Origin of the sequence: Mucilaginibacter gossypiicola (assembly GCF_900110105.1) — a bacterium.
GTDB lineage: Bacteria > Bacteroidota > Bacteroidia > Sphingobacteriales > Sphingobacteriaceae > Mucilaginibacter > Mucilaginibacter gossypiicola.
On sequence record NZ_FOCL01000002.1, the window covers coordinates 810,009 to 925,351 of the forward strand.

General features: G+C 42.1%; 99 protein-coding genes, 1 tRNA gene and 2 pseudogenes (2 of these 102 cut by a window edge). 48 read left to right on the forward strand and 54 right to left on the reverse strand.

Annotation, left to right across the window (positions count from 1 at the left end):
• Positions 1-336, forward strand: partial view of a GAF domain-containing sensor histidine kinase gene (locus BMX50_RS08805; RefSeq protein ID WP_091210120.1) — the 3' end only. Its footprint begins 873 nt before the window's first position; 336 of the gene's 1,209 nt are visible here — the last part of the coding sequence; its start codon lies beyond the left edge, outside the window; its stop codon occupies positions 334-336.
• Between the two features lie 157 nt (positions 337-493).
• Here the strand turns inward: BMX50_RS08805 and BMX50_RS08810 are convergent, their stop codons facing one another.
• Together BMX50_RS08810 and BMX50_RS08815 are read right to left on the reverse strand one after the other, a co-directional pair.
• A complete protein-coding gene (locus tag BMX50_RS08810) occupies positions 494-874 on the reverse strand; it encodes an RNA recognition motif domain-containing protein (protein ID WP_091210121.1) in 381 nt (126 codons plus the stop codon).
• A gap of 311 nt (positions 875-1,185) precedes the next feature.
• On the reverse strand, positions 1,186-1,638 hold the full coding sequence (locus BMX50_RS08815) for a 3-oxoacyl-ACP synthase (RefSeq protein ID WP_091210122.1): 453 nt from the start codon (positions 1,636-1,638) through the stop codon (positions 1,186-1,188).
• 94 nt (positions 1,639-1,732) lie between these two features.
• Between BMX50_RS08815 and BMX50_RS08820 the strand changes: the two genes are divergently transcribed.
• A complete protein-coding gene (locus tag BMX50_RS08820; protein WP_091210123.1) occupies positions 1,733-2,629 on the forward strand; it encodes a hypothetical protein in 897 nt (298 codons plus the stop codon).
• Between the two features lie 194 nt (positions 2,630-2,823).
• Here the strand turns inward: BMX50_RS08820 and BMX50_RS08825 are convergent, their stop codons facing one another.
• Together BMX50_RS08825 and BMX50_RS08830 are read right to left on the reverse strand one after the other, a co-directional pair.
• A complete protein-coding gene (locus tag BMX50_RS08825; RefSeq protein WP_091210124.1) occupies positions 2,824-3,621 on the reverse strand; it encodes an alpha/beta hydrolase in 798 nt (265 codons plus the stop codon).
• Between the two features lie 8 nt (positions 3,622-3,629).
• Positions 3,630-4,748 carry a Zn-dependent alcohol dehydrogenase gene (locus BMX50_RS08830; protein WP_091210125.1) on the reverse strand — a complete coding sequence of 373 codons (1,119 nt, stop codon included), beginning with the start codon at positions 4,746-4,748 and terminating at the stop codon, positions 3,630-3,632.
• A gap of 284 nt (positions 4,749-5,032) precedes the next feature.
• Here BMX50_RS08830 and BMX50_RS08835 point away from each other — a divergent pair, with 284 nt between their 5' ends.
• Positions 5,033-6,598, forward strand: a complete 1,566-nt coding sequence (locus tag BMX50_RS08835; RefSeq protein WP_091210126.1) for an alpha-amylase family glycosyl hydrolase — start codon at positions 5,033-5,035, stop codon at positions 6,596-6,598.
• Between the two features lie 237 nt (positions 6,599-6,835).
• Here BMX50_RS08835 and BMX50_RS08840 read toward each other — a convergent pair whose 3' ends face one another.
• The 3 genes from BMX50_RS08840 to BMX50_RS08850 form a co-directional block, all read right to left on the reverse strand.
• Positions 6,836-7,483: a gluconate 2-dehydrogenase subunit 3 family protein gene (locus tag BMX50_RS08840; RefSeq protein WP_091210127.1), complete on the reverse strand. Its 648-nt coding sequence runs from the start codon at positions 7,481-7,483 to the stop codon at positions 6,836-6,838.
• 20 nt (positions 7,484-7,503) lie between these two features.
• On the reverse strand, positions 7,504-9,240 hold the full coding sequence (locus BMX50_RS08845) for a GMC family oxidoreductase (protein ID WP_091210128.1): 1,737 nt from the start codon (positions 9,238-9,240) through the stop codon (positions 7,504-7,506).
• 131 nt (positions 9,241-9,371) lie between these two features.
• Entirely contained in the window at positions 9,372-10,115 is a 744-nt protein-coding gene (locus BMX50_RS08850; protein ID WP_244280903.1) for a 3-keto-disaccharide hydrolase, read from the reverse strand.
• Between the two features lie 1,282 nt (positions 10,116-11,397).
• Between BMX50_RS08850 and BMX50_RS08855 the strand changes: the two genes are divergently transcribed.
• Together BMX50_RS08855 and hisS are read left to right on the forward strand one after the other, a co-directional pair.
• A complete protein-coding gene (locus tag BMX50_RS08855) occupies positions 11,398-12,450 on the forward strand; it encodes a hypothetical protein (RefSeq protein ID WP_091210129.1) in 1,053 nt (350 codons plus the stop codon).
• Between the two features lie 245 nt (positions 12,451-12,695).
• Positions 12,696-14,069: a histidine--tRNA ligase gene (gene hisS / locus BMX50_RS08860; protein ID WP_091210130.1), complete on the forward strand. Its 1,374-nt coding sequence runs from the start codon at positions 12,696-12,698 to the stop codon at positions 14,067-14,069.
• Between the two features lie 218 nt (positions 14,070-14,287).
• Here the strand turns inward: hisS and efp are convergent, their stop codons facing one another.
• The 6 genes from efp to BMX50_RS08895 all read right to left on the reverse strand — a co-directional run bounded on the left by efp (position 14,288) and on the right by BMX50_RS08895 (position 21,012).
• Positions 14,288-14,851, reverse strand: a complete 564-nt coding sequence (gene efp, locus BMX50_RS08865) for an elongation factor P (protein ID WP_090532660.1) — start codon at positions 14,849-14,851, stop codon at positions 14,288-14,290.
• Positions 14,852-15,304: 453 nt separating this feature from the next.
• Positions 15,305-15,925: an ABC transporter ATP-binding protein gene (locus BMX50_RS08870; RefSeq protein ID WP_091210131.1), complete on the reverse strand. Its 621-nt coding sequence runs from the start codon at positions 15,923-15,925 to the stop codon at positions 15,305-15,307.
• A 111-nt stretch (positions 15,926-16,036) separates the two neighbouring features.
• Complete coding sequence (gene lpxA, locus BMX50_RS08875; RefSeq protein WP_091210132.1) at positions 16,037-16,822, reverse strand: acyl-ACP--UDP-N-acetylglucosamine O-acyltransferase; 786 nt, start codon at positions 16,820-16,822, stop codon at positions 16,037-16,039.
• Entirely contained in the window at positions 16,819-18,225 is a 1,407-nt protein-coding gene (locus BMX50_RS08880) for a bifunctional UDP-3-O-[3-hydroxymyristoyl] N-acetylglucosamine deacetylase/3-hydroxyacyl-ACP dehydratase (protein ID WP_091210133.1), read from the reverse strand. The genes lpxA and BMX50_RS08880 overlap by 4 nt, the downstream gene beginning before the upstream one ends.
• 21 nt (positions 18,226-18,246) lie before the next feature.
• Positions 18,247-19,296, reverse strand: coding sequence for a UDP-3-O-(3-hydroxymyristoyl)glucosamine N-acyltransferase (gene lpxD, locus BMX50_RS08885; RefSeq protein ID WP_091210134.1), 1,050 nt, complete (start codon positions 19,294-19,296; stop codon positions 18,247-18,249).
• Between the two features lie 483 nt (positions 19,297-19,779).
• Positions 19,780-21,012 (reverse strand): HD domain-containing protein, encoded by a 1,233-nt coding sequence (locus BMX50_RS08895; protein ID WP_091210136.1) that lies wholly within the window; start codon positions 21,010-21,012, stop codon positions 19,780-19,782.
• A 261-nt stretch (positions 21,013-21,273) separates the two neighbouring features.
• Here BMX50_RS08895 and porX point away from each other — a divergent pair, with 261 nt between their 5' ends.
• Positions 21,274-22,827: a T9SS response regulator signal transducer PorX gene (gene porX, locus BMX50_RS08900; RefSeq protein ID WP_091210137.1), complete on the forward strand. Its 1,554-nt coding sequence runs from the start codon at positions 21,274-21,276 to the stop codon at positions 22,825-22,827.
• Positions 22,828-22,976: 149 nt separating this feature from the next.
• Here the strand turns inward: porX and BMX50_RS08905 are convergent, their stop codons facing one another.
• The 3 genes from BMX50_RS08905 to BMX50_RS08915 form a co-directional block, all read right to left on the reverse strand.
• A complete protein-coding gene (locus BMX50_RS08905) occupies positions 22,977-23,744 on the reverse strand; it encodes an exodeoxyribonuclease III (RefSeq protein ID WP_091210138.1) in 768 nt (255 codons plus the stop codon).
• Between the two features lie 210 nt (positions 23,745-23,954).
• Positions 23,955-24,665, reverse strand: coding sequence for a peptidylprolyl isomerase (locus BMX50_RS08910; RefSeq protein WP_091210139.1), 711 nt, complete (start codon positions 24,663-24,665; stop codon positions 23,955-23,957).
• A gap of 310 nt (positions 24,666-24,975) precedes the next feature.
• Positions 24,976-25,326 carry a hypothetical protein gene (locus BMX50_RS08915; protein WP_091210140.1) on the reverse strand — a complete coding sequence of 117 codons (351 nt, stop codon included), beginning with the start codon at positions 25,324-25,326 and terminating at the stop codon, positions 24,976-24,978.
• 212 nt (positions 25,327-25,538) lie between these two features.
• Between BMX50_RS08915 and BMX50_RS08920 the strand changes: the two genes are divergently transcribed.
• The 7 genes from BMX50_RS08920 to BMX50_RS08950 all read left to right on the forward strand — a co-directional run bounded on the left by BMX50_RS08920 (position 25,539) and on the right by BMX50_RS08950 (position 33,598).
• The gene (locus BMX50_RS08920; protein WP_091210141.1) at positions 25,539-25,862 is read left to right on the forward strand and encodes a hypothetical protein; all 324 of its coding nucleotides are present in this window, start codon (positions 25,539-25,541) and stop codon (positions 25,860-25,862) included.
• Positions 25,863-25,936: 74 nt separating this feature from the next.
• Positions 25,937-28,450, forward strand: coding sequence for a TonB-dependent receptor (locus tag BMX50_RS35050; protein ID WP_091210142.1), 2,514 nt, complete (start codon positions 25,937-25,939; stop codon positions 28,448-28,450).
• Between the two features lie 527 nt (positions 28,451-28,977).
• A complete protein-coding gene (locus tag BMX50_RS08930) occupies positions 28,978-29,955 on the forward strand; it encodes an alpha/beta fold hydrolase (protein ID WP_091210143.1) in 978 nt (325 codons plus the stop codon).
• Positions 29,956-30,108: 153 nt separating this feature from the next.
• The gene (gene tsaE, locus BMX50_RS08935; protein WP_091210144.1) at positions 30,109-30,525 is read left to right on the forward strand and encodes a tRNA (adenosine(37)-N6)-threonylcarbamoyltransferase complex ATPase subunit type 1 TsaE; all 417 of its coding nucleotides are present in this window, start codon (positions 30,109-30,111) and stop codon (positions 30,523-30,525) included.
• A 53-nt stretch (positions 30,526-30,578) separates the two neighbouring features.
• Positions 30,579-31,805 (forward strand): alanine dehydrogenase, encoded by a 1,227-nt coding sequence (locus BMX50_RS08940; RefSeq protein WP_091210145.1) that lies wholly within the window; start codon positions 30,579-30,581, stop codon positions 31,803-31,805.
• 1 nt (position 31,806) lies between these two features.
• Positions 31,807-32,490 (forward strand): M15 family metallopeptidase, encoded by a 684-nt coding sequence (locus tag BMX50_RS08945; RefSeq protein ID WP_091210146.1) that lies wholly within the window; start codon positions 31,807-31,809, stop codon positions 32,488-32,490.
• 109 nt (positions 32,491-32,599) lie between these two features.
• Positions 32,600-33,598, forward strand: a complete 999-nt coding sequence (locus tag BMX50_RS08950; protein ID WP_091210147.1) for a YihY/virulence factor BrkB family protein — start codon at positions 32,600-32,602, stop codon at positions 33,596-33,598.
• A 112-nt stretch (positions 33,599-33,710) separates the two neighbouring features.
• Here the strand turns inward: BMX50_RS08950 and BMX50_RS08955 are convergent, their stop codons facing one another.
• Positions 33,711-35,036 (reverse strand): D-alanyl-D-alanine carboxypeptidase/D-alanyl-D-alanine-endopeptidase, encoded by a 1,326-nt coding sequence (locus tag BMX50_RS08955; protein ID WP_244280905.1) that lies wholly within the window; start codon positions 35,034-35,036, stop codon positions 33,711-33,713.
• Between the two features lie 59 nt (positions 35,037-35,095).
• Between BMX50_RS08955 and BMX50_RS08960 the strand changes: the two genes are divergently transcribed.
• Complete coding sequence (locus BMX50_RS08960; RefSeq protein ID WP_143065128.1) at positions 35,096-36,346, forward strand: aspartyl protease family protein; 1,251 nt, start codon at positions 35,096-35,098, stop codon at positions 36,344-36,346.
• Positions 36,347-36,441: 95 nt separating this feature from the next.
• The gene (locus BMX50_RS08965) at positions 36,442-39,084 is read left to right on the forward strand and encodes a zinc-dependent metalloprotease (protein ID WP_091210150.1); all 2,643 of its coding nucleotides are present in this window, start codon (positions 36,442-36,444) and stop codon (positions 39,082-39,084) included.
• A 138-nt stretch (positions 39,085-39,222) separates the two neighbouring features.
• Here the strand turns inward: BMX50_RS08965 and BMX50_RS08970 are convergent, their stop codons facing one another.
• The gene (locus tag BMX50_RS08970) at positions 39,223-39,495 is read right to left on the reverse strand and encodes a hypothetical protein (protein ID WP_091210151.1); all 273 of its coding nucleotides are present in this window, start codon (positions 39,493-39,495) and stop codon (positions 39,223-39,225) included.
• 438 nt (positions 39,496-39,933) lie between these two features.
• On the opposite strand from BMX50_RS08970, the gene BMX50_RS08975 reads away from it, so the two are divergent.
• Positions 39,934-42,894 carry an outer membrane beta-barrel protein gene (locus BMX50_RS08975; protein WP_091210152.1) on the forward strand — a complete coding sequence of 987 codons (2,961 nt, stop codon included), beginning with the start codon at positions 39,934-39,936 and terminating at the stop codon, positions 42,892-42,894.
• 81 nt (positions 42,895-42,975) lie between these two features.
• Here BMX50_RS08975 and BMX50_RS08980 read toward each other — a convergent pair whose 3' ends face one another.
• Entirely contained in the window at positions 42,976-45,675 is a 2,700-nt protein-coding gene (locus BMX50_RS08980; protein WP_091210153.1) for an outer membrane beta-barrel protein, read from the reverse strand.
• A 548-nt stretch (positions 45,676-46,223) separates the two neighbouring features.
• On the opposite strand from BMX50_RS08980, the gene BMX50_RS08985 reads away from it, so the two are divergent.
• The 4 genes and pseudogenes from BMX50_RS08985 to BMX50_RS09000 all read left to right on the forward strand — a co-directional run bounded on the left by BMX50_RS08985 (position 46,224) and on the right by BMX50_RS09000 (position 50,563).
• Positions 46,224-46,631, forward strand: coding sequence for a hypothetical protein (locus BMX50_RS08985; RefSeq protein ID WP_091210154.1), 408 nt, complete (start codon positions 46,224-46,226; stop codon positions 46,629-46,631).
• Between the two features lie 120 nt (positions 46,632-46,751).
• Positions 46,752-47,597 (forward strand): annotated as a pseudogene (locus BMX50_RS08990) (YifB family Mg chelatase-like AAA ATPase); the annotation flags it as partial.
• A gap of 58 nt (positions 47,598-47,655) precedes the next feature.
• Positions 47,656-49,452: a recombinase family protein gene (locus BMX50_RS08995; RefSeq protein WP_091210155.1), complete on the forward strand. Its 1,797-nt coding sequence runs from the start codon at positions 47,656-47,658 to the stop codon at positions 49,450-49,452.
• A gap of 115 nt (positions 49,453-49,567) precedes the next feature.
• Positions 49,568-50,563, forward strand: coding sequence for a hypothetical protein (locus tag BMX50_RS09000; RefSeq protein WP_091210156.1), 996 nt, complete (start codon positions 49,568-49,570; stop codon positions 50,561-50,563).
• A 17-nt stretch (positions 50,564-50,580) separates the two neighbouring features.
• Here the strand turns inward: BMX50_RS09000 and BMX50_RS09005 are convergent, their stop codons facing one another.
• Complete coding sequence (locus BMX50_RS09005) at positions 50,581-51,186, reverse strand: recombinase family protein (protein WP_091210157.1); 606 nt, start codon at positions 51,184-51,186, stop codon at positions 50,581-50,583.
• Between the two features lie 817 nt (positions 51,187-52,003).
• Here BMX50_RS09005 and BMX50_RS09015 point away from each other — a divergent pair.
• The gene (locus tag BMX50_RS09015; RefSeq protein WP_091210159.1) at positions 52,004-52,228 is read left to right on the forward strand and encodes a hypothetical protein; all 225 of its coding nucleotides are present in this window, start codon (positions 52,004-52,006) and stop codon (positions 52,226-52,228) included.
• A 409-nt stretch (positions 52,229-52,637) separates the two neighbouring features.
• Here BMX50_RS09015 and BMX50_RS09020 read toward each other — a convergent pair whose 3' ends face one another.
• A complete protein-coding gene (locus BMX50_RS09020) occupies positions 52,638-53,429 on the reverse strand; it encodes a helix-turn-helix domain-containing protein (protein ID WP_091210160.1) in 792 nt (263 codons plus the stop codon).
• 119 nt (positions 53,430-53,548) lie between these two features.
• Between BMX50_RS09020 and BMX50_RS09025 the strand changes: the two genes are divergently transcribed.
• On the forward strand, positions 53,549-54,502 hold the full coding sequence (locus BMX50_RS09025; RefSeq protein ID WP_143065129.1) for an ATP-binding response regulator: 954 nt from the start codon (positions 53,549-53,551) through the stop codon (positions 54,500-54,502).
• A gap of 552 nt (positions 54,503-55,054) precedes the next feature.
• The gene (locus tag BMX50_RS09030; protein ID WP_091210162.1) at positions 55,055-55,411 is read left to right on the forward strand and encodes a hypothetical protein; all 357 of its coding nucleotides are present in this window, start codon (positions 55,055-55,057) and stop codon (positions 55,409-55,411) included.
• 389 nt (positions 55,412-55,800) lie between these two features.
• Here the strand turns inward: BMX50_RS09030 and BMX50_RS09040 are convergent, their stop codons facing one another.
• The 3 genes from BMX50_RS09040 to BMX50_RS09050 form a co-directional block, all read right to left on the reverse strand.
• On the reverse strand, positions 55,801-56,793 hold the full coding sequence (locus tag BMX50_RS09040) for a hypothetical protein (RefSeq protein ID WP_091210164.1): 993 nt from the start codon (positions 56,791-56,793) through the stop codon (positions 55,801-55,803).
• A 207-nt stretch (positions 56,794-57,000) separates the two neighbouring features.
• Positions 57,001-57,255 (reverse strand): hypothetical protein, encoded by a 255-nt coding sequence (locus BMX50_RS09045; RefSeq protein WP_091210165.1) that lies wholly within the window; start codon positions 57,253-57,255, stop codon positions 57,001-57,003.
• Positions 57,256-57,449: 194 nt separating this feature from the next.
• Entirely contained in the window at positions 57,450-59,042 is a 1,593-nt protein-coding gene (locus tag BMX50_RS09050) for a DNA methyltransferase (protein WP_091210166.1), read from the reverse strand.
• A 315-nt stretch (positions 59,043-59,357) separates the two neighbouring features.
• Between BMX50_RS09050 and BMX50_RS09055 the strand changes: the two are divergent.
• The 4 genes and pseudogenes from BMX50_RS09055 to BMX50_RS09070 form a co-directional block, all read left to right on the forward strand.
• Positions 59,358-60,074, forward strand: a pseudogene (locus BMX50_RS09055) (YifB family Mg chelatase-like AAA ATPase); the annotation flags it as partial.
• A gap of 10 nt (positions 60,075-60,084) precedes the next feature.
• Positions 60,085-60,507 (forward strand): hypothetical protein, encoded by a 423-nt coding sequence (locus tag BMX50_RS09060; RefSeq protein ID WP_091210167.1) that lies wholly within the window; start codon positions 60,085-60,087, stop codon positions 60,505-60,507.
• Between the two features lie 137 nt (positions 60,508-60,644).
• The gene (locus tag BMX50_RS09065) at positions 60,645-61,016 is read left to right on the forward strand and encodes a hypothetical protein (protein WP_091210168.1); all 372 of its coding nucleotides are present in this window, start codon (positions 60,645-60,647) and stop codon (positions 61,014-61,016) included.
• 80 nt (positions 61,017-61,096) lie between these two features.
• Entirely contained in the window at positions 61,097-61,243 is a 147-nt protein-coding gene (locus BMX50_RS09070; protein ID WP_244280907.1) for a magnesium chelatase subunit ChlI family protein, read from the forward strand.
• 174 nt (positions 61,244-61,417) lie between these two features.
• Here the strand turns inward: BMX50_RS09070 and BMX50_RS09075 are convergent, their stop codons facing one another.
• Positions 61,418-61,717 carry a hypothetical protein gene (locus BMX50_RS09075; protein ID WP_091210170.1) on the reverse strand — a complete coding sequence of 100 codons (300 nt, stop codon included), beginning with the start codon at positions 61,715-61,717 and terminating at the stop codon, positions 61,418-61,420.
• Positions 61,718-61,878: 161 nt separating this feature from the next.
• Between BMX50_RS09075 and BMX50_RS09080 the strand changes: the two genes are divergently transcribed.
• From BMX50_RS09080 to BMX50_RS09095, 4 genes are all read left to right on the forward strand, one after another.
• Entirely contained in the window at positions 61,879-62,130 is a 252-nt protein-coding gene (locus BMX50_RS09080) for a hypothetical protein (protein WP_091210171.1), read from the forward strand.
• Positions 62,131-62,313: 183 nt separating this feature from the next.
• A complete protein-coding gene (locus BMX50_RS09085; RefSeq protein WP_091210172.1) occupies positions 62,314-63,765 on the forward strand; it encodes a serine hydrolase in 1,452 nt (483 codons plus the stop codon).
• Positions 63,766-63,806: 41 nt separating this feature from the next.
• Positions 63,807-64,094 carry a hypothetical protein gene (locus tag BMX50_RS09090; RefSeq protein WP_091210173.1) on the forward strand — a complete coding sequence of 96 codons (288 nt, stop codon included), beginning with the start codon at positions 63,807-63,809 and terminating at the stop codon, positions 64,092-64,094.
• A gap of 143 nt (positions 64,095-64,237) precedes the next feature.
• Positions 64,238-65,167 carry a DUF6624 domain-containing protein gene (locus BMX50_RS09095; protein WP_091210174.1) on the forward strand — a complete coding sequence of 310 codons (930 nt, stop codon included), beginning with the start codon at positions 64,238-64,240 and terminating at the stop codon, positions 65,165-65,167.
• A gap of 15 nt (positions 65,168-65,182) precedes the next feature.
• On the opposite strand, the gene BMX50_RS34245 is transcribed toward BMX50_RS09095, so the two are convergent.
• The 3 genes from BMX50_RS34245 to BMX50_RS09105 all read right to left on the reverse strand — a co-directional run bounded on the left by BMX50_RS34245 (position 65,183) and on the right by BMX50_RS09105 (position 69,138).
• Positions 65,183-65,362, reverse strand: coding sequence for a hypothetical protein (locus BMX50_RS34245; protein WP_143065130.1), 180 nt, complete (start codon positions 65,360-65,362; stop codon positions 65,183-65,185).
• A 542-nt stretch (positions 65,363-65,904) separates the two neighbouring features.
• Positions 65,905-67,695 carry a cellulase family glycosylhydrolase gene (locus BMX50_RS09100; protein ID WP_091210175.1) on the reverse strand — a complete coding sequence of 597 codons (1,791 nt, stop codon included), beginning with the start codon at positions 67,693-67,695 and terminating at the stop codon, positions 65,905-65,907.
• A 36-nt stretch (positions 67,696-67,731) separates the two neighbouring features.
• Positions 67,732-69,138 carry a glycoside hydrolase family 30 protein gene (locus BMX50_RS09105; protein ID WP_091210176.1) on the reverse strand — a complete coding sequence of 469 codons (1,407 nt, stop codon included), beginning with the start codon at positions 69,136-69,138 and terminating at the stop codon, positions 67,732-67,734.
• Positions 69,139-69,415: 277 nt separating this feature from the next.
• Here BMX50_RS09105 and BMX50_RS09110 point away from each other — a divergent pair, with 277 nt between their 5' ends.
• A complete protein-coding gene (locus BMX50_RS09110) occupies positions 69,416-69,787 on the forward strand; it encodes a response regulator (RefSeq protein ID WP_091210177.1) in 372 nt (123 codons plus the stop codon).
• A gap of 187 nt (positions 69,788-69,974) precedes the next feature.
• On the opposite strand, the gene BMX50_RS09115 is transcribed toward BMX50_RS09110, so the two are convergent.
• The 9 genes from BMX50_RS09115 to BMX50_RS09155 all read right to left on the reverse strand — a co-directional run bounded on the left by BMX50_RS09115 (position 69,975) and on the right by BMX50_RS09155 (position 79,611).
• On the reverse strand, positions 69,975-71,552 hold the full coding sequence (locus BMX50_RS09115; protein WP_091210178.1) for a M1 family metallopeptidase: 1,578 nt from the start codon (positions 71,550-71,552) through the stop codon (positions 69,975-69,977).
• 98 nt (positions 71,553-71,650) lie between these two features.
• A complete protein-coding gene (locus BMX50_RS09120; RefSeq protein WP_091210179.1) occupies positions 71,651-72,574 on the reverse strand; it encodes a hypothetical protein in 924 nt (307 codons plus the stop codon).
• Positions 72,575-72,653: 79 nt separating this feature from the next.
• Positions 72,654-73,397 carry a hypothetical protein gene (locus BMX50_RS09125; RefSeq protein WP_091210180.1) on the reverse strand — a complete coding sequence of 248 codons (744 nt, stop codon included), beginning with the start codon at positions 73,395-73,397 and terminating at the stop codon, positions 72,654-72,656.
• A gap of 258 nt (positions 73,398-73,655) precedes the next feature.
• Positions 73,656-74,984: a signal recognition particle protein gene (ffh, locus tag BMX50_RS09130; RefSeq protein WP_091210181.1), complete on the reverse strand. Its 1,329-nt coding sequence runs from the start codon at positions 74,982-74,984 to the stop codon at positions 73,656-73,658.
• A 441-nt stretch (positions 74,985-75,425) separates the two neighbouring features.
• The gene (locus BMX50_RS09135) at positions 75,426-76,448 is read right to left on the reverse strand and encodes a DUF3078 domain-containing protein (protein WP_091210182.1); all 1,023 of its coding nucleotides are present in this window, start codon (positions 76,446-76,448) and stop codon (positions 75,426-75,428) included.
• A gap of 130 nt (positions 76,449-76,578) precedes the next feature.
• Positions 76,579-77,403, reverse strand: a complete 825-nt coding sequence (locus BMX50_RS09140) for a peptidase associated/transthyretin-like domain-containing protein (RefSeq protein ID WP_143065131.1) — start codon at positions 77,401-77,403, stop codon at positions 76,579-76,581.
• A gap of 125 nt (positions 77,404-77,528) precedes the next feature.
• Positions 77,529-78,365 (reverse strand): glucosaminidase domain-containing protein, encoded by an 837-nt coding sequence (locus BMX50_RS09145; protein ID WP_091210184.1) that lies wholly within the window; start codon positions 78,363-78,365, stop codon positions 77,529-77,531.
• Between the two features lie 61 nt (positions 78,366-78,426).
• Positions 78,427-78,969 (reverse strand): glucosaminidase domain-containing protein, encoded by a 543-nt coding sequence (locus BMX50_RS09150; RefSeq protein WP_091210185.1) that lies wholly within the window; start codon positions 78,967-78,969, stop codon positions 78,427-78,429.
• 3 nt (positions 78,970-78,972) lie between these two features.
• Entirely contained in the window at positions 78,973-79,611 is a 639-nt protein-coding gene (locus BMX50_RS09155) for an O-methyltransferase (RefSeq protein WP_091210186.1), read from the reverse strand.
• A 163-nt stretch (positions 79,612-79,774) separates the two neighbouring features.
• Between BMX50_RS09155 and BMX50_RS09160 the strand changes: the two genes are divergently transcribed.
• Positions 79,775-80,152 carry a GxxExxY protein gene (locus BMX50_RS09160; RefSeq protein ID WP_091210187.1) on the forward strand — a complete coding sequence of 126 codons (378 nt, stop codon included), beginning with the start codon at positions 79,775-79,777 and terminating at the stop codon, positions 80,150-80,152.
• Positions 80,153-80,226: 74 nt separating this feature from the next.
• On the opposite strand, the gene ruvX is transcribed toward BMX50_RS09160, so the two are convergent.
• On the reverse strand, positions 80,227-80,637 hold the full coding sequence (gene ruvX, locus BMX50_RS09165) for a Holliday junction resolvase RuvX (RefSeq protein WP_091210188.1): 411 nt from the start codon (positions 80,635-80,637) through the stop codon (positions 80,227-80,229).
• Positions 80,638-80,823: 186 nt separating this feature from the next.
• Between ruvX and BMX50_RS09170 the strand changes: the two genes are divergently transcribed.
• From BMX50_RS09170 to BMX50_RS09180, 3 genes are read left to right on the forward strand one after another with little or no spacing between them, the layout of a single operon-like run.
• Positions 80,824-81,969: a DNA polymerase III subunit gene (locus tag BMX50_RS09170; RefSeq protein WP_091210189.1), complete on the forward strand. Its 1,146-nt coding sequence runs from the start codon at positions 80,824-80,826 to the stop codon at positions 81,967-81,969.
• Between the two features lie 2 nt (positions 81,970-81,971).
• On the forward strand, positions 81,972-83,483 hold the full coding sequence (gene ricT, locus BMX50_RS09175; protein WP_091210190.1) for a regulatory iron-sulfur-containing complex subunit RicT: 1,512 nt from the start codon (positions 81,972-81,974) through the stop codon (positions 83,481-83,483).
• Positions 83,480-83,962, forward strand: coding sequence for a gliding motility lipoprotein GldH (locus BMX50_RS09180; RefSeq protein ID WP_091210191.1), 483 nt, complete (start codon positions 83,480-83,482; stop codon positions 83,960-83,962). The genes ricT and BMX50_RS09180 overlap by 4 nt, the downstream gene beginning before the upstream one ends.
• A gap of 7 nt (positions 83,963-83,969) precedes the next feature.
• Here the strand turns inward: BMX50_RS09180 and BMX50_RS09185 are convergent, their stop codons facing one another.
• Positions 83,970-84,347, reverse strand: coding sequence for a hypothetical protein (locus BMX50_RS09185; RefSeq protein WP_091210192.1), 378 nt, complete (start codon positions 84,345-84,347; stop codon positions 83,970-83,972).
• A gap of 113 nt (positions 84,348-84,460) precedes the next feature.
• Here BMX50_RS09185 and BMX50_RS09190 point away from each other — a divergent pair, with 113 nt between their 5' ends.
• From BMX50_RS09190 to rmuC, 3 genes are all read left to right on the forward strand, one after another.
• The gene (locus BMX50_RS09190) at positions 84,461-84,694 is read left to right on the forward strand and encodes a hypothetical protein (protein ID WP_091210193.1); all 234 of its coding nucleotides are present in this window, start codon (positions 84,461-84,463) and stop codon (positions 84,692-84,694) included.
• Between the two features lie 150 nt (positions 84,695-84,844).
• Positions 84,845-84,994 (forward strand): hypothetical protein, encoded by a 150-nt coding sequence (locus tag BMX50_RS34495; RefSeq protein ID WP_167667848.1) that lies wholly within the window; start codon positions 84,845-84,847, stop codon positions 84,992-84,994.
• 81 nt (positions 84,995-85,075) lie between these two features.
• On the forward strand, positions 85,076-86,446 hold the full coding sequence (gene rmuC, locus BMX50_RS09195; RefSeq protein ID WP_091210194.1) for a DNA recombination protein RmuC: 1,371 nt from the start codon (positions 85,076-85,078) through the stop codon (positions 86,444-86,446).
• Between the two features lie 159 nt (positions 86,447-86,605).
• On the opposite strand, the gene BMX50_RS09200 is transcribed toward rmuC, so the two are convergent.
• The 3 genes from BMX50_RS09200 to nadA form a co-directional block, all read right to left on the reverse strand.
• Complete coding sequence (locus BMX50_RS09200) at positions 86,606-87,046, reverse strand: hypothetical protein (protein WP_091210195.1); 441 nt, start codon at positions 87,044-87,046, stop codon at positions 86,606-86,608.
• The gene (thiL, locus tag BMX50_RS09205; protein ID WP_091210196.1) at positions 87,046-88,092 is read right to left on the reverse strand and encodes a thiamine-phosphate kinase; all 1,047 of its coding nucleotides are present in this window, start codon (positions 88,090-88,092) and stop codon (positions 87,046-87,048) included. Before thiL ends, BMX50_RS09200 begins: the two co-directional genes overlap by 1 nt.
• A 467-nt stretch (positions 88,093-88,559) precedes the next feature.
• The gene (nadA, locus tag BMX50_RS09210) at positions 88,560-89,552 is read right to left on the reverse strand and encodes a quinolinate synthase NadA (RefSeq protein ID WP_091210197.1); all 993 of its coding nucleotides are present in this window, start codon (positions 89,550-89,552) and stop codon (positions 88,560-88,562) included.
• Positions 89,553-89,959: 407 nt separating this feature from the next.
• Here nadA and nadB point away from each other — a divergent pair, with 407 nt between their 5' ends.
• Positions 89,960-91,552: an L-aspartate oxidase gene (gene nadB / locus BMX50_RS09215; RefSeq protein WP_091210198.1), complete on the forward strand. Its 1,593-nt coding sequence runs from the start codon at positions 89,960-89,962 to the stop codon at positions 91,550-91,552.
• 120 nt (positions 91,553-91,672) lie between these two features.
• Here nadB and BMX50_RS09220 read toward each other — a convergent pair.
• Positions 91,673-91,745: transfer RNA gene (locus tag BMX50_RS09220), tRNA-Gly, on the reverse strand.
• 78 nt (positions 91,746-91,823) lie between these two features.
• Here BMX50_RS09220 and BMX50_RS09225 point away from each other — a divergent pair.
• Positions 91,824-92,336: a gamma carbonic anhydrase family protein gene (locus tag BMX50_RS09225; RefSeq protein WP_091210199.1), complete on the forward strand. Its 513-nt coding sequence runs from the start codon at positions 91,824-91,826 to the stop codon at positions 92,334-92,336.
• On the opposite strand, the gene BMX50_RS09230 is transcribed toward BMX50_RS09225, so the two are convergent.
• From BMX50_RS09230 to BMX50_RS09250, 5 genes are all read right to left on the reverse strand, one after another.
• Positions 92,326-93,966, reverse strand: a complete 1,641-nt coding sequence (locus tag BMX50_RS09230) for an Ig-like domain-containing domain (protein WP_091210200.1) — start codon at positions 93,964-93,966, stop codon at positions 92,326-92,328. The genes BMX50_RS09225 and BMX50_RS09230 overlap by 11 nt on opposite strands.
• Positions 93,967-94,081: 115 nt before the next feature.
• Positions 94,082-95,944: a tRNA uridine-5-carboxymethylaminomethyl(34) synthesis enzyme MnmG gene (gene mnmG, locus BMX50_RS09235; RefSeq protein WP_091210201.1), complete on the reverse strand. Its 1,863-nt coding sequence runs from the start codon at positions 95,942-95,944 to the stop codon at positions 94,082-94,084.
• Positions 95,945-96,164: 220 nt separating this feature from the next.
• The gene (locus BMX50_RS09240) at positions 96,165-96,410 is read right to left on the reverse strand and encodes a CBU_0592 family membrane protein (RefSeq protein ID WP_091210202.1); all 246 of its coding nucleotides are present in this window, start codon (positions 96,408-96,410) and stop codon (positions 96,165-96,167) included.
• Positions 96,410-98,275, reverse strand: coding sequence for an ABC-F family ATP-binding cassette domain-containing protein (locus BMX50_RS09245; RefSeq protein WP_091210203.1), 1,866 nt, complete (start codon positions 98,273-98,275; stop codon positions 96,410-96,412). Before BMX50_RS09245 ends, BMX50_RS09240 begins: the two co-directional genes overlap by 1 nt.
• On the reverse strand, positions 98,272-98,928 hold the full coding sequence (locus BMX50_RS09250) for an oxidoreductase (RefSeq protein ID WP_091210204.1): 657 nt from the start codon (positions 98,926-98,928) through the stop codon (positions 98,272-98,274). The genes BMX50_RS09245 and BMX50_RS09250 overlap by 4 nt, the downstream gene beginning before the upstream one ends.
• Positions 98,929-99,010: 82 nt before the next feature.
• Here BMX50_RS09250 and BMX50_RS09255 point away from each other — a divergent pair, with 82 nt between their 5' ends.
• From BMX50_RS09255 to BMX50_RS09270, 4 genes are all read left to right on the forward strand, one after another.
• On the forward strand, positions 99,011-99,721 hold the full coding sequence (locus BMX50_RS09255) for a pirin family protein (protein WP_091210205.1): 711 nt from the start codon (positions 99,011-99,013) through the stop codon (positions 99,719-99,721).
• A gap of 98 nt (positions 99,722-99,819) precedes the next feature.
• Positions 99,820-100,599, forward strand: a complete 780-nt coding sequence (locus BMX50_RS09260) for an MlaE family ABC transporter permease (RefSeq protein ID WP_091210206.1) — start codon at positions 99,820-99,822, stop codon at positions 100,597-100,599.
• A 1-nt stretch (position 100,600) separates the two neighbouring features.
• A complete protein-coding gene (locus BMX50_RS09265) occupies positions 100,601-101,392 on the forward strand; it encodes an ABC transporter ATP-binding protein (protein ID WP_091210207.1) in 792 nt (263 codons plus the stop codon).
• Positions 101,389-102,219, forward strand: coding sequence for an MlaD family protein (locus tag BMX50_RS09270; protein ID WP_091210208.1), 831 nt, complete (start codon positions 101,389-101,391; stop codon positions 102,217-102,219). The genes BMX50_RS09265 and BMX50_RS09270 overlap by 4 nt, the downstream gene beginning before the upstream one ends.
• Positions 102,220-102,368: 149 nt before the next feature.
• Here BMX50_RS09270 and BMX50_RS09275 read toward each other — a convergent pair whose 3' ends face one another.
• From BMX50_RS09275 to BMX50_RS09300, 6 genes are all read right to left on the reverse strand, one after another.
• On the reverse strand, positions 102,369-104,348 hold the full coding sequence (locus tag BMX50_RS09275) for a glycoside hydrolase family 97 protein (protein WP_091210209.1): 1,980 nt from the start codon (positions 104,346-104,348) through the stop codon (positions 102,369-102,371).
• 341 nt (positions 104,349-104,689) lie between these two features.
• Positions 104,690-105,583 (reverse strand): hypothetical protein, encoded by an 894-nt coding sequence (locus tag BMX50_RS09280; protein WP_091210210.1) that lies wholly within the window; start codon positions 105,581-105,583, stop codon positions 104,690-104,692.
• Positions 105,584-105,650: 67 nt separating this feature from the next.
• Complete coding sequence (locus BMX50_RS09285; RefSeq protein WP_208864668.1) at positions 105,651-106,883, reverse strand: family 16 glycosylhydrolase; 1,233 nt, start codon at positions 106,881-106,883, stop codon at positions 105,651-105,653.
• A 41-nt stretch (positions 106,884-106,924) separates the two neighbouring features.
• Entirely contained in the window at positions 106,925-108,808 is a 1,884-nt protein-coding gene (locus tag BMX50_RS09290; RefSeq protein WP_091210211.1) for a glycoside hydrolase family 30 beta sandwich domain-containing protein, read from the reverse strand.
• 785 nt (positions 108,809-109,593) lie between these two features.
• Positions 109,594-111,504: a 7TM diverse intracellular signaling domain-containing protein gene (locus BMX50_RS09295; RefSeq protein ID WP_091210212.1), complete on the reverse strand. Its 1,911-nt coding sequence runs from the start codon at positions 111,502-111,504 to the stop codon at positions 109,594-109,596.
• Positions 111,505-111,694: 190 nt separating this feature from the next.
• A complete protein-coding gene (locus BMX50_RS09300) occupies positions 111,695-113,176 on the reverse strand; it encodes a glycoside hydrolase family 30 protein (protein ID WP_091210213.1) in 1,482 nt (493 codons plus the stop codon).
• Between the two features lie 222 nt (positions 113,177-113,398).
• On the opposite strand from BMX50_RS09300, the gene modA reads away from it, so the two are divergent.
• The 3 genes in view from modA to BMX50_RS09315 are tightly spaced (at most 15 nt apart) and all read left to right on the forward strand, a layout consistent with a single transcriptional unit that may run on beyond the window.
• Positions 113,399-114,175 (forward strand): molybdate ABC transporter substrate-binding protein, encoded by a 777-nt coding sequence (modA, locus tag BMX50_RS09305; RefSeq protein ID WP_091210364.1) that lies wholly within the window; start codon positions 113,399-113,401, stop codon positions 114,173-114,175.
• A 15-nt stretch (positions 114,176-114,190) separates the two neighbouring features.
• A complete protein-coding gene (gene modB, locus BMX50_RS09310; protein WP_091210214.1) occupies positions 114,191-114,862 on the forward strand; it encodes a molybdate ABC transporter permease subunit in 672 nt (223 codons plus the stop codon).
• Positions 114,859-115,343 carry the 5' portion of a sulfate/molybdate ABC transporter ATP-binding protein gene (locus BMX50_RS09315; RefSeq protein WP_091210215.1) on the forward strand. It continues 142 nt past the right edge of the window, so the window shows 485 of its 627 coding nt (coding positions 1-485); its start codon is at positions 114,859-114,861; its stop codon lies off the right edge, out of view. The genes modB and BMX50_RS09315 overlap by 4 nt, the downstream gene beginning before the upstream one ends.

The window sequence follows — 115,343 nt, forward strand, 5'->3', positions numbered from 1 at the left end:
TTACAAATAACCGGCAACCTGATTTCAAACGCAATAAAATTTACGCCAAAGGGAGGTATTGTTGAGGTCGATCTTCGCCTGGAAGTAAATGACCATAGCAATATCCTGCAAATCCAGGTAAAAGATAATGGAGTTGGCATCGATCAAAAAGGCATCGACAAGATACTGAGCGGCAGTTCCACTTCATCAAGCGGCACAACCGGAGAAGCTGGCTTTGGCTTCGGACTGGCTTTAGTAAAACACCTTGTTGAAACCCTAAAAGGAACAATAAATATCTATTCCAAACCGGCCGAAGGAAGCGTTTTTGAGGTAAGGCTACCGCAAAAAGTACAATAATAAATTGTTATCTGTCAGGAAATTTTAGAAAATAGAAGTTTGCGTAAGGCAAAATATCCTTAAATAAAACGTTTTCCGGAAAGGTAGATTTACAGATGCTATACATAAAGTAAAATACCGGATTAACCAACCCGGTATTTTACTTTAGATTATATTTTTACCAGCTTTTGCCGCCGCCGCCACGGTTATCTCTTGAATAGCCGCCACCGCCACCGCGGTTGCCGCCACCATAACCACCGCCGCCGCGATTACCGCCACCGTAGCCACCGCCACTGCTTCTGCGATCGCCGCCTGGTTTTTTCTCTTCTGCCTGGCTTACTGCAATTGATCTTCCTTTAACTTCAGAACCGTTTAGGCCGCTTATAGCTTGTTGTGCTGCCTCATCATCTGCCATTTCAATGAATCCGAACCCTTTACTTCTTCCTGATTCCCTGTCAATAATAATTTTTACGGAGTTAACTTCACCATAAGCTTCGAAAAGCTGCTTTAAATCGGCTTCCCCTAAAGTAAAAGGAAGACTTCCTACGAATATGTTCATTAATATTTAGTTTTTAATGGGCATGCTTTGTTAATTACCCACGTTTTGTTAACATCAAATATAGTAATAGATATTTGATGATTACTGCATGTTTATGTGAATGAGTGCTTTTATTTTAAAAAAAATATTTTTTTTGATGGTTTTGGGGGAATAAATGAAAAAAGACAACCTATTAATACAAAGGGCAATTGCTTTTGTTTTAAAAGTATGATGTTTTTGTAAAATAAATATGTAAAGAAAGCGCTGTCCGTATTTTTTTAATATTAACGTAACAAAAAATTATTTCCCTGGGATAAATCAGCTGTAAAAACCTAAACTACCGATTCAATTTTATACAGCTTCCCGTTAAGCGTAAACTCTTCTCCCGCTTTTTTGCCGCTAAGCAGATTTCCTACAGGCGATGCCGGCGACACCGCGAAATACGTTTTGCTGCCAAGCATTAAAGCCCCCGCACTTATAGCCAGATAAAAATTGCCGTTATTGGTAACTATCACGCTGCCAGGCTCGGCATGTGCTGATGCCCCTGTTGTACTTATGCGGTTTAAGGCCACTAACAGTTTGTTGGCTTCATTAAGCTGCGCCATATTGCGGTTGGTTTCCTGCTGCGCCATTTCCCGCCCGGTTTCGTATTTATCGCCCGCACTGCTTTTGGTATCGTCGGTTGAGGCTTTTTGTGCATCGGCAATAGCAAGCTCTGTGGCTTCCATAATTTTACGCACATGATTAACACATAGCTGATGTAATTCTTTCTTCAGATCGCTCATTTACGAAATCAAATAAAAAACTAAAATAGGGAAAAGGCTAACATCAGTTAATAATAGTTCTTTATTTAGCGGTTCATTAACAACAATAAATTTTATGGCTACCGATGGCGTGAAAATAATTGATGGAGATATCGCTCATGATACCTACTGGGGTATCATGGATCTTTATGATAATAAGGTTGATTTTGAACTCATCAAAGAAAAGTTTCCTTTAAAAGAGTTGAGCCATTTTGATGATTTTGACAATGAAATATACATTACCTCCTGCGCCTTAGCATACTGGGAAATAGGAAAAATCGATGCTGAAATGTTATCACTCGTAAAAAAAGTGATTGATAAGGGCGGCGGCGTCAAGATCTGGGCAGAACGCTCCATAAACGAAAGTAAAGCCCGCCTTCGGGAGCTTGAACGATTCTGGAAAAAGATATCTCAGGAAAACGTTAAAATAAGAGCCCCTAAAACATATAGAACCATTACTAACTTGTATTTTAAACCCGATACCGCATTAACCTTTAAACATTTTGACGGAAATTACAGGGTGATTATCTGTATCGATATTATTCAACACCGCGGTTCGTGCGATTATCGCTTTGTGCTTACTACATACAATGCGAACGAGAAACCAACTTTGGACAAGTTATCAAACAGTGAGATTATTGGCAGAAAAATGGGTACTGGCTACGACCAATCAGAGACCAGGGCAATGCAACCTGGAATTGAACGGGTTTGGAACTTTGAAAAAGAGGAAGGGAACTGCAATTTCCTTTTTGGAGTTGTTCAATTTGGTACAAGTCATAAAAACCTAAGCAGCTTCAACAGCAAGTTTGAAAGTGTTGGTCCTTTGAAAATACTGCCAGCACTAAAAATGATGGGGGCACTAAGCGGATTTAGCGCTTTTGAAGATTTCGAAGCAGAATTTTTTGATTTAGAAAAACGCCTCAGAATATTTGGCAATAAAAAATACCCCGTAAAAGTGTTGTGTGACCTTTAGCAAAAATAAAAGCCCCCTTGCACTCGCTGCTTGGGGGCTTTAAACCTAAACCTTATCACTATTTGCAGGCGTTAACCTACAAAGTAGATAAACGTTACTAATAGTGATAATGGTATGTTCGACTAATCAAAACTGACAAAATAATGATATTCGCACATTATAAGCCAACTGTTAGTTTATATTAACAGCCTTATTTACAGCTTACCGGCAAAAAACTTAAGGGTTGATAAAATATGCTTTGCCCAGTATGTCCACTCATGCCCACCCTGATTTTCTTCATAAATATGCGGGATTTTCTCCTTGTCCAGCTTTTTATGTAAATCCCGGTTGTAGTTGATGAGGAGGTCATTAGTCCCGCAATCAAAACGAACTGGCGGCAACTGATCCCTGTATTTTTTAAAGGTGGCAAACACGTCTTCGTCGCTCACGATATCCTGAGCATATGTTTTCAAAGGCTCGCCTGCAAAAAGTTTGATTTGCGGCAGACTTGTTATTGATGAAAGCCCTGAAATAGCTTTAAACTTATGCCCATATTTTGCGCCTATCCTCAAAGCACCAAAGCCTCCCATTGAAAGGCCTGCTATAAAAAGCGGCGAATTTTGTTTTGCCCCCGGGATATTCTCCATTACCGCAGTAGGGACATCCTCGGCTATCCATTGTTCAAAATTAAAGCCACTGTGCGGTAAATACCCCGAGCCATCGCCCCAAAGCCCGTCTGATGGCATGGCTAATATCATTCGTGGCAATTCTCCTTTTTCGATGAGTGCATGGGTTTTTAAATGAACGCCCGCACTCATGGCCCAGCTCCAGGCGCTGCCGTATACACCGTGCAGCAATATCACAATAGGTAAAACCTCATTCTTGTTAGCACCAGGCGGCACATATAAACAGATATCACCGCGGCCTTTAAGATTTGGCGTTTTTACAGTTATAAACCGCAGCTGGTTATTTTCATATTGAGGGTTGGAGATTTCTGTAGTTTTAAATGGCATGAGCTTCTTCAGTCGAACACGATAACACCTTTTGCGTTTTTGCCCTTCAGCATATCGTCAAAAGCCTTATCAAGTTCGTTTATAGGGTATGTACGAGTAATCATTTCTTCAAGTAGTAAGTGTCCGTTGGTATAATGTTGTACTATATCCGGAAAGTCGATTTGTGGGCGGCACTTACCGTAAAGCGGGTTAATGTAAATTTTATCCCACTCAAAAAGGCGCATATCAATGGTGATATCCTGCTCAATACCGCTTACCTGCACCGCTGTGCCTGCATTGCGCACCATTGCTAACGGAGCCGCACCTAATTCGGGAATGGCAGTACATTCAAAAGCATAATCGGCCCCACGGCCACCGGTAAGTTTTTTTACTTCTTCGGCGGCTTTAAGCAGGCCGGTATCATCTTTCGCAGCCAAAACAGTGTGGGTAGCACCAAACTTAACAGCCATTTCAAGTCGCGTGGGGTTAATATCGATGGCTATGATCTTCCCGGCTCCGGCAACTTTTGCCCCTTGTATCACATTAAGGCCCACGCCGCCGGTACCCAATACAACTGCCGATGAACCTGCTTTTAGTTTAGCTGCATTTACAACAGAGCCATAGCCTGTCATCACCCCGCAGCTAATGATACTTGCAGCCGGAAATGACATACTTTCAGAACTATTTTTTACCACTGCAGATTCCTTTACCAGGGTATAGCCCGCTATGGTGCCAATATTGAAAGACCTTAAAATGGGCTCGCCATTGTAAGTTGTTCCGTCGAGATCGGCATGGCCTGGGGTGTAGCCGTTACCGCCGGCTGCAACCGGCGAGGCTACTTCACACAAATGCTGATTGCCTTCAAGGCACTGAAAGCATTTGCCGCAATGCATGGCCCAGTTTAAGATCACTTTATCACCGGGTAATACACTGCTAACATTTTTCCCAACCGAAATCACAACACCAGCGCCTTCATGGCCTATAATAAGTTGTTTCCCCCAGTTTAGGGAGTCGTGATCGGTATGGCAAAGTCCTGCTGCTTTTATTTTAACCAATACTTCATCATCCTTTGGTTCGTGAACCACAATATCCTGTACAGAAAAACCTCCTTTACCATCGGCAATTGCTGCCTTGCACGTTATAGCCATAATTGAGGGTTTTTCATTGGTCGTTAAACTTTATAGGTGTAGTCAAGCTATATATTGGCCCGGCCGAAATATGCTTAACTAATACAACAAATGTATAGTAACACCCGGTTTTAAAACTTTAGCAAATTGTCCAAAAAATGGCTTATTTTATCCCCGCCATTGGTTTTTGTTGACTTTCCCACGTGTTTGATCCTCCTAAGGATAAAATATGCCATTTTTTCACACCTGTAGTTATTGTTAGTTATCAACACTTTACGTTACTTTAATCACCATTTATAACTACTATGAAAACAAACAAGCTAATTATTCTAGCGTGCCTGTCGTTTGGATTAATTTTCGTCAGGGTTAATGCAAGGCCGTGGGCGCCGGTTAAAAACGAGGTTATCTATCATATATTTCAGCGAAGCTTTTATGACAGCAATGGCGATTATCATGGCGACCTAAACGGCATCCGCCAAAAGCTTGATTATTTGCAGGAACTGGGGGTAACCTCTATATTGCTTACCCCGCTTTACGAATCTGCTTTTTACCATAATTATTTTGCCATTGATTTTGAAAAGATCGACGCTAAATACGGCTCCCTTGCCGACTATCTTAAACTGATCAAAGAACTTCACCGCCGGGGCATGAAGTTTTATATGGATATGGAAACCCAATATGTTACCGAAGATTCCCGCTGGTGGAAGGAAGCTTTCGGCAATCCAAAATCGCCGTACAGCGATTATATTTTATGGGATGATAAGGACAACAAAAAGCCATCAACCATAGTTTATAACCTCACCGGCCTTACGGGTTATGACAGTGTATCCCGAAAAATTACTACTGCAAACCTTAACAGCGAAGCCTCAAAAGCATATAACCTCAAACTATTCAGCTTTTGGATAGATCCTAACGGCGATGGTAAATTTGACGATGGGGTAGATGGCTTCAGGCTTGACCATATGATGGATGACCTGGATAATAAAGGCCGTCTTCCGCACCTGTTCGATACTTTCTGGAACCCTTTGCTAACCAAACTAAGGACCATCAACCCTAAAATTAAAATAGTAGCAGAACAAGCCAACTGGTTTAGTCTTGGCACCGAATACCTGGAACACGGCAGCGTTGACCGGGTATTTGGGTTACGACTTTGCTTTGCTATCAGGTCGTTTGATAAAAAACTGCTTTTAGCCAATGCCGATTCAACGCTGGCTATGCTGCCGCCTGGTAAGCAGCAGGTGGTTTTTATTGAAAACCATGATGTGCCGCGGTTTAGCTATGCCGTTAAAAGCGATTTGGCAAAACTGAAAGTGGGCTGTGCTTTTAACCTGCTGATGGGTGGCATCCCTTCCATTTACTACGGGCAGGAACTGGGCATGACCGGCACCACGGCTAACTTTGGTGCTACAGATGCTAACGAGATCCCCGACAGGGAGGCTTTTGAATGGTACAAAAGCGATACAGGCAAAGGCATGGCCTTATGGTATAAACAAACCGGCCCATGGAAAGACCACTTTAATAACGATAAACCAAACGACGGCATTTCCCTGGAAGAAGAAAAACAGGACCCAAATTCATTATGGAATTACTATAAGCAGATGATCATCATCCGCAAGGCAAACCCGGCATTTGTTGATGGCAGCTACAAAACTATCAGCAATGATAATGATCAAGTATTTACGTTTTTGAGGAAGGATGCCGGGCAAACAATATTGGTGGCTATAAATCTATCGGACAAAGAAACGGGGGCCAACATTGAGGCCAGCGGAAACCCGGTTAATATTATTGGAGATGTAAAACCAGAGATAAAAGGAGAGAAGCTGGCGATTAATTTGCCTGCGTTTGGGGTAGGGGCCTGGGAGCTAAAGTAAAGCTTATTTAAAACTTACGCTCGTTTGCAACGAGCGCTTAGTGTGGTTTGGCGATTGTATCGCCCGTTGCGTTATAAACGCAAACCCAGGTTAAGCGCTCGTTACAAACGAGCGCAAGAATAGCAAATTTAAAAAAATGTCATTGCGAGCGTAGCGTGGCAATCGCACGGAAGCAGAGCCGCTCTGTATAGCTACGAGATTGCTTCGTCGTGCCTCCTCGCAATGACATAAATTAATTTACATCGAGGCCGAAGCTTTCACATTCTCCATTCCGTAATGCTTCAGGATATCATCAGGTACACCTGTCCATTTACCGGGTTGGTTACCTGCATAGCCAATATCTTTTACGCCGATTTCGCTGGTGAAAAAGCCTGATGCAGTAAGATCGCGCATGCGGTTGAAGAACGCTACACCCTGTGCCATTTCTGGCTTAGCTTTAGCTGGGTAAGCAATCATATCAATTAGCTGGATCTGCTGATCTTTTGTGCAATCGGTAAATGGTTTGCCGAAACGGTTAAGACATTGTAAATCCAGCCAGCGTAAACCACCGCGCATCGGGGTTTGATGATCTGGCATATCTTTTACAATAAACTCAATGAAATCAGGAACCTTGGCATCAGATGCACTGCCCGATTTATCATCCTTAGGGATAATAATATCTGCCAGCACAGTGATGGTTGCCATCTCCGCAGTGGTGAAAAACTTATCGGCGTGCAATTTCTTGTCACGCTCAACCTCAAACGGCTGGCGGCCAACTTCGTCGCCGGCTGCTGCGGTGGTTGTTTCTTCTGCGCCTTTTTTAGTATCGGTTTTACAGGCCTCCAGTAATAATCCTGCCGAAAGTGTACCCAAGCCCAGGGCTTTGAGGGAGTCACGTCTGTTCATAAAATTGTTATGTTAGCTTGTTAAACGTTTAATTTTTTTCTTTCCTGAATAATGTATTCTGCGGTACGCATTGATAACGCAAGGATTGTCCATGTTGCGTTTTTATCGCCTTGCTGCACAAACGGAGCGGCGTCAACCACAAACAGGTTTTTACAATCATGCGCCTGGCACCATTTATTTAAGGCCGATTTTTTAGGATCGTTACCCATACGGATAGTACCAACCTCGTGGATGATCTTACCCGGAGCCTCTAAACCGTAATTGGTTTCAGGGCCTTGCGGGCCGCCATATATAGCGCCACCCATGTTATGCATAATTTCCTGGAAGGTTTCCTGCATGTGCTTAGCCTGTTTAATTTCTTCAGGAGCCCATTTGTAGTGGAAACGCAACACCGGGATACCATATTTATCAACCACGTTAGGGTCAATTTCGCAATAGTTATCATAACGGGCAATGGCAGTACCACGACCGGCCATGCCAAACTGTGTACCATAAAAACGACGGTAGTCATCTTTTAACGAAGCACCGTAACCGCCTGCTTCTTTCATTTTACCGTCGCGGCCAGGCACAACACCGTTCATATTTTGGATACCACCGCTGAAACCGTATGATGGCATGTGTAAACCACCACCGTATTCGATATGATAACCGCGGGGGAAATCCAGTTTTTTATTATCTAACCACCATGGCGAGTAGATGTGCACACTACCAACACCGTCTTCGTTGTAACGTTTACGGTCCATCAGTTGCGGAAGGAACCCGCCGGCACTTGAACCGGTAGAGTCGTGCAGATAACGACCAACAACACCGCTGCTGTTAGCCAAACCACCCGGATGCTGGGCAGATTTTGAGTTAAGCAGGATCCTGGCAGATTCGCCCGCACTTGCACCAAGGATAACCGTTTTGGCGTTAACCTGGTACTCTTGTAAATCCTCTTTATTAATATACGATACGCCAACGGCTAAACCTTCGGCATTGGTAATTACCTCACGCACCATGGCGTTAGTAATTACTTTTAAGTTACCTGTTTTAATAGCAGGGATAACCAAACATGATGATGCAGAGAAGTCGCCGTAAACTTTACAACTGCGACCGCACTGTCCGCAGAAGAAACAAGCGCCACGATCTTTATTGCCCGGTAAAGCTTCTGTTAATACAGAACCACGGCCCGGAATTATTTTAACACCGGCTTTTTGAGCACCCTGTACAATGTACAACTCGTTAAGCCTTGGTTTGGGCGGAGGCAGGAAGATACCATCCGGCTCATTCTCTAAACCTTCTTTGGTACCGTAAACACCAATCATACGGTCAACCTTATCATAGTATGGTTTTACGTCATCATAGGTGATTGGCCAGTCGTCGGTAAGGCCATCTTTGGCCTGGAAATCGCGGGGGCCCATCCTTAACGAGATCCTGCCCCAGTGATTGGTACGGCCGCCCAGCATACGAGAGCGGAACCAGAAAAACTCCGTTTTATCTTTGGTGGTGTAAGGCTCGCCGTCAATTTCCCAGCCGCCATAAGCAGCATCAAAATCGCCGAACGGACGGGTTGTACCCGCACCGCGGCGTGGCGACTCCCACGGCCATTTTAATTGTTGTGAATCTTTAGCAGGGTCAAAGTAAGCACCGGCCTCAAGCATTAAAACTTTTATACCGGCGTTGGCCAAAACGTAACCGGCCATACCCCCGCCGGCACCCGAACCAACAATCACCACATCATAGGTGGCTGATGATTTTTTAATTTGCAGATCGCTCATATTATATCAAAGTATCCTTCTTTCTTATATGGAGAGGAAATTATACATGCACAGGGGCATGCTAAACACAATTTAAGTTAAGGTAAATATATGAACAGGGTACTACATAAGCACCCTGTTCATGAAAAATATTAAAGCTCTTTTAATTTGATATTACGGTAGCTAACCAGGTGACCGTGATCCTGCAGGGCAATATGGCCTTTAGGATACTGAGCAAAACCTTTCCAGTTTTTAAACTTGCTATCGGCTAATACCTTGTTCCACTCATCGCTGCCAATTTTTACGTCTACGATCTGGGTACCGTTAAGCCAAAAAGTGATCTGACCATCTTTTTTACGCAGTTTTACTTTGTTCCATTCGCCGGCTGGTTTGCATACATCTTTTGATGGGGCTATCATATCATATAATGAGCCCGCCAGGTGATTGGCCTTTTTATTGTCTTCGGCATCTTTGTTATCAAGTACCTGCATCTCCATACCGGTTAAGTAGGTAGCGCCAAATTGAGGGTCTTCATGTACGCCAAAAATAATACCGCTGTTACCTTCTTTAGTGATGTTCCACTCTAAAGTAAGCTCGTAGTTTTCGTATTCGCCATCGGTAACTAAATCGCCATGACCTTCGGCTGCTTTCGGGTCGAGTTGTAAAGCGCCGTCAACAACTTTCCAGCCTACAACATCTTTTTTAAGATAGGTGTGCCAGCCTGTGGTGGTTTTGCCGTCGAATAGTTTGGTTTGTGCCGATACCGACAGGCAAAAGGCAGGGATGGCCATCAGGCCAAGCATGATCTTTTTCATAAAGTTATAATTGTTTTTTATAGTAGCGGAACCGCCATTTAAATAGCTTTGGTTGGTTGTGGCGGCTCCTGTTGGTTTCATTGTTTTGCTTTGTACAAGGTATGTGACTTAAATAATGTAAAACTGTTTAAGTGCCATGTTTTGATAAAACGTTTTAATTGCAAATTAAGCGAACATTTTTTTAGGTTGGGCTAAATATATTGGCTTTTTTTTAATGCTAAAACGATTATCGCAAAAATAAAGTATAAGCCCGCCAAAACAGAGGTAAAAGCTTGGTTACAATGGACAATTTACGGTAGATGGATAACACCGCCAGGGCACCTGATTGTAACAAATGAGGTGTCTCAATTTTCTGATTCCCCATAAAAAATCGAAAAACCACCGACCGCTATTTTTTCAAAAACGCAGTAGTGTTCCATTTTTTGAGCGTGAAACAGCAGAACACCTTTTATATGAAACACACTGATAATCAACAATGTAAAAAACAACACGAAACAGTATTAAATAATTGGCTATCAACTACTAAAACTTAAAGAGGTAACTAAAACGCGGTTCATATGCCAGCCTGCAAACCGTATTTATTTCCGGTTTTTTTTATGATTTCTTCAAATTAACCGCATGAGCAGCACTCAGTACTGGCAAAATCCCGCCACCATAATTTCGGATTGAAATGCGTTGTTTTGCCCAAAGGGCAAAATAAGCCTGCGTTTAGCAAACGCGATTGATAATCCTCTTTAATCAAGAAGTCACGAGTACCCGGCCCTGCAAGCCAGCGCTGCATACTCGCGCCGGTTCTCGATTACTACCTATAAAAACAAATTATAAATTATTAATAATCCCAACAAACCGACCCGCCCTGTATCGTTCTCGATTGCTTCGTACCTACCCATGACATGACTAAAAAATGGGTGTCATGCTGAGCCTGTCGAAGCATAGCGGGTAGGGCCTCTGCGCGCGACCCTTCGACAAGCTCAGGGTGAGAGTCCCTCCACACCAAATGTCATCTCATCCTTATAGGCCCCCGATTTTCTCTCACTCAGGATGACAACTTCCACTCCTAATGTCATTTCCCCTTCAGAATGTTCCAATTTTACCTTACAGCAATTGCGCTTTTTTTAATACCATTTCAATCAAACCGTTTTTAAACAGCTTCTCCGAAACGGTCAACAAACGTTCATAATTTCCGGCTAATGTCACAAGATGCCGATTACCGATACATTTACTTAATGCTGACATATGCCCGATTGCAAAAAAACTTATAATAAGTAATATTGCGACGCTATTCTTAACCGTATGTTAACGCACATGGTTAACCACAAGCGGCTATAACCCAGACACTATCGGTAAAATAATACTTACTACATTGATCAATTTTTATTTTAAAAAGTCGGCTTTTAAGAAGCCGGCTTTAACACCCCGTTTCAAATCCACGTTTGCATTAAAAGCAATTTGCGCCCTGTTTATTTTTATTGTTGCTGATAACTTAAAAGCGGCGGCCGGCAGTCACATCACCGTACCGGCAGATACACTGGCTGATAGCGCACTGATGAAAAAGCGCCTCATTAACCAGGCTTTCGATCATATTTATGAACAAAACCTGCGGGTATCAGAAGGAGGGAACGACTACTTTAACAAAGTAAAAACCCAGCTTACCGCCGATCTCGCGCCTAACTTTATTTTGTTCAGCACGCCCAAATCACGTTTCTTTTTCGTGTTTACCGCAAGGGTAAAGATCCGTCTGCTGGCCTCTCAAGGTGCACCGGTGAAATCGCCAAGCTTTATGCCGGGTGGTACGCTATACTTCAGGGTAAATGAGGATACTTACAATCCAAAATTCTTCTCGTTTGGTTACTCGCACCACTCAAACGGGGTACGCGGACCATCACTTAATCCCGATGGCAGCTTTAACCGCGATAGTGGCAAGTTCACCACCAACTTTTATACGTTAACTTATTATAGCGGTAAACGCTTTGACAAAAAAGACCTGATCATAAACCGCTACGATAACCTGGGCTTAGAGGTTCACGCCGGTTTGTTTAATCTTGGTTTATCTGAAGGCCTGAAAGATCATTATGGCTTTATCCGTATTAACGGTAGCCGCATGTACAACTTTGCCAAAGCCTATGAAGATCCAACTGATAAGAGCAAAAAAGTATACCAAAACTGGCAGCGCATCCGGTTCGACTTTACTTACATTGCCGATAAGTATGACAACTACTCAAGCTTTGATTTTAAGAAACGTTTAAACGTGAGCCTGAAATATTATTACCAGTTTCCGTTTATGCCTGATGCAGCCCTCATGATTGGCGGAGGCTACCGCGGGCAGGATGATTACAACCAGTTTTTTGAAGATAGCTATGGTTATGTTACCATTGGCTTTGCAAGTAGTTTGAGTTTTCACACGCATGGGCGATAAGCTTAATGTCATTGCGAGCGTAGCGCGGCAATCGCATACCATACAGAGCGGCCGTGCTTCCGTGCGATTGCTTCGTGCCTCGCAATGACATGATGGAGAAAAAAGAAAAGCGGTTTCGCATGCGAAACCGCTTTTCTTTTTTAATTGCTGCCGCAAGCCTGTGGCTTGTGGCCCGCATGCTAAGTAACCCTCCCGCAAAGACGTTCCTCCAACACGCATAACCCTCTTTTTTGTACATTTGCCGCATGGCATCCATTAAACCATCAGTACCCAAAGGCACCCGCGATTTTTCACCGGCCGAAATGGTGAAACGCAATTATATTTTTGATACTATTAAATCCGTTTTCCGCAAATATGGCTATCAGCAGATAGAAACACCGACAATGGAAAACTCATCAACCTTAATGGGGAAATATGGCGAAGAAGGGGACAAGCTGATATTTAAAGTACTCAACAGCGGCGACTATCTTGCCAAAGTTGACGAACAAAAACTTATTGAACGCAACTCCAATTCTGTAGCGGTTGCTATCTCCGAAAAAGCCCTTCGCTACGATCTTACCGTACCCTTCGCGCGTTACGTAGTGCAACACCAAAACGAGATCACGTTTCCGTTCAAGCGTTTCCAGGTGCAGCCGGTTTGGCGTGCCGACAGGCCTCAGCGTGGCCGTTACCGCGAGTTTTATCAGTGCGATGCCGACGTGGTTGGCTCAGATTCATTGCTAAACGAGGCTGAATTTATCATGATCTATGACGAGGCTTTAACCAAACTTGGATTGAAAGATTTCAGCATTAAGATCAACAATAGAAAAATACTATCTGGAATAGCTCAAGTTATAGACAAATCTGATAACATCATCGATTTGACCGTCGCTATTGACAAACTGGATAAAATAGGCCTTGATGGCGTGATCAAAGAGCTCCTTGAAAAAGGGTTTACCGACGCCGATATCGACAAACTAAAACCGGTTATTCTGCTTGAAGGCAATAACACCGAAAAACTGGCAAGCCTTCGCGAGGCATTGGCGCAATCAGAGATCGGCCTAAAAGGCTGCGACGAAATAGAAACCGTCTTCGACTATATAGAGCGCTGCCCGTTACAAACGGCAAAGCTGGAACTGGACATTACCCTTGCCCGCGGATTAAACTATTACACCGGCGCTATCTTCGAAGTAAAAACAAACGAAGTAAATATGGGCAGCATCGGTGGCGGTGGCAGGTATGATGACCTCACCGGCATGTTCGGCTTAAAGGGACTTACCGGTGCCGGCATCTCTTTCGGCGCCGACAGGATTTACGACGTACTGGAAGAACTAAACCTTTTCCCGGCCGGAAGCAATCAAACAACCCAGGTACTTATATGCAATTTCGATAAAGAAGGCGAACTTTATAGCTTGCCTCTATTACAAGCGCTTCGCCGCAGCAATATCAACACCGAACTTTACCCGGCAGGCGCTAAAATCAAAAAGCAAATGGAGTACGCCAACAATAAAAACATCCCTTATGTGGTGGTTGTAGGTGGCGATGAAATGCAAACAGGGCTGCTAAGCTTTAAAGATATGACCAGCGGCGTACAGGAGAAATTGACTGCGGATGAGATAGTGGCGAAACTGAACCAATAGCTATGTCATTGCGAGGAGCAGCACAGGCAAAGAGCATCCGGGCGACGCGGCAATCTCGTCGCTATGCCCGTGAGACATGCAAAGCCGCTGAGCATAGCTACGGGATTGCCACGCTATCGCTCGCAATGACATAAGGGTAAAAAAGAGAAGGGGTTTCGCAATGCGAACCCCCTTCTCTTTTTTTAAACATTTCCACTTCCCTTAAGGGAACCCGGAGATTAACCTTTCACACGCTCAACGTAAGCGCCGGTAGCGGTATCAACCTTAACTTTATCGCCAATGTTGATGAATAACGGCACACGGATCTCTGCGCCGGTTTCAACAGTAGCATTTTTCAATGCACCGCTTGAAGTATCACCTTTAACAGCCGGTTCAGTGTAGGTGATTTCCAGTTCGGCAGAGCCTGGGATAGAACCCATGATAGGTTCGTCGCTTTCAAAGGCAACAATTACGTTCATGCCTTCTTTCAAAAATTTAACTGCCGGGCCAAATAATGCCTTTGGTACGTTATGCTGATCGTATGTGGTGTTGTCCATTACTACTAATGAATCACCTTCGTCATACAGGTATTGATAATCGTTAGTTTCAACGCGGGCTATGTCAACCTCTTCATCTGTACGGAAACGGTATTCAACCAGTTTACCTGATTTAACGTTGCGCATACGGGCCTGGTAAAACGCGCGTAAGTTGCCCGGAGTACGGTGTAAAAACTCTTCAACCTGAACTAATTCGCCGTTGAAGCGAAGTACATTTCCATTTTTAACATCTGATGCCTTAGCCATAAAATAATATTGAGGCGCAAACTTAGTTACTTAAGTGCAAAGAAACAAGTAGTTATGTTGGTGAATGGTTGATTGGGTTGATTAAGTGAGTGGTTTGCTATTTTAGAGGCTGGATGCAGATTAATTGGTGAGTTATTAGTTTATATGAAATAGTGGTTCCGAAACCACTATTTATCAAATTAAGAAATTTTCATGAATTTATCAGGTCCTTTAAATCGTGATAAATTATATCTGGCGTATATACGGGGCTCCTATGGAGCCGTTTTATTTATGGATAGGCTTTGCTATAAACACGGCACCTCTATGGGGTGTGCTATCGCGCAAAATTCAACTCCGGAGGAGTATCGTGTTTATAGCGCAAGGCGAGATGGTCTTTTTGGGCTCCGTAGGTGCCTCGTAATTGAGCCGCGCAGTTCAAAACCACTCACCTAATCAACCCAATCAACCACTCACCTAAACTTTATAATCCACAATACTCAACCTGTGATTACAAAAACCATACTCATGTTCCTGGTTGGAGCACACTATGGTAAGACGCCCTGCGGCGAATTGCTGCACAAGGTTTAAGTACCAGTCAACACCCTGGGTATCCAGGTTGGAGGTAGGCTCATCCAGCATAAGCATAGGGGTATCGGCACAAAAAGCAAGCGCAAGCTTAAGGCGCTGTTTCATTCCCGATGAAAAGTATTTGATAAGCTTATTGGCGCTTTTAGGCAGATTGAGCAGATCGATCAGCTGCGCTTTGTCCGTCCCCGGTTTAAAGCGTTTAAATTTAAAATGAAAATCGATCATTTCGCTCATAGTAAACTCTTCTATCAGCTCAAGATAGGGGGCGGCAAGACTTAAGTGGGTAAAAACGGTTTCTATTTCAACCGGTTTGCCTTCATTGGCAAATTCAATTTTGCCAACAGAAGGAGAAAGACTCCCGTTTAAAACCTGTAATAAAGTTGATTTCCCGGAACCATTAGGGCCAAGGATAGCATATGACTCGCCGGAAGTAAAGGTATAATCCACTCCTTTGAAAATCCAGTCGCGGTTAAAGCGGCGGCCGATGTTTTGGAGGGTGATGATCATGATATTGTCTGAACCTGAATTTGTAGAATTAAAGAATTTATTGAATTAACGGCCGGAAAAGCAAAATTCTGTCAATTCATAAATTCCACAAATTCCGGTTCAGACAACCATTTAGGTATTTCCAAACCCTTTCATGATACCGCGTTGCGAGTTTTGCAGGAAGTTGATGATTTCATCGCGTTCCTCGCTTGGGGTAAACTCAGCCTCAATGATATCAAGCGCTTTGGTTACGTTATATTTTTTCAGGAATATGATCCGGTAGATCTCCTGGATTTCGGCTATGGTAGCAGCCGAAAAGCCTCTGCGGCGTAAGCCTACCGAATTGATTCCGACATATGACAATGGTTCGCGACCGGCCTTGGTATACGGAGGAACGTCTTTACGTACCAGCGAGCCGCCCGAGATCATGCTATGCGCCCCGATTTCAACAAACTGATGCACGGCAGAAGAGCCACCAATAAATGCATAGTCATAAACCGTAATGTGGCCGGCCAATTGCACTGCATTGGCAACAATAACGTTATCGCCGATAACGCAATCATGCGCTACGTGCACATAAGCCATCAGCAGGCAATTGCTGCCAATGGTGGTGGTGTTTTTATCAAGAGCAGTACCACGGTTAAGGGTAACACACTCCCGTATGGTGGTGTTATCACCAATGGTTACAGTGCTTTGCTCGCCTTTGTATTTTAAATCCTGCGGCGGAGCAGATACTACTGCACCGGGGAAAATACGGCAGTTTTTACCTATCCGGGCACCATCCATAATTACGGAGTTGGAGCCGATCCAGGTACCTTCGCCAATTTCAACATCCTTGTGGATGGTAACAAAGGGTTCAATCACCACATTATCGGCAATTTTGGCCTGTGGGTGGATGTATGCTAATGGCTGGATCATGCTTCGGTTTCTTTTACTTTTACAATTTGAGCCATCAGTTCGGCTTCAACAACAACGCGGTCGCCCACCATGCCTACACCTTTCATGGTAGCTATACCACGGCGGATAGGGGCGGTAAGGTCGCACACGTAAATAATGGTATCACCCGGTACTACCTTGCTTTTAAAGCGTGCATTCTCAATTTTAAGGAAAAGGGTAAGGTAATTTTGCGGATCGGGAACGGTATTTAACACCAGGATACCGCCTGTTTGCACCATGCCTTCAATTTGTAATACGCCCGGGAAGATTGGTGCGCCGGGGAAATGGCCCTTAAAGAACTCCTCATTGATGGTTACGTTTTTGCAACCTACAACATGGCTTTTGGTAAGCTCCAGGATCTTATCTATCATCAGGAAAGGCTGACGGTGAGGCAACATCCCCATAATATCAACCGTATCAAAAAGCGGCTTGGCATTCAGGTCGTAAGTTTTTACCTGTTTGCGGCTTTTTTCTTTTTTGATTAAAGCTTTAATCTTTTTAGCAAATGCAACGTTAGCCGCATGGCCCGGCCTTGCAGCCATAATATGGCCTTTAAGCGGAACACCAACTAATGCCAAATCGCCAATCATATCCAGCAGCTTGTGGCGTGCCGGCTCATTTTGGTGACGGAGCTCTATATTATTTAAAATACCCTGTGGGGCAACGCTGATATCTTTACGGTTAAACAGTTTGGCCAGGTGGTTAAGTTCATCCTGGTCAACGTCTTTATCAACAACAACGATAGCATTGTTTAAATCGCCGCCTTTTATGAGGTCATGCTTTAACAACATCTCCAGCTCATGCAAAAAGCAGAAGGTGCGGCATGAAGCAATTTCCTTTTTGAACTCGCTGATGGTTGATATACTTGCATGCTGGCTTCCCAATACCTGCGAGTTATAATCAACCATACAGGTAAAACGGTAGTCATCTAAAGGCATAGCAACCATTTCTACCTTACGGTCGGGTTCAGAGTAGTGGATGTTATAAGGGATATGATAGTATTCGCGGTCTGCTTCCTGCTCAATAAGTCCTGTTTCGGTTATTACGTCAACAAACTGTATCGAACTGCCGTCCATAATGGGCGTTTCGGGACCATCAAGGTCAATCAGCACGTTATCAATTTCAAGTCCAACCAGGGCAGCCAGTACATGTTCAACAGTGTTTACAGTAGCGCCGTTTTGACTGATAGATGTTCCGCGCGAAGTATCGCTTACGTTATCAACATCGGCATCAATAATTGGCGCACCGGGAATATCAACCCTCCTGAATTTATAACCGTGGTTTTCAGGAGCAGGATTAAAGGTCATTGTAACGCTTTGTCCGGTGTGCAAGCCTGTTCCTGATACCGAAACCGGCGCTTTAATAGTTCTTTGTTTAACGTTCATATTTAAATTTACAGGCTAAGGCTATTCGCTTGCCTTGCCTTTACGTAGTTCTTCAATCAATTTTTCAAGCTCGTACACCTTGCGGTCAAGCTCCGGCAGCTTTCGCAGCTTCGCGTGGGCACGAAGGTAATCTTTATATGGCATATATGGAGAGCCTCCCCATGCCTTACCCTCTTCTGTAACAGATCCGTTTATTCCTGTCTGCGCCGAAAACTGCGATCCGTTGGCTATATTGAGGTGTCCGGCAAAACCAACCTGGCCACCAATTACAACCCTTTCGCCAATTTTGGTACTGCCCGATATACCCGATTGTGCTGCAATTACAGTATGCGCGCCAATCTCTACATTATGAGCTATCTGGATCAGGTTATCAATCTTTACTCCTTTACGTACTATGGTCGACCCCATGGTTGCCCTGTCAATAGTAGTATTTGAACCCACTTCAACGTCATCTTCCAATATTACGTTACCAATCTGTGCAATTTTAGTATAAGTACCATCTGGGTTAGGGGCAAAGCCGAAACCATCGCTGCCTATAATCGCGCCCGAATGTACAATCACGTTGTTGCCAATAACACAATCAAAGTAAACTGTAGCACCGGCAAACAGGGTTACATTGTTTCCAAGGGTCACATTATCGCCAATGTTAACATTAGGATAAATTTTACAATTATCGCCGATGGTTACATTTTGGCCGATATAAGCAAATGCGCCAATATAAGCCCCCGCGCCAACCTGCGCTGTTGGATGGATAAAGCTTGGCTGCTCAATCCCTTTTTTATCAAGCCTGAAGGTATTGTACTTTTCGAGCAGAACAGTGAATGCACTATAGGCATTCTCTACCCTGATCAGTGTAGCTTTTACCGGACCACTTAGTTGCTGATTGTTATTAACAATAACAATTGATGCGTTGGTGGTATACAGAAATTGCTCATACTTAGCGTTAGCCAAAAATGAGAGACTGCCGGCACCTGCTTCCTCTATCTTGGCAAGCTGACTAACCGTAGCTGAAGCATCGCCTTCAACAGTTCCGTTGAGTAGTAAACTTATATCATGTGCGGTAAATTGCATCGGGCAAATTTAAATGTTAAAATTGAAGCAACAAATTATTAATGAGTTATGAACACGCGTTAAAAAGTTTTGACTCTCAAAGTGTTTTGATTTTCACTATTTCTTCATTTGTAGCAAGTGTGTATCGGTTTTGTTTTGCTATTTGTTTAAATCCGAAGTACAACGTCATTTTTTATGGTTCTCTTTATAAAAACAGTAACAACTAATGTTTATTCCTCAATCCCTAAATATGGGCGTTGCCTGCGGCCGGGCTTTCCGTTCCAAGTCCTCGCTTGCCCAATTCGCAATTCCAACCCTCGCTGTGGGCTTTCCACTACAATCCCTAACGCGGCCAGTGCACATTCCCCGCATTTATCCATAATGCCTTCACTGTAGAGACGCATAATTGCGTCTCCTTTAGGACAAGCCACCTTGCCAATTTCAAATTACAGTAACCTGCATGCGGGAGACGCAATTATGCGTCTCTACAGTGAAAACCACCCGTTAATTCAACAACTCCTTATTATAACAAAGGATATATTTTTTCACCGTTTTGGCCAAAGCTACCAGGTTTGAATTATCGCTGGCGGCAGCAATATCTTTCACCTGGCCGTTCTTCATCAATATGCCAATATTACCGTCGTTCTGGTTATATGCATTATTGCGGATAGATGTGGTAAATACAAAGTACGCCGCAGCATCCTCATAACTCACGCCATATTTTTGCATTGCTTTTTGGCGGAGCTGTTCAACAAAAACCTCATCCGGACACTCGTTGGTGATATCAACCCTAAATAAATTACGCTGTACCAGATTTTTGCAAAGATGGGAAAGCACCTGGTCGGGGTGATAGGCCCATACTTTTACTGATGCCATAATATCGGTATCATCCAAACAGGCAAAAGTTTCCAGGTGATGGCCTTCGTTCATGAAAGTATCGCGACTAATTCGGCTCTTTAAAAAATGCAGCAGGGCAGGAGTAGCAAATAATTCTTCGCCCTGCGATATCAGTTCACGGCCACGTCTGAAAATTTTAGTCAGCACTTCCTCGCCGGCTATAACTGTTTTATGCAGATAAACCTGCCAGTACATCAACCTGCGGGCAATCAAAAATTTCTCTATCGAGTAAATACCTTTTTCGTCAACAACCACATGGTCGTCTTTAACGTTGAGCATTTTAATGATCCGCTCGGAGCTGATCACCCCTTCGGAAACACCGGTGAAGAAACTGTCGCGGTTAAGGTAATCCAGCCTGTCCATATCCAGCTGACTGGATACCAGCTGATGCAGGAATTTACGCGGATAGGTATCATTAAAAATACTGATAGCCATGCTAAGCTTTCCTTCAAACCCTTCATTAAGCTTATTCATCAGCATCGACGAAATATCCTCGTGTGCAATGCCATCAATAATGGTATTTTCCAATGCGTGCGAAAATGGCCCGTGACCAATATCGTGTAATAATATGGCAATGGTAACGGCTTCTTCCTCTTCGGCAGAGATCAGGTGACCTTTACTCCGCAAGGTTTCAAGCGCTGTATCCATCAGGTACATCGCCCCTAAAGCGTGATGGAAACGGGTATGCAGCGCGCCGGGATAAACCAGGTGCGTCATGCCCAGTTGTTTGATGTAACGTAGCCGTTGAAAGTATGGGTGGGATATAAGGTCAAATATCAGTTCGGTTGGGATACTGATAAAACCATAAACCGGGTCGTTAATTATTTTCTTTTTATTCAATGCTGCTTATGTAAGTGCAAAAATGTAAAACAAAGGTAAAATAAGCGCGACAGGTTTGTTAAATTTTGTTAATACCTTTACTGTGTAACAACAAAAGCATCTATTTGGGGTTTACTGTCATAATCAGAATTTGTCTGAACCAGAATTTCAGGAATTAAAGAATTATTTGAATTGATCGGCTGTTAACCTTGTCCTCAATTAAAACTTCGATAAATTCACTAATTCCCCCAAATTCGAGTTCAGACCTTTAATATACATATCATGCAAGAGACCACCATTTTATGGGCCGATGACGAAATTGACCTGCTAAGACCACATATACTTTTCCTGGGCGAAAAGGGCTACAAAGTAACTACCGTTACCAATGGCTACGACGCTGTTGACTCTTTTAAGAGCAATTATTTCGACCTGGTTTTCCTTGACGAGAACATGCCTGGCCTTACCGGTCTGGAAACCTTACAGCAGATCAAGAACATCAATAACGATGTACCTATTGTGCTGATCACCAAAAACGAGGAAGAGTACCTGATGGAAGATGCCATCGGTTCAAAGATTGACGACTACCTGATCAAGCCGGTGCATCCCAAGCAAATATTGCTTACCATCAAAAAGCTGACGGAAAACAAACGCCTCGTTACCGAAAAAACCACCATGGCCTACCAGATGGATTTCCGTACACTGGGTATGACGCTTAACGACAACCTGAACCATCAGGAATGGGTTGATGTTTATAAGAAACTGATCTACTGGGAGCTTGAACTTGAAAAACTGGAGGATGCCGGCATGCACGAGATCCTGACGCTGCAAAAGGCCGAAGCCAATATGCAGTTTTGTAAGTTTGTGGAGCGAAACTATTTGAACTGGATCAAAAATCCGGATCTGGCGCCAACCTCATCTCCGCAATTATTTAAAAAGAAAGTATTCCCTAAGCTGGACGGCAAAGGCCCGTTATTTTTTATTTTGATAGATAACCTGCGTTATGATCAGTTTAAGATTATTAACCCTATTATCTCCGAATATTTCAGGCTGGAGGAAGAAGATACCTATTACAGTATCCTGCCAACGGCTACGCAATATGCGCGTAACTCTATTTTTTCGGGCTTGATGCCTTTGGATATGGAGCGCCGTTATCCATCTATGTGGCAAAATGACGAGGATGAAGGTGGCAAAAACCTGTACGAAGCCGAGTTTCTGGCCGATCATCTGAAACGTGTATTGCGCAAAGACTGCAAACACTCGTACCATAAAATCCTGAATATTGACGAGGGCCGGGCGTTAAACGAATCGGTGAATAACCTCATGAACAACGAGCTTAACGTTGTGGTATACAACTTTGTGGATATGTTATCGCATGCCCGTACAGATATGCAGATGATCCGCGAGCTGGCAAGTGATGATGCTGCTTACCGCTCATTAACCTTATCGTGGTTTGAGCACTCGCCACTGTTCGATCTGTTAAAATTCTTAGCTCAAAAACAGGTACGCGTGGTGATCACTACCGATCATGGTACCATCCGTGTAAAAAACCCGAGCAAAATTGTGGGCGACAGGAATACCAACACCAACCTGCGTTATAAACAAGGCAAAAACCTTAACTATAATGCCAAAGAGGTTTTCCATATCCGTAACCCGCATGATGCCATGCTGCCAAGGCTGCACATCAGCTCAAGCTTTGTTTTTGCCAAAGAGGATAGCTATTTCGTGTACCCGAACAACTACAACCACTTTGTGAATTTCTATAATGAAACCTTCCAGCACGGAGGGATCTCGTTAGAGGAAATGATTGTCCCTGTGGTTACTTACGGGCCGAAATAACCCCCTTTAATGTCATTGCGAGGAGGAACGACGAAGCAATCGCATGCTATACAGAGCGGCTCTGCTTCCGTGCGATTGCCGCGCTACGCTCGCAATGACATGTTTTAATATTTCTTTTAAGTCTCCCCTTCAGGGGAGATTTAGAGGGGTTAAAACTCCAACTCCAGCAATACCGGGCAATGATCAGAATGCTTAGCCTCGGGCAGTATCGCTGCCCTACGGATCTTATCTTCCAATGGGGTACTGGCCATGGCATAATCGATACGCCAGCCTAAGTTTTTACCGCGGGCTCCGGCCCGGAAACTCCACCAGGTATAGTTATGCGGTTCTTTATTTACGTGGCGGAAGGTATCTATAAAACCGCCCTCAATAAAGTTCTCCATCCATTCGCGCTCCTCCGGCAAAAAGCCTGATGAATTGGCGTTTGACTTTGGGTTGTGAATATCAATGGGGCGGTGGCAAATGTTATAATCACCACAAACCACCAGGTTTGGATATTCTACTTTAAGGAGGGTTAGGTATTTACCAAACTCATCCAGAAAACGGTATTTAAAAACCTGGCGCTCATCCCCGCTTGAACCCGATGGAAAATAAACACTCATCACCGATACCTCATCAAAATCAACGCGGATACAGCGGCCTTCACGATCAAAGTCGGGAATACCGCAGCCGTACTCAATATGTTTGGGTAAAATTTTGGTAAAAATGGCGGTACCGCTATAGCCTTTCTTTTCGGCCGGGAACCAGTAGTGCTGATAGCCCATCTGGTCAACCAAACCAAGATCGGTGAGCACATCAGGTGTTGCTTTAATTTCCTGCAAACAAACAACATCAGCATCAGTAGCCTGCAACCAGGCCAGCCAACCCTTGCTTATTGCCGAACGGATACCGTTAACGTTATATGTAAGTATTTTCATGTGGGATTTCGGATGTTCGATTTCGGATGTTCGATTTCGGATTTGATTCAAATCACAAAACTATAATAAAATTGCGCTATCTGCCGCGGGTTTTCAACCCGTGGTGTACCATGGTTTCAGCTTTCAGCTGAATTTTTGTAAGCTGGAAGCTTACATTATGCCAACCACGAGTTACGCTATCGCTAAACTCGCGGCAGCGGACAAGAGGTTTTATTTACTGTTTGGAAAAAGAATAGCATCCAACTGCCTGCATTCCTTTTTGCTCAGCAACTCAACAGTCATAGACACATCAGCATTTGGGCGATCATTGGCATCTTTTTTAACAGCGGCAATCCTATCCACCATATCGATACCCGAAACAACCTCGCCAAAAACAGTATAGTTTTGATCAAGGTGTGGTGAGCCTCCAACTGATTTATACCATTCGCGCTGCCATACGGGGATTTTGCGGCCTTTAAGGCGGGTATTTTCCAGCGTATCCAGTTTGCCATCGGTAAAGCGCTTGCCTTCTACAATATAAAACTGGCAGCCGCTTGATTCTTTTTTAGGATTATCATCGCGGGCTGCAGCAAGTACCCCACGTTTATGAAACAGGCTGTCGCGAAATTCGGCCGGGATGGTGTAGCCCACATCACCATTGCCCAACTCTGCGCCGGGTTTAGCTTTTAACGGATCTTTTGAGTCCGGGTCGCCACCCTGGATCATAAAATTCTGGATCACCCGGTGAAACAGTGTACCATTATAAAATCCTTTTTTAGTAAGCTTGATAAAGTTATCCCGGTGCAAAGGCGTTTCATTATATAGGCGAAGGATACAATCGCCATAAGCCGTATGGATGCGCACGTACTGGTTTTTAGGCGGTCCGGCAAATGCGGCAGTAAGGGTTAATAAAAGAATGCTTAGGGTAAAAAGTTTCTTCATAGACCGTTGATTGTTTTTGATTTCGCTGATTGCGTTGATTTTTTATTGATTACAATAACTCTATTGTTAATATAGCTGAATCATAGGTATTCGAATGTTTTAAATTCCCTCCTCGGGGAGGGGGGCGGTTGTCAAGTGTGGTGTAAGGGAGGGGTTTTATAAGCCTTGCCAATTAACAAGTATAGTTGAGAAACCCCTCCCTACACCCTCGCAGGGGAGGGAATCGCACGTATCCCTCTGCTCAAAAGCCATTTACAAACACATTGGCCCTTTGCCAACCACTCACTTAATCAACTCAATAAACCACTCACTATTCTACCCCATCCATCTCCTCAAAGTAATTAACAATGAGCGATTTCATCATCATTTCCTGTTCAAGCAGGGTATAGTTTGGGATCACTTTTACACGTTTCCAATGCGGCCAGCCATCCTGGTCAAGGCCTTCGAGCTCGTAAAAACCCATCATACTCATTAAGCGGCAGGTGGCAATATGCATCAGCTCTTCCTTTTGGCGCTTGCTGAATTTCCGCGGGCCCTGCCCCAGTTCCTGCACACCGATCAAAAAAAGCATCACTTTTATATCGGGCTTCTCGTTGTCAAACTCCTCAGCTATCCGCTGCTGCAGCACTTCCCATTTTTTATTGATCTCGGCAGGTGTCATAGGGTGCAAAGATAGGTTCATTGGTTCATTAGTTCACTGGTTCATTGGTGAAAAGTTTGATAACCCTATTTTAACAGCGCTATACGGGGGAAGGACAAATAAACTAATGAACCAGTGAACTAATGAACGATCGCATTATTGTTACAATGTTGCATTAATATTCGCGTTTTAATACTTACTTTTGCTGTATTCCGTTATATGGAGTGTTGACTGTGAAAAAAAACCGCCTACATATTGTATTTGCATGGCTGCTGCTTGTTTGCTTTGTGGCCGGGCAATATATGGTTTATTCGCACCAGCATACGCTTATTAAAGGGATCACCAAACACAGCCATCTGGCCCAGGGGCAGCAAACCGTCAAAGAAAAATGTTTGCTGTGCGATGCCATGCACCACACCGATGCTGTAGTTGTTAGCAATAACACATTTTTAATACCCCTCGCAACATCCGATCATGTTTTTAAAGCCGGCGATTACGATTTTATAAGCATTGCGCTTATCCTTTCGGCCGGAAGGGCGCCGCCGGTTATGGCATAATTCCGCTTTATCTTTTCCTTAAAAACAACGCCGTTGTCATTAACGGTATCTATCGATTTTCTTAAATTTTCATCATGAAATTAAAGCTTATAAGCTTCATTATATTATTAGTATTTGCTCAATCCATAGCATTTGCCAAAAGCACTCTTACCACCATAAACAATAACACCGACGATGCCATTGGTAGCCTTTCGGGCACTATTACTGATAAGGCCGATGGCAAACCGATCATTGGCGCAACAGTAAATATTCCGGATTTACGCAAAGGGGCCATTACCGATGTAAATGGTAAATATAGTTTTGGCAACGTGCCTAAGGGTGTCTTCCTGGTGCAGGTAACCTATATAGGTTACTTAACCGTTAACCAAAGGGTCGACTTTTCAAAAACGAGCGTATTTGATGTTAAAATGCAAACCTCATCGCTCGAAGCCGGCGAGGTTGTTATTACCGGCGTAAGCAAAGCCACCGAAATAAAACGCAGCCCCGTACCGATGGTTGCAGTAGGCAAGGCCTATTTGGAGCAGCGTGCAGCATCGGGTAACATTATCGACCAGATAGCTACATTGCCCGGCGTAAGTGCGGTTACTACCGGCCCTAACGTATCAAAACCCTTTATTCACGGCCTCGGCTACAACAGGGTGATCACCCTGCAGGATGGTATCCGCCAGGAAGGCCAGCAATGGGGCGACGAGCACGGTATTGAAGTGGATCAAAACTCTATCGACAGGGTAGAGGTGATCAAAGGCCCGGCAAGTTTAACCTATGGCTCGGATGCTATTGGCGGTGTTGTAAACCTGATTACGCCGGCACCGGTACCCGAAGGCAAAATCCTCGGATCGGTACAAGGATTGTATGGAACTAACCAGGGTTTATATAACGGCTCATTCAGGTTGCAGGGTAATCAGAATGGCCTCATCTGGGGTACAGTAATTTCGGCCAAGGGCAGTAAAGATTATCAAAACGAGCATGACGGTCGCGTTTATGCCACCAACTACCGCGAAAAAGATGCCCGTGTAATGGTGGGCCTTAACAAATCATGGGGTTATTCATACCTGCATGCCTCGCTATTTGACGATGAACAAGCCATTCCCGACGGCAGTCGCGACTCGCTTACCCGCAAGTTTACCCGTCAAATTACCGAAGATGACGCCTTCAGACCAATTGTTCCGACGTCTGTTTTAAACTCGTACAGCATCCCAACATTGCATCAGCACGTACAGCTTTACCGCATCTACAACAACAGTAACTTTATTTTAGGTAACGGAAACCTGGCAGTTAACCTTGGGTACCAATATAGCCACCGCCGGGAATATACACATCCCGAGGCCGGCGATATTGCCGGGCTTAACCTGCACCTTACTACTTATACTTATGATGTTAAATATAACTTTAACATCGGTAATGAGTATGAAACTACCTTTGGCGTTAACGGACAGTACCAAAACAATACCATTGGCGATGCCACTGATTTCCCGATACCGGCTTATCACCAGTTTGATATCGGCCCGTTCTTTGTTATCAAAAAGAGCTTCGGCAAGCTTGACCTTTCGGCAGGTGCGAGGTATGATACCCGCTCATTCAGTAATGCCGCTGCTTATGTTGATACACTTGGCCGCAACGGATTTCCGCAGTTATACACCGGCAGCAATCCCGAAACAGCAGCAAACGTTACTAAACAGTTTGATGCCTTTAACAAAAGGTTCAGCGGTTTTTCGGGCAGCTTTGGCGCAACCTATAACTTATCGGATGCATTCCTGATTAAAGGTAATATCTCGCGTGGTTTCAGGGCACCGAGCATTGCTGAAATCTCCGCTAACGGCCCGGATCCCGGTTCACAGATCTATCACATCGGCGATAAAAACTTTAAGCCCGAGTTTAGCTTGCAGGAGGATATCGGCACATTCCTTACGCTGCCAAACATTTCGGCCAGTGTTGAGGTATTTAACAACAACCTGTCAAACTACATTTACCAGCAACAGGTGTTAGCTGCCGATGGCAGTCCGGTTTATACCCAAGGCTATACCACGTTTACCTACGTACAAAGCAAAGCCCACATTTATGGCGGCGAGGTTAATGTTGACCTGCATCCTATTTCATGGCTGCATTTTGAAAACGCACTAAGCCTAACTTATGGCGAAAACAAAGGCAACGGCGGCCCGGTTGCCGATAGCTTAAAATACCTGCCATTTATCCCGCCATTGCACACACATTCAGAGTTACGCGGAACATTTAACGGCGGCTTTGGCAAGGTTAAAAGCATTTATGCTTTTGTGGGCTTTGACCATTACAGCGCACAAGACCGCTTTTTTGCAGCTTACGGAACAGAAACCTACACAGCAGGCTATAACCTGTTAAGTGCAGGCTTCGGCGGCAACATTGTTAACAAAGCAGGCCAGCCGGTTATTAAGCTTTTTGTTGAAGGTACCAACCTTGCCAATGTTAACTACCAATCAAACATGAGCAGGCTCAAATATTTTGATAATCCTAACGTGCCCGAAGGTGTACACCCTGGTATATACAACATGGGCCGCAACATCAGCTTTAAAGTGGTTGTTCCCTTTGGCTTTAACAGCAATAAAAAATCCTGATCTGGTTTAAACTATTAACTGAAGGTCCCGCCGTAATGGTGGGACTTTTTTTGTTGTCTCGCAAAGGCGCGAAGTTTTCTCTTAGAAGCCGTTTAAAAACGAATAGAAAGTTTTTTGTAGAGACGCATCACATGCGTCTCCCGACTGACAGGCCGATTTAAAGGGTTTCTAATTCTGTCGAAAATTGCACGCGGGAGACGCATGTGATGCGTCTCTACATTTAAATTTGATCAATATCGCTTACTGGTAGATAAAACTTCATTGCCGTTGGTTTTAACCAACGGAATAATGAGCAGCAATAAGAGGGCTTCAGCCAAAATCCGCTTGCATAATTTGGCTAAAGCCAAGGCTTTTCAGCTTATTTTCCGTTGGTTAAAACCAACGGCAATGAACATTTTTACTTTCCAATAGCATCTTACCGTCTTTGCGAGCTTATTACCGCAGACGCCAACCGTCACCCCCAAGTCAAACTCCCCTTTCAGGCCGCCGCGAGCCAAACATTTAATTTCATCACCTGTATCTTCTACATGCGTAAAATACTATTACTCCTTATTCTTATATCCGCAATCATCACAGTCAACGCCCAGTCCGATACCCTTTCCGTCACGCTCGAAAATGTAAAGTACCCATACCCGGTAACCTTTATGCCTATAAAGGTTGAAGGACAGGACATCCGCATGGCTTATATGGATGTAAAACCGGCTACTCCAAATGGTAAAACAATCATGCTTTTCCATGGAAAAAACTTTGGTGGTTATTATTGGAAAGATGTAATAAAGCTATTAACCGATAAAGGCTACCGGGTAATAGTCCCCGATCAAATAGGATTTGGTAAATCATCAAAAGCGTTTATTCATTACAGTTTTCATCAGCTGGCGAGATTTAATAAAAACCTGCTGGATAGTTTAGGGATACAAAAAATCACGCTGATGGGGCATTCTATGGGTGGGATGCTGGCTACCCGTTTTACATTAATGTACCCCGACAAGGTTGAAAAACTACTGCTTGAAGACCCCATCGGCTTGGAAGACTACCGCACCTTTGTGCCTTATAACAGTGCCGAAGATGACTACAAAGCCGAGTTAAAAACCAGCTACGAAAGCGTTAAGAAATATTACCAAACATCGTATTTCACTTCATGGAAACCCGAATATGATTATTTGGTAAACATTGGTGCAGGGGTAAGTAAAAGCGCCGATTTTCCGCGCTATGCTAAAGTTGCTGCCCTCACCTTTGAAATGATCTACGAACAGCCGGTTTGTTATGAGTTCGGGCTTATTAAAGTCCCCACAGTGTTGTTTGTCGGTAAAGAGGACAAAACCATTGTGGGCAAGGCCTTGCTTAGCAACGAAGAAAAAGTCAAACACGGCCAGTATAAAATATTAGGCCCCGAAACCGCCAAAAAGATCCCGGGCTGCAAGCTGATCGAATTTGACAATTGCGGGCATATCCCCCATATTGAAGCTAAAGAGGCCTTTTTTAAAGCGTTGACAGCTAATTTATAATTTAGGGATTTTGAGTATTTTTGAATCAGTGCTACCATGCATAAAAAAAAACGTCATTGCGAGGAACGAAGCAATCGCGAACTATACAGGGCGGACCTGCAAGTAGGGGATTGCTTCGTTCCTCGCAATGACGGAATTTAAATTTATTACACTGTGCAACTATCTGTAAATTCACTATCCCAGTTACCGCAGGCTGCCGAAGCTATTCTTGCCGGTTCGGCGGGGAATAAAATTTTTCTTTTTTATGGCGAAATGGGGGCCGGGAAAACCACCCTTATTAAAGCACTATGTGAGGCTTTGGGTGTAACCGAACCGGCTACCAGTCCAACGTTTTCCATCGTGAACGAATACATCGGACACCAAAACAGGATCTATCATTTTGACTTCTATCGCCTCAAAAACCAAACGGAAGCTTTGGATATGGGCTATGAAGAATATTTTTACAGCGATGCCTACTGCTTTATTGAGTGGCCCGAAAAGATTCCCGACCTGCTTCCCGACCACTACGCCAATATCCGGATCCAGGTTTTGGATAGCAATTCGCGAAGTATCAGCATCGAAAATATTTAGTTTTATCATCCGTCGTTTTTTATTATCTTCAACAGCCTTTAAAACAATACATCATGAGTTCAGGGATATACAGCGGGTTTTCGGATATTGCCAAACAAGCAATGATGCAACCCCAGGAGTCGTTGCTGGAGGTAAAAAGTAAAAAGAACAAGCTGTACATCGGCATTCCAAAAGAAGTTTCCTTCCAGGAAAACCGCGTGCCTTTAACCCCGCTATCGGTGGCCTTACTGGTTAATAACGGACACGATGTAATGCTGGAGAGCCATGCGGGTCAGGCCGCCAATTTTTCGGATAAGGATTACAGCGAACAGGGCGCGCAAATAGTTTATGATACCAAAAAGGTGTATGAGGCCGACATTATCATTAAAATAGCGCCGCCTACTCCCCACGAAATTGAGATGATGAAACCAGGGCAGATCCTCATCTCCACCCTGCAAATGGCTACGCTTAAAGCCGAAAGTATCCATGCCCTGATGGTTAAGAAAATCACGGCACTAAGCTTTGAGCACCTTCGCGATGAGGGCAATATACTTACCGTGGTAAGGGCCATGAGCGAAATTGTAGGCGCAACATCCATACTCATAGCCGCCGAATATTTAAGCAATGTTTTTGAAGGCAAAGGCCTGATGCTGGGTGGCATAACCGGCGTTCCGCCTACCGAAATTGTGATACTTGGTGCAGGTACGGTAGGGGAGTACGCCGCCCGAACAGCCATATCCCTCGGTGCCGAAGTTAAGGTATTTGACCCTTCGATATACAAGCTTCGCCGTCTGCAAAACAATATAGGCAACCGTGTTTTCACTTCGGTAGTACAGCCCATTGTATTGGAAAAAGCTATTACTACATGTGATGTGGCCATAGGCGCGCTTCGGGCCGAAGACGGCCGCAGCCCCTGCATTATCTCCGAAGAGACGGTTAGCCGCATGAAACGCGACTCGGTTATTATCGATGTTAGTATTGATCAGGGCGGTTGCTTTGAAACATCCGAAGTTACCAATCACACGCACCCGGTTTTTCGTAAGCATGATGTTATTCATTATTGTGTACCCAACATTGCATCGCGTGTAGCCCGCACCGCTACATATGCACTCACCAATATTTTTGCGCCAATACTGCTTGATATTGGCGATATGGGCGGCATTAAAAACCTCATATGGCAAAAATCGGGCGTGCGTAACGCGGTTTATATTTACCAGGGGCAACTTACCAATAAACACATTGGCGAGCGCTTCTCCATACCCTGTAAAGACCTCGATCTGCTTATCGTATCGCACAGGTAATATGGCCCGGAAGTTTTTATTGCTGTTGATATTTATTGCCGCAACATTTCGTGTTAGTGCCCAGCATTATAAATACATCGACAGTACAAAAATTTGCGATATTGCCCGCTATAAACTACAGGTTAAGGCTAACCCTGATAAACAACTGGTTGAAATAAAAAAATACATTCCAGAGATTGCCTTAGACCTGCGGTATGCCACTACCAACAATTTTATGCACCGCCGTATGTATACAACGGCCAAAGCTTATGCAAGGCTTCCGGTAGTGAAGGCCTTACAGCAGGTTGAGGCCGAATTAAAAACGCAGGGCCTCGGCCTTAAAATTTATGATGCTTACCGGCCATATTCGGTTACGGCGAATTTTTACGAAATGGCGCCCGATACCAATTTTGTTGCCGACCCGCGCAAAGGATCAAAGCATAACCGGGGCTGTGCCATTGATCTTTCGGTCATTAACCTTAAAACCGGCAAAGAACTGGATATGCCAACCGGCTTTGACAGCTTTAGCCGCAAGGCCGGCGCAAATTATATGGCTTTACCGCAACAGCAAATTGACAACCGGGAGCTGTTAAAAACCGTAATGGCCAAATATGGCTTCAAGGTGATATCAACAGAATGGTGGCACTATGACTTTACCGGCTGGGAAAAGTATGAGCTGTTGGATATTCCGGTTCAGGGACTGTAACCCTTTTGATACTCCATTAAAATTTACAACTTTTATTACAGCCTGCTTACAAAAGGCATCAATATTGCATAATCATCCACAAACAGATGTTAACCTTTAATCTATCCGCATGAAGTTTTTTAGCAAAGAATATTTTAAACAACTATGGAAGGTACTCCTGGCATCCTTCACTGGCTTTTCAAAAGATAATGGCTTAAAATTAAGTGCTTCCCTGGCTTATTATACTGTATTTTCTATAGCACCTTTGTTAATCATCGTAATATCGGTAGCCGGTCTTGTTTTTGGACAGGATGCGGCAACACATCGCCTTTACCCTGAAATTGTTCGTTACGTTGGCAAAGGGCCGGCAGCCCAAATCCAGGATGCTTTAAAACATCTTGCATTGTCCGGAAAATCGGGCATTGCCGTTGTTATTGGTGTGGTAACGCTGTTATTGGGAGCGAGCAGTATTTTTATCGAAATCCAGGACTCGCTCAACATGATCTGGCGGGTTAAGGCTAAGCCAAAAAGTGGTTGGGTGCAGCTGTTAAAAAATCGCTTCGTATCATTTTCGCTCATCATAAGCCTTGGTTTTTTATTATTGGCGACGCTCATTATCAATATCGTTATAACCGCTGTCCAGGACCAGATCCAGCGCTTTTTCCCCCAGATCGACGCTGTAACCAGGTTCCTTGTTAAAGGCATAAACCTCGGCATTACCCTGGTGGTGATCACTACTTTATTCGGCATCATATTCAAGTTTTTGCCCGATGTTAAGATCAAATGGAAAGATGTACGCAGTGGTGCGGTATTTACGGCTATTCTGTTTATGATTGGCCAGTATGCTATCAGCCTTTATATTCAATATACAGCACAAGGCTCGGCTTATGGCGCTGCGGGCTCTATCATTGTGATCTTAGTTTGGATCTATTATACATCGGCCATTTTATATATCGGCGCAGAATTTACCCAGGTATTTGCCGAAGCCAGCGGAAGCCATATTGAGCCTGCAGATTACGCAGTACATATCCAACAAACCGAGATTGAACACAGGGTAAAAATTCTTCCCGCACAAAACCCGCAACTTGAAGGGAATTTGAAAAAGGATGAAGGAGAGGGGAAGGGGTAAAAAACATGTCATTGCGAGCGTAGCGTGGCAACCGCACGGAAGCATAACCGCCCTGTATAGCATGCGATTGCTTCGTCGTGCCTCCTCGCAATGACATAGATTTAATATCTATTTAAAACTCTTCATGTATATACGTCATAATCCTCACCATCTCATCCCTTACTTCACGGGTTGAGCGGGTGAAGTTGTTGTTCATGAATGCAAAAGCCAGACGTTTGCCTTTGCGGGTTACAATGTACCCGCTTTGATTATGGTTGTTGCTCAATGATCCGGTTTTAGCCCATACAAAAGGCTGCCCGTTATCGGTTTTATAGGCGCTTTTAATAGTACCGGCCACGCCACCTATCGGCATCATGCTATGCAGCAGGCTTTCATCTTTCACTTCGTCCTGAATTTTGAGCAGTAAGGCTACCATATCCCTGGGCGTAAACAAATTATAGCGCGATAAGCCCGAACCATCTACCCATTGCGGCGCATCGGGCAAATCACTCAAAAAATGTGCTTTTGAATAGTTAATCACCGAGTCGGTGTTGAGCGTATTAAATTTCATCGATGAGCATACCAGCAGCAACTGTTCTGCAATAAAATTATCGCTTGGCTGCAGCATCCGCCGGTAAACCGAATCGGCATTGGCGTTGTAAATAATTTTGGCATCAGCGGCCATAGGCTCCTGCAATAATGATACAGGCTTTTTCAGCGTATCCTGCAACAGGGCCATGGTCAATTGCAAGCTTGTTTTCCAGGGAATTTCCTGCTTGTAATTTTTAGGAATCTCTCCGGCAGGGTATACAAAATTATTGCTGATAAAATCGCGCTTTACCTTAAACTGAGCAGGGCGATAGTTAATATCGGCATTCAGAAAACGCTTTAAATAGTTGGGCTTCACCTGCATGTTACCGTCGTTATCGGCATATAGCTGGGCTACATTATCTTCAATAGGCAGGGCGGTTATTTCGGCCTGGTAATAATCATTGTAATCGTCCCAACCCCAGCCGGCGCCAAAAAACTCACCGGTATAATTTCCGGGCGAGTAAAAAAGCTGTTTGCTGCTTCTCTTCAAAAAGTTAAGCCCATTTATCCCTTTCAAATCGCTGTGCAAAAAGGAGGGGTCGCCGGTACCCCAAAATATCAGCGAGTCGCCGCGGGTTTGATACCGCAATGCCGGGATCGAATCGCCCAACATTTTCAAACAGGTATAAAAAGTAAAAAGCTTGGTATTGGATGCAGGGGTAAAGTATTTATCGGCATTTAGCTCATATATCATTTTATGATCATCCAGGTCATAAAGGGCAAAACCAGTAAAGTGGTCGTTAACAATCTGCGAATGTTTAAACAGCTTTTTAACCTTCCTTTTTTTTATTGAACGGGCATAAACAGTATCATGATAAAGGGATAAAACACAAACAATTAACAGAAATGAAATTGTTGATTTTCGCATAATAAAATAATTATTTAACAAATAAATCTCGTAAATTTAATATACCAACTATAACCACTTTGTTACACAAGCTATATTATAATTTACGCCATCCGGGGGCATTGTGGCTGGCATTTGTGTTAACATTTTGCTTTGCAACCACAGCCCGGGCCCAGTACTTTGATCTTGATGTACATAAAAAAAAGGTGAATATTCCGTTCAAGCTGGAGCGGAACCTGATGATCATTCAACTCAAGATCAACCATAAAGGGCCCTTTAATTTTATATTGGATACCGGCGTAGGGCTCATGATCATAACCGATCCTAAATTAGTTGATTCCATCAGCATTCCTAATAAGCGCACATTAAAAATCCCCGGCCTTGGCGAAGGTGATGACTCCGAAGCCTATGTAACTTCAACCTTAGACATTGCCATACCCGGCCTGGTTAGCTATGACGTTGCTGCCGCCATCTTGAAAAAAGATGTGTTTAACCTTTCGGGGTATGCCGGCATGCCAATTCACGGCTTGTTGGGATACGAGTTTTTTAACAACCTGGCCGTAAAGATCAGTTTCCAGGACAGCGTAGTTACCGTATGCCGCCCCAAAGACCTTAAACCTTTCAGAAAAGCCAATAAAATCCCGATGTTGGTAGAGGACAGAAAAGCATACGTTTATGCTAAAGCCTTTATGCCGGGCATTGCACCTATAAAAACTAAACTGGTTGTTGATCTGGGAGCCGGGCATCCGGTATCAATTGAGCATTATATCGAAACTTATGGCCTTCCGCAAAAGTTTATTGCCTCGGCCAATCTTGGCATCGGCTTAAACGGGCCCATAAACGGCTTTATAAGCAGGATGGATGAGTTTGATTTAGGTAAATTCAGGATGAAGAAGGTATTGGCCTCCTTTCCCGATGACAGGAACAACCAAACTAATTTGACCGTGAAGCGGGACGGGAACCTCGGCGTTGGTATATTAAAGCGGTTCACTGTTATTTTAGATTACCCCGACAGCGTCATGTATTTAAAACCCGGCTCAACCTATAACGATCCCTTTGAACATGACATGAGTGGCCTTGAATATTATGCGGCAGGCGATCACCTGGAAAGGATCGTGATCAGCAGGGTAGAACCGGGTTCGGCAGCCGATGAAGTTGGCCTGGAACGCGACGACGAGATCATATCCATAAACTTTAAACCGGTTTCAAGAATGAACCTTCAGGATATCGATGAACTTTTCAAATCAAAAGACGACCGCAGCCTGCTGCTTGAAGTATATCACGATAAACGTGTTGATAATGTTGTGCTCACATTAAAACGCCGCATATAATTAATAATATCTGTTATTTATTGCTGATAAAACGCTTTATCACTAAAAAAAGACCTGTTTTTTATATAAGTTTACGGTTAAAACTATTGTAATAAATGAAAAAACATTCGCTGCCGGGTATTTATTTGCGCGGCTCAGTACTGGCACTTGCTGTTTTGGCTGGCTCATGTGCCACAAAAAAGCAAACCGCAAACCAAAGCCTTACCCTAAAAACAACTACTACCCCTAACGGCACCGTTTCGACAGCAACAACCGGAGCTCCCAAAAAAGAGGGTATTAAAAAGTTCAGTGATCTTATCCCGGCCAAAACCAAGGCTGATAGCGGCCTTTTCAACACTTATAAAGTTGATGGCAAATATTACTACGAAATACCCGATTCATTAATTAACCGCGAAATGCTGGTGGTTACCCGTTTTGTAAAAACACCGGGCGGCCTAAAAACCTTCGGGCAGCAATACGGCGGCGAAGAAATTAACGACCAGGTTTGGAAGTGGGAAAAGCACGACAAGCAGGTATTTATCCGCGTACCAAGCTATTCGTTACGTGCCGATAGCACCAGCGACATGTACCAATCGGTTAAAAACTCAAATCTTGATGCTATACTGGCCTCTTTTGAAATAAAGGCCTTTAATAAAGATACCACTGGTGTTTTAATTGATGTTACTGATTTTTACAATGGCGATATTGCTGCCCTTGGTTTATCTGACGATATCAAAAAAGCATACAAAACCATGGGGGTTGATAATTCGCGCTCATATATCGACACCATTAAAAGCTTTCCGATAAATATTGAGGCACACACGCTAAAAACCTATCGTGCCGGCGAGTCGCCTACTGATAATAGTATTGCGGCCGTTACATTTGAGTTAAACACCTCAATGCTGCTGTTACCTAAAGTTCCGATGAAATACCGGATCATGGACCCACGGGTAGGCTTTTTTGGTCAGCGCCAAACAGATTACGGCACTAATGCTCAAAAAGCCTTAGTTACAGCCTATATTCACCGCTGGAGGTTAGAGCCTAAAGATCCTGCCGCCTATGCAAAAGGCGAACTGGTTGAACCTAAAAAGCAAATTGTATTCTACATCGATCCGGCTACGCCTAAAAAATGGGTACCTTATTTAATACAGGGCGTAAACGACTGGCAAAAAGCCTTTGAAGCGGCAGGCTTTAAAAATGCCATCACCGCTAAAGAAGCGCCTACTGCCAAACAAGACCCTCAGTTTAGCACCGAAGATGCGCGGTATAGCGTAATCAGGTATTTTGCATCAGATGTTGAAAACGCCTACGGCCCTCACATTGCCGATCCGCGCAGCGGCGAGATCCTGGAAAGCCATGTAGGCTGGTACCACAACGTTATGCAGCTACTGCGCGACTGGTACCTGATCCAAACTGCAGCCGTGAACCCTAACGCCCGCCATGCACAATTTACCGACGATCAAATGGGCGAACTCATCCGCTTTGTGTCATCGCATGAGGTTGGCCATACCTTAGGTTTGCCGCATAACTTTGGCTCGAGCTACGCTTACCCTGTTGATTCACTGCGATCAAAAACATTTACCGATAAACATGGTACCGCACCATCTATCATGGATTATGCCCGTTTTAATTACATAGCGCAGCCCGGTGATGGTGTTACACACCTGTATCCGCAAATAGGGGAGTATGACGACTGGTCGATTAAATGGGGGTATACCTGGTTCGCGGGCAATAAAACTCCTGAACAGGAAAAAGAGATCTTAGCTGTATGGACCAACAAAAACGCCGGTAACCCTATTTACTATTTCGGTCGTCAGGGCACATCTATCGACCCTCGCTTGCAAAATGAGGATTTGGGCGATAATGCCATGAAGGCGAGTGCTTATGGCATTGCCAACCTGAAACGCATTTTACCGAACCTCGAGAAATGGTCATATAAAAAGAATGAGGATTATAGCGACCTTAATGAACTATATAACGAGGTTTTAGGTCAGTATTACCGTTACATGGGCCATGTAACCACCAACATTGGCGGCATGAACGAAAACTTTAAAACTTACGATCAAAAAGGTCCGGTTTATGATTTTGTGAGCAAAGAACGTCAGCGCGAAGCTGCCTTATTTTTAAACCAACAACTATACACTACGCCATTATGGCTTATTAATAAAGCCGAATTGGCAAAGTTTGATAACGGTGTTATCATAAACCGTATTAAAGCCATGCAGGTTTCATTGTTAGGCAACGAGTTAACAGCTTCAAGGCTTGCGCGTATGTATGATAACGAAGCCAAAAACGGTGCTAACGCCTATACTGTTGCCCAGCTATTAACCGATCTGCACACGGGTATATTTGGCACAAGCAAACCCGATAGCTACCAGCGCAACCTTCAAAGAGGATACATTGAAAACCTGAAAGGTTTGTTAAATACAGATGCAAGCTTTTCATTCCCGGGTGTATCAAGTGCACAGCTGGCAAGCTGGGGCTTTACGCCTATCAACATTGTGTTGTCAGATATCAGACCGATGGTACGTGCCGAGTTAAAGAAAATTGATACAGGTTTACCCAAAGGCGGCGATGCCATGACAGCAGCACATTACGCCGATCTTCACCTTAGGATAAAGGAAGCCCTTAACCCAACAAGGCCAATTGTAAATGTTGGCGGAGGAATGGGCAGAGGCATTAACGATAGCAAACCAGCTATACTGAATGAAAAAACAGGAAGTATGAACTGCTGGCCAAGAACCAATGTTGAAAACTAATTTGACATAACAGTTCAAAAATTCTTCTTAAAATCCTGCCTTATTTTAGGGCGGGATTTTTTATTTCATGGCCATATTAAAAACCCCGCCAAATTGTCTTAATACAACAGAGTATCGGCTACAGAAAGGAACCGGCTATTACTTAAGCTGGCTTATATTATCAAAAAAGGCAACCTGCAAATCAAGCAGCGACTTTACGTTTATCTTTTCGCCGTAGGCATCAAAACATAAAAATTTGGTTAACTCGGGCCTGTTTTTCTTTGATTTTTCGAAAAAATTAAAGGTTTCAAAAAAATAATGGTTGGTTGTAATATGGCTTTTGCTGTTTGTTTGTGATGTGTTAAGCCTGAATCCGATCGCATCGATCCAATCGTGCACTTTAGCATGCAGCGAGCTTTTAATATTGTTCATAGGTTAATGTTTGATTAAGTATTACGAAAATTCATGCCACAATGTTACTATCATATAAATTCATTTTAAACAATAGTTTATTTCTTGTGTGAATTACTTAAACGAATTGTTACCATTATTGGTATCCCATGCAACAATTATTGAAACTAATTATCCACACATCCGTAAAACCCTAATAACCCCAAAAACGTAGCTCATTTAGCACAATCTTAACGTATAAATTGACTGACTGATCTTTATAACAATCACAAGGCCGGATCTTTCCGGCCTTTTTCATTTCATAATTTGTAACAATAATATGATTGATAGTGCTTTACAGCACTTATGTGTAACAATAATATATTGATTGGGCTTTATGTATATTTTAAGTTGAACATTTGTAGTTTATATTACGTCTAATACTCACAAATACAACAACCGTACGCTGAAAAAACATTTATGAAACCCCTACTTCTTATCTTGAGTTTTATCCTTTTATTCGCCTTTGGTTCCTACGCCCAAACGGGGCGGGAGGTGAAGGGAACCGTTGTCGATTCCACAAAGCTTTCGTTGCCCGGAAGCAGCGTGAAACTGGTTTCAAACAGCGGCGACAGTACCATCGCCATTGCCGATGCTACCGGTAAGTTTTCGTTCCCGGTGGTGAAAGGCAACAAACTAACTATTACCATTTCGTCAATCGGTTTTACGGCAATAAAAAAACATTATTCGCTTGACGCCGGCACGCAACCTGTTGACCTTGGCCCCATAGTTTTAAAGGCCGAAACCAATATGCTTAACCAGGTTACTATTGTTGGCGTTAACCCGGTAATATTAAAAGAAGACACTACCGAATACAAAGTAAGTGCCTATCCCGTACGCGAAAACGCCCCTGTTGAAGACGTATTAAAAAAACTGCCCGGCGTTGATGTGGATAAAGACGGCAACGTAACGGCACAGGGCAAATCAGTTACCAAGGTAAGGGTTAACGGAAAAGACTTTTTTGGCGGCGATGTTAAAACAGCCACCAAAAATTTGCCTGCCGATGTAGTAGAAAGCATCCAGGTAATTGATGATTACGGAGATCAGGCCAACCTTACCGGCATTAAAACCGGTGAGCCCGACAAGATCCTGAACATCACCATCCGTAAAGATAAGAACCACGGCTACTTTGGCCAGGCCACAGCCGGCGATGGTGAGGACTTTTTACCAAAAGACCAGGGCATAGCCAACGCCAACCGCTACATTGGCGATTTGAAGTTTTTCAACTTTAACAATGAGCAGCAAATAGCCGTTTTGGGTACTATAAACAATACCAACGTAAATACATTTACTTATGGCAGCGCTACATCCGGCGGTGGAGGTGGTGGTGGTTTTGGCGGCGGCGGTGGCGGCAGGGGTAACGCGTTGCGTGGCTCCAGCAGCTCAACTACCAGCGCAAACGGTATAACCAATGCACATGCCATCGGTGCCAACTTCCGCGATCAGTGGGGTAAAACCTTATCTGTTTATGGCAGCTACAGCTATACGGATAATACTACCAACACACTTAGCTCATCTATCCAAACCAACAACGTTCAAACGCCAAGTATCAGTACTCAAAAAAGCGATCAAACCGACAACCCGATCAATCACCGCTTTAACTTTAACCTGGAGTGGAAACCCGATACAATCAACTATTTAAAGGTTGTACCAAACTTTACCTACTCAAGTACCAATACCAATGCAAATGAGTCGGTATCGTCAACTATCGGTGGTATAACAAATTCATCGTATACTTCATTGTCTCACAGCGATGGTACAACGCCAAGCTATGGTATCAATGCCTTGTATAATCACCGTTTTAACGGGCATGGCCGCAACCTGAGCATTAACATCAGCGCCAATACATCAAAAACGTCACAGTTTGATAATCCAACATATGATTATGCCGATGGCGCGCCACACCAGGCACCGGCAAATCAGCAAACCAATACAGACAGCCGTGTAACCAGCTTTGGCACAAACGTTTCATACATTGAGCCTATAAGCAAACGGGGGTACCTGGAATTGAACTATGCTTTTAACCGTTCAAACACCACGAGCGATAAGGAAACCGATACGCTTAGTACGGGCAATACCTATGATCATTACGACAGGTTGAGCAACAACTATAAATATAATTTCACCACAAACAGGGTTGGCTTAAACTATCGTTTCATCGAAAAAAAATACAACCTTACCCTGGGTGTTGGCGTACAGCCGGCTACCTTAAACGGACTGAACCTTAAAAATGATTCGGCTACCCACGTAACCACCTTTAACGTAATACCAACAGCTCGTTTCAGCTATAATTTCTCAAGAGGAAAGGCCTTAAACTTTTTATATAACGGATCAAGCAACCAGCCTTCATTCACCCAGTTACAGCCGGTTATTGATTTTACAAACGCGCTTTACCCGGTTCAGGGTAACCCTAACCTGAAACCTGAGTTTGCCAATAACTTTTCGTTGAGATATAATAATTTCAGTTTCCAAACCGGCGATATTTTCTTTACTAACTTCAATTTTACTGCAACACAAAATAAAATAGTACAAAACACTATTTCTTATCCCCGTGCATTTAGCAAAGCGGTGTTAGCAGCAAATCCATCGTTAAAAAGTTTTGAGGGTACCAACCTTACTAACTATTTAAATGCCGGCGGCTATTATACCGGCGGTGCCAACGTGGTATATGCTAAACCATGGGCCCAGCGTAAATTTACCCTGCAATTTAATGGCGCTTTAACATATACCAATGGCGTTGCATTCTCTAACAGCATCGACAGTAACAACGTTGCCGCTTCGGCAGCGCCATTAAAAAACATTGCTAAAAACCTCAACTTTACCCCGGGCTTAAAATTCAGGGTAAACATTGTCGATATTATCGATGCGGAGGCCAGCAGCAGCTACGGTATCAACAAAACTACCAACTCTATTCACAGCACGCTTATTGACGGCAGTTCAAACTTCCGTACATTGAATTTAGGCCTGGCCGGTAAAAACTATTTCTGGAAAGACTGGACATTAAGCTATGACTTTACCCGCACGGTAAACTATGGTTATGATGCCAGCCTTGACATCAAAAACCCTAACATTCTGAATACTTATGTTGAACGCCGGTTCCTGAAAGATCACCGCGCAACCATCCGTTTAGCAGCATACGATTTATTTAACCAAAATACAGGTTATACCTCTGTGGTAAACGGTAACATCACCACACAATCTACAGTTAACAGGCTTGGACGTTATTACCTGTTAACATTTACGCTCAGGTTACAAAAATTTGCAGGGAAGGCGCCAACACAAGAGCCCGGCCAGCGCAGGTTTAACCGTGACGGCGGAGGCCCGGGCGGCCCGGGCGGAGGCCCCGGAGGCGGTGGCCCAGGCGGTCCCGGTTCTTTTTAATCAAAAAACATAATTCAACCAATAAGAAAAAGAAAGCCCCTGTTGCATTTTGCAACAGGGGCTTTCTTTTTCCTTACATTTTTATTTAGTGCTTAGCTTATTAAACTTAACACTATAAGTAATCAGGAAATACCGTTTCAATGTATTGTTTTGCACATCGCTTACCGAATTGTTGTTGATGTAGCGGTACACGCTCACATTTTGATTAAAGATGTCATAAACAGAAAACTTGAGCTCGCCGCGGTCTTTTTTAAGCATTTGCAGGGCAAGGGATGAACTCACCACATTAACACCCTTTTTAAAGCCGGCGGCCACCTGGCTATTGTAATTAAAGTCCTGCTTTGTTTCCCAGATTATCTTCTTGGGAAACCTTACCACCAGGCTATTGCTTATGTTATAGGTACCAACCTTTACGTTCCTGAAATCATCATAATTGTATTTGGTGTTCGACTGGTTAAAACCAACACCTGTGTTCAGGTCAATTACATCTTTCCAATTAACGTTAATATTTTCATGCACCCCATATGAAACCGTGTTTTGCCAGCCTTCTACATTGTTCAACAGGTTAAGGTTTTGATAGTAGTTGCCGTAAAAGTTGGTTGATGAGCCCAACTGCCAGTCTTTCATCTTTTTAAACCGTTTGAAAACACCTACCGAAAAACTATAGCTTGGCCTTCCGTCGCGGTTAACGGTAGTGTTAGTTTGCGCCCCGTCCGATCGGATGGTTTGCTGCGCAACGGCCATGTTTTTTTGCGATGAAATATTGCCGTAGGAGTAAATGCCCAGCTGGCTGTCATTGAAATATTTAAAAAAGTTGATATAATAGGTGTTGCTTATACCGGGCACCAGGTTGGGATTACCCGTATAACTGTATAGCGGGCTGTAAATAATAGTAATTGGCTGCAGGCTTGATATGTTAGGCTGGTTAACCCTCCGCTCGTAGCTAAGTGATACACCATAAGCCTCAACACGAACAGTTGGCAACAGGAAGAAATAATTTTGAGCAAGCTTGCTGGTCACAAAGTTGTTGTCGATCTGTTGCCATTGGGTATTAAGCCCCGCTATGATCTGTGTTTTTTTGTTAAGCTGATAAGTGATACCCGGTTTGATATTCTCTGTCCACTGATCGCGCTTCAGATCGGAGCTTTGGTTATTGAGCAGCGAATCAAAGCCGCCGGTTTTGCGGTCGTAGGTAAAAACCTGATCGCTGGTTTTATTGTAGATGCCCGACGTGGTTACATCTACGATCAGTTTCTTAGTCACCGGGAACCTGTAACTGAAATCAAGATTGCCCGAAGCATTCTTTGATGTACGCACAGAGAGCCGGTGCAAGCTGTCGGATAAATCGGGGCGCTGATAATTAACAACATCATTGTTGTTGAAGTTGCTATTATGATTGGGGCTAATACTCAGGTTGTGCGAGATAGTGAACGATTCCTTGCTTTTGTTTTTAGAACGCTTATGAAAATAAAAGCTTTGGTTGAATTGTGTTGAATGCCCGTTGCCTAATGAATTGGATACCGACTGGTTCACCGGCATATCAAAATTGTTTGACGTGCTGCCGCCTGATGCAGAGGTATTATTATTTGAATTGTAATTTAATGATGGGTTATAACGCAGGTTCCGGATTGTATCCGGTTTCCACTCCACAAGGCCGCTTACCGTATGGGTATAACTATTAGCATACCTGTTATTTGACGACCGGGTAAGCAGGGTAGTATCCTTCAAAAACTGCTGCTGAAAATTCGCCGATTCATTCACGTTATTACGCTGGGTATAAAAGTACTGCAGGTTAAGCTTTAACTTTTCGCCATAGTTTTGGTTAACATTAAATCCTCCCGAGGTGATCTTTTCGATACCGCCGCCCCAGTTTCGGCCGCCGTTAAAAGAGGTGTTCCCCCCGCTCCGGTCAAAACCACCTTCCGAGTTAAGTTCTTCGCGCGAAAAAGCCGTATGGTTAAGGTTGTTGCTTAAGCCAATAACACTCACCTGCAGTGTATCCCGAAACATGTTGAACAAACCGCCGGCCTCATATCTGTCGCGTGAGCCCACACCTCCGAATACTTTACCAAAAATGCTTTTCTTAATGGCTTTTTTTAGTTTGATGTTGATGATCTTTTGTACCTGTGTTTCGCTCACGAGGTGATCGGGGTCGTTTTCGCGGTCATCGTAAACCTGAACCTGCGCAACAATGGCCGCATCCAGGTTTTTAGTGGCGATCTTGGGATCGGAGCCAAAAAATTGTTTACCGTCTATCAGTAATTTGCTTACCTGCTTGCCATTAACGGTGATGGTACCGTCGCCGTCTACCTGCACTCCGGGGAGCTTTTTAAGTAGTTCTTCAACAGCAGCATTAGGCCGGGTTTTGAAAGCCGCCGCATCAAACTCAATGGTGTCCTTTTTCATTTTGATGGGGACCCGCTCGGCACGTACCACAACCTCTTCAAGCATTTTACTGTTAAGGGCAATATTCCCCAGGTCAATTACTTCGCCTTTTTTAAAATCGAAACGACGGATATAGCTTTTGTAACCCGCATAGGAAACAACCAGGCGCACCTGTTTATCGGGTGGAAGACGTTGTAATTCAAATTCGCCCGTTTTTTTACTGAGCGTATAGGCAATGAGTGATGTATCTTTCAGATCGACAGCAGCAATTGTACTCAATTCGAGCGGTTGCCGGCTTATCGAATCAATTACCTTGCCCTTGATATTTACGCGGTTTTGGGCAAAGGATACAGAAAAAAGGCATAATAGTATTAATGAAAGAAAAATTGTTTTCATCCAGGTTTAGGTACAGGCAGTATAAGGTTAGATAAATTGTGTAATAGGTGGTGATGTAGGGCCGTGGTAAGTTTTGAAACTAAATCATGAGGTAGCTATAGGGTTTAGATGTTAGTGCAATTGTTAATTATTTTGCTGATAAGCGCGTGTTAGACAAATATCAACAGTAAAGGTTTAAAGCATAAATAAGCGCCCCTCTACTTAACCACTACACTATAACCCCGCACGGCAGTATTATATGCTATAATTTGCTCCTATAACACATAACCTGTATAAATATTGCCCTATATGCTTCAAAAAGGGCCATATTTCGGCATTGTAACATTTGTTTTACCAAAGCAGCGTTTTTATAGCGGTTTTCCTGAAATAAAATATTTCTTCGGAGGTGGCATATTTCTTACGAAAAACGCACCCAACCAAATAAATGAATACAAATACGATAAAAATCAAACTTAATCGCAATAAAATTTTGTCAATTCCGTTTTTAAACTAATATTGTGCAAGTGATATTATTTTACACCGAATTAATTACCTAAAACCATAACATTATGAAAGCAGCAGAAACCTACAAGTCCATTTATGTAACGTTTTACAGGTGGAATGTTAAAAACTTTGGTCACGGTGGATTGCCAAAAGCAAACGCCCTTTTTGGAGCAAGCTTTTTGATGATCATTTTACTTGCCGTTTTAGTAAGTGTTGTACAGTTATTTTTAAACTCAGGTTGGTTTGAGTTAAGTCCGATTTCTGGCCTGATGATATTGCTTGGAGCAACCGGGGCATTTGTGCTTAACTATTTTGTATTGCTCAACAGCCGTTACTTCAAAAAGGTTAATACTGCGTTTGCCCGTATCAGCAAACATAACCCTAATACATGGTCAATAATGCTGATGGTTTGTGTGATTGTTTCCTGTACTATGCTGCTGGTGGTTTGCGAAGCCGGAGCATTTTTAAGATAAGATTAAACAACGTGTTTATAAGAAAGTCTGCCGGTACCGGCGGACTTTTTTGTTTTATGGTGTCACTTTATCTCCTCATCAAAATTCTATATCTTTCGCTTCAAATAAACTTTTATCACAGTGTTGGTTAAAACTTTCGGAAGCGCGGTTTATGGCATACAAGCTATTACCATAACAGTTGAGGTGAATATAAGCGGCGGCAAATTAGCTTATTTTGTTGTTGGGTTACCCGATAATGCAGTTCGTGAATCGATGCAGCGCGTAGAAACTGCTTTACAGACCAACGGCTTTCGCATGCCTCGCCAGCGTATTGTGGTTAACATGGCCCCTGCAGATATCCGTAAAGAAGGCTCAGCATATGATCTTACAATCGCCGTTGCTATTATGGCAGCATCAAACCAAATAGACGCCGAGCTATTAGATAAGTTTATTATCATGGGCGAGCTTTCGCTCGACGGAAGCCTGCAACCTATTAAAGGAGCCTTGCCTATTGCCATACAAGCCCGTAAAGATGGCTTTAAAGGTTTTATCCTCCCTAAACAAAATGCCCGCGAAGCAGCCATAGTAAACGATCTTGAAGTTTATGGTGTTGAAAGTATTAAAGATGTGGTTGGCTTTTTCAACGGCACATCCGAACTTAAACCCGAAATAGTAAATACCCGTGAAGAGTTTTACGACAGCTTATGCAATTACGACAGCGACTTCAGCGAGGTAAAAGGCCAGGAAAACATTAAACGGGCATTGGAGATTGCAGCGGCCGGCGGGCATAACGTGATACTGATCGGTCCGCCGGGAGCGGGTAAAACCATGCTGGCCAGGAGGCTGCCATCCATTTTACCGCCCTTAAGCTTATATGAATCGTTAGAGACCACCAAGATCCATTCCGTAGCTGGTAAACTTGCCGCGGCAGATGCGCTGGTAACTATTCGCCCGTTCAGGAGCCCTCACCATACCATCAGTGATGTAATGCAATAGTTGTATCAGTTTGCTATATTTGCTTTATTCACGCTTATTTGAATAGAACATGGCTCGTAAAAAAGTAGATTTAAAATTACCCCTTCCCAATAAATTAGCGATTTACATTCGTGTATCTACACAACAACAAGCAAAAGACGGTATATCTGCACTGGATCAAAGAATGCGTGGCGAAAAACTCGCCCACGATTTAGGTTGGGATTATGAAATTTACGATGACTCAGGGCTGTCAGGAACTAAGGGTGCGGAAGAGCGCCAAGGTCTTTTAAGGCTTCTTAACGACGTTGAAGACAGGAAAATTGGGGGGATGTATTCAGTCGATATTGACCGCTGGAGTAGAGATGCTAATTACGAGGAACCGCAATATATTATAACTAAGTTAAAGGAAGCTGGAATAAAAATATATTTTCCTGGTGGTGAATTCAACCTAAGTGATCCTAATATTGAATTAATGGGTCGTATTAAAGGAGTATTTGCTTCTTACGAAAGTCTACAGACAAAAGCCCGAGTAAAACGAGGTTTGGAAAGAAGTATGACAGAAGGCAAGAACGCGGGCGGAGGTGCAATGGTAGCCTATGGCTACGACCGAATAAACAAGGTTTTAGAAATTAATGAAGCAGAGGCAGCGGTCGTCAAAAAGATTTTTGAACTGTATATAAGCGGCATGGGGTCGTTCGCAATCTCAAGCTACTTAAAGGAAAATGGGATACCGACCAAAAGGAATAATACAAAGTCCGGACAGATGCGGATAGGTAAAAAAAAGGTCGTAGCTTTTAAAGATGGGGTAGTTGTCGAAGACAAGCAGGTCAAGCAGGCTAAAGACTTTACGTGGCGGGATAGTGTGGTAATGGCTATTTTAAAAAACCCGATATATAAAGGTGAAAAGCGCTTTAACGATTACAAAATACCCTGCCCTATTATTATAGAGCCCCGTGTATTTGATAGCGTGCAGCTTTTATTTAGTGAGCGAAAAAAATTTAAGGCCCCTCCCAATTCAACTAACCACGATCGTATTACTAAGAATAAATTTCTTTTAAAAGGCTTACTTGTTTGTGGTAATAGTAAGTGCGGTAAATCATTTTACGGGAAACTCAGAGCAGATCTGAAAGACAAAGCTTATGTATGTTTAAGTCAAAAATACAAAGGGGAATGGTGCGGTAATAAAGGTATAGATATAGACTTTTTAAATGATTTGGTTTGGAAGGAGTGTTTAAATATTGAAAAATCAATAATACAGCATTTTGAGAAGTTTGAAACTGAAAATTCTTACAATGGTAATTCCTCGATAAAAGAAAATCTGGGCAAGGTCGAGTATGCGAAAGAGAAACTGAATGAATTGCAGAAATCAAAAGTGCGATTGTTAAGAAATTTCAATGACGAAAAGATTAATGAATCAGACTTCAACTTATTAAATTCAGAATATGATAACGAAATTAAATTATATGAATACGAGAAGCTGGAGGCAGAAAAGAAATTAACTGTTTATTATAGTAAAGATAATTTGATCAAGAGTGTTAAAGAATATTTAAAAAGCTTTAATCCTATTACGGCCACCTTTGAAGAAAAGCAAAACTTTATCAGAGCATTTGTTAAAAGAGTGACGTTGGCCAGAGGACTGTTTTGGACCAATTACTACAATCCCGAAGCACACAGGATATACATTGAATATAAATTTAATGATTTAACCCATTTAAGGCTTAGCAGTAAAATAGAAGTTGGTTACAAGCCTAATGGTCATAGATCAGGAGAAATTACGCATGAAATAAGTTTAGAGCAACAACTATGGTTAGGTGACGGAGTAGATGAGGGCGTCCGTATTTTGGACAACATAGAACATAAATACTAATATGTCATTCAATAGTTTTAACTTCCATAAATTTACAGGAAGTCGTATAAAATGCAATCGTATCCAAGATAGCTCGTCCTTGGGGGAGATTAAATAATTTAAGTGAATAGTTACAATGACATTAAAAGAAGCTGTATTACAAAGTTTAGAAGACATTAATGAAATTACAAACTACTCGGTTGTTTACAACAGGATAGTCGAAAAACAGTATTATGATTTCGGTTCATCAAAAACTCCTGGTTCTACTGTTTCATCTATCTTAGGCGACTTTATAAGAAACGGTGATTCCCGAGTTAAAAGAATCAAACAACAAGGTGGGACATATTCATACTATCTTACAAAAAACGAAAAGAACATAGGTATCGATGTGTTAACGAATGCAACCGAATCTATTGTAATTCAGAAAAAAGTTGGGAAAGAAAAAGTTTATGAAGAACGCGACCTACATAAATTACTTAGCAGTTATTTGAAGGTCGCTGGCACTTATTCAAAAACAATATTCCATGAACAGTCTACCTTTGGGAAAGATAGTAATCAAATATGGACGCACCCAGATATGGTGGGGATAAAATTTTTGAACTTACAATCTAAAGCATCACAAAACTTTATTAAATCGATTAATCGGGTAGATACTTTTAAAATAAGCTCTTACGAGCTAAAGCGAGAAATTAACAGCGACTCCGAATTAAAAAAGGCATTTTTTCAAGCTGTTTCAAATTCCAGTTGGGCCAACTATGGGTATTTAGTAGCATTAGAATTTAGCGACAGTTTAGCGGAAGAAATGGAAAGGCTAAATCAATCCTTTGGTATAGGTATTATAGAACTGAATGCCAATCCTTATCAAAGTAGAGTTCTCTTTCAAGCAAAATACCGAGATTTAGATTTTATTACCATAGATAAGCTTTGCAAAATAAACAAGGAATTTGAAAGGTTTATTGAGCAGACCGAGAAACTTTTGACAGCCGAAGAACGCTATCATAAATCAACTGAAAAGGAGCTTAACGAATTTTGTGATAGTTATTTCCAGAATGATAGCGAGATCGAAGCTTATTGCAAGGAAAAGAATATTCCTTTTGAGTTAGAAAAAGACATTCAAATTCTGTCAAATTAAATAGTCTCTCGATATCGTTAGTTAATATTTGCGAGCGATGCTTTAACTTTAAGCACAGTCTTAGTTGACACACCTGCAATTTTACTTACTTCACGGATAGTTAAACCTTTTTTTAGACTTTTTGCAATCTCCTTAGATTTTGGCTTTTCTAAAAACATTTTTTCGTTTTCCGACGATCCGGATGGGCGGCCAAGTTTACCTCCTTGTTGAACATAAACCGCTCTGCCAACTAAAGTTCTCTCCTTTATGTTCTCCAGCTCCATAGCATACATAGAAGCCATCACGGTCGACACCATCGACCAAAGGGGGTTCTTTATTCCATTAGGTCTTGATTGCAATCCAACGTTGCGAACAATCACATTTACACCTTTTTTATCAAGCCAATTTAAAACTTGAATGCAGTCGCCAGTGTTTCTGCCAATACGACTAAATTCTTCGATTACTATTTCATCTACTTTGCCTGATTCGACCAATTGGATTAAACGAGATGCGTTCGGTCTTTTTTCAAAAGGAACACTTCCAGAGATTTTATCAAGGAGCGTTAAATCATAGTGATCATTATCGGCGGTGAATCTATTACCTGACTGGTTTATCGTCGAAACTCTGTTATATTTAATTCTCATCTGTGGTATTTTATATCTTACAATAAAAATACGGCAAGAACCCGTGTTTCACCCCATATTTTGGCGGATTGTGGGGAAGTTTTCTGTGGTCAATTTAACCATGAATAAAGCAACCACAAATTAATTGGTATTACCATAATCTTTCTTCAAGTGCTTTAATAAAGCCTCATTAAAAATAGAACGTCTTTTCTTTATTTGTTTATAAATTCTACGGTCTCCGGTTAATCGCTGAACGCGGTCAGTTATCGAGGGCATAATGCTTCGATGGCTAAATTATAATGGAGGTTCGGATAAACCAGATTTTGAAAAATTAAGACGTTTGTTTAATAATGGATATATGCGTCAGCCAATGCCATGGAATATTCAGCAAAGCTTGCGGAAATTTAATAGAAAAACATTTTTTTAAACCCAGTGACGCCGGTGAAGCACATAACCTCTTTAAGCGTTACCTTGCTGCCCACCTCTTACAAGATGGGAACATTTGTCACTCATGTCAATTGTTTAAGGTTGTTTATGTTATTAGATGCCATGTCAGAGATTTATTTCTACGAATCAAGGGGACAAGACCCAAGATTTTCTTTGTTGTATGATAACACCGATCCGGATATGTTTCTTTTTGCAAGTTTACTGTCTATTATAACCCCATCGCCAGAAACTAACATGTTAGGGTAAAGTAATACATTGAGGTAGTCTATTTAAAAACGCAAGTAAACTGTATAATTCTATAATTAATCCACTTGTTCAATTATACTCCTTTCCACGTTGATATATAATTAAACGACCCGATTATACCCGGTCAAAAACCAATTATATATTAATGAAGAAAAAGAATATTGAAACTGATTTTATCCAATTTATCATTGATAAGTATTCGCCAAACCCCGGTGCCACTGCTTCTAAAAATGATGATGAAAAATCTTCTGACGAACAAAGCGACAATGATGAGGACGAAAATCAAGAAGTCGTTGAGAAACTCTTATTAGAGTATAAAAAAATCAAAGACAAGTATGAGTATTATAGCTTACAAAGTAAAATAGGGTGAGCATCATTACTATGATTTTTCTACTATCAAAGAATTGTTAAATATGGATAGGTCAAAGCTACAAAGGATTTGAGAAGGCTTGCAAAGACAGATTTCATCAAATACAAAAACCAACACCTTTATAAACAGGAAGTGCTGTTTACCTTAATAGAAGGACAACTGATGAAAGGGTTGGATAAAATCGGATCGTCATTAAATGAACACTCATAAGATACAAATGCTTAACGACAGAATTAGGACCAACAGGAAAAAGCTATCTATTGAACAGGACTCAAAAAAACGTCAAATCAGAATGCTACAGATTTGGATTGACCAATACCAAATCAGAATGGAACGTTTGAAAAATTAAGATGATACAACATCGTGTAAATTAAAGGAAGTCTACACTGAAATGGTATTGAAATCATGTTTAATTATTACTTTTTAATTTTTTGAGCGATCTTACCTCTTTTTCAAGCCTCTGGATTAAATTCTCAAATGAATTATATGTTTCTTTCAAGTTATCAATAATTGGTTGAATTTTCGTTGAATATTTTTCCGCTGCCTCCCAAATTTCTTGTATATCATTTATTGGCAGCCGAAATTCATGACATATTGGTTGATCATTTCTGCAACTTAGAGTCGAGGCTGATAGAGAAATATGATCAATGTGGCAAAGTAATATATCAATTTTCGTTACAATGATATAGATGTGATCCGGAAGCAATTCATTGTAACTTTTGATTGCCCTTCCAATTATAATGTCTTCGGGATAAATATATTTAAGCATTTTAGTCTTAAAAGTGAACGCTCTATAGACCCCATCATTACGTGATATAGTCGATGGTAATTCAAAGGGTGATAACTTTTCCAAATATTCGGGCGATTGGCAATTACTTATATAAACAGAATTTTGATCTACTAACACAGTTTTGGCTGAAGGAGGCTGGGAGATATTGAAAATCTCACTTGATACAAGAGTAGTGAAAGGATTTTTTCTGCTCTCTGATCCGTGAATTAACCAATCATAGCTTTTGCTATAAATACTGGCAATTTTAATAAGTGAATTAAAGCTTGGGTATTGATTTCCAATTTCGATTTGCGAATAATTACTTCGGGATAAACCCAGTAGATTTGCTATAAATAATTGTGAATAACCGCTTTCAAGCCTCAAAGACTTAATGCGTAAACCCATTTCTTTTTTTGATAGAATTTCTTGCATAATTAAAAAACTATAGTTACTTTAGCCGTGTTAAAATCAAAAGCTGAATTCATCAGCTATATTGACGCTTGTGTATCAAGATAAACCTATTAATCAATAAAAATACCGAAACCGCACGTATGCAAGATCACATCAACGGTAATTGTGATAAAGTATCATATTTTTTAGTTAATAAACTTAAAAATATTGTTTCATTTCACTTCGATGGCTCAAGCCGCTTTTCGTATTTTGTTAATGACATTCCACAAATCGGGCAAAATATTGTAGAAACATTTTCACCGGCCATTGCACAAGACATTTCGGAAGTAATAGATAAATTTTCAAGCAATAATGCGGATAAGGTTGCCGAAACTTTTATTAACAAAAATTTCAGCAACTCATTAAAGATTAATTTTTTACTCTTTCCAATATCTATAAATGAAGAAATATACTACTTCGTTTTCATCATGCTGGCTGATTTATTATCACCACAAAATGAATGCTTAAAAAGTTATTCCAAATTCACTTCCCACGAATTAAGAGCCCCTATTAGCAATATTCTCAGTTTAGCAAACTTCGACAATTATTCAGCATTGAAATCTAAAAAAGGATCGAAGTTGAAAGAATTGTTAACTAACATTTATTTACAGGCTGAGAAACTGAACAATATCATAGCATTGCTTAATGACATGATTAATCCGGAAATAGATTTAGAAGAAGTTTTTTTCTATAAAATAGGCACTGCCAAACATATCGTAATTGTTGACGATGACCTCATTATCAATAAGTTACATAAAGCGATGCTTTCAAAGTTTAAAAAGAATGCTGCTATTTATGATTTTGATAATCCCCAAAATGCTTTAGAGTATATCTATTTAAATAACCCGGATCTAATATTTCTGGACATTAACATGCCTGAAATTGATGCTTGGTCTTTTCTCAGGAAATTGGAAACATATCCATTTCATTCAAATGTTATTATTGTTTCCTCATCAATAGATATTAATGATAAAATTAAAGCTCGAGCTCATCCATTTGTAAAAGAATTTGTAACCAAACCGCTTACATGGGATAAACTAAAAACCCTTTTTTGAAATATATGATCAAACATTTAGAACAACCTGACATTGATAGCCTCATCCAAAAAAAACTCCAAAGGGAATGTATTTATTGTAAATCAAAATCTATAGATAGAATTCCACGAGGAGGCTTTGTTAGGTCTATCTTGTTTTGGCTGCCTTTAAAGCACTTTATTTGCTATCAATGCACACGTCGATTCTATCAATTTGAAAAAAGAGGTTCCATTCGACGATTATAAATTTCCAATATTCAGAAGTGTAAATTAACGCATTCCCACGTTCCCTAAATGCCGGTAAGAAACAGAAAATATGAAAACACGCTTCAATTAATTTTTGGCGCCCTAATTTTTGCTGCTATTGTTATTGAAATCACTCGAAGGATCTTAAATTATTGGGGATATTAACGACGATACTATGATAGTTTTGATATTATTAATAGCTGGAGGTAAACGCAATGAGTATAATCTCTTAAAGTATTACCCAAACCTTTTTACTTTGTTGATAAAAGAGGCTCTTGTATATTTATGCGTGCCTATTTTAATTTAAATATTTCTAACAGAAAAGGGTATGGAGAATTACACCCTTATTATCGGAGGAGATAATAATTTTAACGATTATGACTTACTAAAAAGTGCAACTGATAAGTTTCTATTAGGAGTATCTAAAGGTTATGAAATAATAATCATATCAGATACAAGCAACGGAGCTTCATGGCTCGGGGAACGCTTTGCAGCGGAATCGGGATTAGAAGTGATGGAGTTTGAAGTTAGAAATTGGGCCAAGCATTACATTGTCAGGCATCAACAAATGGTCGGATATGCCAATGCCTGTATATGTTTTTGGGATGGACAATCAGTGGAAACAAAGCACCTGATTGAGACTGCTGCGAATGAGGACTTAGATATTCTTGTCGTCCGTTATTGATTTTAAAATGATTTGGTTGGTTCTAAGGCACTTTTCAGGCTAAAGCCTTACAATGTATCAGCAGAACAAAACGGGTTTCTTAGAACCATCCAAATCAAGCGGTTTTAATAATCTGACCCCAGTATCTCACAAATAATGTAGTGCCTGAATTGTTGAGTGTTTACACTATATCCGTCCACCATGAACGGAGCTTTAATAGATGGCGCAATTTTCGTAATAAATAGGTAGTCGTTTTTTCTTTTAATAAAAGTGTGCAATCTGACGGGAAAATTAACTATTTCCATTTCTGTCCAAAACTTTTCTATTGGGTCTGTTACATTTTGATTACAGGTAATCAGATCTTGCAACGTTTGTTTTCTTGCTTTCTTAAACATTTCTCATTATCATTTTTATTTTATCAGTTCCTTTTTGAACTTGATATTCGGGTATTGGTGCTTGCAATAATTTAACACCATATCGGCATCTTGTTTCTTAACAATCACGCAATCATGTATAGGTAAGGCAAAATCACATGGTATATTATTCAATATCCCGTCTATCCAAATTTTACTTTCTATACGTTGTAATAATGCACCACCATTTTTATAGTTACCACGTTTAATGCCTTTAAGATAGAGAGATACCGTTCTGAAAAGGTTGTGTATCTCAAAGTTCGGCACATAACCATGGCCATTAATCCAGTGCATAAATAAATCTTTGGCTTCATTACGCTTGTGTTGGTTGGAACCCTGAAAGTTTAACCTGGCTGCGACCTCCATATAGAAATCTAAATTGCTTTCAAATATTCGGTTATACTCTGGGTCAATGATTCCCTTATCCTTAAGATGGTTATAGAGTAATCTTGGTTGCGAACAAATGGCATCTATGGTATAATAACCTTTAAAGTCTACTTTGTAATTCCTGATAGCCGGATGATGAACACGCCTCCCATAGCTATCCCTATTAATTTTAATTGGGAACGCTGTTGCTACTAAACTCCTTTCAATAATTTCATACCACCTGTAGGTTCTATTTGTAACCATATCAACGTTAATTTCGTCGCCGGCTTCAACGTTCACAAGGAATCTATATTTTGCTGTTATACCCAGTTCTTTGTTATATGCCTTTCGGTAAACCGTATTAAATATATCGTTTTCATCGGTGTAAGCTTTTTTATAATAATCAATGAGTTTCTTTTCGATGAAGTATGACAGGATTTTATAATATCTTAGATTAACAGTTTTCAGATACTCACTTGATACAGGAAAGTATCCAATTGAATTTCTAAGATGGTATTTGGTATATAATGCAGCATAAACTTTTAAAGCATTCCTTTTAACGGTAACATTATATGGCATCTCGTTAATAGCTTCTTTAAATTCTTTTGGTAATGTAATTATCATTCATTTAGTTAATTTTTATAATCCATATATTAAAGTGGATTTGTTCCTTTATTCACTATATAATTTTTATTCACGTTTGTTTAAATAAATTTCAAAAGTGAATAAGAGTATTATTGATAGAGATATATAGATACACACCAACAAAAAAGTCTATACCATTTACTATAGCAACGGATAGAAGTTTAGTATAACCGGTATTGTTAAAAATTAAATTTTGGTTAGTAGATAGCCACCGTCAACCTTAGCGATAGAGAGAGTTTTAACCTCTTTGCCTTTTGAATACTTTGCATAGTAATACGCTGGTATTGATGTTTTGAGTGGGAACTCGCTCAACTCAATCATTAAGCCTTCCCCTTTTTTAAGTGCCTCTATTTCAGGTGCATACAATACGGGCTTGTTTACCCCGGTTCTTTTGGTTGCTAAGATTGCTTTTACTTCTTCTTTTGATTTTGTTACTGGCATGATTGAATGTTTTAATTAATAATGTTTGGCTATTATCAGGACAATTTTGACAACGGCGGAACCTCCGCATCGTTTTTTTACGGAAAGTTCCCCACATTTTTAATAATTCATTATGTTTGAACATTCAAAGCCACAACCTTGTGGCTATTGTGATAAGGATACCCCGAAGCAGCGAGTGTTTTCGGGGTATTATTTTATGCAGCCATTTGGAATATTTCTGCCATACATTCGTCCGATTTTTCCTGAATAGCCTTATTAATGTCAAGTGTGCTTAGGTCAAAATTTTCTTTATTTAACTCGTAGCCGATATACTTTCTTCCCAATAGTAAAGCTACGCGCCCTGTGGTGCCTGACCCAGAAAACGGATCGAGAACAACATCACCCGGTTTAGATGTTGTGAGTATTGGAAGAACTGGTAAATAATCGGGAAATAATGCCGGATGATCTACCGTATTATCTAATTGCTGTAAATCTTTCTGCCGACCGGATGCATTATTGCCAACTATAACATCATGCACCTTTTGTTCCTCAATAAAATCCTTAAATTTTTTATATGGCTTGGTTAATAGCCATTTACCCTCTTTTTTATTGCCATCGTCTTTCACATCCCTGTAACCGGGGCCTTTAACCAGTTTGATTGGATTATTATGCCAAATCTTAAATTCCTGGTAGAAATAATTATCTGGGTCTTTCACTAAATGGAATATCTTCTCATAAGAAGTATGCAACTTATTAGTTAAAGATTGTGGTATTGGGTTTTTCTTTTTCCAAATGATTTCGTTAACCAAATACCATCCTTGTTCCTGGCAGAGGGTTAACAATAATTTAGTCGGAATCAACAGTGCTTGTCTATCCTTGTAAGTCTCACCAATATTTAAGAAGAAAGAGCCACTTTGTTTTAATACCCTGCGAACATCCTTTAAATGGCTTACAAGGTTAACGATAAACTCTTTAGGGGTTGATTCTAAACCCAGTTCCGGAATGCCATCAACCCCGTTTCCATAATTACGCAAGCCGTAATATGGCACTGAGGTCATTACGACCTGAACAGTCTCGTCCTCAACCTCATTCATGTTTAGACATGACTTATTAAACAACTTTACACTTTCTTCAATCAAGCTAGCTTTATACAATGGTCTAACAACGTTGCAGCTCTCATTCTTTAATTTTCGGTAATTCTTTACAAGTTTATCGCCAACGCTAAATGACATTTCGCCACTTCTGACCTTATCTAAAATTCTTAGCTCTTTATGTTCTTCGGCTTCTTTTTCAAATTCTATTACATTACTAAGCTGACGGAATGATGAACCTGATAAACCTATCATTTTACCTGCACCTTCAAATCTGTCTTTCCCTTTTAAATTGAAAGTATCGGTTGCGTTATCTCTTTTTAAATCATTTCGTTGTCCCTGTCTCTTTGTTAATAGAGGTAACAGTATCTCAGCTTCTTTTACAAGTTCTTCCTTTGTCTTCGCCCTTTGCTGATTATGGCAAACAATATTTAGGGCATCGTCCTTACCGTTATCATGAATAACAATGGCATCTAATTCAGCTATGCTATCAATTTGATTTATTGCCATCCATCTTCGGCCTCCTGACAATATTTGATTGTTGTGGTTAATAATGACCGGCTCACGTTGTCCTACCTCTTTAATTGTTATCGCTAAATCCTCAACGGCCGACACATCATTATATGTGTAAATGTTAGCTAATAATGGATGCAGTGACAATAACTCTTTTCTTATTTTAATTACTTGCGCGTTTGCTTGAACGTAGTTTTTTTCCATTGTTTTTAAAGTTGTGGCAAGCGACTTCCTTTTATTTACACGAAGTTTTACCTGATTAAAAAAATAGAAGTAGGGTTTTGCGAGGGTTCTTCTTTGTCCTCGGAATCAGCAATTAAATAGCGCTCTTTAATAGCTGATTGTTGTTGTTTGGTGATGCAAAACTATAAAGGAAAAATAATCTATGGAAGAGAAATCACTGATACAATACCGTTTCAATACATTTTTTTAGATCATTTTAATTATTTCTTTTCTGCTATTAATTATTTGAATATTAGATATTTATAAAAATATAATGGTGTCAAAAAAAACTGATACAATTATTTGATAAGGGATGTAGCGTTGGTAGGAGGAGGGAGCAACCCGGCACCCGGCGAAATCTCTTTAGCGCACAACGGTGTTTTATTCTTAGATGAACTGCCTGAGTTTAAACGCAGCGCATTGGAAGTGATGCGCCAGCCGTTGGAAGAGCGCCGTGTTACCATATCACGCGCTAAATTCACTGTTGATTACCCAAGCAGTTTTATGCTGGTGGCCAGTATGAATCCCTGCCCATGCGGTTATTATAACCACCCCGAAAAAGAATGTATCTGTCCGCCGGGTATGGTACAAAAATACCTGAGCAAAATCTCGGGGCCATTACTTGACAGGATTGACCTGCACGTGGAGGTAACACCCGTTAACTTCAGCGAATTATCGTCAGACCGCGCGGCCGAAAAAAGTGAGTTGATCCGCGATAGGGTTATCAAAGCCCGAGAAATCCAGGTAGAGCGTTTCGGCAACCGTCCGGATTTGCACGCCAATGCGCAGATGAGCCCACAAATGGTGCGCGACCTGTGTAAGATCAACGTAGCTGGCCAAACCCTGCTTAAAAAAGCCATGGAAAAACTTGGCCTATCGGCAAGGGCGTACGACCGCATCCTCAAAGTATCCCGTACCATTGCCGACCTTGCCGGAAGTGAAGAAATTAAACTGGAACATTTAGCGGAGGCTATTCATTTCAGGAGTTTGGACAGAGAGGGTTGGGCAGGGTAAAATAAAAAGCATGGATTACAAAATAACACCATATGAGTCTCTTGGAAATATTCCGTTGGGGTTACACAGAGATGAAATAAGGAATCTCTTAAAAGAGACGCCTCATGAATTTTATCGTAATTTCCTTTCCAAAACTCCAACGGATTTTTTCAAAACATTAGGCCTTTTTATAGGCTACGATGAAAATCTTTTATGTGAGGCAATAGAAATGATACTTCCTGCGAATCCAATTTTGTTTACTATTGAACTGTTAATACTCCCTTATGAATCTATAGAAGACCAAATTGCTAAATGGGATGACAAATTAGAGAAAACAAACACTGGCTTTACTTCATATAAATTTGGCGTAGGCGTGTACGCTCCAAACAAGGACGATTCACCAAACGAAATCACTGAATCTGTAATTATATTCAAAAAAGGGTATTATGATTGACAACTGCAGATATTTAGACCCAACAGCAGTAAATACAAGCAGAGAGAATCATTCCTTCTTTTAAAAACCTTATGACACCTAAACCTTTCCTTCTTATCTCAATTTTATCCCTTACACTCATTATAAGCTCCTGCAAAATGTATTATATACCGGTTGATAGCTTCAGGCAGCAGATGCCAAGTATAGAGACAGTAAACCTAAAACAGGTTACTACTAAAGATCCATGGGGACATAAAGAAACTTACAGTACCTATCCAATCGACTCAATAAAATGCTTTGATAAAGATGGGACACCTTATAAGTTAAAGAACAGTCCTTCCATAGAGATACGTTTTACATACGATGATAACAGGCGCACTACTTTTTACTTCGACCGTATTTGGGTAGTAAAAGATTCTGTTACAGGCATACGGTCGCATTTTCTAATCATGAAAAAAAGTATATCATTAAATACAGTAAAACTAATTGAAGTGCAGGATGGTCACAAAAAATACAGGTATGTTAATTAAAACAAAAATGTTTCAACCGGCGCAAGTATGAAGCGCAGGCAAAGGGGGCAATGGCTACTTGTGCATTCTTGGTTGGATCAATGATTTTTTTCACAGAAGGGTATGACGTCATCCTCAAAGTATCACGTACTATTGTTGACCTTGCCAGAAGCGAGGAAATTAAGCAGGAACATTTAGTGGAGGCCATACATTTCAGGCGTTTGGACAGAGAGGGTTGGGTGGGGTAGGCAAGACCGTTAAAATTTAATGTACAAAACCAATTACAGGCCACAGCTGCGCACCAGCGCAAGGACAGCTTTATCGTTACCGCGCTCCAACACGCGGCAATGCGACGAGTATCGGTCGATAATTAACGACGTGGAGAGCAAGGGATTTAGCGTGGTGACGGCACAAGGCTACAACTATATACAAGCCTTTTCGTCATCATATTCCTGAAATTCACTTTGATATTCCGTTTTACGCGAAAGAACGGAGAGCACCGTGCGTTCCTTATACATGAGGTTATAGACTTCAAACGTTTGATACTGGTGCAATTCGCTGCGAAGCGATGCGGGATTGCAGCGGGCAAACTGCGGGGCAACGGTTTTCTTATACGCTTCCAACAGGGTCTCTAAATCTCCAAGCGAGGAAATGCCGTGCGATTCGGGCGAGGCGACAAGCGTGTTGCATCGTTCCTGCAACGCCTTTCCTAAGGCGTTCATCGGTTGATTGTTAGTATGTTTCAATATCCTCATAGTAAATTTAAACCAAACTCGTGTGCCACCAATTGGAGACCTCCACTCTGGCGCAAGCATGAAGGACTGGCAACAGGGCAAGGCCTACTTGTGCCTTCTTCGATGACAAACAAAGCTATCACATATACATGAGTACCAAATATAAATTTCATGATCAGGACAAACTCTACTTGGTAAGTTTTTCAGTTGTTTTCTGGATAGATCTTTTTATCAGAAATGAATATAAACGGGTATTGCCCGACAGCTGGAAACATTGTCAGAAACACAAAGACCTTGAAATATATAGATCGTGTATTATGACCAGCCACGTTCAGATGATTATTGGAAGCGGCGGCCATAAACTGGAAGATAGTATGCGTGATATGAAAAGGCACAAGTAGCCATCATACTGTTTCCCAACCCTTCATACTTGGGCCAGCAAAAAACCGCAACAATACAAAACAAAATTTCAATTAATTTATATTTTCAGAATTAAATTCTGTTTTTATTGCTTTTATAAATCCTTATTTCATAATTTAGCTTTAATAAAAAGGAATTAATTCCCGTCCTTAAAAGCAAAACCTATGAAAATCGTAAGCAAATCATTCGTCCTTACTCTGCTGCTTTTTATCCGGATAACCGTTTACGCTCAAAACAACACACAGGATAAAATCTCGCAGGTAGAGAACAACCTTGTTGGCAACGTGCAAATTGAGGGCGAAAAACCATGGAACCTGTTAAACCGCATGGCCTTTTATAAGATACCTGGGTTAAGCATCGCGGTTATCCAGAACTATAAAATTGCCTGGGCTAAAGGTTATGGCTTTGCAAACGACAGTTCAAAAACGCCTGTTACCACCAAAACGCTTTTCCAGGCGGCATCTATTAGCAAATCGCTTAATTCGCTGGGAGTGCTTAAACTGGTTCAGGAAAAAAAGCTTGATCTTAATACCGATATCAACGTTTATCTCAAAAGCTGGCATTTTCCTTATGATAGCTTGTCAAAAGGTAAAAAGATCACTATCGCAAACTTGCTAAGTCATAGTGCAGGCTTAAATGTGCATGGTTTTGGCGGGTATGAACGCGGTACACCGCTGCCAACCATAGTACAGGTGCTCAATGGCGAAAAGCCGGCTAATTCTCCTGCCGTTAAATCAATGTTTGAGCCGGGGAAACGGTATGAGTACTCGGGAGGGGGCACCACCATTACGCAGCTGATAGTGATGGACATTACCCATATGCCCTATGCTGATTATATGAAAAAAGAGGTATTAACCCCTCTTGGCATGACCAGCAGCACCTATGCCCAACCGCCCCGCGATGTAAACCAAAACCTCCTTACGGTTGCCTACAATCCCGACGGCAAACCAATTAAAGGCAACTATCACATTTACCCGGAGCAGGCCGCGGCTGGTTTATGGACAAATCCAACCGATTTATCGAAGTATATCATCGAAACCCAATTGGCTTATGAAGGAAAATCGGCAAAGGTTTTAAATCAGGAAACAACTAAGATCAGGCTTACTGTTCATGCCGGTAGTAACGTAGGATTGGGCGCTTTTATAGATAAAATGGACAGCACCGTGTATTTTAGCCATAGCGGTGGAAATGAGGGCTTCCGCTGTCAATATTACGGCAGTCTGGAGGGAGGCAATGGCGTGGTTGTGATGGTTAACAGCGATAATGGTGGCATTATCCAGGAATTGATTAACAGCGTGGCAAAGGTTTATGGTTTTAAAGGGCTATTTCATCCCAACATAAAAAAAGTGGTATCGGTGCCGGCAGATGTTTTAAAAAGTTATACTGGCAAGTTTTTTATCGGCCCGCCAAGAACGTTAACAATAATTGAAGCCGAAGGTAAGCTTTACGCACAGGCAAGCGGCGAGGCAAAGCGGGAACTTTACCCGCAATCACCCAAGCGCTTTTTCTTAAAAGATTTACCATACGAACTGGAATTTAACAAAGATGCTGATGGTAAGATCCATTTGATATTTTATGGTGATGGGGGAAAGCTTGAGTTAAAAAGAGCAGAGTAAACATTAAAAAATCTCCTCTTGTTGATTTGCAAACGTACTATATGAAAAATGCTTCTACACTTAGAAAAATAGGCTTGTTACTGCCTTCATTGCTTATCGTATTAAATGCGTGTCACTCTACTTACAAAAAAGGAGATAGAAGGAATGACAGCGTAAAAAACGAACTGATTTCCAGGAAAGGTTTTCAGGATTCAATAAAAAGAGGGCTCACACCCACAATAAGTGACACCGCCCAATATTTTGATACAGATAAGATTCCGAATTCCAAACCTGATTCAAATCAAAAAATGCCAGTGGCCCGTATCGATTCATTGAATAAATATCTGTGATTTTATGGCTTGGCAAGCCTGAAGTGGAGCAAATTCATTGCCTTTATTTGTTAAATATCCACGCTCAAATGTTAAATCTCTTACTCTCATATATATTTTAACCGGGCAGCCGCGTTTTATGGTTATCTTTTAAACCTATAACCATGTACCTCAAATACTGCTGCTTATTATTATCTGTAATCCTGGCCTTTTCTTTCGAGAGCAACGCGCAGGACAAGCAAAATTTCGCTTTTCCGCTTCATGTTGCTGATTCACTATTTGCCGTAAAGCAATATAAAAAAGCGGCTTCGGTTTATGCAACGGTACGTAAACTTAATTATGGCGTATTGGATACCGTGCATCTGTATAAAGCTGCAGCCTGCTGGACTGCTACCGGTAAAAGCGACAGTGCCTTTTTATACCTTGAGTTTATTGCCTATCATGGTTTTGAAAATGAAGAAAGGCTATCTACCGACCCTCTTTTTACAAGGCTGCACCGCGACGGCCAATGGGAAACCATCTTATCAGCAGTTCATCAAAACCGGGTAAAGCTTATTCCGTCGGTAGCCCTGGAACTTTCTCAAATGCTGAAAAACTACAGGGATGGATTTGAACAATACCAACAACTGGTTGAACAGCACGGCAAAAATTCAAAAGAGGCAAAAGCATTTAAATACCGCCTTAGGGAGGTCGATTCTACCAATTTCATCAAAGTATCTTCAATAGTAAACACCTACGGCTGGCGGGGGAGGGAATACTTTGGGCCCGACGGCCCGGAAGCCCTGATCACCACGCTGCTGCACGCAAATATCGTTAACCAGAAAAAATACTTTTCAATAGTAAGGATTGCTGCGCTTAACGGATCGTTACCCGCGGAAGGATTTGCCATAATGGCCGACAACATTGCCTTGTATGAAAACAACACACAAATCTACGGCACGCATTTAAGGCTCAACAACGGTCAATATGAAGCATACGCCATAGCCGACGAACCCGGTGTTGATACCCGGCGCAACCAAATTGGCCTATGCACCTTAGCTGTTTACCTGCAAAATTTCAAGCCCTACAACCAACTATATTATTTTATTAAATAGTATGGTTAAGCGCTCTTAAAAAAAGCAGGGGCCTCTGCTGCTGCCTATTGGAAACTTGTTAACCCTGCCATACTGATGATCGCAGTGCGTATGGTCGCGGTACATTTTTTGATGTTGTGGCGTACAGTTTACCACTAATGGTTGGGTAGTTTCAGTCTTATCAGGCTGACAAACTATCGTAGCTTGTTTTTTCATAACGAATCCCCCTGTTTAGATTATACTGATAATTGGTATAATAAATTTAACTATAAAAACAGTTATTTACAATAGGTATTACGAGAAAAATAATATTAAAAATTGTGACCATTATTAATTGAACAAAAGATTTTAAAATCCCCTCTTGAGAGGGGCTGTTGCATTCTAAATCAATGAGCTTTAAAAATCGCACGGTCGAGCGTCCACGCTCGAGTGTTGGCCCTTTTTGAGCGTCCACGCTCGCGTAACAATATAAAAAAGGTAAGCGTGGACGCTTACCGGAGCCATAATTCAAGCGAAAGACGCTTGAACTTGCGACTAAACATTAGAATGCAACAGCCCTGCTCTTGAGAGGGGCGCAGAGGAATGAGTGGGAGCAGGGGTGTGTTTCTGCAATAAACTTATTAAAGCAGAAACACATCCCTCCACCAATCTCAAGAGGGTAATCGCGCATTCCCCCCGCTTTTCCTCTTCCAGGCATTAAATAAAACAGCCGAGGCATTGTAATACCCCGGCTGTTTAATAACATTTAGCCCTAAATATTATTTACCCTTCCAAAACTGCAGGTAATGCAAGTTATACCCGCCGTTATTGGCCAGCACTTTTATTTTATTAGCACCCGCTTTTAAAACAATGTTTTTAACCGCAATAACCTGCCATTTTTTTAACCCGCCGGTGTTGGGTACTGCCACTTCTTTTGCCTGGGTTGTATTGTTAACCAAAACAGATAGTTTGGCATCGTCGGTAGCAGAAGCCACTTTTAGGCTTATAGAATATACCCCCGGGGTTTTAACCTGTATAGTATATTGTGTCCATTCACCGGTTTCAATATGGTCAACATAATAGCTGTTGTATTGGGTAGAGTCTTTACTGATATCAACGCCGTCATTACGGTAAACATGCCCCTTGTTGCCTACACCGGGTTTGCCCGAAGTATGATAGTCGGCGGTGTCGGTATCAAAATAAGCGTAACCGTTGCGGCCCAGATCATAGTCAACAGCATTGATCACTGTTCCGTTACCAATTTTATTGGCTTTAAATGGCCTGGTAACCGTTGTGTGCGGCTGCCTGAAAATAGCGTCGATCACATCGTGGTGAATAATGGTATTTTCCAGTTTGGCATAGGTAGCCAGCTCCAGGGTACCGCTATATGTATTGCTCTCATTAGGCTTATGCTTGCCGGTGTTGAGGTACCTGGCTACATCATCATAATTTAAATTTGAACGGATTTCCATCGGGTTGTTATTGCCCAACTTTTTCAACGGCCATAACGACCAGCCAATGTTATTTTTCTCTAACAGGCCAATAGCCTCGGTTATCCAGGTATTTGAGTTTTCGCCGGTTTCGCCAAGCCATACGGGTATATTATACTGGTCGCGGGTTTTTACGATATGCTCAACAGATTTTTGATCGTTAAAATTCCAGTATTTGTGGAAGCTGAGCACCATGTTTTTATCCCATTGGGGCAAAATGCTGTTATAGTTATTGCCCCAGCCGTTCCCTTCAATAATGATGATGTGCTTCTTATCTACCTCGCGGATAGCTGCGGTAATATCAACCATGAGCTTCCTTAACGGCCCATTTGTTTTTTCCTTTAGGCCATTCTTATCATTTTGCGGATCATCAAAGCCCCAGTTTGGCTCGTTGATGATATCATAAGCGCCAATATTGGGCTCATTTTTATAACGCTCGGCCAGTTTTCGCCAAAGGGCGATGGTTTTTTGTTTATTGGCTTCGCTGTCCCATAGCGATGGTTTGTCGGGATCGCGGTCGGAGATATTAAGATCATTGCCTTGTCCGCCGGGAGTAGCATGCAGGTCAAGGATTAAATACATATGATTAGCTTTACACCAGGCCAGCAGATCATCGGTCATTTTAAAGCCCTTATCCAGCCAGGTGTTTTGTCCTGCTACCGGTTCTTTATCAACCGGCAGGGTATACAGGTTATAATGCATCGGCAGGCGGATGGAGTTAAATCCCCAACGCTTCATCGAGTCCACATCTATTTTGCGGGTATTATTGGCCAGCCAGGTATCGTAAAACTCTTTAGTTTCGGCAGGTCCCATTAATTCTTCCAGGCGCTCACGGATGCGGTACTGGCGGCTGTCTTTATTGATGTGCAGCATGTAGCCTTCCTGCAGCATCCATCCTCCTAAACCCATACCGCGCAGCAATACATTCTGCCCTTTTTCATCAACTATTTTTTTGCCATCGGCTTTTAAAAAGCCTGTTTGCGCATTGCCTTGCAGTGAGATAAACAAGGCTGGGGCGGCCGCAAGCAATACCTTAATCCCTGCGTTTAACTTTATATTTTTTATTAACGATGTTAACATGTTATTGTACATTTAATTTTTTTGAAACAGTTCGTACTACCAGATATAAGTTCCTACCGAACCTTTGTCGAGCTTAACAGCCAATATTTTTCCCTGGTATTTAATATTGAAATCCTGTGCATTATCGCCTGTATTAGCAACGATGAGTACTTTTTTTCCATCTGGGGTTTTAAAAGCCACGTTAGGCAAAGTATCAGAACTGTTTGATGCGATACGAACCGAACCAGGGCGTACAAATTTGGAAGCATGGGCAACCGAATAGTAAGCCACATTTTTCTTAACCTCATTTTTATCAATGGTAACGGCCCCCTGGCACATCGGGCATCCGCCACGATCAGTATATGGTTTATATTCCGGGTCGGCAGCAAGGTTCCACTCCAGCACGTTGCGGCTCCAGTTGCGGGTAGCACCAATGATGAGTCTTTTAACCGGCCATGCGATATTGATGGTGCTTTGGTTCTCGGGCTCAACGGTCATCTGCTCGGTAAAGTAAATGTTTTTATCAGGATGCGCATTGTGTACATCAGTCAGGGCCGAAATATCGCCGCCGTACAGGTGGAAACCAGATCCATCAACATATTTGCGGGCGGCAGGGTCGTTTAATATCGAGATAGGGTAGTCGGGCCTGTCGGCATTATGGTCATAAACAATAATTTTTGTTTTGATTCCTGCGGCCTTAAACGCAGGGCCCAGGTTATTTTTAATAAAGTCGGCCTCATCCGGCGCAACCATCAGCAAGCTGGGGTTATTACCCGGGTGCAATGGCTCGTTCTGAATAGTGATGGCATCAATATTAATCCCGTTAGCTTTCATACCCTGGATATATTTAACCAGGTATTTAGCATAAACAGGGTAGCAATCGGGTTTCAGCCTGCCGCCGCGGGTATCGTTATTGGTTTTCATCCATGCCGGCGGCGACCATGGCGAGCCCAGGATCTTAATAGTCGGGTTGATAGCCAATATCTGCTTCATTACCGGGATCACATCGGTTTTATCCGGGCCAAGGTCAAAATGCTTCAGCGTTGGATCGGTTTGGCCATTGGGCATGTCATCGTACGAAAATACTTTCTCGTTCAAATCCGACGCTCCAATGCTCAGCCTTAAATAGCTGATGCCAATATCGTTCCCGGTAACGGCAAAAAGGTTTTTAAGTAAAGCGGCACGGCTACCGGCACTCATCCGAATAATGTGCATGGCGCTGCCTCCGGTTAATGCAAATCCAAATCCATCTATCGGTTGGTAATGCTGCTTATCATCAACAGTAATGGTAGTACCGCCGGCTTCCCCGGTTTTAAAGGTAAGCGGCTCTTTTTGCTGTTCAAAAAGTACCGACCTATCGGCCTTTGTAAGCCATAAGCTTGCCTTTGTTGTTTGGGCGTTTATTGTTGCCGCCGAACCAAGCAGCAAGGCACCCAATAAAATAGATTTAATTTGCGTGTTCATGAAACAGAGATTACAGGTATAGTGTTGGTGTAACAGGAATTAATAAGGCTGTTTGAAATTGGATAGGTAAAAATATTACTGTTTTTATTAAAACGCCGTAATTAATCGGTTACAAATTCAATAATCAGGTTTTGTAGTGGTTAAGAAGTGGCTTTATGCTTAATTTTTTATTCGGGGAGCGATATAAAAGCCCGTTTTAAACACAGTAAATTTAATTACCAATTTAAAACATTTGGTTTTATGAAAAGATGTTTATAAATTCACGTACAGCTATCTCATGAGTACTTCACACAAAAAGATTGTCATATTTGATGACGACGAGGACATCCTGTCTATTTGCAGTTATATTTTGGAAGAGCAGGGATGGGAAGTACATACTTTCAGTGATTGCAATAACATTGTTGAAAAGGTGTCGGGCATTTTACCCGATGTTATCATGATGGATAACTGGATCCCTGATTCGGGTGGGATCGTAGCCACACAAACCCTCAAAAAAACAGATCTACTTAAAGATATACCCGTAATTTATTTTTCGGCCAACAGCGACATTCAGATCCTGGCCGACCACGCAGGCGCCCAAACATTTTTAGCCAAACCTTTTGACCTGGAAGACCTGGAAAAAGTGATCAGCACGGTTATTGCAGCGTAGGTTAGGAAAAGTCTAAGAAGAAAAAAGCGTGGGCTTGTGCGATTCCCCTCTTGAGAGAGAGGTGTGTTTCCGCTTTGATATTCCAATCGCAGAAACACACCTCTGCTACCGCTCGTTCCTTCGCGCCCCCTCTCGAGAGGGGAATTAAAAAAACTTTTCCGAACAATTTTTTGGCTTATTCCTCTATTTATTTCTCCTCAAACGATGCCAGCAGGTTCACATTCGGATCGATCTTAACATCGGCAGGCTTAGCTTTTACTTTGAACTTTACTGTTGCCGATTTTTCTTTCACCGGCACGGTCAGCAATTGTCCGTCAACAGCAACCTCTAACAACAGGTTGTAAACATATTCCTGGCTCTGAGTTACATTGATAGCGATGGTACTATCTTTTTCGTCATATTTCCAGCTAACGGCCAGGTTGGGGTGTCCCGCCGTGCGCAGCCATTGGGTAAAAAACTGCTTAAGGTCTTTACCGCTGGTCAGTTCCATAACTTTCCTTAAATCATCGGTATTGGCATTACTGCCCTGGTATTTGGAATAGTAATTTCTCACTCCCTTCCAAAAAATGTCATCGCCCAGTTTACGCCTTAGCATATGCAGCACCCAGCCACCTTTTTCGTAGCTGTTGGCATTAAGGAGCTGCATATATTGTGTTTTAACGGCAGTATCAACAACCGGGGTCAATCGTTTTTTTTCAAAATCAAGCACCTTTTTACGGTCGGCTTTTAAACGCGTTTTTAATGTATCAGCACCGTATTTATTTTCGAGGTAAAGATTGGTCATGTAAGTAGCAAAACCCTCGCTTAGCCAAAGGTGACCGAAGCTTTTTTCGCTGGCGCCGTCGCCAAACCATTGGTGGGCAATTTCGTGTGCCATCAGTTCCTCTATTTCGGGGCTTTTAACCGATTCTTCAAAGTAGAATATCGCGCTGGCATTTTCCATGCCTCCAAAAATAGTTTTCGATTGTACGTTGGCCAGTTTCTCATAGCTGTAGGGGCCAACATTTTTTATAAAGTAGGGGAGAATATTTTTAGCCACCGCATAACTTTTAAACCCAACCTCCTTGCTTTCAGGAAAAACATAAGTAAAAACCGGGATACCGTTAACATCCCCCGGGCGGTCAACAGCAAACTCGGCTACGCCAATAACCATCACTTTGGTTGGCAGCGCAACTGTTTCAACCCAATGGGTTAGTTTCAGGTTGCCGTCGAGCTGCTTTTCTTCCGTTTGCAAACCGTTTGATACCACCTGGTAATGATCAGGAGCAGTTACAATGAAATCAACCGGTGCTTTATCGGCAATATTATCAACGCAGGGCAGCCAGTTATGGGCGCGATTAGGCCAGTTATCGCCAAAAAAAGTACGGTGGCCGAAAGCGTTTGTTGATATAATAAGCCCATCAGCCGGCACGCCACTGTAACTTATGGTATAATCGCGGGTATTTCCTTTATAAGCGCGCGTGGTTATTTTTAGCTGTTCATCGTCCTGGGTAAATTTTACCGGCTTTCCGTTTTCAGTCACTGCCGATACCAGCATTCCTTTACCCTCAGCATTCTTTTTTACCAGGTCGAGGTTAAAACCTTCTGCAGCATTCAAAAACCTTACGGTAACTGTAGCTTTTCCTTCTATATTATTATCGGCATCGTTCAGTTTTAAATCAAACGTATAATGTTTAACATCAACCGGCGCTCCAGGAGCCTGGGCAAAAGATGGTATGGTAAATAAGGTTGGTAGTGATAAGAGAACTAAAAATATCCTGCGCATAAGCTTCCTGCTGTTTATAATAAACACAACAAAGCTAACAAAAACAGGCTTTTATATCCATCACAGTAGCATATAGCTTATCACATTTTTTAACATTGCTAAAACGTTACATTAACGCCTGTTGTAAATAAAAAGTAAACACCGTTCATTTTAGTCCCGGATACGTAATCAACCTGGTTAAACGGCTTGATCAAGTAGGGAGTAAACAGGATCTGCCACTTGTTGATGGTATAAGTTAAAGGCAGCGATCCGCTAAAAGCAAGCAGCTTGTATTGCCTTACCTCACGCTGGTTTTGTTGCGTTACAGTTTGTGTAATGATAGTTTGTTTTGGCTGGTTAGGAAACAATATATTGATAGGCGTTTGTTTCTGCGGAACGTCTACCGAGCGAGTTACCTGCGATTCGGTATAATATGTTTGATAAAATGATTGCGTTCCCGCGTAAAGTGTGGCAGTAGGGGTAATCTTCAGGCCGCCTTTTCTATCTGCACCTGTTTTTAGGGCAAAAATTTCCTTTGATAACTCGGCTGTGTTCACGATGTCATTGCTGTTGTTTTTATTGAAACGATAGCTGGCACCTGCCGTAAACTTAACAATATCGTCAGGATTAGCATACAACTGTCCATCGACAGAGGCATTGAAAGAGGAAAGTATGATCGGGCTGCTTTTGGTGATAAAATATTTAGTGGCCGATACATTGCCTCCATAATACCGTTTTGCATCAAACGTAAAAACATAGCCCGGCGTAACACTAAGCCCCTCGGTGCCTGATTTGGAACCGTTGAGGTCAAAATAACCGATGGCGCTTACAAAAAGCCCTTGTTTACTCACTAATGTAACCGAAGGAAGAAGGACGGGAACGCTGCTCTCATCGCGCCGGCCGGCATAGGTAAGGTTTGACAGGTACTGCAGCCCTGCATTTACAAACAACTCCTTGCTTTTAGTTGAAGTATCTGTTTTTTGCTGGGCATAAACTGCCGGGTAGGCCAAAACCAGCAGCAGGATAAGTTTAAGTTTTTTCATGTTTAATGCTGAATAAAATAGTGCGGATAATCAAAAAGGCCGGAACCGGCCTTTTTGATTTTATATATGTTTAACGCTGTTATTGCTTAGCTACGCTCAGTTTTGATGTGCTACGGCCCGAAGTTTTTACAGAGACACTTTTTTTGCCTGCCTTTACAGTTGTGCCTGAAGTGCTGCTGCCTGCTGTAGAAGCGTTTATCTTTTTAGCGCTAACAGCTGCATTACCGGTGCTGTTTAGGTTGGCCGAAGAGCTTACACTTACTTTTTTGCTAACAGCATTTACGCCGTTACCAGCAGTTACTGCTGTTTTACAGGCTGTTGTGGTAACACCGGTCCTCAAAGCGGCAGCATTGCTGTTTATTTTTTCGGCAGTATTGGCGGTGACACTTTCGGTTGTGGTGAGGGCTTTTTCGCCGGTTGCTGTTACTCCGGCTGTATTTAAATTGCCTGTAGCAGCGGTATTGCTGCTAACACCCGCCTGCGCTGCTGTTGTACCGGCAGTAGCATTTACGGTTGATGCAGCATTACCGCTAACATTAGCAGCTTGATTTGATGCCACGCCTGTTACAGCCTGATTGGTTGTAGTTTGTGCTTGTGCAGCAGTTTTTGCGGCTACATTTTGGGCCTGGGTAGCTGCCTGATTGGTGGCAGCAGATGTAGTATTCACCGCTTTTTGTGCTATAGATGCGGCATTCACCGTTGGGGTAGCTACGCGGGTTGCTATTTTGGTAGCTGTGGTAGCACCGATATTAACCTGTGCCGAACTAACTTTAAATGCAAACAATGCCGCGGTAAATAAAACTGGCTTAATTAAATTTTTCATGGTCAAATATTTAGTTACTCATTATGTTTGGTATTGCTTATCTGCATAACCAAACTGTCGTATACACTAAATCAAAGGGAATGCCACTGCCCTGTAAATGACATTTTGATGACCAATAGAGCTGCAAGGTGTGAAAACATGTGTAAATGTGTATAATAATTTATACACCTGTTCATTTTGTTCACCGCTCTTATTAAACAAAAAACGCTCCTTGTAAAAATACAGGAGCGTCTCAAAACACTTTGTTTGGTGTGTTTATTACATCTTTGGCATCCTGCGCATCATGTTGGCCATAGCTGCCGGGTTGCTCATTTGCTTCATCACCTTCTTCATGTCGTCAAATTGCTTCATGAGGCGGTTAACTTCCTGTATATCGGTACCCGAACCTTTGGCTATACGGTTACGGCGACTTTGATTAATAGTTTCAGGGTTTTCTTTCTCAAACGGGGTCATTGACTGTATAATTGCCTCGATAGCTTTAAATGCATTGTCATCAACCTCAACGTCCTTCATCATTTTACCAACACCCGGTATCATGCCCATCAAATCTTTCATGTTACCCATTTTTTTGATCTGTTGGATCTGGCTGTAAAAGTCGTTAAAGTCGAACTTGTTTTTGCGGATCTTCTTCTGTAGTTCGGCAGCTTCCTTCTCGTCAAACTGTTGTTGAGCACGTTCTACCAACGATACCACGTCGCCCATGCCCAGGATCCTTGATGCCATACGATCGGGGTGGAAAACGTCAAGCGCTTCCATCTTTTCGCCGGTACCAATAAATTTGATAGGCTTGTTAACAACCGATTTAATAGATAACGCTGCACCACCGCGGGTATCACCATCCAATTTGGTTAATACCACACCGGTAAAGTCCAAACGGTCGTTGAACACTTTAGCAGTGTTCACGGCATCCTGGCCGGTCATGGAGTCAACCACAAACAGGATCTCGTGAGGTTTTACAGCATCTTTTACCTGCTCAATTTCCACCATCATGGCCTCGTCAATAGCTAAACGGCCGGCGGTGTCAATAATTACCACGTTATTGCCGTTTTGCTTAGCCAGCGCTATACCTTCACGGGCAATAGCAACCGGATCTTTCGACTCGCGGTTTGCATATACCGGGATTCCTATTTGCTGGCCTAATACCTCCAGCTGGTCAATAGCCGCAGGGCGGTAAATATCATCAGCAACCAGTAATGGTTTTTTGTTGCGTTGTGTTTTTAAGTAATTAGCAAGCTTACCGGTAAAAGTTGTTTTACCCGCACCGTTCAAACCTGCAATTAGAATGATGGTAGGTGTGGCCGGGAAATTCAAATCAGCAGTGGTACCGCCCATTAATGCCGTAAGCTCATCGTTCATGAGCTTGGTAAGCAGCTGACCTGGCGAAATAGATGTTAATACATTATTACCAAGCGCTTTTTGCCTCACATCATCGGTAAATGCTTTGGCGGTTTTATAGTTAACGTCGGCATCAAGAAGAGCCTTGCGGATCTCCTTCATGGTTTCGGCCACGTTTATTTCAGTAATTGTTCCCTGACCCTTCAGGACCTTGAACGCCCTGTCGAGTTTATCCGAAAGATTTTCAAACATTATATTAAAAAACTTTAATCTTTTTTATAAGAATGCAAAGGTATGATTTTGAACTATATTAACTCAATTACTTAGTAGATTAACCTGGGAAATCGCTTTTAAAAACAAAATTATGCAGGAGGCACCTACGGAGCCAAATATCTTCTCACTTGCGTAAGCTATAAACATGGTACTCCTACGGAGTTTTGTGAACAGCCTGTAAATACACAACAGGACTATCGCAAAAATCTGTAAACTTTTTTTAGGACGAGACGTGCCGTCCAAACTCCGTAGGAGTATCATGTTTGTAGAAAAATGAAACACATGTATTGGCTCCGTAGGTGCCTCCTTCTTAAAGCAATTTCTCTGTTAGACTAACTTGTACTCCCTTCTAAGTTTATATAAACAAAACAGGCCTCATGTTTATGAAGCCTGCCAATGTTATCATATTTTTTAAATAAGTTACGGGAACCTGTACAGCATCCCCAGCCCAATACCTTCATAGCCTTGGGCGGCGGCGGCGGTGTGTTTATCGTAAAGCAAAGTACCGTTAACTGTTGCACTGATGAGCCTGTTAACCTTTGCCGATAATACCAAATCGACGCGGTGTGTGATAAACTTAGGCGATTGCGCATAGGGGATAAACAGTGCGTAACGCGTATTAAGGTGAATGTTTTTGGCAATATCTTTATCAAAGAGGGCTACAACCTGGAATGCGAGGTCGTTTTTAACGGTCTTTAAGGTATCCACACCGTAGTTATCGGGCTTCTTGATGTGGATCTTATCATCCAGTACAAATGTTTGCCTTGCGGTACCAGTACCTAAACGCAAATCGAACCAGGGTTTTGGCTTGTACTCAAAACCGACAGATTCGGTTAAATAGCCCGGCGACATGAAGTTAGAAATATAGTCCTGGGTAAAAGTTCCGTTGCCGTTATCAATATAATTATAACCTTTATCAAACTGCGACTCGAAGGTTAATGCACCGAAAAAATACCAGCTTTTTGATAATTGAGACGCCACTTTGTTATCAAAATAGATACGGTCTTGTGTTTTACGCTTGCCCTGGCCCTTATTTTTTGATACCCCGTAAGTAAGGTTAAGCTCTGATACATAACTGAACGGGGCCTTGTTATATTCGGTATGATAAATAAAATTGGAGCCTAATGCCACTGCACTTACACCACCCGCGGCATAATTGCTGCTGAATGCCGACTGGCTAAAGTTTAACCCAAAGGTGACAGCTTTTTTCCAGTAGTTTACTTTATAATCGAGCATGGTAACAGGTACCATTTCGCGCTGGATCTGTATGGGACGAACCCGGGTGGGGATGGCGTTTTTGCGGGAATTGATCCGGTATTTATTGAGTACTGCTGTGTCTATTTTAACAGTATCTTTTTTCAGGGTATCGGTTTGTGCTTTCGCTGAAAAAACACACGTGACTGATAATGCGAGTATTAGTAATCCCGGTTTTGTTTTTAACATAGTAAACAAATTAAAGCAAAAATCTCCTTTTTTACCTACAATAAACAAAAATGTTGCCCCAGGGTTTAATCAGGCCAACAGGTTTTGGTCAAAAATATTGGAATTTTTGAATACTAAAGTGAACCTTTTATTAAGATTTGGATATACTGTCACGACCAAGATCTCTCTTGCTGTCTTCGGGTGTAATAAGGGGCGTAAGGGAATATGGCCGTTTTTTATACTTTAAAAAACGATTGAGGTTGGTTTTAATGGAGGCTATAAATTCATAATCACTGGCGGTTTTCACCAAATAATAGCCTGGGCGGTACCGGATCATGAAATCGGTAAGCTGCTGATCTTTTAAATTGGTTATAGCGCCAACATATGTTCGGTTAAAGCGATAGTCGATAACGTTTTGCTGGTAATCCTTTTCAATGGTTTCGCGCAGATGGGCTGCATTACGGCCGCTACGGCTTAATGCATTATAAATTGCATCAATGCTTAAGCCTGCACCACCCGGGCCAAAACTGAGCAGGTCTTTACTATTAAGCGGGCCAAAAATTTTTGTATAATCGCTTTTGGTTGCTGCAAGCCGTTTTTGCGGATTAAGCAAGGTATCGCGCACTATAACTTCCTTAAGCTGTATGGCTGTTCGTTTCATATAAACAGCTAATGATTCGCCGCCTTGTATTTTCAATGTATCAGGATGATGGTCGGATTTTGTAAAAACAAGCACATCGCCGGGCTGGGCTTCAATCTTGAATTCGCCTTTAAAAGTATTGTAGATGGATTTGCCGGTGGTAATGTTTTGCACATTTACTTTGGCTATGCGGTCCTTGCTGTCTTTATCAAACACAACACCATCAACCGTTTTTTGCTGGGCAAAAACCGTAGTCGCGGGCAGGGCAAAACATATCAAAAACATCCACAATTTCATCGAGGATGCAAAAATACGTACTGCGCAACGGGTGATCATACAATTTAACAACAATTAACCTTTGGAGAAAGAGTCAAGATGTCAGGAATCAAGAGTCAAGACAGTTTTGGAGATCTTTTTCTCTCACTATCTTGACTCTTGGTTCTTGCTGTCTTGTCTCTTGTTTACTTCACTACAACAAGCTTCTGGCCAATTTTAATGCCATTGTCGCTCATACTGTTTAACGCTTTCAGGTCGTCGACAGTTATTCCAAAACGTTTAGATATGTTGTATAGTGTATCGCCCTGTTTTACGGTGTAGATCTTATCGTCGGGCGGGGTTTTGGAAATGGTATCCTGTGCGGGTTTATTGATGTTGTTATTGATCTGGGCCAATACGCGGTCTTCCCGTTTAATTTTAGCTATTTCACCTTCAGGACGGTCGTATTGTGCCAGGTTATATTTTTCGATGATATTGATCAATAGCTGCGGATAATTAGGGTTGGTGGCATATCCGGCTCTTTTTAAGCCGAAAGCCCAGCCTTTATAGTCATCCTTATCCAACTCAAAAAGTTTGGCGTAGTTTTTCCGTTTTAAAAAATTGGAGTGATCACGGAAAGAATCTTCCGGGTTATCATAAACGCGAAAGCAATCGTTCACATTATCGTCGTCCTTATAATAGCTTTTACCTGTCCAATCGCTTGTACATTTTATGCCGAAGTGGTTATTGGCATATTTAGCCAGATCGCTGCTGCCAGCACCTGATTCAAACAAACCCTGACCAAGGGTAATACTGGCCGGGATACCATACTGGTTCATTTCCTGTATGGCTATGGCCTTAAAGCGTTCAATATATTCTAACGAAGTATATGATTTGTAATTGGCAACAGCATCCTTATTTGCTTTTTGGATGCTATTGTTATTACGCCGGGCGTCGCGGTTTGATACGGTCGACGTTTTTTTACGGGCAGAGCACGAACTGAAACAGGCTACAGCAATAAACAGGTATATAATTTTTCGCATTATGCTTAAATCTTATTGAGTGGCATATAGATAGGGGCCAAATTAAGATTTATAAACGTAATTATTGTTGTTTAGTTGTCGCGTCGGCCAATTGGGTTTGGGTTGCCGGGTTTTCGTCAAGGTCATTAAGGTCATATTTATTAATGATACCTAAAACCTGTGCGGCCCATTTACGGCTACCGGCATAACCGGCACGTTGAATACCTTTTGCCCATCCTTTGTAATCATAATGGGTAAGTGCGTCGGCCAGGTGACTGAACTGTTTACGCTCGGTCATGATACGGGCAAAGTCCTGGAATGAGTCAAAAACCGAATCGTATTTTTTATAAGAGGTACGAACTTTTTTGTTGTGTTTGGTATAAACTACGGTGTTGTATCCTTTTACCCCAAACTGGTTGTTAAGGTTTTGTGCTATAGTGCTGTTGCCGCAGCCCGATTCGTGCATGGCCACACCTAAAACGATGCTTGCCGGAATCCCGGTTTCGTGCATGATGCGAATGGCATCATCTTTGAATTTATCAATGTAGGATAATGAGGTATTTTTCTGTGCTGAAGCAGCTAATGTTGAAATCAACAGTGTTGTAATCAGTAAGATTTTCTTCATAATTTATTTTTTTCTGATAACCAGCAGCCCGTCGCGTACCGGCAGGATCAATTTTTCTATCCTGCTATCAACAGCTATCTGGTCATTTAGTTTGCGGATTCCTTCAGTATCGGCATCTTTTTCTTGGCCGTATACCTTTCCTTTCCACAAAACATTGTCAATTATTATTAATCCTCCGGATCTGACTTTGTCAAAAACTAATTCAAAGTAAGTATAATTATTCTTTTTATCCGCATCTATAAACACCAAATCGAAAATATCTTCCTGTAAATCAGCAATAATGGCCTCTGCCGGCCCAAAATGCAGCTTTATTTTATTTTCAACATTTGTTAGTTTAAGGTGTGAAGTGATGATCTCCTCCATTTCGCGGTTAACCTCGATGGTATGAAGGATGCCGTCTTCGGCCAAACCTTCGGCCAGGCAAATAGCCGAGTAGCCTGTATAGGTACCTATCTCCAGGATGCGCTTAGGCTGCACCATTTTACTTAAAAAACTAAGCAGCCTGCCCTGGTAATGTCCCGATAGCATGTTGGGTTTTAACACCTTGATATGCGTTTCGCGGTTGAGCTTTTTAAGCGCTTCCGGTTCCGGGTCGCAATGGTCATCTAAGTAAGCCAATAAGGCATTAGGGAGAATATCCATGGGGGCAAATGTACACAAAAACCTTGATTTTCTTGATTACAGGATTTCTCGATGCTGTACATCGCTTCTTTTGAACCGTGATTCGCTTGATTAGAGGATTTTCTGATGGGTTCTTGGAAACTTATTTTTGATGTTATAATTTTAATTTCATTTAAACCTTAGCATGAAATATAAAGAGCTTACTGAAAAGATAATTGGCTGTGCCATGCGTGTGCACAATACGCTTGGGAATGGTTTCCAGGAACTAATTTATCAGCGCGCATTAGCTCTGGAATTAGCGAAGGCTGACTTAAAATTTGCCCAGGAGCTGGAAATGATCATTTATTATGATGGTGTTGATATAGGAAAACGTCGTGTCGATTTTTTTGTTGAAGGATCAATCATGGTCGAAATAAAAGCCATCATATCACTCGAAGATGTGCACTTGGCGCAAGCTATGAATTACCTCGAAGCCTATAAAATGGAAATAGGCCTGCTAATAAATTTCGGATCAAAAAGCTTACAATTCAAACGCGTTCATAACAACAATCTATTTGTTTGAGGCAGATATCCGACATTTCCCTAATCCAAAAAAATCCATCTATCATGAAATCCTCTAATCAAGCAAATCATGGTTCAAATCTTTCTTTCCATCCAGCTTTGCAACAATATCACCGCCGATATTGTATCAACCAATTCCTTATTTTGCCGGTTCTTTTTGTTCATGCCACTTTGAGCGATAGTTGCCGACGCCATTTTTGAGGTAAAGCGCTCATCAACCATTTCGACAGGCATTTCAGGAAAAGTTTTCTTTAACAGGTTCACAAAGCCTTTTACATGCGGGGCCGATTGCGAGGGCGTGTTATCCATTTGCTTAGGTTCGCCTACTATAAAACGCTCTACCTGTTCTGTTTGGAGATATTTTTTTAAAAACTCAATGATATTATTAGGGTGGATATTATCAAGCCCAGTCGCGATAATCTGCAGGGGGTCGGTAACTGCGATGCCGATGCGTTTGGTGCCGTAATCAAAAGCCATTACTCTCATGTTGTAAAGATAGGAGATGTGGAATATAGATTTGAGATGTAAGACATGAGATTTGAGATTTAGCTCTATCATCTCTACAAATCAGATGAAAATTATACACGATATATCTTTTCTTTACTGTCAAAAAATATTCCCGTCTCATATCTCACATCTAAAATCTCATATCTAATTACTATTTTGCACCAAATGCAGTTTAAAGAAATAGTAGGACAAGAAGCAACGAAGCAACGATTACTTAACACGGTGAGCGAGAACCGGGTAAGTCATGCGCAATTATTTTTAGGCCCCGAAGGTTCGGGCAGCCTGGCGCTTGCTGTTGCCTATGCACAGTACCTATCCTGCGAAGATAAGCAGCCCGATGATTCATGCGGGATATGCTCATCATGCCGCAAATACCAAAAACTGATGCATCCCGATCTGCACTTTTCGTATCCTTTCTTCGCAAAACATAAGGACGATACGGCGCTTACATTTATTGAGCAATGGCGCGGGGCTTTAACTACTAACCCATATTTAAGTCTTGATATTTGGCGCGGTTATCTGGATGCCGAAAACAAGCAGGCCAACATCAATATTGCCGAATGCCACCAGATCATCAAAAAATTAAGCTTTAAACCCTTTGAATCGGAATACAAGATCCTGATACTTTGGCTACCCGAATACCTGGATAAGGAAGGGAATGCACTCCTTAAAATTATTGAAGAGCCGCAGCCCAATACATTATTTTTATTAGTAGCCCAAAACCAGGACCAGATCCTGAACACCATATTATCGCGCACCCAACTGGTTAAAATACCTGCATTGGAGTACGATGAAATTAAAGAACATTTAATAAGTAACCACCACCAAACCGAAGAAGCGGCTGCCGAAATGGCCTATCTCAGCAATGGCAACATGACCGAAGCGCTGGCCATGCTGCAGCAGGATAACAAAAGCTATCATGAGCTGTTTGTACAATGGCTGCGTTATTGCTTTGGCAATAAGGGCATTGAAGTTATGGCTTTTGTTGAGCAGTTTGCTAAAATGGGCCGCGAAAACCAGAAAAACTTTTTGCGTTACGGCACCAGCTTTGTTCGCGAATGCTGTTTACTACTTGCCGGGGCCGGTAGCCTGGTACATTTGCCGGCAAAAGAATTGGATACGGCTCAAAAAATGAGCAATGTGCTGAGTATAGGCAAATCGCAAATGATTATTGACGAGCTGGAAAAGGCGCATTATCATGTGGAGCGTAACGCTAATCCTAAAATCTTATTTTTAGATGTATCTTTACAAATTATTAAAATACTAATTAATAAAAATGTCCCTGCGGGGAATCAATATATGCCAAGTTAATTATGGGATGTGGAAGTTGCTCAACAGGTGGCGGATGTTCGCCTGCGGGCTGCAAAAGTAACGGCAGTTGCCTTACTAATGGTTGCAGCAAATTAGATGTTTACGATTGGCTGTCGCATATGGACATGCCAACTAACTATAAGCCTTTCCAGGTTATTGAAGTTAAGTTTAAGGGCTCGCGCAAGGAGTTTTATTTAAACAACGATAATATTTACCTCGAAGCCGGCGAGCTGGTGGCTGTTGAAGCTACCACAGGAGGTTATGATATAGGCCATGTTTCGCTTACCGGCGAACTGGTGCGCATGCAAATGGTTAAGCGCCACGTAAAGGAAGCCGACGTAGTAAAAAAAATCTACCGTAAAGCTACCGTTGCCGATGTTGACAAATGGAAAGCCGCCAAGGATATGGAATGGGAAACCATGCACAAATCGCGCAAGCTGGCACTTGACCTTAACCTGAGCATGAAGCTGAGCGATGTGGATTACCAGGGCGATAAAACCAAGGCAACATTTTACTATACCGCCGAAGGCCGCGTTGATTTCAGGGAACTGATCAAGAAAATGGCCGAAACCTTCCGCATCCGTATCGAAATGAGGCAGATAGGCATGAGGCAGGAAGCAAGCCGTTTAGGTGGTATAGGCTCATGCGGCAGGGAGCTGTGCTGCTCAACCTGGCTAACCGATTTTAAAACCGTATCCACTTCTGCTGCACGTTATCAAAACCTATCGTTAAATACCTTGAAACTGGCAGGCCAGTGCGGTAAGCTAAAATGCTGCCTTAACTATGAGCTGGATACTTACATGGATGCATTGAAATACATCCCTGATAATGTAAACATACTTAAAACCCAAAAAGGCGATGCCCGCCTGCAAAAAACCGACATCTTTAAAAAGATGATGTGGTTTAGTTATCCCGGCGAAGAATCATGGGTTCCGCTGCCTATAAAAAAGGTTAAAGAAATCCAGCAGCAAAATAAAGATGGTGTAATTCCTGAAGACCTGGGCGAAATTGTCGAGGTTGAAACAGCACCGGCAAAAGTGCTTGATTACGAAAACGTAGTAGGCCAGGATAGCCTTACCCGCCTTGACGAGCGCCGCAACAACAATAAAAAGAAAAACAAAAACCGCAATAAAAACCAGAAACCCGGAGGCCAGGCACAAGCCGATGGCAAACCTGCTAATCAGCAGCAGCCGCGTCCGCAGCAGCCTCAGCAGGGATCAGGTAATCCGCAGGAAAAACCGGCTCAGCAACAACGTACTGAAGGAAACCGCCCGCAACAACATAACAAGCCACAGGGAAACAAGCCTCCTCAACAAAACAAACCACAGGGCGAGGCGAAGCCGCAAGGCGAAGCTAAACCACAAAGGGAACCAAGGCCGCAGGGAGAGCCAAAACAACAGCAAGGCGAGGGAAAACCGCAGGGAGAAGGCAGCGGTAATAATAACAGGCGCCGCAGGCCAAACCGTCCAAACCGCAATAATAATAACAACAATCAACAGGCAAAACCTGAATGAAACGGGCTTTAAATATCATTTACCCGGCAGCATTGTTACTAATAACGATGCTTGCCGGTTCATGTACCGATCCTAACAGCATCATTGATACCAATACCGAAATTGCCGATCATAACTGGTCGTACGTTAACCGTGCCAATTTTGATGTTAAAATTAATGATGAAAAAGTTGCCTATAACCAATATCTCAATTTACGGGTTACCGGCAATTATAAATACTCCAACATTTTTGTGCTGGTTAACCAGATCTCACCCGATAAAAAAGCACATACCACGCGTTTTGAAGTAAAACTTGCCAACCCCGATGGCGAGTGGCTGGGCAAAGGGTCCGGCAACTTATACAGCTACCAGGTGCTTTTGCGTAAAGATTATCATTTCCCGGCAAAAGGTATTTACCGTTTTCAGATAGAACAAAACATGCGCGATAATCCGCTGCATGAAATCAGCGACGTAGGTTTAAGGGTAGAAAAAGCCCAATAATTTATGCTTACGGAATATCGTAGCTCACTGTAACGGAGCTGTGTGTTACAATTTCTCTGTCTGTATCTTGTACAACTATTTTGTCATTATCGTAAATTTTATAGGTTACTGTATTGGAAACATCTGACGCAACCAGGAGGGTTACTTCGTCATTTTGATTCAATGTAGCCGTATAGCTGTACGATGCCCCTTTTTCAATAGCCTTTGTATCTACAATCTTAGGGCTGTTGTCTGTTGTTTTATATTCAGACAGTGAAACATTGAATGCATCAGCCCCGCTTACTGTAACTTTTATGGTATGTGGCTGAGGAGACTGTTCCGAACTCTTTTTTGAGCATGAGACAAACAGCATGCTTATCAGTATTGTGTAAATCAGCCGCTTCATAATTGGTTTTTATTTGTGAATATGCTTAATTTATACCAGTCAACAAAATTTGCTTTTAACTCACGCTAACAAAACTGAACTATTTAATTACCGTTAAACCATAAATATCACCTATGACAAAATTCGCTATTTTAACTTTTATAGCAGCTTCAATAACTTTTGCTTCATGCCGCAGCTCCGACAAAAAAACCGACCGTCAAAGCGATACCAGCGCAGCTAAAGGCAGCGGCGGCCCTGCCGATTCAACTAAAACTGCAACACCCGGAAACAGCGCATCAACCCCTAATTCATCGGATACTACTTCACTTGGTGCCGATACCGATTCGGCTGTACATCCGGTGCATTAATATTTACTGTCTTAATAGTATATACATCTTTAGATTCATATTAACATTACAAGTTTAGACCTGTTATGCTGAGCTTGTCGAAGGGTCGCGCGCAGAGGCCCTACCCGCTATGCTTCGACAGGCTCAGCATGACCCATTTTTAATCATGTCATGGGTAGGTACGAAGGATCTTCTTCAACAAGCATGACCGCTATACAGGGCGAAGAAGATGCTTCGTACCTCAGCATGACAAAGAGACAAATATCATTTCTCCTTCAGATTCCATGGGATTTCCCCATTCAGCATGACATCCCTCTTTAGAAAGATTACACTTTCTATAATTAATTTTATTAGCATTTATTATTTATAATTCTTTACTTTACTAATATTTTTATCAAATAAATGACTGGAATTATATTAGTAATTGTATCCCTGATCATCCTGCTGATCGCTGTTTTTTTATTCCTGAAAAAACCAAAAGCGGTTGAGCTGATCTCCGCCGACGAGTTGAGCAAACTCCGCTACGAGCAAGATAAACTTAAAATTTTATTGGCCAAAGCCGAGGAAAAATCAAACGGCTTAATAGCTGAAAAAGAAAGCATTACCAACTTTTTGAAAGAGGAAAAGAACCGCCTTATTGACGAACTTTTATACGAGCGTACCCAGCTGGCCCAGGCCAATCAATCCTTAGAAAGCGCCCGCGCTTATTATAAATCACAGCAGGAAAAACTGCAGGAACAAAAAGCAGAAATAGAACAGATCCGTACGCAATTTCAGCGCGAATTTGAAAATGTGGCCGAAAAACTGCTTAAAGAAAAATCAAAGGAATTTACTGATATCAACCGTAGTAACTTGGATGTTATCCTTAATCCGCTAAAGGAAAACCTGAAGGCGTTTGAAGATAAAGTTGAGAAAGTTTATAACATGGAAGCGGCTGAGCGAAATACCCTGAAAGGTGTGATAACCCAGCTGATGGACTTGAATAAGCAGATCAGCGATGAGGCACAAAATTTGACCAAAGCCCTTAAAGGAGATAACAAAAAACAAGGCAACTGGGGTGAAATGATTTTGGAGCGGATACTGGAACGTTCAGGCCTGGTTAAAGACCAGGAATACCGCATTCAGGCCGCTATGCAGGCCACCGATGGTACAAGGTATCAACCCGATGTAATCATCGATCTGCCTGATGATAAGCACCTGATCATCGACTCCAAAGTATCTCTCATTGCGTACGAAAAACTGGTTAATGCCGATACCGAAGACGACCGAAAACTATTTGCCAAAGCCCATGTGGAGTCTATTCGTGGTCATGTTGCCGGCTTATCAGCCAAAAAATATCACGATTTATATAAGATCAACTCTCCTGATTTTGTGTTGCTTTTTGTGCCGATAGAATCTTCTTTCAGTATAGCGGTACAGCTTGATAATGAACTGTTTAATTATGCATGGGACAGGAAAGTAGTGATTGTTAGTCCGTCGACATTACTGGCTACGCTGCGTACCATTGCCAGTATGTGGAAACAGGAACGCCAAAACCGTAACGTATTGGAAATAGCCCGTTTAAGCGGCGATATGTATGATAAGTTTGTTGGCTTTTTGGGTGATATGGATAGCATCGGCAAAAATATCAATCAAACACAATCAGCCTATAATAATGCTATCAATAAACTATCGGAGGGTAGGGGCAATCTTACTATTACCGCCGAAAAGATCAAAAAATTAGGTGCTAAGGCGGATAAGCAAATAGATCAGAAGTATATCGGGGATGAGTAAGCCAGTAATAAAATAATAAAACAGCCACATAAAAACCATGTCATTGCGAGGTACGAAGCAATCGCATCCTATACAGAGCGGCTCTGCTTCCGTGCGATTGCCACGCTTCGCTCGCAATGACATGAAAATTTGGGAGCCGAGCGGTGGCTACTATTTTTTTTAACTATTCTTTCTTTCAAACCACCAATCTGCCTGTTTGGTGAACATCAGCGCCCATCCCCATAGCTCAACAATGATCTCGGCGAGGGTTAAAATGATGAGGTAAACCGGCATTTGGACAGCTTTCTTTTGAAGGCTGCTATCGTGTAACACTCCAAAACTATACAGGAGTGATGATCCCAGGAAAAATATATTTAGCAATATCAGAACCGAAAGGATGATCCTTGCCCATTTTTTTCCTTCGCCCGTTACAAAAATCAAGAAACCAACGGCGAAAAATACGAACAGGATGGCCGAAAAGTTAAACCCATCCAGGTAATTATTAAGCGTTTGAATCAACAAGCCCAGGTAAAGCAATAAAATTCCCTTTACAAAAACCCGAGGTGGTTTACCATCGGGATGGTTGTTAAGGTAAAATTTATCAAATGCCCCCTGTAACATTATTCGGCTTTTTTAAATGCATTCCAGCCCTGGGCCTTCAATTCATGTACAGTACCGCTTTTGGTGATCAGGTTACAACCCGCCGATGGTTCGGTGATATAGCCAATGATGCTTATATCCATTTTAAACTTGATCTTATCGTAATCTGCCTGTTTCACAGTGAACAATAATTCGTAATCTTCACCACCGCTTAAGGCGCAAATGGTAGGGTCGAGGTTAAATTCGCGGGCCGTTTCAAAAGTCATCGGATCAAGTGGAATTTTTTCCTCGTACAGGTTACAACCTTTGTTGCTTTGCTTGCAGATGTGTAAAAGCTCTGAAGCCAAACCATCTGATACATCGATCATCGCAGTTGGCTTTACCTCGATACTTTTCAGCAGTTCAACCACATCACGACGAGCTTCCGGTTTCAACTGGCGCTCAACAATGTAATCTTTACCTTCCAGATCGGGCTGAATGTTGGGGTTTTCCATGTAGATCAGCTTCTCGCGCTCCAGTAATTGCAAACCGGTGTAAGCACCGCCCAAATCGCCGGATACACAAATCAAATCACCTTCTTCGGCACCGTTACGGTACACAATATCAGCTTCATCGGCGTAGCCAATTGAAGTTACGCTGATAACCAAACCCTGTTTTGACGATGTTGTATCGCCCCCAATCAAATCCACATTATATTTTTCACAGGCGATATAAATCCCCTGGTAAAGCTCCTCAATGGCTTCGAGCGGAAATTTGCTCGACATGCCGATAGATACAGTAACCTGCGACGCTATACCATTCATCGCATAAATATCACTTAGGTTTACCTGTATCGCTTTGTAACCCAAGTGCTTAAGTGGCGTATACGCCAAATCAAAATGGATCCCCTCCAGCAACATGTCTGTACTTACCAGCACCTTTTTGCCCGAAAAATCAAGCACGGCGGCATCATCGCCAACGCCCTTGTTCGAGCTTTCGTTGCTGAGCTTGATATTTTTCGTAAGATGACCGATAAGGCCAAATTCGCCAAGCTCCTCTAAATTGGTTCTATCTTGATTTTCAAACATAATTAGCCCTTTAAATTTCTCCGCCAACCAGCGGAAAAACTTTTTAAATTCTATTCCTGCACATTTTTGGGCCGCAACCCGGTTTACGTCCTCCGCCGAAGGCGGGAAAATTTTTTTGGATTTTTAAGCTACTTCAAGCCTAAGCATTCCAAGTACCCGAAAAGCGGGGCACAAATATATCGACGCTTGTCGCTCTTGCAGCTTATCCCCACCTTATACTTTTTAACAATAATGTGGATAACCCAATTTTAAGGGCCGCAATCTGTTTACATTATATCCGCCAACGGCGGAAAATTTTTTTACGATTTTTGGCCTTTTTTCCAATTAGAAGGCACTTTTACGCGAAAAATGCCTTCAGTTTAATGTCTCCGGGTTTTCCACAATTACCCGGTTTATAAGTTTTGGTTCATTAGCTTCTCACTTTCAAAAAAACAGTGAAAAACTATTCACAACCTGTATAATTCTCTTTACAATCCCAGCTGAGCCGAAATCTCAAGCATACGTTCAATAGGTTTTACCGCTTTTGCAATGATATGCTCCGGTACAGTTACCTCCGGCGTTTCGTTTTTAAGGCACAGATATAACTTTTCCAGTGTGTTACGTTTCATGTGCGGGCAATCGTTACATGCACAGTTGTTATTTGGTGGCGCCGGAATAAATATTTTATCCGGATTTTCCTTTTGCATCTGGTGTAAAATACCCGACTCTGTAGCAACTATAAATTCCTTTTCGGGCCTCGCGCCGGCATATTTCAAAATACCGGTTGTTGAACCAACGTAATCGGCCATTTCCAATATAACATCCTCACATTCAGGATGTGCCAGCAGCTTTGCACCCGGATGACGCTCTTTAAGTTTAGTGATCTTTTCTCTCGAAAATATCTCATGAACCATACAGGCACCGTTCCACAATACCAGGTCACGCCCGGTTTTCTTGGCTACGTACGCGCCAAGGTTTTTATCAGGTCCGAAAATGATCTTCTGATCTTTCGGTAAGCTCTCCACAATCTGCACAGCGTTGCTTGATGTACAAACAATGTCGGTTAAAGCTTTCAGTTCGGCCGTACAGTTTACATAAGTGATCACCAGGTGATCTGGATAGTTTTCCTTAAACTTTTTAAACAAGTGAGGAGGGCAACTATCTGCTAATGAACAACCTGCCTTCATATCCGGCAGTAAAACCTTCTTTGTTGGCGACAAGATCTTGGCCGTTTCGGCCATGAAATGCACGCCTGCAAAAACAATGATGTCGGCATCCGTTTTGGCGGCTTGTTGAGATAATCCCAAACTATCACCAATGTAATCGGCAATATCCTGGATATCGCCATCCTGGTAATAGTGCGCCAGAATCACCGCATTTTTTTGCTTTTTTAATTTTTCAATTTCAGCGAAAAGATCAAGCGTCGGATCAATTTCTTCATCCACGTATCCTTTCAGATTTATTTCTTCGAAGGTATTCATTTCCACAATTCAATTAATAACAACTAATTTTTAATTAAAAAAGAACTATTGTTTGTTAGGGTGTTGGTAATGTGCAAAAGTCGGAGTAATTTTTGTTTTAAAAGTTAGTTTTCACAATTTATTAACACTTATAAACATTTTTCCACCAAAAAGTATGCTGATTTTTAGATATCTGTGACAATCAATTTTTATTTGAAAAAGTTTTATGTTAATATTTTCAGGGTTGACAAAATGTTAGCTTTATGACTAAAGTGTCGGAAAAGTCGATCAAAAAATATTGATATTCGACCTGAGAAAGGGAGTTATACACATTGTAAACTATTTTTAAGTTTTTGTTTACATAAACTTAACAGGTTTTATAGCTGTTATTAACATTAGTACTACTTTTACACACATTTATCGAAAATATGACCCGAAATGTTGATTTCCTTGTAGTGGGTTCAGGGATAGCCGGATTAAGTTTTGCGCTCAAGGCAGCAAAGCATGGTAAGGTTCTGATAGTTACAAAATCTAACGAAGATGAATCCAACACCAAATATGCCCAGGGAGGCGTTGCGGTGGTTGTGGATAAAAAAGAAGATTCTTTTGAAAAACATATCCAGGATACCTTAATAAGTGGAGATGGCCTTTGCGACCGTGAAGTTGTTGAAGCCGTTGTTAAGGAAGGCCCCGAGCGTATCAATGAAATAATTGAATACGGAACCAATTTCGACAAGACCAATGAAGGTGTTTATGACCTGGCTAAAGAGGGTGGGCATTCAGAATTTCGTGTATTGCATTATAAAGATGTAACTGGCTGGGAGATAGAGCGTTCGCTTTTAGAGGAAATTCATAAAAACCCTAATATTGAGATACTTACGCATTATTTTGCAGTTGATTTAATAACACAGCACCATTTGGGCGAGCTGGTGGGTAAATCGAGTACCGATATTACCTGCTTTGGGATTTATGCCTTTAATACTGAAACTAAGATTGTAGAGAAGATCCTGTCTAAAGTTACTGTAATGGCTGCAGGTGGTGCGGGGCATATCTATGCAGTTACCACCAACCCAACTATTGCTACCGGGGACGGTATTGCTATGGTATACCGGGCAAAGGGTAAAGTGCGTAATATGGAATTTATGCAATTCCATCCTACTGCATTATATAATCCGGGTGAGTATCCTTCGTTCTTAATATCTGAAGCTGTGCGTGGCTTTGGCGGCGTGTTAAAGCGTACCAATGGCGAAGAGTTTATGCACGAATATGATGAGCGTAAGTCATTGGCACCACGGGATATTACTGCAAGGGCTATTGACGCCGAGATCAAGAAATCGGGTGAGGACTTTGTTTATTTAGACGTAAGGCACCGCAGCAAGAAAGATATCCTGAATCATTTCCCTAATATTTATGCCAAATGTTTGGAAATTGGGATCGATATGACCAAGGATATGATCCCTGTTGCACCGGCCTGTCATTATATGTGTGGTGGTATTTTGGTTGATCATGTAGGCCAATCGTCTATATTAAGATTGTATGCCTGTGGCGAATGCTCGTCAACAGGCCTGCATGGTGCTAACAGGTTGGCATCCAATTCATTATTAGAGGCATTGGTTTTTGCCCATAGAATTTATGAGGATGCTATAAAGAATTTTGAGAACAATGTGATCCCAGAGAATATCCCTGACTGGGATGAGAAAGGTGTCCAGCTGTCAAATGAAGATATCCTGGTTACCCACAACGTGCGCGAAATGCAAAAGCTGATGAATGATTATGTGGGTATAGTACGTTCTGATTTCAGGCTTGATAGGGCTTTACGGAGGTTGAAGTTATTATACGAAGAAACAGAAGATTTCTATAAGAAAACAAAACTTTCGGTTAAACTATGCGAGCTGCGTAATTTGATCCAGGTATCGTTTATTGTAGTAAAATCAGCCATGTTACGTAAGGAGAGCAGGGGATTGCATTATACCACTGATTATCCTGAACATGCTGAGCAGCTGCAGGATACGGTGTTTTAAAAAATATGTCATTGCGAGCGAAGCGTGGCAATCGCGAACATTGCAAATCCGCTCTGTATAGCATGCGATTGCTTCGTCGTTCCTCCTCGCAATGACATGAAAAAGAAAAGTTTTGATTTGAGCGAAAAACGGGATTCGAACCCGCGGCCTTCAGTTTGGGAAACTGATGCTCTACCGACTGAGCTATTTTCGCTTATAATGTATCCAAACATAAAGAAAATTATTTAAATCGCTAATTCACTAAATCAATAATTCACTAATTAACTAAGCCATGCCTGTAATTCTGCCTGTAAAAGATAAAAGCCCGGTTTGGGGTAAAGATTGTTTTATTGCCGAAAACTGCACTATAGTAGGAGATGTGGTGATGGGCGATAATTGTTCGGTATGGTTTAACGCCGTGATCCGTGGAGATGTGCATTACATTAAAATAGGTAACAATACCAATATTCAGGATGGCGCCGTGATCCATGCTACTTATTTAAAAGCACCAACCAATATAGGTAACAGTGTTTCTATAGGGCATAATGCGCTTGTACACGGCTGCACTTTGCATGACCATACTTTGGTAGGTATGGGCGCTATTGTAATGGATCGCGCGGTTGTAAACGAGTTTGTGATCATTGCTGCAGGTGCTGTGGTATTGGAAAATACTATCTGCGAATCAGGGTATTTATATGCCGGTATTCCTGCCAAAAAGATAAAGCCCCTTACTGATGAGCAAAGGGCTATGTTGAAGCAACTGCCTCAAAATTATATTATGTATTCGGGCTGGTTTAAGGAGTAACCTTTTCTTTCGGAATCGTGACAGGTTCTTCTGCTTCCCAGTTTGGCCTCAGGGTAATGAGTTTTTCATTCAGCCAGATATTTTCCGGCTGCCTCTTTAGTTTTACGTTGCCGCTATCCCATTTACCATTTTTATTTTCGTCATAAATAATCCTTATATAGTATTTAGCGGCCAGGATTCCTTTATAAACAAGCGACGTGCTTTTTGTAATTGGGTCGCTTTGAATTAGCTTTTTGTCTTCACTTAATAATTCAACTACGTAAGCTTTGGAGGTATCGGGCACGGTTAGTTTTACCGTGAGCTGGCTGTAATTATCCAGCTTATTGATCTGGAATTTTTTGGATAGACGTTTGTTTTTATCTCCATAAATGTCGGTTAAGGCGCCGTCATTCAATATTAGTTCGTATTTACTCGTTTCCCTCCATCGGTATTTTAAATTGAGCAATTTATAATTACCTGTATCTTTTTGGATGGTGTAATCGCTCGTAGCTACCGAATCTTCATTTAAAGTAATCAGCGATTGGTCGAAGTTATCGACAGGGATACTTGCCGTTAGCACCAAATTACTGCCGGGTTTTAGTTTACTATCGTTGCCTATGTTATAGCTTGTAGTTAAAACGCGCGTAAAGCTTTCATTTTTACGTTTAAGCTGATAGATGGTATCAATAGGCTTACCCTTGTCAAATATGGCTACACGCAGGGAATCAAAGTTCATATTACGGAGATAAACAGAAGCTGTATCCTTAGTACGCGAAAATGATACCTGTTTCTTGCTGTCTACATCGGTAGGGTATAGGACTTTGATAGCCGGTTGGGTTAGCCCCTTATTAAATACAAGCAATAGTTTGCCGTCGGTATCAAAACGTTTTTCGGATACCCTGAACTTTTCGGGATCTTGCTTAAACAAGTTTAACTGGATGTTCGATGTATCCGCTCTGAGATGAATAGGCTTTTTTAAGAAAGCTATCAATTCATCATCGCGATTAAAAATCTTATCGGGACTTGCTTCTTTTAGCGCATAGATGCGATAATCATCTTCGCGCAAATTATTCAAAGCAAAATTTCCTGACGAGTCGGTAAGCGCAAAAATCGACGGCTTCTTTTTTCCGAACAGCGTGTCTTGTTTCACCGGGAAAATGAAAACTAATACATCTTTCTCTTTTTCCTGGGTGAGGGTATTGGTTACCGTACCGGTAATGCTCAATGAGTCGATGTGGTTGCCGGTAGAAAAAACGTAAGTGAAATTTTTCAGGATATTACTTTCGTTCACATCCTGTATCGCTTTACCGAAGTTGATAACGTAGGTAGTATTTTTTTGGAGCGTGTCCTTAAATTCAATTTTTAATTTTCTTTTGTTTGATGTGTACTCGGGTTGCTTCTCCATGGCCGGGCTCATGCTGATCTCCTGGTAAGTATTGGTAAGTTTGATGAACTCATCAAATTCCAGGTCGATTTGTTTGGCAGCAAAATTTCGGGTTTTATTTCCGGGAATTGCCTTCACCAATTTTGGCGGAGTCTGGTCGCGCGGCCCTCCCTGCGGTGGTTGTTGAGCTGCGCAGCCAAAAATGAATAAAACGATAAAAATCAGTAGTGAATTTTTGTAAAAAATTGCCGGTTTTGTATTTAACATGATTTTTAGGCGATATAAGCGATTTTTATGTTTTTATAACAAGTACTATCAAAAATTGAAAATAATCGATTTAAGAGGATATTTTATAAATCCTTAATTATCAGTAATTTATGAATTATCTTGACACATGAACCATTAAAACAGAGATATCCGACGGTGAAACGCCCGAAATTCGTGATGCCTGGCCCAAAGTGCGTGGTTTTATCCTCATCAGTTTTTCACGCGCTTCTTTTGAAAGTGATACCAAAGTGTGATAATCAAAATTTGGATTGATCTCACGGTCTTCCATTTTTTTCATGCGGTCAACAATCTCCATCTCCTTGATGAAATAACTCTCATATTTGATTTTTATTTCAGCCTGCTCAATAGTTTCTTTATCATAGGCAGAGAGTAACTCGGCTAAAGGAGCGTCTGCTTTTTTAAGGTCTTCAAAAGTAACCTGTGGCCTGCTCAATAAATTAAACAGCTTGTTGCTTTGGGTGAGTGCGCTTGTACCTAATTCTTCTAACAGGCTGTTTACTGTTGATGGATCGATGGATTTACTTTTGGTATAAGCTACAATATCATCCGAGTTTTTCACTTTCTGATTTACTTTTTCCAAACGCTCATCGCTAATCAATCCCAGCTCATGCCCCATAGGAGAGAGTCTGATATCGGCATTATCCTGACGTAATAACAGGCGGTGCTCGGCTCTTGAAGTGAACATACGGTAAGGCTCTTCGGTACCTTTAGTAACCAGGTCGTCTATCAAAACACCTATATATGATTCTGATCTCTTCAAAATCAATTCGTGTTTATCGTTGATTTTTTGGTGCGCATTGATGCCTGCAATGAAGCCTTGTGAGGCTGCTTCCTCGTAACCGGTAGTACCGTTGATCTGCCCGGCAAAATACAGGTTACTGATCTGTTTGGTTTCTAAAGTTAAACCCAATTGTGTAGGGGGGAAGAAATCGTACTCAATGGCGTAACCTGGTCTAAACATTTTAGCGTTCTCAAATCCGGGTATTTTGGTGAGCGCTTTGTATTGTACATCTTCTGGCAGGGAGGTAGAGAAACCATTTACATAGATCTCAACGGTGTTCAATCCTTCGGGTTCAACAAAAATCTGGTGACGGTCGCGCTCAGCAAAGCGGTTGATCTTATCCTCAATTGAAGGGCAATAACGCGGACCTAAACCTTTAATCCTACCAGTAAACATTGGCGATTTTTCGAAACCTTCTTTCAATGTTTCGTGTACATCGGTATTGGTATAGGTGATCCAGCAGCAGCGTTGTTCTTCTATAAAAGGTACATCTGTAAAAGAGAATTTACCTCTTACTGGGTCGCCCCATTGCTCTTCCATTAAGCTATAATTAAGACTGCGTCCATCCACACGGGGTGGGGTACCGGTCTTCATCCTGCCTGCTTCAAAGCCTAATTCAACCAGTTGTTCGGTTAAACCTGTGGCTGCTTTTTCACCTGTACGACCTCCGCCAAATCTTTTTTCGCCGATATGGATCACTCCATTTAGGAAAGTTCCGTTGGTAAGCACTACAGCATCTGCTTCAATTTCGATACCTATAGAAGTACGCACACCTGCAATGGTGTTGTTTTTTACTATTAGGGAAGTAACAGTATCCTGCCAAAAATCAACATTAGGAGTTGCCTCTAATGCTAAACGCCACTCTTCTGCAAACCTCATACGATCGCTTTGAGCTCGTGGGCTCCACATAGCAGGGCCTTTCGACTGGTTAAGCATCCTGAATTGGATAGATGTTTTATCCGTTATAATGCCCGAATATCCACCTAAAGCATCTACCTCACGCACTATTTGTCCCTTGGCAACACCGCCCATTGCGGGGTTACAGCTCATCTGTGCAATGGTGCCCATATTCATGGTTATCAGTAAAACTGACGAACCTAAGTTAGCAGCGGCAGCAGCAGCTTCACAGCCTGCGTGCCCGGCACCTACTACTATTACATTATATTTCCTAAACATTTTATCCTCCTTGTTCCACGTGGAACGTATCGTTTGTAAGTCTTGAGTCGGGAGTTTGGAGTTATAAGTCTGTTTATATTTTTGACTCAGAACTTAGAACTTTTGACTTTAATAAACGTTCCACGTGGAACGTTTATGTTATATTATATATCAGAATTTTGAATGAAGACCTTAAGCGTATGGCTTAGTTCTTCAAACTTAAACTACAAAATTACCTCATCTAAGCAGATGTTCCACGTGGAACCCTGAATAATGATATTAAAGCTACAATTGCCCAGATGCTCTCTAATACCACAAAAGGGTAGAAGCTGATCATATACGAAGCATAGCCGCAAGTGCCTGCTCCTATGAAATTCATTAAGCTGTAAAGCTTGCTCTGGGCTGATAATTTACCTGCTAAATTCAATAAGAATGCAATTAAAAGGATGATTACACCCGTTGTAGCTATGATATCTGATGTTTTCATTATCCTTCGTTTAATTCGGTTAATTCCATCCAACGGGCACTTTTGTCGTCCAATTGCTTGTTTAAAAGCTCTATTTGCTTTAATATTTCATCAAGCTTTTTTGGGTCAATGCCTACTGTGTCTAATTGCGCAGTTTTATCCTTTATGCTTGCCTCAATAGTGTTGATCTCGCCTTCAATGTTTTCTAATTCCTTTGATTCTTTAAAGCTTAGTTTGCTTTTTTTAGCTGCGGGAGTTTGTGTTTGGACTACAGGAGCGGGCTTTTTAGCTTGTTGCTTGGCTTCTTCCAGTTCGAGCCTGTATGATGAGTAGTTGCCATTAAAGATGCGTACGTGGCCTTTCTCTTCCATGATGAAAAGCTGGTCGGTAAGCTTATCCAGTAAATACCTGTCGTGCGATACCATCATTAATACACCACCGTAGTTGGTTAAAAACTCTTCCAATACGTTTAGTGTATCAATATCCAGATCATTGGTAGGCTCATCCAGTATCAGGAAGTTGGGGTTCTTCATCAGGATGCTCATTAATTGTAAACGTTTCTTTTCGCCACCGCTTAGCTTTGATATAAAACCATATTGCTTGGCAGGAGGGAAGAGGAACAAGGTAAGCAACGCAGAGGCCGAAATGGTTTTACCGTCGGCCATGGTAATGAACTCTGCAACATTCTTTACAATATCAATAACACGTTCATCATCTTTAAAAGTGATCCCTGCCTGGTGAAAATACCCTATTACAGTAGTTTCTCCTTTAACTACGCTTCCTTTATCAGGTTGCAAAGCACCTGTAATGATATTTAACAGGGTTGATTTACCGCTACCGTTTTTACCGGCTAAGCCAATCCTATCACCTTTTTTAAATATATAGCTGAAGTTATTGATGTAAGTATTGCCATTAAATGATTTATAAAGATGTTCCATCTCCATGATCTTGTTGCCCTGGCGTGCTGTTTTAACGCTTAGCTCAACTTTATCGCGAATACCGCCGTTCTTGGTTTTCTCTTCCAGGTCATAATAGGCATCAATACGTGCTTTTGATTTGGTACCACGCGCCTGGGGTTGGCGGCGCATCCATTCCAGCTCTTTCCTTAGCAGGTTTGAGTTTTTCTGAAATGCTGCCTCGTCCGCTGCTTCGCGTTCTGCTTTCTTTTCAAGATAGTAACCATAGCTGCCATTATAAGGCTGGATCTTGCCACGGTCAATCTCTAATATCTCGTTACATACATTATCCAGGAAATACCTGTCGTGTGTAACCATCAAAATGGTTTTGTTGCCTTCGGTCAATAATTTCTCCAGCCATTCAATGGTATCAATATCCAGGTGGTTGGTTGGCTCATCCAGTATATAAACTTCCGGGTCTTCAATAAGGAGCTTAGCCAAAGCCAAACGTTTCTTTTGCCCACCAGATAGGGTAGTGATATGCTGATTTAAATGGTGGATATCTAAGCGGCCTAAAATGGTTTTTATCTTGTATTCATATTCCCAGGCATCAACCTCACTCATTTCTTCCATTACCTTTTCAATGGCCTTGGTGTTTTCAGGATCGTTCTCCATCAGTTCCTCGTACCTGCGGATCAGCTGCTGTTGCACATCATCGGCATGGAAAATATAATCGCTGATGGTAACCGCATTTTTAAAGTTAGGATCCTGCTCCAGGTAACCCATGTTAAGGTCACGGGCCTGCACTACTTTGCCTTCGGTAGGTTTTATAGTACCGCCTAATATTTTTAGAAGGGTAGATTTGCCGGCACCGTTAACGCCTACAAGCGCAACCTTGCGGCCGCGGTTAATACCTATGGTTACATTTTTAAATAACCAGTTGTCATGAAATTGATGGCCAAGGTTCTCGGCAGAAAGATAAGTACTCACGATAGTTGTTTTATTTTATCCGACTCGTATATAAATACACCGGTCGCGTTTTTTATTGATTGTTGATACATGGCCATGGCAACGGTTGAGGCCTCAATGCTTTGGTATTTTTTCCATCCTCCAAAAAGCAATGGATTAATAATTTTCATTAAGCCATTTACAAACTTTTCCATTGGTCTGCTTTCCTGCCTGTCGCCCACTAAAAAGGATGGCCTGTAAATATGAACGGCGGGTATTCCCGTTGCCGTAACATCGGCTTCGGTTTCTCCTTTAGTTTTGGTATAGAAATTAACGCCATTTATGTCGGCTCCAATTGAGGATACCAAATGATATTGTTCGAGCCCGTTTTGCTTAGCCAATTGTGCCAGTAATAACGGATAATCATGATCTATCTTGCGATAAACGGTCAAATCAGGCGTTTTCTTTTTAGTTGATCCTAAGCAGCAGAACAAAGCATGGCCATTCAGCTCATTTTTGTATGTTTCGGGCTGTTCAAAGTCAATAACAAGCTGCTTCAATTTATGATGCTGTAGTGGCAGATTTTTCCTGACCAGGATTAAAACTTCATCATAATAGGCTTGTTCCAATAAAATTTGCAGAAGTTGACTGCCAATAAGTCCGCTTGAGCCTGCAATCACAGCTTTTTTTGCCATTACTTATTGATTTTCCGCAAAAATACGCATAATTAAATTGTGGAATAAATATTGTGTGTTTAAACATATAATTTAAAAGAGCATGAAAACAATATTTTATCCCGAAGCAGAACGTGGACATAACGATATAGGCTGGTTAAAAGCAAACTTCTCGTTCAGCTTTGCATCCTATTATAATCCGGAGAAAATGAATTTCGGTGCGTTGCGTGTATTGAATGATGATATCATAGCCGCCGGCCGTGGCTTTGGCAGTCATCCGCACGATAATATGGAAATTATCACCATTCCTTTAAAAGGAGGTTTGGAGCATAAAGATAGCATGGGCAATACCGGGGTCATAAATGCGGGAGAGGTGCAGGTGATGTCGGCAGGTACAGGTGTATATCATTCAGAATATAATGCATCGCATAAAGAGGCTGCCAATACTTTACAGATCTGGCTTTTCCCTAAAGAAAGAAATATCCAGCCGCGTTACGATCAGATGAATTTTAAAGACCGTTTTAAATTGAATGAGCTAACTACCTTGATCTCGCCGCAAAAAAGTGAAGACACGCTTTGGATCAACCAGGACGCGACCTTTTCGATGGGCGAATTTGAAGCAGGGCAAACTATCAACTATGATATTAAAACCCAGGGCAATGGTGCTTATGTTTTTGTGCTGGATGGTGTGGTTAAAATAAACAGCCAGGTTTTAAACAAAAAAGATGCGCTGGGCGTTTATGATACAAGTTCACTTACAATTATAACCGAAGAGCCATCCCGTTTCCTGATCATTGACGTACCAATGTCATAAATCAGTATTAGCCTGAATCTATAAAGTGAATATTATTGAAAGTTCAAAAACAATTGAGTGTTGCTTGGTTGTTGTTTACTATTATTTAAGATTCACTGATGGAAGCACAGCAGGAACTAAGCGGATGGAGAAAATGGCTTGAAGGCATAGGCGACTATGTAGTGTTCTTCACGCGCTTTTTCCGCAACATATTTACCGGGGGCTTTGAATGGTCGGAGTTTGTAAGGCAATGCTACGAAATAGGTTATCGGTCCATGATGCTGGTGGGTATTACCTCCTTTATCATGGGCCTGGTGCTTATTTTGCAGCTCAGGCCATCGCTCATCTCGCTTGGTGCCGAAAGCATGTTGCCTAAAACACTGTCGGTTGCACTTATCCGCGAAATAGGGCCGGTGATCACTGCTATCATTTGCGCCGGTAAAATAGCGTCAAGCATTGGGGCCGAGTTGGGCAGTATGAAAGTGACCGAGCAGATTGATGCTATGGAGGTATCGGGTGCCAACCCCATTCAATACCTGGTGGTGACGCGCGTATTAGCTACCAGTTTCATGATCCCATTATTGGCCATTATAGGTGATGCCATCGGATTATTCGGTGGCTTCCTGGCGCTCAACTTTACCGATAGCATCAGTTTTTCTCTTTACTTCAATAAATGTATTGCCTCTCTTGATTTTACCGACTTGCTACCTGCTGTAGCTAAAACTGTGCTTTTTGGCTTTGCGGTTGGTTTTGTGGGATGTTATAAAGGCTATCATTCGGATAAAGGGACTGAAAGTGTAGGTATAGCGGCTAACTCAGCTGTGGTGACTGCTTCCCTCTGGATCTTCATCATTGATGCTATAGCCGTTCAGATCACCAGTTTGTTATTTTATAAATAAGATGAAAGAAGCAGACAAACATATCGAAGCTAAAAAAGAAGCGCCTGAACATAAGCCGGAGGTGGTGATACATGCTAAAGGCATAAAAAAATCTTTCGGTAAAAAGAAAGTGCTTAAAAATATCACTTTCGACCTGAAGAAAGGGGAAAACATTGTTGTGCTGGGTAAATCGGGTCAGGGAAAATCCGTAACTATTCAATGCGTGGTAGGTATGTTGCAGCCAGACGGCGGTAAGTTGGAGGTTTTTGGAGAGGATATCACCACGATGAACGATGAAGAGCTGAAACAGCTAAGGATGAAGATAGGATTCCTTTTTCAGGGTGGGGCATTGTATGATTCTATGACGGTAAGGGATAATCTGGAGTTTCCACTTACCAGGGTGTTGAAGCTGAAAGATCAGAAAGAGATTAATAAAAAGGTTGAAGGCGTGTTGGATGCTGTTGGTTTATTAGATGCGATAGATAAAATGCCGTCCGACCTTTCGGGCGGGATGCGAAAAAGGGTAGGCCTGGCCCGTACACTGATCGTTAACCCTGAGATTATGCTGTATGATGAGCCTACCACCGGGCTTGACCCCATTACCTCCCGCGAGATCAGTGAGCTCATCAATCGCCTGCAACGCAAATATGAAATATCATCTGTCATCATTACCCACGATATGGAATGCGCCCGTATTACGGCCGACCGCATCCTGGTAATGGATGAGGGTGAATATATAGCCGAAGGCTCATACAAAGAGCTCGAAAAATCGGATAATGAAATGGTCAGATCTTTTTTTAACGAACCCGCATGAAAACTACATCATCTCAAAAAATAAGGATAGGCCTGTTTACCTTTTTAGGGTTGGCAGTGCTGTTGGTTGCTATATTTTTAATAGGCAATCAAAAAAGCCTGTTTAATTCTACCTTTCATGTTTATGGGCGGTTTAAGAATGTGAGCGGTTTGCAGGTGGGTAATAATGTGCGATTTGCGGGCATTAACGTTGGAGTGGTACAATCTATCAATATCGTAACCGATAGTTCGGTACGGGTTGATCTTACACTGAATAAGAGCGTTAAAAAGTTTATCAAGAAAGACTCAAAACTAAGTATAGGCAGCGACGGACTGATGGGGGATAAGCTGGTAGTGATAGCCCCTGGTGGAATTGTAAGCCACGAAGAGATTGAAGATGGCGGAAAGTTAGGTTCGATAAACCCGGTTGATGTAGACAGGATCATCAATAAACTAACCCGTGTGGCTGATAACGCTGAATCATTAACCGAAAATTTGACAGGCATAGTCGCCAAGATCAATAATGGGCAGGGCAGCATTGGCCGCCTGTTGAACAGCGACAAAATGGCCCGCGACCTGGAAGGTACTGTTAAACAAGCTCAAACTACAATTAAAACAGTTCACAGTACAACCAACACGCTTAATGAAGACCTTACCGCCGCCCAGCATAACTTTTTGTTAAGGGGTTTCTTCAACAAGAAAAAGAAGCGCGAACAGCAAAGACAGGACAGTATTAAAAAGGCCCAGGAAAAGATTCAGGAGGATAAAGAGAAAGCAGCCAAAGAAGCTCAGAAACAAAAGGAAAAAGCAGCTAAGGAGGCTGCCGATAAGCAGAAGGATGATAATTAACTTTCTTTAAATCAGTGTGTTATGGTTTTATAATAAAATTAAGGTCATGCTGAACTTGTTTCAGCATCTCACTTGCCAGGCCACTTGCTAAGCAAATCGCCTACTTGTCCTGTGGGGTGCTGAAACAAGTTCAGCACGACGGAATGGTGTTAATTCACCTTCTCCAATCTCGCAGCCCAGCCACCGCCTGAAGCCAGTTTGATATTAAGCTTATCTTTTGAAGTTAAATTAACCACAGTTCGTTTGTAATCAGTGCCATCCCTGTCGGCATTGATACCATCTTCAAAAATTACGGCTTTGTAAGTGCCTTCACCTAAAAACGAGAGATCGATGGTTAAATCGCGGGCATCCCAGTTTGTCATTGCACCAATGTGCCACGTGGAACCTTTTCGGCGGGCGAGGGCTACGTATTCACCTACTTTTCCGCTTATAGCCACCGTTTCATTGAAAGTTGTGGGCACAGCGGCGATAAAATCTGTACTTTCCTGTTCTTTTTGATAGGCGGTAGGGTTATCGGCCATCATTTGTAGTGGTGCTTCAAATACGGTATACATAGCTAATTGATGGCAGCGGGTTCCCTGGCTCATGGGGTTACCATTTACCGGGCGAAAATTAGCTTTACTGGCATTACGCATAGCGCCGGGTGTATAATCCATCGGGCCGGACAACATGCGGATGAAGGGAATACTCACATCATAACCGGGATGATCTTTAACACCCCATTTTACATTTTCCAGCCCTTTGACACCCTCAAAATTAAGGATATTTGGAAAAGTACGCTGGATACCGCTTGGTTTATACATGCCATGATAATCTACAATTAACTGATTATCAGCTGCTTTTTGAGCTATTTCATAAAGCGATGAAACCATTTTCTGATCGTCACGATCGATGAAATCTATCTTGAAACCTTTGATGCCCATTTTTGAAAATTTAGCCATCGCAGCATCGGTTTGGCGGGTTAGGGCATACCAGCTTGTCCATAAAATGAGGCCTACATTTTTTTGTTTGGCGTAATCGATCAGTTCCTGCAGGTTAATATCCGGCGAGATCTGGTTCAAATCAACTATGTTCGACCAGCCTTCATCCAAAACCACATATTCCACCTTGTTGGCCGATGCGAAGTCGATGTAATATTTGTAAGTAGGGTTGTTAATGCCCGCTTTAAAATCAACATGGGTAATATTCCAATCGTTCCACCAATCCCAGGCCACTTTACCGGGCTTTATCCATGACATATCTTTAATCCTGGATGGTTCAGATAGTTTTTGAACTATGTCACTATTAGCCAGTTGTTTATCTTCTGTGCTGATGATAGCCACCCGCCACGGGAAACTCCTTGTGCCTTTTGTTTTGGCGATATAATCGGCCCGGCCGTTAACCACATAGTTCATATTAGCGTAACCACCGGTAGTTTCAACCGTGGGGTATTTTGCAAATGCTCCCTGCAGGCTTTGCCCGTTTCCGGTTAAGTACATGCCCGGATAATCCTGCAGATCGGCTTCAAGGATGGCAGCTTTTTTATTGTCGCCAACATTTACCAAAACAGGTAAAAAAGCAAGGCTGTCTTTGGTTACTTCCGATAGCTTAAGTTTACTATATAATGCCTCGAAGGACGTTGTCCATTTATCTTTGTTGCGATAATCATTTACAAAAGGGAGCCACGCTTTATCGTCATTTTTAAAATTGAAATTAGCTTCTTCATTCTGTATAATGATATCACCCTTTTTCTGCGTGATAAAACGATAAGCTACCCCATCATCATACGCACGGAATACCGCTGAATAGTCTCCTTTAAAGTTGATTGTTAGTTGATTATACTGATCGTGAACCTTATCTTTTTTGTAGATAGGTGTATTGAAATACAGATCGGCGGATGACGCTTTTGTGTTTTTTACAACAGAAGATTTACCCAACACTTCACCACCCTGAAGTGTCATTGATATAGCTGATGGTGTAATGATCTCCGTATCCTCATGCTTTACCGACCACCTGATCTTATCACCGGTTGTTACCGTCAGGTCAATCTTACCATCGGGCGATTTGATATGATAGTTTTTTGCCGTTTGGGCTGCTAAAACTGACGCTGAAAAGCAGAGCGAAAGCATGAATAGAAGTTTCATCTTCATCAGGAGTGGTATTAAGGGTTTAAATGTTGGTTTACAGCGGTCTAAACTAAATAATAATCAGTTTAATGAATGATGATTTTATGACGATTTGTGGTGAGATATAAACTAAAAACCATGTCATTGACATGCTTTTTAAAAACATATGCCGACGCTCGGCTCCAACACACAGTTGTTGGGAAGACAAAAACCATGTCATTGCGAGGAGCTGGCTGGATAATGTGCAGCGGGGCGACGCGGCAATCGCATGCTATACAGGGCGGATATGCTTCTGTGCGGTTGCCACGCTGCGCTCGCAATGACATAGTTTTTATTTGTTTGCGATTACTTGCGGCAGCAGGGAATTAATAAGATAGCCGAATCCCCCCAAACACTCTAAATCCAGTCCGATACGCCCCATTTATCTGGGTTTTATCGACTTCGCCACTGTTAAGATAAAGCTCATCTGTACCTGTACCAGTTTGCCAGTGTAGGTATCCGCCACCGGCTTGGATAGCTATATGTTTTGTGATGGTATAAACCAATGCGCCATTCATATTTAAGCCATATCCAATGGCATGATGACGATAGCTTACCGGGTGCTGAAACGTGGTAATAAGGTTCCAGTTACCATCGGCGTTGTAACTTACCTGGTTGTAGGTGATATCAGCATTAAACTTTAGCTTTTCAATCAGTTTTATCGATGCTATGGTTTTGATAAATACACCGGTCCATTTAGTTTGATAGCTGCTGTTCAAACCCGGAAAACGATTGTCGCTATCATACAGAGATAACGATTGCCTGTTATCACTGTATCCTGCATAAGGGGTAAGGTTAAGCCAATTATCATTAATTAGCTGATAACCTGCGCCTAATGCCCAGCCCCGTGTATTACCTTTTCCGGCATTAAAAGTTTCGTTATAGGTATTACCGGTACGGTTATCGTTGCTGTAATCAGAATCGTTAACTGTGCCCGATGTGATGAATTGCCGGCTGTAATCTGCATAAACACTAAACTTTTGATACACATTCCATTGCAGAGAAGCGGTAATAGAATGTCCGCCGATTTTTGTCCATTTCAGTTCCGAAAAAACGTTTGGATTTTGACCATCGCTATTGCCTGCTATCGACCAATGAAAGTTTTCGCGCTGGTAACCATCTGTAATATCAAACTGCAGTTTGTTCCCGTCAGATTGAGCATACACAACACGAGCGCCTAACATCAGCCATAAAAGACAAAAGCCGGTAAATTTTTTCATCAGTAGGTTTATAAAAAAGGAAGCCTGCCCGTTTAGTTAACGGGCAGGCTAAATATATCATTTTAAATTATTGGTTTACTCCAAAAGCTTCCCAGCCCGATGCGGTTGCCCGCGTACAGGTCATGGCTTGTGTGCCGTTTTCGCTCGAGATAAATTTGCCGTTATTTCCCCTGAAGGTAACTTTGCCATCGGTGGTAGGTACCCAGTCAAATTTCTCCCAGTCGCCTACGGTGGTGCGGTTACAAGTGATAGCTTGTGTACCATTTTCGCTTGATACATATTTACCCATAGCCTGAAGCGCTACCTTACCGCCGCCGGCATCAACTACAGTAAATTGTTCCCAGGCCGATGCTGTAGCACGGTTACAGTTCATGGCCTGTGTTCCGTTTTCGCTGCTAACATATTGGTTATTAAATCCTTTTAAGGTGATGGTTTGACCAATTGGAGGTGTAGTGCTGCTACCCGAAAGGTCATAAACCCTTACGTAATCAACTACCATGTTACAAGGCAATGCTCCGTCATTAATGGTATTACCAGGTAAATCGCCGCCGATGGCCAGGTTAAGAATGATAAAGAACGGATTATGGAACGCACCTGTATTGTTAATGTTATTGGCAATATTACCGGTTACATACAAGGTATTATCTACATACCAGCGGATTGAGTTGGCATCCCACTCAACAGCATAGGTATGGAATCCTGTTGGCGTGGTGGTTGTGCTGCCGCCATATTGCACGTGGCCTCCGTTGTTATACCAGTGCATGGTGCCCAAAATGGTATTGGAAGTGTTTACCTGCTCCATGATATCAATTTCGCCGCACTGTGGCCAGCCTACTGTACCGATATTTGCGCCCAGCATCCAAAATGCAGGCCAGGTACCTTGTACACCAGGAAGCTTGATGCTTGCCTCAATACGACCGGACGTTGGCTGATATTTACCGGCGGTAGTTAATTTGGCTGATGTATACGGCTGTCCGCCAACAGATTCTTTTTTGGCTGTAATAGTTAAAAAGCCACCAGAAACCGTTGCATTTGCCGATTGATAGTATTCTTTTTCATTATTAACGCCTGGGTTGCCGTTATCAATGTTCCAGTTTGCGGTGTTAACGCTTGTGCCGTTAAATTCATCGCTCCAAAGCAGTGTGCCTGCTCTTGGTGTGGTGGTTGAACCACCTGTTGTTTCATCGGCCGTTTTAATGGCAGGTGATGGCTTGTTCAAATCCTTGCTGCAGGATGAAATTAAGAACATGAATGCCGACGCAGTTGCGGCGCTCTTCGCAAAGTTTAAAAGTTGTTTCATAATGATGGTATTGGTAAATAATTAATTGGTTTTGCAGGTAATTACTGGTTTACACCAAAAGCTTCCCAGCCCGATGCTGTTGCACGGGTGCAGGTCATGGCTTGTGTGCCGTTTTCGCTTGAGATAAATTTGCCGTTATTGCCCCTGAGGGTAACTTTACCGTCGGTAGTAGGGACCCAGTCAAATTTTTCCCAATCGCCGTAGGTTGTGCGGTTACAGGTGATGGCTTGTGCGCCGTTTTCGGACGATACATATTTGCCCATAGATTGCAGCGCTATTTTGCCAGCACCAGCATCAACAACCAAAAACTGCTCCCATGCAGATGCTGTGGCGCGGTTGCAGTTCATAGCCTGGGTGCCGTTTTCGCTGCTTACGTATTGGTTATTAAAGCCTTTAAGGGTAATAGTTGAGCCGATAGGCGCGCCTGATCCTGAACCGCTTGATTGTGTACCTGTCCATTTAAAGGTTGCTACAGCGCCGGCGGCTAAGGTATAAGTAAATGATTCGGCACCCCATTTAACTTTAAAGCTGCTGCTTGATGAGCCGTTGTTAAGAGCGATAAGCACTTTGCTGCCATCGGAATTTTTAAAAGCTACGTTTTGGATACTGCCCGATAGGTTGGATGAAATGCGGACTGCGCCCGGTCTTACAAATTTTGAAGCGTGACCGATAATGTAATAGCCCACATTACGGGTAATAGAAGTACCGCTAACAGTGATGCCACCTAAACAGGTACTGCAACCACCGGGTGTATGTGGGTTATTGTTTGGATCGGAAGCCAGGTTCCATTCAAGCGCGTTGCGGCTCCAGTTGCGGGTAGCGCCAATAATGAGGGTGTTTACGTGCCATGACAGATCGCCGCCAAAATTGCTTGGCGCACCAACCCATTGCTCGGTGAAGTAGATGTTTTTGTTAGGATAGGCATTATGTACATCGGTTAAAGAACTGATATTGCCTGCATACAGGTGAAATGCGGAGCCGTCAACATAAGGGTTAGCCCCGCCATCGGCCAAAACAGTTTCGGGATAATCAATCCTGTCGGTATTGTGATCGTAAGCAATGATCTTGGTTTGGAAACCGGCTGCCCTGATCTGCGGACCGAGGTTATTTTTGATAAAATTGGCTTCTTCGGCGGGTTGCATTACCATACTCGGGTTATTATATGGGTTAAGCGGTTCATTTTGAGGTGTAATGGCATCAATGGTAATGCCCTGTGCCTGCATAGCCTGTAAGTATTTTACAAAATAGCGCGCGTAGGCGTCATAATATCCTGCCGCTGTATTGAGGCTGCCGCCTGTATAGCCATTGTTTCCGGTTGTGTTCACCTTCATCCAGGTAGGGGCAGTCCATGGGGTGGCTATAATTTTGATGGATGGGTTTATGGCGATGATCTTTTTTAGGATAGGTAGCAGGTCCTGGTTTTCGGCGCTGATGCTGAAGTTGTTCATATTAAAGTCGCCTGCGGTTTGGTTGTAAGTAAAATCATTGGCGCTCAAATCGGAGGCCCCGATGCTGATACGGATATAGCTGATCCCGATTTGCCCGTTGGCCGTACCAAAAAGCTCGTTAAGTACATTGGTCTGATTACTGCCAAGACCGTTCAACAACCCGGCGCTGCCTCCGGTTAATGTGAAGCCGAAGCCATCAATACCCTGGTAGGTTTGATTTTCGTCTACTGTAATGGTAGTGGCATTGGTGCCTGCATCGGCTGCGAAATTGAAACTGGTTTGTGCCTGCAACAGATTTGACTGATCAGCAGTGGTTAGCCAGGCATTCACTACTTCGTTGGCTGCACGGGCTACGGTTCCGCTTGTTTTTTGATCAGGAGCTTCAGGAGCATTTACATTCTTTTTACAGGAGTAAAAGGCTGCGGCAATAAACAGGGTGAGGACTGCAAACCGCCTTAATTTGTAATTGATTTTCATTTAGTTATTATTTAGTTGATTGATTTGATATTCAAAAAAAATCACATAAGCTGCTATACAACAGTTAAATACGCATAATGATATTTAACTGTCACTTAAGAATATCAAAGCATTGTTTCGGGGCGAATGCTCCCGTACAATGCTGTTTTCCGTAAAGCAGAGCTATGTGTAGCTTAAAATTGGTTGTAGCAAATCTACAGGAATTTAAACGGATCAATCAAGTAAAATGTTTATAAATAATTGATTTATAGTGCATTATATGTGTTTTAATACGCTTACATCACATTGTTTAAAACAGCAAAAAGTACTTTAAATAGCCTGTGCAACGTTTTTGTTGCAATGAAATTTTTTTTCTGATACGCTTACTTCGCAGTTAATTGTAAAGAAAAAAAATAGGGGTATATAGCTGTGAGTTATAAGTGATTGGGAATACGAAAAGAAGTATTCTATAAAAGAGTATAATTAAATATCAAAATGACTTGACGGAGAGGAGTCACAAATCATCCGCCGTCCGACAGCCGCACAAGACTTGCGCCCATTGGGTATCGGCCAATGTCATTAAGTTAAGAAAAATCCCCCAGAGGGGGAACAGGTTTGTAGCAACATAATGTATAGAAAATAACCGTGCCAGAGGTACGGAACACCGGAGTTGTGTACCTCTGGCACACTAAGAAAATTCATTCGTTTCATTTCTACAAACCTTTTGCACCTCTGGTGCAATCTGTCAACCCCTTTTGATGCAAGATACTAATTCGTGAAATTCGTTTAAATTGTTATCCGCCTGCTCAGGCATTCGTGCTATTATCAATCACCAGTTTACTCCAGCCTTTATCACCTGCATTTTTGATCTCTTTTTTGCGCTGCTCCATTACTTTTTTAATGCGGGAACTATATGCCCAGCAGGTACTTTGGCGGATAGAAAGGATTTCGGATAGTTTATGTGACGAGATTTTGCCTTTGGTTGAGTACATCAGGAAGATCATGTAGAAAGCCTTATTAATAGGGATGCGGGTGTTTTGCAGTATGGTATAAGCAATCACCGATTCTTCATAACCGCATTTTGAACACCGGCGACTGTAGGGCAGATGCCCGCTGCCGTAATGCGTATTGCTGCATTTACGGCAGGCATAACCGTGCTCCCATTTCAGGTCGGACAGGAATTTGAAGCAGGTTTCCCTATCGGGATAAATGCGGCTGAACTCTTCAAAGTCAACTTCGGTAAGCATTACCCTGTCATGGGTTACTTTTTCGATATCGTTATGCAGGATGATATTATCTTTTTCGAGCAGGACATTCATGCGCGAAATTTCTTCAGCCTGTTGTTGCAGCAATTCATTAACCGATTTAAGTTCTTCATTCTGCTCGGCTATCATGGATGATTTTTCGACCAGCTCACGGGTGCGTTCCTGCACCTGGGCTTCGAGGCTGCGGTTCAGGGTATCTTTCAGTTCCTCGTTCTGTTTCATCTGGGTTATGATGTTTTGCTGGGCGATATCCTTTTCCTTTTTCAGGATCCGAACTTTATCGCCAATGGCAAAAGAGATAAACAGCATCTCCATAATAAAACAAACGCTGAGGCTGTAGTAGTCGAATTCGGTAACAGGCAACCACCAGATGTTTAATGCTATGCAGGTTTTAATGATAAAACCAGTAAGCAGGAAGGTATAGCCAATAACAAAAAACCTTGCCGGTTTATAGCCTTTAATCAGCACATAGCAACCAGCGTAAAATGAAATACTTAGCGGCAAAAACTCGATGATCTTGTAGTTAAACCAGGCCATATTAATAGTAATACAGGCCAGGAAATAGATACACCTGAAAACGATAACCCCTTTAATCACCTTGTTTAAACGAGGGGCGTTGACTTTTAAATTAAGGAGTTTTTGCGCGAAAAGAATAGCAAAAATACTGGCCGAAAACAGGGCGATTCCATAAGCATAATTGTTCCAGCCTGGATTATTTGGCCAGATGTACTGGTAGGCAATACCATCGGCACACATTTCGTACAGACCGATGCTTAGATTGTAAATGATGTAGTACAGGTATTGTACCTGGCGCATGGCTATAAACATCATGAAATTGTACAGGCCAAAAACCAGGATCATGCCATAAAAAACGCCAAAGAAAAAATATTCATCGAGCGCGTAGCCGATAAACCGGCTTACTGTACGCAATACCATGATCACATTTACCGAATGGCCTGAGCGGATGCGGATATAATAAACATCATCGGGCCCTTGATTGCTATTGATGTTAACGCTAAAATTTTTGTGTTTGTAAAAACGGGCGGCAAAAGGGTGGCTGCTGCCAAGTGATGTTATCCGGTAAGTATCTTTAACAGGTGAGTAAACGGTAATACTATCTATTGTTTGATCAAAAAACTCCAGGATCCAGTTGTTATTGGTAGCATTGGCCCTGCCAATTTTAATGCGGTACCAATAAGCCGAGTTATTATGATGGGTAACAGGGGTAGGCTCGGGATTGAATGCAAATTTGCCTGCTAAGTAAGCTGCATGAATACCGTCGAGACCAAGTTTACCGGTTGTATCTTCAAAATAAACAATCTGCTTGTATTCAAAAATATGCTGGTTTACATTGTCGTTTATTTGTACCGTAGTTTGGGCCTTTATGCTTACTGAAAAGCATAAGCAAAAAACAACAATACCGATAAAAAATCTCAGTAACGGTTTAAACATAGGCTCAGCAAAATGAATGTTTTTCGCACCTGTAATGTTGGATTCACTACAGGCGCGAATGAAATGGTTGTTTGGTTAGCGTCAGGCCGGATACAATTATAATATTTTTATTTTTCTAATCCTATTAAAAGTATGTTATACAGTTATTTAAAATGTTAATTTTTAGCTATTTGTTGCTAAAATATTGGTTTTACCATACATAAGTAGCTACCGAGCCGTTGGCTAAAGTGCTTGAAGCTGTTTTTCCATCTATCTTAATATTAAATGATTGCTGGCTGCCGCTTGAATTTAGTACGATCAAAACGGTGCTGCCATTGGTATTTTTGAAAGCAACGTTTGGTAATCCGGCTACATTATCAGATGCGATCCTTACAGCTCCCGGCCGCACAAATTTTGATGCATGTGCAATAATATAATAAGATACATTTTTTGTTACTGCCGATGATGAAGTAACTGTTAACGCACCGCGGCAGGTAGTACAGCCCCCATCAGTATGCGGCCCGTAGTCGGTATCGGTAGCAAGGTTCCATTCCAAAACGTTGCGGCACCAGCTACGGGTTGCACCAATAATAAGGTTGCTTACATGCCAGGACAAGTCGCCGCCAAAGCCGCCATTTGATGGGGTGTATTGCTCTGTAAAATAAAGGTTTTTGTTTGGGAAAGCGTCATGCAGCGGGCCAAGCGCATTGATATCACCATTATATAAATGGAAAGCTGACCCATCAACAAAAGGATTAGCAGTTGCATCGCTGAAAATATCTACCGGGTAAGTGGTGTTATCGGCATTATGGTCATAAACAATGATTTTGGTGGCAATGCCGGCAGCTTTGAATTGCGGGCCAAGGTTGTTTTTGATAAAGTTGGCCTGCTCGTTCGACGGCATATACATAGCCGGGTTATTGTAAGCATTCAATGGCTCATTTTGCGGGGTTATGGCATCAATAGTTATGCCTTCGGCTTTCATAGCCTGGATGTATTTTACAAAATAGCGTGCGTAGGCATCATAATAAGCGGTATTCAAACTGCCGCCTTTAAACCCGTTGTTTCCAAGAGTGTTAATCTTCATCCAGGTAGGGGCTGTCCAGGGGCTGCCTAATATTTTAATGTTTGGATTAATGGCGAGAATCTTCTTCAATACAGGAATGAGATCGGCCTTTTCGGCATCGATAGAAAAGTTTTTCAGATCGACGTCTGTTAAACCGGGGGTAACCTCGTCATAAGTATAATCTGTAGCACTCATATCAGATGCGCCAATGCTGATGCGGAGATAACTTACGCCGATGTGGGTATCATCGGTTGCGAAAAGATCTTTCAAAACTTCGTCCTGCTTTTGGGCGGTAAGTTTATTAAGCACCATGGCGCTGCCGCCGGTAAGGCAATAGCCAAAGCCATCAATGGTTTGGTAGGTTGTAGCAGCATTGATACTAATGGTTGAGCCGCTGCCGGCCGTTGCGCCGAAATTGATAGTGACATTTTGTTTGGCAAAGGCGGTAGCCTGATCGGCAGTGGTGAGCCACATGGCCACATCGCTTTTGGTTGGTGTTACCACCGGAGGTACAACAGGTGGTGCCGGAGTGGGTGCCGCGGTTGATTTTTTGCCGCAGGCCTCGCCACTAAAGATACCGATTGTAATAAATGAGGCTAACAGAACACTTGTAAAATTATATTTCATCGGGGAGTACATTTAAAACCGGTTTACATGAAGTTTAACGGCTTTATTTTGTTAAAAATTGGTTTATTTTATAGCTTAACATGACTAATATATGAACCGCCAATGGCTATAACAAGCGTATATTTGTGGTGTAGAGGTATCAAACGGCCGTTTTTAAGAAATTATGATACGCTTCAATACCAAACAAAATTATTGCCTGCAAGGCAAAAAACTATAAAACCCATGCAAAGCGAACAATACAATACCAAGCCAAAAAAAATTATATTTTTTTTATTAGCGCTGCTGTTTACGGTGCGTTTAACCGCAAATGCACAAAATATCCGGGTTGCCGCCGCTGCCAACCTGCAGCCGGTAATGGAAGTTTTGCAAAAAGATTTTAAGCAAAAAACGGGAATTACTATTGATGCTGTTATTGGTTCGTCGGGCAAGCTTGTAGCACAAATCAGTAATGGGGCGCCGTTCGATGTTTTTTTATCAGCAGATATGAGCTTTCCGGAGACCTTATTTAAAAATGGTTTCGCAAAAGAAAAGCCGGTGGTGTATGCCTCTGGTAGCCTCATCATCTGCAGTACGCAAAACATTGGTTTTGAAAACTGGGAGCGGTTGTTGCTTTCGGCCAGGATAAAAAAGATCGCGGTAGCCAACCCTGCCATTGCTCCTTATGGTAAAGCGGCTGAGCAATCGCTTCAGGATAAAGGGATTTTAGATGATGCCAAACCCAAGATAGTTTATGGTGAGAGCATATCGCAAGTAAATACTTATATCACCACAGGCGTAGCCGATGTTGGTTTCACCACGCAATCGCTGGTGAAGGAACTTGGTAATAAAACGCCATTATATTACAAAATCATCGACCCAAAAACCTATGAGCCGATACAGCAAGGTATCGTGATTCTGAAGCATGGCGCTGATAATTCATCGGCAGATAAATTTTATCGATACATTTTAAGTCCTGCCGCCAAAAGTATTTTCAAGGCCTATGGCTACCGGGTACAATAATTTGTATTTTTATTGATGGACTTATCGCCCATATGGCTTACGTTAAAATTAGCGGGTATTACCACGCTGTTGCTGCTGCTTATCGGGCTGCCATTTGCGTGGTGGCTTTCAAAAGGCAGGTCCCTTATTAAAATCATTATTGAAGCAATTATTACCATGCCTTTGGTGTTGCCGCCGTCGGTGCTGGGCTTTTATTTGTTGCTGGCTTTTAGTCCGCAGCATGGCTTGGGAAAGTGGCTGCATGATACCTTTGACGTGCAATTGGTTTTTTCGTTTCCGGGCCTGATCCTGGCGTCGGTAATTTATAGCATGCCTTTTATGGTGGGGCCGGTAAAATCTGCCCTGCAGCAGTTACCGGCATCATTGGCCGAGGCATCTTACACATTGGGTAAAACCGAATGGCAAACTTTTAGATATGTGCTGTTGCCCAATATTAAACCGTCACTATTAACAGCTGCGGTATTAACGTTTGCCCACACGCTGGGCGAGTTTGGCGTTGTGCTGATGATAGGGGGGAACATCCCGGGAGTTACAAGAGTAGCGTCTATTGCGGTATATGATTCGGTTGAGAAGATGGATTACGCATTGGCTAATAATTACTCGCTGGTTTTATTTTCAATTACGTTTATCCTGGTGATAGCTGTTTTTATATTCAATAAATACCAGGCGAAAGGCCCCATAGTATGATCAGCGTAGATATCGAAATAAAGCTTAAGACTTATCACGACAGGCCGTCGCTCAAAATAAACAGGCAGTTTAATACGGGCAGTATCACTAAAATCTTAGGGCCATCCGGTTCGGGAAAAACCACCTTGCTGAAAATAATTGCCGGCCTGGGCTCTCCTGAAAGCGGAAAGATCGTAGCTGATGGTGTTACCTGGTTTGACGCTGGGCAAAAGATCAATCTCTCTCCCCAAAAAAGAAATGTTGGCTTCGTATTCCAAAGTTATGCGCTGTTCCCGAACATGACGGTACAACAGCACCTGGAATATGCAACAACAGATGCGGACTGGATAAAGCAATTACTAAAACTTGGGCAACTGGATAAGTTGGTTAATCATAAGCCCGATCATCTTTCGGGAGGGCAACAACAGCGCCTGGCAATATTAAGGGCGCTGGCCATTAAGCCAAAGCTGCTTTTGATGGACGAGCCATTTTCGGCACTGGA

What these genes read in the sequence shown, in the direction of transcription:
- BMX50_RS08810 (WP_091210121.1), bottom strand. Translation starts at nt 874, where the DNA reads ATGAACATATTCGTAGGAAGTCTTCCTTTTACTTTAGGGGAAGCCGAT.
- BMX50_RS08815 (WP_091210122.1), bottom strand. Translation starts at nt 1,638, where the DNA reads ATGAGCGATCTGAAGAAAGAATTACATCAGCTATGTGTTAATCATGTG.
- BMX50_RS08820 (WP_091210123.1), top strand. Translation starts at nt 1,733, where the DNA reads ATGGCTACCGATGGCGTGAAAATAATTGATGGAGATATCGCTCATGAT.
- BMX50_RS08825 (WP_091210124.1), bottom strand. Translation starts at nt 3,621, where the DNA reads ATGCCATTTAAAACTACAGAAATCTCCAACCCTCAATATGAAAATAAC.
- BMX50_RS08830 (WP_091210125.1), bottom strand. Translation starts at nt 4,748, where the DNA reads ATGGCTATAACGTGCAAGGCAGCAATTGCCGATGGTAAAGGAGGTTTT.
- BMX50_RS08835 (WP_091210126.1), top strand. Translation starts at nt 5,033, where the DNA reads ATGAAAACAAACAAGCTAATTATTCTAGCGTGCCTGTCGTTTGGATTA.
- BMX50_RS08840 (WP_091210127.1), bottom strand. Translation starts at nt 7,483, where the DNA reads ATGAACAGACGTGACTCCCTCAAAGCCCTGGGCTTGGGTACACTTTCG.
- BMX50_RS08845 (WP_091210128.1), bottom strand. Translation starts at nt 9,240, where the DNA reads ATGAGCGATCTGCAAATTAAAAAATCATCAGCCACCTATGATGTGGTG.
- BMX50_RS08850 (WP_244280903.1), bottom strand. Translation starts at nt 10,115, where the DNA reads ATGAAACCAACAGGAGCCGCCACAACCAACCAAAGCTATTTAAATGGC.
- hisS (WP_091210130.1), top strand. Translation starts at nt 12,696, where the DNA reads ATGGCATCCATTAAACCATCAGTACCCAAAGGCACCCGCGATTTTTCA.
- efp (WP_090532660.1), bottom strand. Translation starts at nt 14,851, where the DNA reads ATGGCTAAGGCATCAGATGTTAAAAATGGAAATGTACTTCGCTTCAAC.
- BMX50_RS08870 (WP_091210131.1), bottom strand. Translation starts at nt 15,925, where the DNA reads ATGATCATCACCCTCCAAAACATCGGCCGCCGCTTTAACCGCGACTGG.
- lpxA (WP_091210132.1), bottom strand. Translation starts at nt 16,822, where the DNA reads ATGATCCAGCCATTAGCATACATCCACCCACAGGCCAAAATTGCCGAT.
- BMX50_RS08880 (WP_091210133.1), bottom strand. Translation starts at nt 18,225, where the DNA reads ATGAACGTTAAACAAAGAACTATTAAAGCGCCGGTTTCGGTATCAGGA.
- lpxD (WP_091210134.1), bottom strand. Translation starts at nt 19,296, where the DNA reads ATGCAATTTACCGCACATGATATAAGTTTACTACTCAACGGAACTGTT.
- porX (WP_091210137.1), top strand. Translation starts at nt 21,274, where the DNA reads ATGCAAGAGACCACCATTTTATGGGCCGATGACGAAATTGACCTGCTA.
- BMX50_RS08905 (WP_091210138.1), bottom strand. Translation starts at nt 23,744, where the DNA reads ATGAAAATACTTACATATAACGTTAACGGTATCCGTTCGGCAATAAGC.
- BMX50_RS08910 (WP_091210139.1), bottom strand. Translation starts at nt 24,665, where the DNA reads ATGAAGAAACTTTTTACCCTAAGCATTCTTTTATTAACCCTTACTGCC.
- BMX50_RS08915 (WP_091210140.1), bottom strand. Translation starts at nt 25,326, where the DNA reads ATGACACCTGCCGAGATCAATAAAAAATGGGAAGTGCTGCAGCAGCGG.
- BMX50_RS35050 (WP_091210142.1), top strand. Translation starts at nt 25,937, where the DNA reads ATGAAATTAAAGCTTATAAGCTTCATTATATTATTAGTATTTGCTCAA.
- BMX50_RS08930 (WP_091210143.1), top strand. Translation starts at nt 28,978, where the DNA reads ATGCGTAAAATACTATTACTCCTTATTCTTATATCCGCAATCATCACA.
- BMX50_RS08940 (WP_091210145.1), top strand. Translation starts at nt 30,579, where the DNA reads ATGAGTTCAGGGATATACAGCGGGTTTTCGGATATTGCCAAACAAGCA.
- BMX50_RS08945 (WP_091210146.1), top strand. Translation starts at nt 31,807, where the DNA reads ATGGCCCGGAAGTTTTTATTGCTGTTGATATTTATTGCCGCAACATTT.
- BMX50_RS08950 (WP_091210147.1), top strand. Translation starts at nt 32,600, where the DNA reads ATGAAGTTTTTTAGCAAAGAATATTTTAAACAACTATGGAAGGTACTC.
- BMX50_RS08955 (WP_244280905.1), bottom strand. Translation starts at nt 35,036, where the DNA reads ATGCGAAAATCAACAATTTCATTTCTGTTAATTGTTTGTGTTTTATCC.
- BMX50_RS08965 (WP_091210150.1), top strand. Translation starts at nt 36,442, where the DNA reads ATGAAAAAACATTCGCTGCCGGGTATTTATTTGCGCGGCTCAGTACTG.
- BMX50_RS08970 (WP_091210151.1), bottom strand. Translation starts at nt 39,495, where the DNA reads ATGAACAATATTAAAAGCTCGCTGCATGCTAAAGTGCACGATTGGATC.
- BMX50_RS08975 (WP_091210152.1), top strand. Translation starts at nt 39,934, where the DNA reads ATGAAACCCCTACTTCTTATCTTGAGTTTTATCCTTTTATTCGCCTTT.
- BMX50_RS08980 (WP_091210153.1), bottom strand. Translation starts at nt 45,675, where the DNA reads ATGAAAACAATTTTTCTTTCATTAATACTATTATGCCTTTTTTCTGTA.
- BMX50_RS08985 (WP_091210154.1), top strand. Translation starts at nt 46,224, where the DNA reads ATGAAAGCAGCAGAAACCTACAAGTCCATTTATGTAACGTTTTACAGG.
- BMX50_RS08995 (WP_091210155.1), top strand. Translation starts at nt 47,656, where the DNA reads ATGGCTCGTAAAAAAGTAGATTTAAAATTACCCCTTCCCAATAAATTA.
- BMX50_RS09000 (WP_091210156.1), top strand. Translation starts at nt 49,568, where the DNA reads ATGACATTAAAAGAAGCTGTATTACAAAGTTTAGAAGACATTAATGAA.
- BMX50_RS09005 (WP_091210157.1), bottom strand. Translation starts at nt 51,186, where the DNA reads ATGAGAATTAAATATAACAGAGTTTCGACGATAAACCAGTCAGGTAAT.
- BMX50_RS09015 (WP_091210159.1), top strand. Translation starts at nt 52,004, where the DNA reads ATGAAGAAAAAGAATATTGAAACTGATTTTATCCAATTTATCATTGAT.
- BMX50_RS09020 (WP_091210160.1), bottom strand. Translation starts at nt 53,429, where the DNA reads ATGCAAGAAATTCTATCAAAAAAAGAAATGGGTTTACGCATTAAGTCT.
- BMX50_RS09025 (WP_143065129.1), top strand. Translation starts at nt 53,549, where the DNA reads ATGCAAGATCACATCAACGGTAATTGTGATAAAGTATCATATTTTTTA.
- BMX50_RS09030 (WP_091210162.1), top strand. Translation starts at nt 55,055, where the DNA reads ATGGAGAATTACACCCTTATTATCGGAGGAGATAATAATTTTAACGAT.
- BMX50_RS09040 (WP_091210164.1), bottom strand. Translation starts at nt 56,793, where the DNA reads ATGATAATTACATTACCAAAAGAATTTAAAGAAGCTATTAACGAGATG.
- BMX50_RS09045 (WP_091210165.1), bottom strand. Translation starts at nt 57,255, where the DNA reads ATGCCAGTAACAAAATCAAAAGAAGAAGTAAAAGCAATCTTAGCAACC.
- BMX50_RS09050 (WP_091210166.1), bottom strand. Translation starts at nt 59,042, where the DNA reads ATGGAAAAAAACTACGTTCAAGCAAACGCGCAAGTAATTAAAATAAGA.
- BMX50_RS09060 (WP_091210167.1), top strand. Translation starts at nt 60,085, where the DNA reads ATGGATTACAAAATAACACCATATGAGTCTCTTGGAAATATTCCGTTG.
- BMX50_RS09065 (WP_091210168.1), top strand. Translation starts at nt 60,645, where the DNA reads ATGTATTATATACCGGTTGATAGCTTCAGGCAGCAGATGCCAAGTATA.
- BMX50_RS09070 (WP_244280907.1), top strand. Translation starts at nt 61,097, where the DNA reads ATGATTTTTTTCACAGAAGGGTATGACGTCATCCTCAAAGTATCACGT.
- BMX50_RS09075 (WP_091210170.1), bottom strand. Translation starts at nt 61,717, where the DNA reads ATGAACGCCTTAGGAAAGGCGTTGCAGGAACGATGCAACACGCTTGTC.
- BMX50_RS09080 (WP_091210171.1), top strand. Translation starts at nt 61,879, where the DNA reads ATGAGTACCAAATATAAATTTCATGATCAGGACAAACTCTACTTGGTA.
- BMX50_RS09085 (WP_091210172.1), top strand. Translation starts at nt 62,314, where the DNA reads ATGAAAATCGTAAGCAAATCATTCGTCCTTACTCTGCTGCTTTTTATC.
- BMX50_RS09090 (WP_091210173.1), top strand. Translation starts at nt 63,807, where the DNA reads ATGAAAAATGCTTCTACACTTAGAAAAATAGGCTTGTTACTGCCTTCA.
- BMX50_RS09095 (WP_091210174.1), top strand. Translation starts at nt 64,238, where the DNA reads ATGTACCTCAAATACTGCTGCTTATTATTATCTGTAATCCTGGCCTTT.
- BMX50_RS34245 (WP_143065130.1), bottom strand. Translation starts at nt 65,362, where the DNA reads ATGAAAAAACAAGCTACGATAGTTTGTCAGCCTGATAAGACTGAAACT.
- BMX50_RS09100 (WP_091210175.1), bottom strand. Translation starts at nt 67,695, where the DNA reads ATGTTAACATCGTTAATAAAAAATATAAAGTTAAACGCAGGGATTAAG.
- BMX50_RS09105 (WP_091210176.1), bottom strand. Translation starts at nt 69,138, where the DNA reads ATGAACACGCAAATTAAATCTATTTTATTGGGTGCCTTGCTGCTTGGT.
- BMX50_RS09110 (WP_091210177.1), top strand. Translation starts at nt 69,416, where the DNA reads ATGAGTACTTCACACAAAAAGATTGTCATATTTGATGACGACGAGGAC.
- BMX50_RS09115 (WP_091210178.1), bottom strand. Translation starts at nt 71,552, where the DNA reads ATGCGCAGGATATTTTTAGTTCTCTTATCACTACCAACCTTATTTACC.
- BMX50_RS09120 (WP_091210179.1), bottom strand. Translation starts at nt 72,574, where the DNA reads ATGAAAAAACTTAAACTTATCCTGCTGCTGGTTTTGGCCTACCCGGCA.
- BMX50_RS09125 (WP_091210180.1), bottom strand. Translation starts at nt 73,397, where the DNA reads ATGAAAAATTTAATTAAGCCAGTTTTATTTACCGCGGCATTGTTTGCA.
- ffh (WP_091210181.1), bottom strand. Translation starts at nt 74,984, where the DNA reads ATGTTTGAAAATCTTTCGGATAAACTCGACAGGGCGTTCAAGGTCCTG.
- BMX50_RS09135 (WP_091210182.1), bottom strand. Translation starts at nt 76,448, where the DNA reads ATGTTAAAAACAAAACCGGGATTACTAATACTCGCATTATCAGTCACG.
- BMX50_RS09140 (WP_143065131.1), bottom strand. Translation starts at nt 77,403, where the DNA reads ATGATCACCCGTTGCGCAGTACGTATTTTTGCATCCTCGATGAAATTG.
- BMX50_RS09145 (WP_091210184.1), bottom strand. Translation starts at nt 78,365, where the DNA reads ATGCGAAAAATTATATACCTGTTTATTGCTGTAGCCTGTTTCAGTTCG.
- BMX50_RS09150 (WP_091210185.1), bottom strand. Translation starts at nt 78,969, where the DNA reads ATGAAGAAAATCTTACTGATTACAACACTGTTGATTTCAACATTAGCT.
- BMX50_RS09155 (WP_091210186.1), bottom strand. Translation starts at nt 79,611, where the DNA reads ATGGATATTCTCCCTAATGCCTTATTGGCTTACTTAGATGACCATTGC.
- BMX50_RS09160 (WP_091210187.1), top strand. Translation starts at nt 79,775, where the DNA reads ATGAAATATAAAGAGCTTACTGAAAAGATAATTGGCTGTGCCATGCGT.
- ruvX (WP_091210188.1), bottom strand. Translation starts at nt 80,637, where the DNA reads ATGAGAGTAATGGCTTTTGATTACGGCACCAAACGCATCGGCATCGCA.
- BMX50_RS09170 (WP_091210189.1), top strand. Translation starts at nt 80,824, where the DNA reads ATGCAGTTTAAAGAAATAGTAGGACAAGAAGCAACGAAGCAACGATTA.
- ricT (WP_091210190.1), top strand. Translation starts at nt 81,972, where the DNA reads ATGGGATGTGGAAGTTGCTCAACAGGTGGCGGATGTTCGCCTGCGGGC.
- BMX50_RS09180 (WP_091210191.1), top strand. Translation starts at nt 83,480, where the DNA reads ATGAAACGGGCTTTAAATATCATTTACCCGGCAGCATTGTTACTAATA.
- BMX50_RS09185 (WP_091210192.1), bottom strand. Translation starts at nt 84,347, where the DNA reads ATGAAGCGGCTGATTTACACAATACTGATAAGCATGCTGTTTGTCTCA.
- BMX50_RS09190 (WP_091210193.1), top strand. Translation starts at nt 84,461, where the DNA reads ATGACAAAATTCGCTATTTTAACTTTTATAGCAGCTTCAATAACTTTT.
- BMX50_RS34495 (WP_167667848.1), top strand. Translation starts at nt 84,845, where the DNA reads ATGGGTAGGTACGAAGGATCTTCTTCAACAAGCATGACCGCTATACAG.
- rmuC (WP_091210194.1), top strand. Translation starts at nt 85,076, where the DNA reads ATGACTGGAATTATATTAGTAATTGTATCCCTGATCATCCTGCTGATC.
- BMX50_RS09200 (WP_091210195.1), bottom strand. Translation starts at nt 87,046, where the DNA reads ATGTTACAGGGGGCATTTGATAAATTTTACCTTAACAACCATCCCGAT.
- thiL (WP_091210196.1), bottom strand. Translation starts at nt 88,092, where the DNA reads ATGTTTGAAAATCAAGATAGAACCAATTTAGAGGAGCTTGGCGAATTT.
- nadA (WP_091210197.1), bottom strand. Translation starts at nt 89,552, where the DNA reads ATGAATACCTTCGAAGAAATAAATCTGAAAGGATACGTGGATGAAGAA.
- nadB (WP_091210198.1), top strand. Translation starts at nt 89,960, where the DNA reads ATGACCCGAAATGTTGATTTCCTTGTAGTGGGTTCAGGGATAGCCGGA.
- BMX50_RS09225 (WP_091210199.1), top strand. Translation starts at nt 91,824, where the DNA reads ATGCCTGTAATTCTGCCTGTAAAAGATAAAAGCCCGGTTTGGGGTAAA.
- BMX50_RS09230 (WP_091210200.1), bottom strand. Translation starts at nt 93,966, where the DNA reads ATGTTAAATACAAAACCGGCAATTTTTTACAAAAATTCACTACTGATT.
- mnmG (WP_091210201.1), bottom strand. Translation starts at nt 95,944, where the DNA reads ATGTTTAGGAAATATAATGTAATAGTAGTAGGTGCCGGGCACGCAGGC.
- BMX50_RS09240 (WP_091210202.1), bottom strand. Translation starts at nt 96,410, where the DNA reads ATGAAAACATCAGATATCATAGCTACAACGGGTGTAATCATCCTTTTA.
- BMX50_RS09250 (WP_091210204.1), bottom strand. Translation starts at nt 98,928, where the DNA reads ATGGCAAAAAAAGCTGTGATTGCAGGCTCAAGCGGACTTATTGGCAGT.
- BMX50_RS09255 (WP_091210205.1), top strand. Translation starts at nt 99,011, where the DNA reads ATGAAAACAATATTTTATCCCGAAGCAGAACGTGGACATAACGATATA.
- BMX50_RS09260 (WP_091210206.1), top strand. Translation starts at nt 99,820, where the DNA reads ATGGAAGCACAGCAGGAACTAAGCGGATGGAGAAAATGGCTTGAAGGC.
- BMX50_RS09265 (WP_091210207.1), top strand. Translation starts at nt 100,601, where the DNA reads ATGAAAGAAGCAGACAAACATATCGAAGCTAAAAAAGAAGCGCCTGAA.
- BMX50_RS09270 (WP_091210208.1), top strand. Translation starts at nt 101,389, where the DNA reads ATGAAAACTACATCATCTCAAAAAATAAGGATAGGCCTGTTTACCTTT.
- BMX50_RS09275 (WP_091210209.1), bottom strand. Translation starts at nt 104,348, where the DNA reads ATGAAGATGAAACTTCTATTCATGCTTTCGCTCTGCTTTTCAGCGTCA.
- BMX50_RS09280 (WP_091210210.1), bottom strand. Translation starts at nt 105,583, where the DNA reads ATGAAAAAATTTACCGGCTTTTGTCTTTTATGGCTGATGTTAGGCGCT.
- BMX50_RS09285 (WP_208864668.1), bottom strand. Translation starts at nt 106,883, where the DNA reads ATGAAACAACTTTTAAACTTTGCGAAGAGCGCCGCAACTGCGTCGGCA.
- BMX50_RS09290 (WP_091210211.1), bottom strand. Translation starts at nt 108,808, where the DNA reads ATGAAAATCAATTACAAATTAAGGCGGTTTGCAGTCCTCACCCTGTTT.
- BMX50_RS09295 (WP_091210212.1), bottom strand. Translation starts at nt 111,504, where the DNA reads ATGTTTAAACCGTTACTGAGATTTTTTATCGGTATTGTTGTTTTTTGC.
- BMX50_RS09300 (WP_091210213.1), bottom strand. Translation starts at nt 113,176, where the DNA reads ATGAAATATAATTTTACAAGTGTTCTGTTAGCCTCATTTATTACAATC.
- modA (WP_091210364.1), top strand. Translation starts at nt 113,399, where the DNA reads ATGCAAAGCGAACAATACAATACCAAGCCAAAAAAAATTATATTTTTT.
- modB (WP_091210214.1), top strand. Translation starts at nt 114,191, where the DNA reads ATGGACTTATCGCCCATATGGCTTACGTTAAAATTAGCGGGTATTACC.